Origin of the sequence: Prevotella pectinovora (assembly GCF_041323955.1) — a bacterium.
Lineage (GTDB): Bacteria > Bacteroidota > Bacteroidia > Bacteroidales > Bacteroidaceae > Prevotella > Prevotella pectinovora.
Genome location: NZ_JBGLIV010000001.1, coordinates 288,358 through 403,700 on the forward strand (window position 1 = coordinate 288,358; position 115,343 = coordinate 403,700).

General features: G+C 45.8%; 85 protein-coding genes, 2 tRNA genes and 2 pseudogenes (2 of these 89 only partly in view). 48 read left to right on the top strand and 41 right to left on the bottom strand.

Translation table 11 applies throughout. The features are described from left to right. The 9 genes from ACDC99_RS01175 to ACDC99_RS01215 form a co-directional block, all read left to right on the top strand. Nucleotides 1-831, top strand: the final stretch of a protein-coding gene (locus ACDC99_RS01175; protein ID WP_370755455.1) for a RelA/SpoT family protein. The gene continues 1,473 nt to the left of window position 1, outside the view; only the last 831 of its 2,304 coding nucleotides appear in the window; its start codon lies beyond the left edge, outside the window; its stop codon occupies nucleotides 829-831. 146 nt (nucleotides 832-977) lie between these two features. Next, nucleotides 978-1,958: a pectinesterase family protein gene (locus ACDC99_RS01180; RefSeq protein ID WP_287073591.1), complete on the top strand. Its 981-nt coding sequence runs from the start codon at nucleotides 978-980 to the stop codon at nucleotides 1,956-1,958. 381 nt (nucleotides 1,959-2,339) lie between these two features. Further along, nucleotides 2,340-5,612 (top strand): SusC/RagA family TonB-linked outer membrane protein, encoded by a 3,273-nt coding sequence (locus ACDC99_RS01185; protein ID WP_042519322.1) that lies wholly within the window; start codon nucleotides 2,340-2,342, stop codon nucleotides 5,610-5,612. Nucleotides 5,613-5,636: 24 nt separating this feature from the next. Beyond that, complete coding sequence (locus tag ACDC99_RS01190; RefSeq protein ID WP_370755457.1) at nucleotides 5,637-7,547, top strand: RagB/SusD family nutrient uptake outer membrane protein; 1,911 nt, start codon at nucleotides 5,637-5,639, stop codon at nucleotides 7,545-7,547. A 39-nt stretch (nucleotides 7,548-7,586) separates the two neighbouring features. Further along, the gene (locus ACDC99_RS01195; RefSeq protein ID WP_156136914.1) at nucleotides 7,587-8,054 is read left to right on the top strand and encodes a hypothetical protein; all 468 of its coding nucleotides are present in this window, start codon (nucleotides 7,587-7,589) and stop codon (nucleotides 8,052-8,054) included. A 105-nt stretch (nucleotides 8,055-8,159) separates the two neighbouring features. Then, nucleotides 8,160-8,930: a hypothetical protein gene (locus ACDC99_RS01200; protein WP_278840027.1), complete on the top strand. Its 771-nt coding sequence runs from the start codon at nucleotides 8,160-8,162 to the stop codon at nucleotides 8,928-8,930. A 155-nt stretch (nucleotides 8,931-9,085) separates the two neighbouring features. Beyond that, nucleotides 9,086-9,406 carry a nucleotidyltransferase domain-containing protein gene (locus tag ACDC99_RS01205; RefSeq protein ID WP_042519364.1) on the top strand — a complete coding sequence of 107 codons (321 nt, stop codon included), beginning with the start codon at nucleotides 9,086-9,088 and terminating at the stop codon, nucleotides 9,404-9,406. Beyond that, the gene (locus ACDC99_RS01210; protein WP_370755460.1) at nucleotides 9,397-9,825 is read left to right on the top strand and encodes a HEPN domain-containing protein; all 429 of its coding nucleotides are present in this window, start codon (nucleotides 9,397-9,399) and stop codon (nucleotides 9,823-9,825) included. Before ACDC99_RS01205 ends, ACDC99_RS01210 begins: the two co-directional genes overlap by 10 nt. A 71-nt stretch (nucleotides 9,826-9,896) precedes the next feature. Then, nucleotides 9,897-9,971, top strand: a tRNA-Val gene (locus ACDC99_RS01215). Between the two features lie 86 nt (nucleotides 9,972-10,057). Here the strand turns inward: ACDC99_RS01215 and ACDC99_RS01220 are convergent. After that, on the bottom strand, nucleotides 10,058-10,405 hold the full coding sequence (locus ACDC99_RS01220; protein WP_042519326.1) for a MerR family transcriptional regulator: 348 nt from the start codon (nucleotides 10,403-10,405) through the stop codon (nucleotides 10,058-10,060). Nucleotides 10,406-10,649: 244 nt separating this feature from the next. Here ACDC99_RS01220 and alaS point away from each other — a divergent pair, with 244 nt between their 5' ends. After that, complete coding sequence (alaS, locus tag ACDC99_RS01225) at nucleotides 10,650-13,271, top strand: alanine--tRNA ligase (RefSeq protein WP_370755462.1); 2,622 nt, start codon at nucleotides 10,650-10,652, stop codon at nucleotides 13,269-13,271. Between the two features lie 1,180 nt (nucleotides 13,272-14,451). Here alaS and ACDC99_RS01230 read toward each other — a convergent pair. Beyond that, on the bottom strand, nucleotides 14,452-14,712 hold the full coding sequence (locus tag ACDC99_RS01230; RefSeq protein WP_156139307.1) for a hypothetical protein: 261 nt from the start codon (nucleotides 14,710-14,712) through the stop codon (nucleotides 14,452-14,454). A 302-nt stretch (nucleotides 14,713-15,014) separates the two neighbouring features. On the opposite strand from ACDC99_RS01230, the gene ACDC99_RS01235 reads away from it, so the two are divergent. From ACDC99_RS01235 to ACDC99_RS01260, 6 genes are all read left to right on the top strand, one after another. Further along, nucleotides 15,015-16,238, top strand: a complete 1,224-nt coding sequence (locus ACDC99_RS01235) for a site-specific integrase (protein WP_005775881.1) — start codon at nucleotides 15,015-15,017, stop codon at nucleotides 16,236-16,238. After that, a complete protein-coding gene (locus ACDC99_RS01240; RefSeq protein WP_004328110.1) occupies nucleotides 16,235-16,624 on the top strand; it encodes a hypothetical protein in 390 nt (129 codons plus the stop codon). Before ACDC99_RS01235 ends, ACDC99_RS01240 begins: the two co-directional genes overlap by 4 nt. A gap of 277 nt (nucleotides 16,625-16,901) precedes the next feature. Continuing rightward, nucleotides 16,902-18,107 (top strand): primase-helicase family protein, encoded by a 1,206-nt coding sequence (locus tag ACDC99_RS01245; RefSeq protein ID WP_004328112.1) that lies wholly within the window; start codon nucleotides 16,902-16,904, stop codon nucleotides 18,105-18,107. Nucleotides 18,108-18,364: 257 nt separating this feature from the next. Continuing rightward, nucleotides 18,365-19,303 (top strand): toprim domain-containing protein, encoded by a 939-nt coding sequence (locus ACDC99_RS01250; protein WP_005775883.1) that lies wholly within the window; start codon nucleotides 18,365-18,367, stop codon nucleotides 19,301-19,303. A 176-nt stretch (nucleotides 19,304-19,479) separates the two neighbouring features. Next, on the top strand, nucleotides 19,480-19,845 hold the full coding sequence (locus tag ACDC99_RS01255) for a MobC family plasmid mobilization relaxosome protein (RefSeq protein WP_004329306.1): 366 nt from the start codon (nucleotides 19,480-19,482) through the stop codon (nucleotides 19,843-19,845). After that, a complete protein-coding gene (locus tag ACDC99_RS01260) occupies nucleotides 19,842-20,789 on the top strand; it encodes a relaxase/mobilization nuclease domain-containing protein (protein WP_370755466.1) in 948 nt (315 codons plus the stop codon). The genes ACDC99_RS01255 and ACDC99_RS01260 overlap by 4 nt, the downstream gene beginning before the upstream one ends. A gap of 21 nt (nucleotides 20,790-20,810) precedes the next feature. On the opposite strand, the gene ACDC99_RS01265 is transcribed toward ACDC99_RS01260, so the two are convergent. Then, nucleotides 20,811-21,446 carry a helix-turn-helix domain-containing protein gene (locus ACDC99_RS01265; protein ID WP_224201639.1) on the bottom strand — a complete coding sequence of 212 codons (636 nt, stop codon included), beginning with the start codon at nucleotides 21,444-21,446 and terminating at the stop codon, nucleotides 20,811-20,813. Between the two features lie 71 nt (nucleotides 21,447-21,517). Between ACDC99_RS01265 and ACDC99_RS01270 the strand changes: the two genes are divergently transcribed. Beyond that, nucleotides 21,518-21,682: a hypothetical protein gene (locus ACDC99_RS01270; RefSeq protein WP_009016553.1), complete on the top strand. Its 165-nt coding sequence runs from the start codon at nucleotides 21,518-21,520 to the stop codon at nucleotides 21,680-21,682. A 47-nt stretch (nucleotides 21,683-21,729) separates the two neighbouring features. On the opposite strand, the gene ACDC99_RS01275 is transcribed toward ACDC99_RS01270, so the two are convergent. Continuing rightward, on the bottom strand, nucleotides 21,730-22,629 hold the full coding sequence (locus tag ACDC99_RS01275; RefSeq protein WP_004329302.1) for a helix-turn-helix domain-containing protein: 900 nt from the start codon (nucleotides 22,627-22,629) through the stop codon (nucleotides 21,730-21,732). Between the two features lie 169 nt (nucleotides 22,630-22,798). On the opposite strand from ACDC99_RS01275, the gene ACDC99_RS01280 reads away from it, so the two are divergent. The 6 genes and pseudogenes from ACDC99_RS01280 to ACDC99_RS01305 all read left to right on the top strand — a co-directional run bounded on the left by ACDC99_RS01280 (nucleotide 22,799) and on the right by ACDC99_RS01305 (nucleotide 29,352). Beyond that, nucleotides 22,799-24,088 (top strand): IS1380-like element IS612 family transposase, encoded by a 1,290-nt coding sequence (locus ACDC99_RS01280; RefSeq protein WP_005814044.1) that lies wholly within the window; start codon nucleotides 22,799-22,801, stop codon nucleotides 24,086-24,088. A 273-nt stretch (nucleotides 24,089-24,361) separates the two neighbouring features. Next, nucleotides 24,362-25,138 carry an MBL fold metallo-hydrolase gene (locus ACDC99_RS01285; RefSeq protein ID WP_004329300.1) on the top strand — a complete coding sequence of 259 codons (777 nt, stop codon included), beginning with the start codon at nucleotides 24,362-24,364 and terminating at the stop codon, nucleotides 25,136-25,138. Then, nucleotides 25,135-25,803 (top strand): radical SAM mobile pair protein A, encoded by a 669-nt coding sequence (locus ACDC99_RS01290; RefSeq protein ID WP_004329299.1) that lies wholly within the window; start codon nucleotides 25,135-25,137, stop codon nucleotides 25,801-25,803. The genes ACDC99_RS01285 and ACDC99_RS01290 overlap by 4 nt, the downstream gene beginning before the upstream one ends. Continuing rightward, complete coding sequence (locus ACDC99_RS01295; protein ID WP_004329298.1) at nucleotides 25,800-26,675, top strand: radical SAM mobile pair protein B; 876 nt, start codon at nucleotides 25,800-25,802, stop codon at nucleotides 26,673-26,675. Before ACDC99_RS01290 ends, ACDC99_RS01295 begins: the two co-directional genes overlap by 4 nt. Then, a pseudogene (locus tag ACDC99_RS01300) lies at nucleotides 26,676-28,037 on the top strand (sensor histidine kinase); the annotation flags it as partial. It lies immediately after the preceding gene. Then, nucleotides 28,030-29,352 carry a sigma-54-dependent transcriptional regulator gene (locus ACDC99_RS01305; protein ID WP_005775887.1) on the top strand — a complete coding sequence of 441 codons (1,323 nt, stop codon included), beginning with the start codon at nucleotides 28,030-28,032 and terminating at the stop codon, nucleotides 29,350-29,352. The pseudogene ACDC99_RS01300 and the gene ACDC99_RS01305, both read left to right, overlap by 8 nt. Nucleotides 29,353-30,470: 1,118 nt before the next feature. Here ACDC99_RS01305 and ACDC99_RS01310 read toward each other — a convergent pair. From ACDC99_RS01310 to ACDC99_RS01320, 3 genes are read right to left on the bottom strand one after another with little or no spacing between them, the layout of a single operon-like run. Further along, entirely contained in the window at nucleotides 30,471-33,455 is a 2,985-nt protein-coding gene (locus ACDC99_RS01310; protein ID WP_370755468.1) for an InlB B-repeat-containing protein, read from the bottom strand. Nucleotides 33,456-33,492: 37 nt separating this feature from the next. After that, complete coding sequence (locus tag ACDC99_RS01315) at nucleotides 33,493-36,882, bottom strand: S8 family serine peptidase (protein ID WP_370755470.1); 3,390 nt, start codon at nucleotides 36,880-36,882, stop codon at nucleotides 33,493-33,495. Beyond that, nucleotides 36,854-37,396, bottom strand: coding sequence for a S8 family serine peptidase (locus ACDC99_RS01320; protein WP_370755472.1), 543 nt, complete (start codon nucleotides 37,394-37,396; stop codon nucleotides 36,854-36,856). The genes ACDC99_RS01315 and ACDC99_RS01320 overlap by 29 nt, the downstream gene beginning before the upstream one ends. Nucleotides 37,397-38,293: 897 nt before the next feature. Here ACDC99_RS01320 and ACDC99_RS01325 point away from each other — a divergent pair. Next, the gene (locus ACDC99_RS01325; protein ID WP_330070952.1) at nucleotides 38,294-39,421 is read left to right on the top strand and encodes an AAA family ATPase; all 1,128 of its coding nucleotides are present in this window, start codon (nucleotides 38,294-38,296) and stop codon (nucleotides 39,419-39,421) included. Between the two features lie 36 nt (nucleotides 39,422-39,457). Here the strand turns inward: ACDC99_RS01325 and ACDC99_RS01330 are convergent, their stop codons facing one another. The 3 genes from ACDC99_RS01330 to ACDC99_RS01340 form a co-directional block, all read right to left on the bottom strand. Beyond that, nucleotides 39,458-40,219, bottom strand: a complete 762-nt coding sequence (locus ACDC99_RS01330; protein WP_042519366.1) for a lipocalin-like domain-containing protein — start codon at nucleotides 40,217-40,219, stop codon at nucleotides 39,458-39,460. A 178-nt stretch (nucleotides 40,220-40,397) separates the two neighbouring features. Further along, nucleotides 40,398-41,711, bottom strand: coding sequence for a hypothetical protein (locus ACDC99_RS01335; protein WP_370755475.1), 1,314 nt, complete (start codon nucleotides 41,709-41,711; stop codon nucleotides 40,398-40,400). Nucleotides 41,712-41,890: 179 nt separating this feature from the next. Beyond that, nucleotides 41,891-43,096 (bottom strand): ISL3 family transposase, encoded by a 1,206-nt coding sequence (locus ACDC99_RS01340; RefSeq protein ID WP_042517111.1) that lies wholly within the window; start codon nucleotides 43,094-43,096, stop codon nucleotides 41,891-41,893. A 186-nt stretch (nucleotides 43,097-43,282) separates the two neighbouring features. Between ACDC99_RS01340 and ACDC99_RS01345 the strand changes: the two genes are divergently transcribed. From ACDC99_RS01345 to ACDC99_RS01355, 3 genes are all read left to right on the top strand, one after another. After that, nucleotides 43,283-44,572, top strand: a complete 1,290-nt coding sequence (locus tag ACDC99_RS01345) for an IS1380-like element IS612 family transposase (protein WP_005814044.1) — start codon at nucleotides 43,283-43,285, stop codon at nucleotides 44,570-44,572. A gap of 454 nt (nucleotides 44,573-45,026) precedes the next feature. Further along, nucleotides 45,027-46,085: a lysylphosphatidylglycerol synthase transmembrane domain-containing protein gene (locus tag ACDC99_RS01350; protein WP_370755476.1), complete on the top strand. Its 1,059-nt coding sequence runs from the start codon at nucleotides 45,027-45,029 to the stop codon at nucleotides 46,083-46,085. 76 nt (nucleotides 46,086-46,161) lie between these two features. Beyond that, nucleotides 46,162-47,619, top strand: a complete 1,458-nt coding sequence (locus tag ACDC99_RS01355; protein WP_044079546.1) for an aminoacyl-histidine dipeptidase — start codon at nucleotides 46,162-46,164, stop codon at nucleotides 47,617-47,619. Between the two features lie 324 nt (nucleotides 47,620-47,943). On the opposite strand, the gene ACDC99_RS01360 is transcribed toward ACDC99_RS01355, so the two are convergent. The 3 genes from ACDC99_RS01360 to pepT all read right to left on the bottom strand — a co-directional run bounded on the left by ACDC99_RS01360 (nucleotide 47,944) and on the right by pepT (nucleotide 53,243). Further along, nucleotides 47,944-48,891 carry a DMT family transporter gene (locus ACDC99_RS01360; protein WP_370755478.1) on the bottom strand — a complete coding sequence of 316 codons (948 nt, stop codon included), beginning with the start codon at nucleotides 48,889-48,891 and terminating at the stop codon, nucleotides 47,944-47,946. A gap of 292 nt (nucleotides 48,892-49,183) precedes the next feature. Continuing rightward, entirely contained in the window at nucleotides 49,184-51,472 is a 2,289-nt protein-coding gene (locus ACDC99_RS01365) for a cation:proton antiporter domain-containing protein (protein ID WP_370755480.1), read from the bottom strand. Between the two features lie 547 nt (nucleotides 51,473-52,019). Beyond that, entirely contained in the window at nucleotides 52,020-53,243 is a 1,224-nt protein-coding gene (pepT, locus tag ACDC99_RS01370; RefSeq protein ID WP_044065518.1) for a peptidase T, read from the bottom strand. Nucleotides 53,244-53,659: 416 nt separating this feature from the next. Here pepT and ACDC99_RS01375 point away from each other — a divergent pair, with 416 nt between their 5' ends. The 3 genes from ACDC99_RS01375 to ACDC99_RS01385 all read left to right on the top strand — a co-directional run bounded on the left by ACDC99_RS01375 (nucleotide 53,660) and on the right by ACDC99_RS01385 (nucleotide 59,234). After that, complete coding sequence (locus tag ACDC99_RS01375) at nucleotides 53,660-55,903, top strand: TonB-dependent receptor (protein ID WP_370755482.1); 2,244 nt, start codon at nucleotides 53,660-53,662, stop codon at nucleotides 55,901-55,903. 130 nt (nucleotides 55,904-56,033) lie between these two features. Further along, nucleotides 56,034-56,891, top strand: a complete 858-nt coding sequence (locus ACDC99_RS01380) for a GLPGLI family protein (protein ID WP_370755484.1) — start codon at nucleotides 56,034-56,036, stop codon at nucleotides 56,889-56,891. Beyond that, nucleotides 56,892-59,234: a carboxypeptidase-like regulatory domain-containing protein gene (locus ACDC99_RS01385; protein ID WP_370755486.1), complete on the top strand. Its 2,343-nt coding sequence runs from the start codon at nucleotides 56,892-56,894 to the stop codon at nucleotides 59,232-59,234. A 323-nt stretch (nucleotides 59,235-59,557) separates the two neighbouring features. Here ACDC99_RS01385 and ACDC99_RS01390 read toward each other — a convergent pair. Continuing rightward, nucleotides 59,558-59,631, bottom strand: a tRNA-Arg gene (locus ACDC99_RS01390). A 498-nt stretch (nucleotides 59,632-60,129) separates the two neighbouring features. Between ACDC99_RS01390 and ACDC99_RS01395 the strand changes: the two genes are divergently transcribed. From ACDC99_RS01395 to ACDC99_RS01445, 11 genes are all read left to right on the top strand, one after another. Beyond that, nucleotides 60,130-61,905 carry a pyruvate carboxylase gene (locus ACDC99_RS01395; protein WP_022315552.1) on the top strand — a complete coding sequence of 592 codons (1,776 nt, stop codon included), beginning with the start codon at nucleotides 60,130-60,132 and terminating at the stop codon, nucleotides 61,903-61,905. Further along, complete coding sequence (locus ACDC99_RS01400) at nucleotides 61,898-62,440, top strand: HDIG domain-containing metalloprotein (protein ID WP_022315553.1); 543 nt, start codon at nucleotides 61,898-61,900, stop codon at nucleotides 62,438-62,440. Before ACDC99_RS01395 ends, ACDC99_RS01400 begins: the two co-directional genes overlap by 8 nt. Nucleotides 62,441-62,512: 72 nt before the next feature. Further along, a complete protein-coding gene (locus ACDC99_RS01405) occupies nucleotides 62,513-63,322 on the top strand; it encodes an ATP-binding protein (protein ID WP_370755489.1) in 810 nt (269 codons plus the stop codon). A gap of 86 nt (nucleotides 63,323-63,408) precedes the next feature. Next, nucleotides 63,409-64,614 (top strand): ISL3 family transposase, encoded by a 1,206-nt coding sequence (locus tag ACDC99_RS01410; protein WP_042517111.1) that lies wholly within the window; start codon nucleotides 63,409-63,411, stop codon nucleotides 64,612-64,614. Between the two features lie 970 nt (nucleotides 64,615-65,584). Beyond that, nucleotides 65,585-66,991 carry a group II intron reverse transcriptase/maturase gene (ltrA, locus tag ACDC99_RS01415; protein WP_044075172.1) on the top strand — a complete coding sequence of 469 codons (1,407 nt, stop codon included), beginning with the start codon at nucleotides 65,585-65,587 and terminating at the stop codon, nucleotides 66,989-66,991. 431 nt (nucleotides 66,992-67,422) lie between these two features. Beyond that, nucleotides 67,423-67,674, top strand: a complete 252-nt coding sequence (locus tag ACDC99_RS01420; protein ID WP_370756896.1) for a DUF3853 family protein — start codon at nucleotides 67,423-67,425, stop codon at nucleotides 67,672-67,674. 1 nt (nucleotide 67,675) lies between these two features. Continuing rightward, on the top strand, nucleotides 67,676-69,076 hold the full coding sequence (locus tag ACDC99_RS01425; protein ID WP_370755491.1) for a virulence-associated E family protein: 1,401 nt from the start codon (nucleotides 67,676-67,678) through the stop codon (nucleotides 69,074-69,076). Nucleotides 69,077-69,326: 250 nt separating this feature from the next. Next, the gene (locus ACDC99_RS01430) at nucleotides 69,327-69,911 is read left to right on the top strand and encodes a hypothetical protein (RefSeq protein ID WP_370755492.1); all 585 of its coding nucleotides are present in this window, start codon (nucleotides 69,327-69,329) and stop codon (nucleotides 69,909-69,911) included. A gap of 351 nt (nucleotides 69,912-70,262) precedes the next feature. Further along, on the top strand, nucleotides 70,263-70,691 hold the full coding sequence (locus tag ACDC99_RS01435; protein ID WP_370755494.1) for a plasmid mobilization protein: 429 nt from the start codon (nucleotides 70,263-70,265) through the stop codon (nucleotides 70,689-70,691). Nucleotides 70,692-70,705: 14 nt separating this feature from the next. Next, nucleotides 70,706-71,881, top strand: a complete 1,176-nt coding sequence (locus ACDC99_RS01440) for a relaxase/mobilization nuclease domain-containing protein (RefSeq protein WP_370755496.1) — start codon at nucleotides 70,706-70,708, stop codon at nucleotides 71,879-71,881. Nucleotides 71,882-71,884: 3 nt separating this feature from the next. After that, nucleotides 71,885-72,778 (top strand): hypothetical protein, encoded by an 894-nt coding sequence (locus ACDC99_RS01445; RefSeq protein WP_370755498.1) that lies wholly within the window; start codon nucleotides 71,885-71,887, stop codon nucleotides 72,776-72,778. Between the two features lie 142 nt (nucleotides 72,779-72,920). Here ACDC99_RS01445 and ACDC99_RS01450 read toward each other — a convergent pair whose 3' ends face one another. The 22 genes and pseudogenes from ACDC99_RS01450 to ACDC99_RS01555 form a co-directional block, all read right to left on the bottom strand. Beyond that, on the bottom strand, nucleotides 72,921-74,129 hold the full coding sequence (locus ACDC99_RS01450; RefSeq protein ID WP_370755500.1) for a PDDEXK nuclease domain-containing protein: 1,209 nt from the start codon (nucleotides 74,127-74,129) through the stop codon (nucleotides 72,921-72,923). An 18-nt stretch (nucleotides 74,130-74,147) separates the two neighbouring features. Beyond that, nucleotides 74,148-74,666 (bottom strand): very short patch repair endonuclease, encoded by a 519-nt coding sequence (locus ACDC99_RS01455; protein ID WP_044079551.1) that lies wholly within the window; start codon nucleotides 74,664-74,666, stop codon nucleotides 74,148-74,150. Then, on the bottom strand, nucleotides 74,663-76,855 hold the full coding sequence (locus ACDC99_RS01460) for a DUF2357 domain-containing protein (protein ID WP_370755502.1): 2,193 nt from the start codon (nucleotides 76,853-76,855) through the stop codon (nucleotides 74,663-74,665). The genes ACDC99_RS01455 and ACDC99_RS01460 overlap by 4 nt, the downstream gene beginning before the upstream one ends. A gap of 6 nt (nucleotides 76,856-76,861) precedes the next feature. Continuing rightward, nucleotides 76,862-78,625 (bottom strand): McrB family protein, encoded by a 1,764-nt coding sequence (locus ACDC99_RS01465; RefSeq protein ID WP_370755504.1) that lies wholly within the window; start codon nucleotides 78,623-78,625, stop codon nucleotides 76,862-76,864. A 27-nt stretch (nucleotides 78,626-78,652) separates the two neighbouring features. Next, a complete protein-coding gene (locus ACDC99_RS01470) occupies nucleotides 78,653-79,000 on the bottom strand; it encodes a DNA cytosine methyltransferase (RefSeq protein ID WP_370755506.1) in 348 nt (115 codons plus the stop codon). A 74-nt stretch (nucleotides 79,001-79,074) separates the two neighbouring features. Further along, the gene (locus ACDC99_RS01475) at nucleotides 79,075-80,934 is read right to left on the bottom strand and encodes an ATP-binding protein (protein WP_370755508.1); all 1,860 of its coding nucleotides are present in this window, start codon (nucleotides 80,932-80,934) and stop codon (nucleotides 79,075-79,077) included. 8 nt (nucleotides 80,935-80,942) lie between these two features. Beyond that, a complete protein-coding gene (locus ACDC99_RS01480; RefSeq protein WP_370755509.1) occupies nucleotides 80,943-82,025 on the bottom strand; it encodes a DNA cytosine methyltransferase in 1,083 nt (360 codons plus the stop codon). A 2-nt stretch (nucleotides 82,026-82,027) separates the two neighbouring features. Beyond that, entirely contained in the window at nucleotides 82,028-82,228 is a 201-nt protein-coding gene (locus tag ACDC99_RS01485) for a helix-turn-helix transcriptional regulator (protein ID WP_370755511.1), read from the bottom strand. Nucleotides 82,229-82,690: 462 nt separating this feature from the next. Then, nucleotides 82,691-83,575, bottom strand: a complete 885-nt coding sequence (locus ACDC99_RS01490) for an IS3 family transposase (RefSeq protein ID WP_042517742.1) — start codon at nucleotides 83,573-83,575, stop codon at nucleotides 82,691-82,693. A 32-nt stretch (nucleotides 83,576-83,607) separates the two neighbouring features. Then, on the bottom strand, nucleotides 83,608-84,048 hold the full coding sequence (locus tag ACDC99_RS01495) for a hypothetical protein (protein ID WP_052484576.1): 441 nt from the start codon (nucleotides 84,046-84,048) through the stop codon (nucleotides 83,608-83,610). Nucleotides 84,049-84,153: 105 nt separating this feature from the next. Beyond that, nucleotides 84,154-84,858, bottom strand: coding sequence for a hypothetical protein (locus ACDC99_RS01500; protein ID WP_370755514.1), 705 nt, complete (start codon nucleotides 84,856-84,858; stop codon nucleotides 84,154-84,156). Nucleotides 84,859-85,330: 472 nt separating this feature from the next. Next, on the bottom strand, nucleotides 85,331-87,007 hold the full coding sequence (locus tag ACDC99_RS01505; protein ID WP_370755516.1) for a hypothetical protein: 1,677 nt from the start codon (nucleotides 87,005-87,007) through the stop codon (nucleotides 85,331-85,333). Next, nucleotides 86,985-88,691 carry a hypothetical protein gene (locus ACDC99_RS01510; RefSeq protein WP_370755517.1) on the bottom strand — a complete coding sequence of 569 codons (1,707 nt, stop codon included), beginning with the start codon at nucleotides 88,689-88,691 and terminating at the stop codon, nucleotides 86,985-86,987. Before ACDC99_RS01510 ends, ACDC99_RS01505 begins: the two co-directional genes overlap by 23 nt. Further along, a complete protein-coding gene (locus ACDC99_RS01515) occupies nucleotides 88,688-90,814 on the bottom strand; it encodes a hypothetical protein (protein WP_370755519.1) in 2,127 nt (708 codons plus the stop codon). Before ACDC99_RS01515 ends, ACDC99_RS01510 begins: the two co-directional genes overlap by 4 nt. Continuing rightward, nucleotides 90,811-91,461 carry a transposase gene (locus ACDC99_RS01520; protein WP_370755521.1) on the bottom strand — a complete coding sequence of 217 codons (651 nt, stop codon included), beginning with the start codon at nucleotides 91,459-91,461 and terminating at the stop codon, nucleotides 90,811-90,813. The genes ACDC99_RS01515 and ACDC99_RS01520 overlap by 4 nt, the downstream gene beginning before the upstream one ends. 128 nt (nucleotides 91,462-91,589) lie before the next feature. Further along, nucleotides 91,590-92,843, bottom strand: a complete 1,254-nt coding sequence (locus ACDC99_RS01525) for an ATP-binding protein (protein WP_370755522.1) — start codon at nucleotides 92,841-92,843, stop codon at nucleotides 91,590-91,592. 361 nt (nucleotides 92,844-93,204) lie between these two features. Next, nucleotides 93,205-93,854: pseudogene (locus ACDC99_RS01530) on the bottom strand (transposase). Between the two features lie 116 nt (nucleotides 93,855-93,970). Next, nucleotides 93,971-94,516, bottom strand: a complete 546-nt coding sequence (locus ACDC99_RS01535; RefSeq protein ID WP_370755524.1) for a hypothetical protein — start codon at nucleotides 94,514-94,516, stop codon at nucleotides 93,971-93,973. 38 nt (nucleotides 94,517-94,554) lie between these two features. After that, nucleotides 94,555-95,916 carry an RNA-guided endonuclease TnpB family protein gene (locus ACDC99_RS01540; RefSeq protein WP_370755526.1) on the bottom strand — a complete coding sequence of 454 codons (1,362 nt, stop codon included), beginning with the start codon at nucleotides 95,914-95,916 and terminating at the stop codon, nucleotides 94,555-94,557. Nucleotides 95,917-96,629: 713 nt separating this feature from the next. Beyond that, nucleotides 96,630-96,884 carry a hypothetical protein gene (locus tag ACDC99_RS01545; protein ID WP_370755528.1) on the bottom strand — a complete coding sequence of 85 codons (255 nt, stop codon included), beginning with the start codon at nucleotides 96,882-96,884 and terminating at the stop codon, nucleotides 96,630-96,632. Nucleotides 96,885-96,901: 17 nt separating this feature from the next. After that, nucleotides 96,902-98,089 carry an ATP-binding protein gene (locus tag ACDC99_RS01550; RefSeq protein WP_370755530.1) on the bottom strand — a complete coding sequence of 396 codons (1,188 nt, stop codon included), beginning with the start codon at nucleotides 98,087-98,089 and terminating at the stop codon, nucleotides 96,902-96,904. Nucleotides 98,090-98,465: 376 nt separating this feature from the next. Next, a complete protein-coding gene (locus ACDC99_RS01555) occupies nucleotides 98,466-99,932 on the bottom strand; it encodes an AAA family ATPase (protein WP_044079407.1) in 1,467 nt (488 codons plus the stop codon). Nucleotides 99,933-100,764: 832 nt separating this feature from the next. Between ACDC99_RS01555 and ACDC99_RS01560 the strand changes: the two genes are divergently transcribed. From ACDC99_RS01560 to ACDC99_RS01570, 3 genes are all read left to right on the top strand, one after another. After that, complete coding sequence (locus tag ACDC99_RS01560; protein ID WP_287624530.1) at nucleotides 100,765-101,109, top strand: type II toxin-antitoxin system RelE/ParE family toxin; 345 nt, start codon at nucleotides 100,765-100,767, stop codon at nucleotides 101,107-101,109. A 4-nt stretch (nucleotides 101,110-101,113) separates the two neighbouring features. Beyond that, on the top strand, nucleotides 101,114-101,446 hold the full coding sequence (locus tag ACDC99_RS01565; RefSeq protein ID WP_042519342.1) for a helix-turn-helix domain-containing protein: 333 nt from the start codon (nucleotides 101,114-101,116) through the stop codon (nucleotides 101,444-101,446). A 912-nt stretch (nucleotides 101,447-102,358) separates the two neighbouring features. Then, the gene (locus ACDC99_RS01570) at nucleotides 102,359-105,112 is read left to right on the top strand and encodes a putative LPS assembly protein LptD (protein ID WP_370755533.1); all 2,754 of its coding nucleotides are present in this window, start codon (nucleotides 102,359-102,361) and stop codon (nucleotides 105,110-105,112) included. Between the two features lie 342 nt (nucleotides 105,113-105,454). Here ACDC99_RS01570 and ACDC99_RS01575 read toward each other — a convergent pair whose 3' ends face one another. The 3 genes from ACDC99_RS01575 to ACDC99_RS01585 all read right to left on the bottom strand — a co-directional run bounded on the left by ACDC99_RS01575 (nucleotide 105,455) and on the right by ACDC99_RS01585 (nucleotide 107,826). Beyond that, a complete protein-coding gene (locus ACDC99_RS01575; protein ID WP_022317584.1) occupies nucleotides 105,455-105,919 on the bottom strand; it encodes a MaoC family dehydratase in 465 nt (154 codons plus the stop codon). 62 nt (nucleotides 105,920-105,981) lie between these two features. Beyond that, complete coding sequence (locus ACDC99_RS01580) at nucleotides 105,982-106,377, bottom strand: hypothetical protein (RefSeq protein WP_288177221.1); 396 nt, start codon at nucleotides 106,375-106,377, stop codon at nucleotides 105,982-105,984. Nucleotides 106,378-106,620: 243 nt separating this feature from the next. Further along, nucleotides 106,621-107,826, bottom strand: a complete 1,206-nt coding sequence (locus tag ACDC99_RS01585; protein ID WP_042517111.1) for an ISL3 family transposase — start codon at nucleotides 107,824-107,826, stop codon at nucleotides 106,621-106,623. A gap of 158 nt (nucleotides 107,827-107,984) precedes the next feature. Between ACDC99_RS01585 and ACDC99_RS01590 the strand changes: the two genes are divergently transcribed. The 3 genes from ACDC99_RS01590 to ACDC99_RS01600 all read left to right on the top strand — a co-directional run bounded on the left by ACDC99_RS01590 (nucleotide 107,985) and on the right by ACDC99_RS01600 (nucleotide 112,086). Next, the gene (locus ACDC99_RS01590) at nucleotides 107,985-108,986 is read left to right on the top strand and encodes a leucine-rich repeat domain-containing protein (protein WP_370755536.1); all 1,002 of its coding nucleotides are present in this window, start codon (nucleotides 107,985-107,987) and stop codon (nucleotides 108,984-108,986) included. A 4-nt stretch (nucleotides 108,987-108,990) separates the two neighbouring features. Next, nucleotides 108,991-111,069 carry an RNA degradosome polyphosphate kinase gene (locus ACDC99_RS01595; protein WP_370755538.1) on the top strand — a complete coding sequence of 693 codons (2,079 nt, stop codon included), beginning with the start codon at nucleotides 108,991-108,993 and terminating at the stop codon, nucleotides 111,067-111,069. A 108-nt stretch (nucleotides 111,070-111,177) separates the two neighbouring features. Further along, the gene (locus tag ACDC99_RS01600; RefSeq protein ID WP_370755540.1) at nucleotides 111,178-112,086 is read left to right on the top strand and encodes a Ppx/GppA phosphatase family protein; all 909 of its coding nucleotides are present in this window, start codon (nucleotides 111,178-111,180) and stop codon (nucleotides 112,084-112,086) included. Between the two features lie 59 nt (nucleotides 112,087-112,145). Here the strand turns inward: ACDC99_RS01600 and ACDC99_RS01605 are convergent, their stop codons facing one another. Next, nucleotides 112,146-113,018: a M15 family metallopeptidase gene (locus tag ACDC99_RS01605; protein WP_370755542.1), complete on the bottom strand. Its 873-nt coding sequence runs from the start codon at nucleotides 113,016-113,018 to the stop codon at nucleotides 112,146-112,148. Between the two features lie 363 nt (nucleotides 113,019-113,381). On the opposite strand from ACDC99_RS01605, the gene ACDC99_RS01610 reads away from it, so the two are divergent. Further along, nucleotides 113,382-113,726: a nucleoside-diphosphate kinase gene (locus ACDC99_RS01610; RefSeq protein ID WP_082026266.1), complete on the top strand. Its 345-nt coding sequence runs from the start codon at nucleotides 113,382-113,384 to the stop codon at nucleotides 113,724-113,726. A gap of 348 nt (nucleotides 113,727-114,074) precedes the next feature. Here the strand turns inward: ACDC99_RS01610 and ACDC99_RS01615 are convergent, their stop codons facing one another. Beyond that, nucleotides 114,075-115,343: the 3' portion of an alpha-L-rhamnosidase gene (locus tag ACDC99_RS01615; protein WP_370755544.1), read on the bottom strand. 1,464 nt of this gene lie beyond the right edge of the window; the window shows 1,269 of its 2,733 coding nt (coding positions 1,465-2,733); its start codon lies beyond the right edge, outside the window; its stop codon occupies nucleotides 114,075-114,077.

Here is a 115,343-nt window from a genome sequence, read left to right on the forward strand (position 1 = left end):
TTTGTGTCTACTGCAAAGGCGAAGACCAAGATTCAGGGAATCCTGCGCCGAGAGGGTAGGGAAGTGCAGAAGCGCGGCGAGGAGATACTCGACGAGTTCCTCAAACGCAATTCTATGGAACTCACCTTCGCCGTGATGGACAAACTCTGCGCTCTGCATGAAGTGGAGAAACACGAGCAGCTGCTCCAGGCATTGGGCGACAAGACCATCATTCTGGGCGACCAGGACCTCGACGAACTGCAGGGCAAGAACAACAAGAAGAGTGAGACTTCCCGTGGATGGCGCAAGTATGTGCCGTTCCTTGGCAAGAAAAAAGACGATGTAGAGAAACAGCAGAGTGCTACTTCCAAGGGCTATGCAGTCGTGCCTGAGAATTTCAACCGCAAGAAACCGATTTTCATCACCGACAACAATATCAATACATACATCTTCAAACCATGCTGTCATCCTATTCCGGGCGATGACGTGCTTGGATTCATCGACGGCAAGAACCACATCGAGATACACAAACGCTCCTGCAAGGTGGCTTCTAAGCTCAAGTCAAGCTATGGCAACAGGATTCTCGACGCCAAATGGGACATGAAGCGTCAGTTGCTCTTCGATGCCACCATATCGGTGAAGGGTATCGACCGTATCGGTATGCTCAACGAGGTGACGAAGGTCATCTCAGACCAGTTCGACGTGAATATCCACAAGCTCACCATTTCGTGCGATGAAGGCATCTTTGCCGGAGTTTTCGAACTGCTTATCCACGACCGCAGCGATGTGGAGACTGTGATGAACGGACTGAAGACCATCAATGGTGTGCAGGAAGTGAACCAGACGGTTTGATGCAATATACCCAACTCCCGGGTTTTCGGATAATAGAACTATATCAGTATCCTGGTAACCATAATTCCAACGTCGGCATAATGGACGTTTATGGTTTCCAGGATAACTTTCTGGATAAACTACTAATTTAAAACTGATCAATCAAAATGAGAAAATTACTTCTATCCCTTGTTCTCGCTCTTGCGGGAACGCTGGCTGTCAATGCGGCAAACAAATACGACAATCCCGACACACTCTTCGTGGCTCGCGACGGAACGGCAGAGTTCCGCAATATCGACGATGCCATTGAGGTGTGCAGGGCATTCATGGAATACCACAAGGTGATATTCGTGAAGAAAGGCACCTACAAGGAAAAACTCATCGTGCCGTCATGGCTCACCAATATTGAGATATGCGGCGAGGACAGAGACAATACCATAATAACCTACGACGACCATGCCAATGTGTTCATTCCCGGCACCGACCGCAAGATGGGTACTTTTCGCACCTACACCGTGCGGGTGGACGGCAATGACATAACATTCCGCAACATCACGATAGAAAACAACGCAGCACGACTCGGCCAGGCAGTGGCGCTCCACACTCAGGGCGACCGCCTCACGTTTGTGAACTGCCGCATCCTCGGCAACCAAGACACGGTATATACAGGAGGCATTAACACACGCCTCTATTTCAAAGACTGCCACATCGAGGGAACCACAGACTTCATCTTCGGTCCGTCAACGGCATGGTTTGAAAACTGCACCATCCTGAGCCGTACCGACTCCTACATCACCGCCGCTTCCACTCCGCAGAACGTGGAATACGGTTATGTGTTCAACCGCTGCAAGATTGTAGCAGCAGAGGGAGTCAGCAAGGTATATCTCGGTCGTCCGTGGCGTCCCTACGCCCACACCCTGTTCATGAACTGTCAGCTCGGCAAGCATATCCTGCCCGTAGGATGGCACAACTGGAGCAATACGCAGAATGAGACGACTGCACGCTACTGCGAGTATAACAACCATGGCGAGGGAGCGGCAACGAAAGAACGTGCGGCATGGACACGCCAGCTCACCAGGAAAGAGGCGGCAAAGGTGACGCTTGAGAATGTTTTCAGACAGAATGGCGGTTGGATACCGAATGTCTGATTAAAAGAAATTTTGCACATATACCATTAAACTGATGGTATCGGTCATACATTAAACTGATGATATCGGCCATCTGAGTCTGACAGCAATAGAATTTTCTTTATTGCCAGCCAGTTTCAGATGGCCGATTAAAGTTAAATCTTAGTCTTAAAAATAAAAAACTTTTGCTAAAGTTTTGCGTTTTAAAGAAAACTATATATATTTGCACCGAAACAAACTATACCGTTCCATAACGGAAACGGCACAGGGGTGCCAGAAAAGAAGATGAAACAACTACTGCCCCACATATTATAATATGTGTAGGAAATGTGCTCGGGAAGCACACAGACTGGTACACTACAAGGAGATTGCTACTAACTAATAAATCAAAAAATAACATTTATGCATTTACAATTCAGAAGAGCCTTGACGGCTTCAGTATTGCCTATGGTTTGTCTTACGGCATTTGCCCAGAAGACGGTCACGGGTACAGTGAAGGATGCAAGTGGAGAGCCATTGATTGGTGTTACTGTGTTTGTCGATGGCAAACCAGGTTCCATCACCGACATCGATGGTAATTTCTCTATCCCCAATGCATCTCCTTCTTCAAAAGTAAAGATTTCCTACATTGGTTACAAAGAGCAGACCATTACTCTCGGAAACTCTTCAACGATCAATATCGTATTGCAGGAAGACAATGCTCAGCTCGATGAGGTTGTCGTTGTAGGTTACGGTACGATGAAGAAGAGCGACCTCACTGGTTCTGTATCTTCTGCTGATGGTGCAAAACTTGCTGCCAAGGGTACTACAAGTGCAATGGAGGCATTGCAGGGTTCTGTTCCTGGCGCACAGATTACACAGGCTACCGGACGTGCAGGTTCTGACTTCAACATCCAGATCCGTGGTAAGTCTTCTATCCAGGGTACTTCAAAGCCTATCTATGTTGTCGACGGCGTTATCTGCGAGGACATCGGCTTCTTGAACACTCAGGACATCGAGCGTATGGACATCTTGAAGGATGCTTCATCTACAGCTATCTTCGGTTCACGTGCCACAGCCGGTGTAGTTATCGTTACTACAAAGAGCGGTTCTTCTCTCGCCGGAAAGAGCGAGGAGAAAGTTTCTATCTCATACGACGGATACTATGGCGTTTCAAAGATTGCCCGTATGCCTGACTATATGAACGCCGACCAGTTCTACAAGTGGCGTTTCTCTCAGTTCCTCTCTTCAGGACAGGTGGCAAACGGTATCGCTACCGTTGCCCAGCCAACATGGAAGATGACCCAGCAGGACTTCCTGCAGGGTATGCTTGCCGATACAGAGGACGGCACTTCTGTACTGAAAAACATGCTGAACAACGGTGAGGGCTACAACTGGCCAGACCTCGTGACACAGGACGGTCAGAAGCAGAACCATTTCCTCGCCGTAAACGGTTCTTCAAAGAATACACACTATCATTTTGGAGTAGGTTACAACCGTGAGGAGGGAGTATACAAGAACGACCTCCAGAACCGCTACAACATGAAGGGTAGTGTTGACAGCAAGATCAACAAATATCTCTCTGCAGGTTTCACCCTGAACCTCGCTTACACAGAAAACCAGTTGGCTTCAGATGATGCCGTAAAGGATGCGTTCCGTCAGGTGCCGTTCGCTCGTCCTTACGCTTCTGACGGCAGCTTCAACGTGAAGCCGGGTAACTTTGAGTCAATGGGAACAAAGGCAAATCAGTTCACTGATACCGTTAACCCTCTCATCTATCTGCGTGACGACTCAAAGGAGTCAAACACCTTCCGTGTGCTTGGTAACATTTACGTGCAGTTGAAACCGGTTGAGTGGTTGTCATTCAAGACCACATTCTCTCCAAACTACGTGAACTCACGCACTGGTGAGTATACAGCTTCGAGCGGTTCTCGTACTGAGACTTCTTCTCACGAGGAGTACACCCGCAAGGACTGGACTTGGGACAACCAGATTGACTTCAACAAGACCTTCGGCGACCACTCTCTGAGTGCTATGGGATTGTTCTCTATGACTTCTTCCGACAGAATGTACAGCCAGGTCGGCAGAACATCTGCTGATGCCACTTCTATCATGACAGGTACAAAGTGGTACAATATGTATACAGGTACTATTTTTGAGAAGGACCCGAAGGATAGTGGTATCGGCACCGGTACAGCATACTGGGAAGAGACAATGATGTCTTACGCTTTGCGTCTGAACTATTCTTACAAAGGCAAGTATATGTTCACAGGTACAGTACGTACCGACGGTTCTTCAAAGTTCCTGAAAGACTCTCGCTGGGGATGGTTCCCATCAGCAGCTCTTGCATGGCGCATATCTGAGGAGGACTTCATGAAGAACATCTCATGGATCGACAACTTGAAGCTTCGTTTGAGCTATGGTGTGACTGGTAACAACACCGTGTGCGGACATTATAACTCAGTTGGCGTTTCTGGTCCAAACATCTATGCTTTCGGTTCAGTAGTTGCCAACGGCTATTACCCAAGCGGTGTCATCAACGCTGACTTGAAGTGGGAGAAATCTTATGAAACCAACTTCGGTATCGACTACGGATTCCTCAACAACAGAATCAACGGATCTATCGACCTCTATTCTAAGACATCTAAAGACCTGCTCTATGAGAGATACCTTCCATTGGTTTCTGGTGGTGGCAAACTTTGGGACAACGTTGGTGAGGTTCAGAACCGTGGTATCGAGTTCGCCCTGAACACAGTGAACATCCAGACCAAAGACTGGTACTGGACCACAAGCTTCAACTTCGCCCGCAACATCAACAAGGTGAAGAAGATCAACGGCGAGAACAAGATCATCGATTCTGACAATCCAATCACATCTTCTTTGTTCGTAGGTTCTCCAATGAACTCTCTCTACCTGTACAAGTGGGATGGCGTCGTTTCAGACAAGAACATCACGGTTCCTAACAACGATGCTGCTGTTAATGCAGGTTTCACACCTGGTGACCAGGTTCGCTCTTGCGACTACTACCACAAGGTATACGGTTGGTCAGAGGGTATGCCTATCATCAAGGATAACGACGGTAATGGCGTGATCAACGCTGACGACAAGATGATTCTCGGTTGCCAGGATCCTTCGTGGACAGGCAACATCTCTTCTACTTTGCAGTATAAGGATTGGGATTTCTCATTCTCTATCTATACAAAGCAGAACTTCACGGTATACTCAAACACATTGGCTGACACATACGATTATGCTTACCGTGGATGGAACAAGATAGCAATGGATTACTACATCCCTGCTGGAACACTTATCGACTGCGACGGTGTGAATGCTGATGGTACATACATCAACCCTGTATACCAGGAGACCACTCACTATGGTTCATTCCCATTCACAAACAGCTCTATCACCAACAACGGTGCCGGTTCTGCATCTTATGAGAAGAACGTTTACAATGCTCTCGCAGTAGACAAGATTTCTTACTGGAAGGTCAAGAACATCACTCTTGGCTACACATTCCCAAAGAAGTTGCTCTCTTCATGGGGCTGCCAGTATCTCCGTCTTTATGTTAACATTACAAACCCATTCGTATTCACGAAGTACAAGGGATTCGATCCTGAGTGGGCTGATGCAGCCAAGAAGAATGATGGTCCAAGCACAGTGACATATCAGATCGGTGCAAGCATTAAGTTCTAATAACATTTTAAACAAAGAAGCAAAATGAAAAAGTTTATCATAATGTCTGCCCTCGGATTGGCCACGGTGGCTGGTTTGTCCAGCTGTTCTGATTTCTTGGATACAGACAATAAAAGTACTGTAACACCTGAAAGCCAGTTCTCTGACATCTCAGGTTGGAACCAGCAGCTTAACAATGCATATTATGCTCTGCGTGATGTATACAGCGATCCTAAGGTGTTCTGTCAGGGTACAGACCTCTACACCGTTGGACAGAATGCATCGGCTCCTGTATTGCAGTCGTATCAGTATTCTTCAGACAACGAGGATGTTACAAATCTTTATAAAAACACATATGCTGCCATCAACTATGCCAACTGTGTGTTGAAGTATTGCAAGGACGCCAAGCTGAACGACCAGGCTCGTTTCGTGCGCGACTATTGCTATTACATCCTTACACAGCAGTTCGGTGCAGTGCCATACATCACCGACTATATTGAGTCGGCAAGCACAAACTATCCTCGCACAGACCTCGCTACGGTTTATGCCAACGTCATTGCTGACCTGAAGGAAATCATCGCAAACGGCAATCTCGAGAGCGTAAGTTCTGAGAAGGATGCCAGAGGACGTGCCAGCGTTATCGGTGCCAAGGCTCTTCTTGCCAAGGTTTACCTCGCTGCAGGATGGGACTTGCAGACAACTGTCAATGATGCAAAGAACGGTACATACACAGTGAACAGCACCGAGTATTTCGCTGAGGCTGCAAAATATGCTTCTGAGGTTGCAGATGCAGTTCCTTTGACACAGTCATTCGACAAGAAATGGGACTTCGACAACAACGAGAAGGGCACCAACGCCGAGACTCTGTTCTCAATCCAGTACGACCGTGCCACTTCATCCGACAAGGTGACGGGTGGTCACGACCAGCAGCACAACTTTGCTCTCTATATGGGTTCAAACACTCTGGGTGTGAAGGGCGTGAAGAGCGACCTCTGTCCTACAGAGCGTGTTTACTACGCTTTCGACAAGGGCGACGACCGCTTCGAAGGAACTTTCATGACTACAGTATATGGTTATGACGGAAATGAAAGCAACTGGAGCAAGCAGGGCTATTGGGCATACTACAATGCAAATGATGACGAGAAGGCAAAGCTCTCTATCGCATTCAAGTATTTCCCATGGTATACTGAGGATTCTGAGATTGAGGCTTATTGCACAGCCCACGCTTCTCAGTTCGTTACCACTGGTATGAAGAGCACTACCAAGGTGTTCAAGGTTGCTGAGAACTCCACTTGCAAGGCTTATGCCGCAAACGGTTCTTACGATGCAAAGAACTCTGCCACTTACACACAGCCATTCTCTTCTGCAATCCAGAAGATCGGATGTCTGCCTCCAGTACGCAAGTTCGACGACAAGAACACTACCAGCGACTGCAAACAGTCGGGCGGTGACTACCGTGATGTTGTGGTTCTGAATGCAAGCGAGATTTATCTCGTTGCTGCAGAGGCTTACCTTATGATGGGTGACGATGCTAATTCGCTGAAGTATCTCAACGCCGTTCGTACTCGTTCGCACGCTTCTTATCTTGGTTCATTCAGCGACTACAAACGCTACGACTGGGGCTACAATGATGCCGGTGGATACGTGTCATTCGGACAGACCGACAGCTACGGATTGACCATCAACAAGCTGGATGTCATCCTCGACGAGCGTATGCGTGAGACTCTCGGTGAATATTACCGTTGGATGGACCTGCGCCGCACCCATCAGCTCGTTCGTTATAACACTACCTATTGCGGTCTTTCTGTTGCCAACATGACAGGTAACGACGGTCAGATCAAATGGCTGCGTCCAATTCCAGAGAACGAGATACAGATCAACTCAGGTATCACTGCTGCCGACCAGAACCCTGGCTTCCGTACATATAGCACAGCAGAGGAAAGCGATGCAGAATAATCCTGCTTCATTATTAACCGAATTAAAACAGAAAAGAAAATGAAACTGAAAAGTATATTGTTTTTGATGCTTGGTGTTCTCTTCTCGCTCACATTCGCTGCATGCGACGATGATGATGACCCAGTGACACACACCGATGCATCTGTTCTCGTAGGTGGAACTTTCAATGGTTCTATGTTTGACGAAGACGGAAACGAGAAAGCTTCAGATGTAGTTGTTACAATCAGCAAGTTTGAGGCTGAAAATACTCAGGCAATTACAGTCAAGATAGCTTCCGCTACTTTGAAAATGGACCAGGAGGCTGTGTTCAACGTTGCCAAGGCTGGTGAAAACCGTTACACATTCGGAAACGGTTCTGCTGCAGCAGCAAGAAATACAGGTGGAGTGATAGATGGTAACGACCTTACAGTCTATACCTCTCTCAGCTCAAAGTTCAAGTTCAATGCCACAAGCTCTGCCAAGCGCTACACCATCAAGGCTGTGAAGGCTGGTGATCTGAATATATAACGACAATGTGATAATAATCCGAGTTCATTGCTGGATATCATAAATCCAGCGATGGACTTGAACCAAACGATCAATTTTATTAATAACTTAAAAACAAAACAAATTATGAAAAAGAGTTTACTTTTCGTAGCTGCTATGTTTATGGCAGTATGTGCTAACGCACAGGGTCAGTGGAATGCAGTTCCTTCTACAGCTACTGTTGATCAAGTAGTTGCTAACGCAGGTGAGCCTACAGTTGTTGCTACAGAGATTCAGAACGCCAAGGTTGTTCTTCTCGACGGTGGTCAAAACTGGACAGTAAAGAGCGATCCTACTACAGCTGAGACTTTCGTGTCACAGGGCAAGACTTTCTCTAATGCTTACATCCAGGGTGGTACTAATGGTGTTGACGCTTCTTTGGACAAGGCTGGTTCTACATCTGCTCACATAGAGTTCACTCCAGCTGTTGCTGGTAAGGTTTATGTTGCAGCTAAGTATGGTTGTAAAAAGAAGATCTGGACAGCCAAGGTTCCTAACTCAGTTATCGAGGCTGAGGAGCTCGACTTCGCTGCTATGGGCGATTACGCTACAGACGTATGGGGACAGTACATCACTGCTGACGGTGGTCTGGCCGCAGAGCAGGCTACAGACGCTGACGTTTACGCAGCTCTCGCTTACGACGTTGAGCCAGGCAACACATACTTCTTCTGGGTATCTGGTTCTAAGATCATGCTTTGCGGTCTTGCTTTCGACACTAACGGTGATGTTAATGGCATCAGCAACGTTGTTGCTCCAGAGGCAGACGCTAACGCTCCTATCTACAACCTCGCTGGTCAGCGCGTAAGCTCTGACTTCAAGGGTATCGCTATCCAGAACGGCAAGAAGTTCGTTAAGTAATCAGCGAATCAATTGAACCCAAATCTGTCGTTTCCGACAGATAGAATATATGCCAAGTCCTTCAGTGGGCTTGGCATTTTTTTTGATACTTTCTTTGATTGTTTTATATTTCTTCGTATATTTGTGCATTGAATTGTGATATTATGATTGGGCGTATGGACAATAATACAATATTAGATGATATTCGTCGTAGCTTGAAGAATAATATGCCGATGGGAGGAAAAGCATTTCTCTTCGGTTCGCAAGCGCGTGGCACAGCGCACCCAGGAAGTGATTGGGATATTTTGGTCATATTGAATAAAGACGTGTTGGAACCTTCTGATTATGACACTATAACTTTTCCGCTGACTTCGTTGGGATGGGAAATCGGCGAAAATATTTCACCTGTGATGTATACTCAGAAAGAATGGGATAGCAATAAAATGACCCCCTTTTATAAGAATGTTCAACGAGATGGAATTTTGTTATGGGATTAACCGATTGTGAACGCCAGTATATGGTTAAGTTGAGAATGGATAAATCTATCCGTTTTCTGGAAGAGGCAAGGCAGATGGTGGGTATGAAGTTTTGGGATTTGGCTGCTAACAGATTTTATTATTCATGCTTTCATGCTGCCCAAGCATTATTGTTGGAATATGGTTTTTCGGCACACACCCATGAAGGAACTTTATCTTTGTTTGGCTTACATTTTGTGAAAACAAAAATTGTCGATGTGTCATTAGGTAGCTTCTTCTCTCGTATGGAACAACTTCGAAAAAAAGCAGATTATAATTGTAATTATGATGTTTCTGAAGAGGAAGTGGCAACAATGATAGAACCTGCGAATTGTTTTGTTTCTACAATTTCAGAGCTTTTGTATTCTAACAAGAAAAATAATTCTGATAGTTTATCGTGAAAGTATAAAAAGTGCAAATTATTTTGTCGGTTCGAATAAATAGTGTACTTTTGTGCCGGTAATAGAAACACAGGGGCGTAGCCCAGTTGGTTTAGAGCGCTGCAGTCACATTGCAGAGGTCATCGGTTCGAGCCCGATCGTCCCTACTTGTTTTCTATTTCTTTTTTTCCTTAATAGTAATCCGTAACTTATTCTGCTGATTCCTAATGCCCGTTTTGGGTTAAAACCGTCATTACGTAAGGTAGTCGAACTGCTTTTTCATCTCCTGCAGCTGGTCGCGCAGCTTTATGAGCGTCTCCAGCACCTTGGTGTCGGAGCTTACGGCATTCTTCTGTTCCTTCAGCATCTTGCGGGCGGCGGCAAGCTTGAAGCCACGCACCTTCACCAGGTTGTACACCACCTTGATGTTCTCGATGTCCTGTTCCGTATACTGTCGGATATTGTTGCCCGTGGTCTTGGGTTTTATCATCGGAATTTCCTTCTCCCAGAAGCGCAACATGCTTTCAGAGACGCCCAGCATCTCTGCCACCTCCTTGATGGAGTAATACAGTTTCAGTTTCTTTTCCGTGTTAAGTGCCATATCATATACTTTCTTCGGCAAAGATAATAATTTTCTTCTGTTTCGTCAACATCCGTGGCTTATAACACGCTAAAAAACACAAGGATAACAAATAATTTGGCTGTTTATCATATTTTTTTTAATTTTGCCGATTATATCAATAGGTAAGAGGCATGGGCAAGCACACCCGGCAATATCATTGCCCTTTTCCTGTGCCCTTAGCAACAGAGTCAAAAAGAAATATTATTAAAGAAACAAGAATACGATGATGACAGCAAATGAAATCCGCGACTCATTCAAGAAATTCTTCGAGTCGAAAGGACACGTTATTGTACCGTCAGCGCCAATGGTCATCAAAGACGACCCTACGCTGATGTTCACCAATGCAGGTATGAACCAGTGGAAAGACATTATCCTCGGCACCCGCGAGCCGGAGCCACGCCGTCGTGCCGACACACAGAAGTGTCTGCGCGTTAGCGGTAAGCACAACGACCTCGAGGAAGTGGGCCACGATACCTACCACCACACCATGTTTGAGATGCTCGGCAACTGGAGCTTCGGCGACTACTTCAAGGAGGGCGCCATCGACTACGCATGGGAATACCTCGTCGACGTGATTCATCTCGATCCAAACGACCTCTACGTCACAGTATTCGAGGGCTCTCCCGAGGAGGGACTCGCTCGCGACGATGAGGCAGCCGGCTTCTGGCTCAAGCATGTGCCTGCCGACCATATCATCAATGGCAACAAGCACGACAACTTCTGGGAGATGGGCGACACAGGCCCTTGCGGTCCATGCTCTGAGATTCATCTCGACTCCCGCACTCCGGAGGAGAAGGCAAAGACACCGGGACGCGAACTCGTAAACAAGGACGACCCACAGGTGATTGAGATCTGGAACATCGTGTTCATGCAGTTCAACCGCAAGGCCGACGGTTCTCTCGAACCACTGCCAATGCACGTCATCGATACCGGTATGGGCTTCGAGCGACTCGTGCGCGCCCTGCAGGGCAAGCATTCTAACTACGACACCGACATCTTCCAGCCTATCATAAAGGAAATCAGCACTCTCTCTGGTCTGAAATACGGCGAGACAGAGGAAGTTGACGTGGCTATGCGTGTCGTTGCCGACCACCTCCGTGCCGTGGCATTCTCCATTGCCGACGGTCAGCTGCCAAGCAACGCCAAGGCTGGATACGTCATCCGCCGCATCCTTCGTCGTGCTGTGCGTTATGCCTACACCTTCCTGGGTCAGAAGGAGTCGTTCCTCTTCCGTCTCGTGCCGGTATTGGTACAGGAGATGGGCGGAGCATTCCCGGAGCTTTCTGCCCAGCGCGAACTCATCACCAAGGTGATAAAAGAGGAGGAGGAGTCGTTCCTGCGCACACTCTCCAACGGTATCAACATGCTCAGCAGCGCCATCGGGGCTGTGAAGGCTGCCGGCAAGACAGAGCTCGACGGCACACAGGCGTTCCGCCTATTCGACACCTACGGATTCCCACTCGACCTCACCGAGCTTATCTGTCGTGAGAGCGGCGTCACCGTAGACGAGAAGCAGTTTGACGTAGAGATGCAGAAGCAGAAGGAGCGTGCCCGCAATGCGGCAGCTGTGGAAAACGGCGACTGGATTGAGGTTCGTCCGGGCGAGCAGCAGTTCGTGGGCTATGACTATACTGAATATGAATGTCACATCCTGCGCTACCGCAAGGTGACGCAGAAGAAGAACACATACTTTGAGCTCGTTCTCGACAACACTCCTTTCTATGGCGAGATGGGAGGTCAGGTGGGCGACACCGGTGTCCTCGTAAACGAGGAGGAGACCATCACCATCACCGACACCAAACGTGAGAACAACCAGTCTGTGCATATCGTGAAGGCTCTGCCAAAGAGCGTAGAGGCAGAATTCATGGCTTGTGTGGATACCGACAAGCGTGAGGCGAGTGCAGCCAACCATACTGCAACCCACCTTCTCGACTATGCCCTCAAGCAGGTGCTCGGCGACCACGTGGAGCAGAAGGGATCATTCGTGTCGCCAGACACATTGCGTTTCGACTTCGCTCATTTCCAGAAGGTAACCGACGAGGAAATCCGTCAGGTTGAGCGTATCGTCAACGATATGATCCGTCAGGACATCCCGTTGCAGGATCATCGCAACGTGCCGATAGAGGAGGCTAAGCAGCTCGGAGCTATAGCATTGTTCGGTGAGAAATACGGCGACAGGGTCCGCGTGGTGCAGTTTGGTCCGAGTGTTGAGTTCTGTGGTGGTATCCACGCCCACAGCACCGGTCGCATCGGTATGCTGAAGATCGTTTCCGAGAGCAGCGTTGCCGCCGGCATCCGTCGTATCGAGGCTAAGACAGGCGCTGCCTGCGAGCAGATGATGTATGACCTGGAGGACGGCATGAAGGCTATCAAGGCTCTCTTCCATAATGCCAAGGACTTGCAGACCGTAATAGGCAAATACATCGAGGAGCACGAGGCTATGAAGAAGAGCATAGAGAAGTTCCAGGCTGAGGCAGTGGAGCGTGCCAAGGAGCGTCTTTTGCAGCAGGCTCGTGAGGTTGGCGGCGTGAAGGTCGTTACCTGCGTGTTGCCGATGACTCCAGAGGCAGCCAAAGACCTCGCCTTCAAGCTCCGTGCCGCACAGCCGGAGAATATGCTCTGTGTTATCGGTAGCAAGCATGACAACAAGCCGTTGCTCACCGTTATGGCTACCGACGACCTCGTCAGCGACCGCGGTTTCAATGCCGGTAAGGTTATCCGCGAGGCTGCCAAACTGATTCAGGGTGGCGGTGGCGGTCAGCCTCACTTCGCCACAGCGGGAGGAAAGAACGTCGACGGTCTTTCTGCCGCTGTAGACAAGGTAGTAGAGCTGGCTCAGTTATAAACCTCAAACGGTCTAATGACCGATTTGGGTTAAATCAAAGATAAAGACAATTTTTGAATAAAATTGTCAACCATCTGGTCGTAAGTGCGGAAGTGTCTGAATTACAGATACTTCCGCATTTTAGTACGCGCAAAAACCATCTGGTTATTGTCTGGATGGTTTAAAGAATAACCCATCCTAACCTTCCCCAAGGGAAGGAACAGGCTACTACAGCTAATTGTTTTCAGCCCCCACCTAGCCTCCCCCGAAGGATAACCCATCCTAACCTTCCCCAAGGGAAGGAACAAGTTACTCAGAATATTAACCTCAGCCCCCACCTAGCCTCCCCCGAAGGGGAGGGACGGATACCATTGGCTACATGATTTTCGTTAGTAGTCGTCTGATTTATCGTCAGTAGTCATCTGATTATCAACGGTTTGTCAGCAGCAATAGTGACTGTCCCTCCCCTTCGGGGGAGGCTAGGGGGGGCTTAAGTTATTAGGTGGTGCTGGGTTTTAGGTTATGTGGTGCTGGTGTCAATATCCGGAGTAATATGTTCCTTCCCTTTGGGAAGGTTAGGATGGGTTTGAGTTTAGGATGGGTTATCCTTTGGGTAGGTCAGGATGAGTATTAAAGTGTTTTTGGGCATCTTTTGAGCATCACCCGTGCCCACATGGGGCAAGGTGCTTGCCCCGGTTGGGCAACGTGCTTGCCCCACATGGGCACGCTGCTTGCCCATTTCGTGACGTTTTTGTTGTCTTTGCCGATGATTGTGATTTGGCTTATCAAAGAATTAGCCCGTGATTTAGGATTCAATGGATTAGCCCGTAGGCTTCAATGAGGATGCTGTGTGGCCGTCACTTTTATGCTCTTGTTTCCATGTTCTATGATACTTCTGTGATACTTCAATGATACTTTTCTGTAAAACATTCAGAAAAGTATCATTTGGTCAAATCGTTAGTATATAAGGTCTTAGGGGTGTAATTGGAGGACAGAATGATACTATGATACTTTATTTTGAGAAAACAATATTACTCGTTGATGTAATGAGGGAGTGTGATGATTATTTGTCGTTGTAGTGTTCTTCTGCTTGGATTATCAGTACTGATACGCGGTCGTCGTAGATGTCGTATATAATGCGGTCATTTTTTCCACTTACGTAGTGTCTTGTCAGCCTCTTTGGAATACTCAATAGTGTAGATCATAGGTTGTCGAAATATCGTTGCATTTCTTCTGGTGTACTACATGAAATGGTCTCGCCATTGGCATACTCGCGACGCGCCTTGTTTATAGAGCGGTGCATGGCGGGTGTGATGGTCTCGTCATCTTTGAGGTTGGCCATTCGTACAGAGGCTACACCTCGTAATAGTTTCAAAGCCTTTTTGATGTCGGCTATGAGCGCATTGTCTTCCAGTGTGACAATCATCTGTACTGGTTTGGAGTTTAATGTTGCTGATGCCATATCGTTATCATTTAGTTGTTCTTTGTTAGCAAAGTTACGAAAAATCTCTGGAAAAGACGAATAAAAAGGGACAAATGTCTTCGTAATGCCTGTCAATAAGGCGTTTGCGAAGACAAATGAGGACAGGCGAAAAATCGAGGTAACGTAAAGGAAAGCGGATTTATGAAGAAGAACGGTCTCCAAATCATTACCCGCCGAATGGTGATTTTTAACACACCGTGTTGTATTTGGCAGCTTGTGGCACAGGTTGGCATATCAAGGTCTAACTCGTTGAGTAATAACTTTGCAAACAAAAAACGAGTATGGCAAGAAGCACATTCAAGGTTCTGTTCTACGTGAACGGCAGCAAGGAGAAAAACGGTATTGTCCCCATCATGGGACGAGTGACAATCAACGGGACTGTGGCGCAGTTCAGTTGTAAGCAGAACATCCCGAAAACGCTTTGGGACGTGAAAGGAAACAAGGCGAAAGGCAAGAGCCGCGAGGCACGAGACATCAACCTTGCCCTTGACAACATCAAGGCGCAAATCATCAAACATTACCAGCGCATTTCAGACCGCGAGGCATTTGTTACGGCTGAGATGGTGCGCAACGCCTATCAGGGAATCGGCAGCGAGTATGAGACGCTGCTAAAAGCATTCGACCGTGAGAACGAAGTGTTCAAGAAACGGGTAGGCAAAGACAGGGTAATGGCTACCTATCGGGCACGTGTACGGGCAAGAAACCATGTAGCCGCCTTTATCAAGTCGTTTTACAGACGCAGCGATATGTCCATGTTGGAACTTACTCCCGATTTCATCAAGGAGTTCGCCGCATACCTCTCGACTGAAGCCGGATTGCGGAACGGTTCGATATGGGCAAACTGTATGTGGCTGAAAGGCGTGGTCATGAAAGCGCATTATAACGGGTTGATACCGCGCAATCCTTTCATCCAGTTTCATATCAGCCCCAATGTGAAAGAACGGGAATATCTGACGGAGGATGAACTGAAAGCGGTCATGACACATGAGTTTGCAGACAGCAAGCTCGCATACATCCGTGACATTTTCATCTTTGCCAGTTTCACCGCCTTGTCATTCGTGGACATTCAGGAACTGACGAATGACAACATCGTGGAGGTGAACGGCGAGAAGTGGATATTGTCCAAACGCCACAAGACAAAAGTCGCCTTCCAAGTGAAGCTGCTGGATATACCCTTGCAGATAGTCGAACGCTACCGACCGATGCAGAAAGACAATCGTATATTCCCCGGCTTGAACTATTGGTCTATCTGCAAACCGTTGAAACGGATGATAAGGGAATGTGGCATAACCAAGTCAATATCATTTCATTGCAGTCGTCATGGCTTCGCAACATTAGCTTTGAGCAAGGGGATGCCCATTGAAAGCGTAAGCCGTGTGTTGGGACATACGAATATAGTCACGACCCAACTCTACGCAAAGATAACCACGCAGAAGCTCGACAACGACCTGACCATGTTCGGCGACAAACTGAGTAAGACGTTTAACGGAATAACGATGTCATGAGTATGAGAAGAAACAGCATAACAGTGAATGAATCCGGCAATATCATCATGCCGGAGAATGTCTCAAACATTTGGATGAGCGAGCCGGAATTGGTGGAACTGTTCGGAGTAATTGCTCCGACACTTCGTTCTGCCATCAGAAACATCTATAACAGTGGAGCATTAAAAGAATACGAGGTACAGAAGTATGTTCGGCAGGAGAACGGGTATCATGCCGATGTGTTCAGCTTTCCGATGATAGTCGCACTTGCTTTCCGCATTGACAGCTTCGGTGCGGAACAGGTGCGCAATGCCATATTTAAAAGGCTGTACTTGCGAAAAGAGAAAACAAATATCTTCTTTTCGCTGGGTATAAATGGTTGGGATATGTCTAATTATCAGGCATAAGTTCTAATGATATGACGACATGAAGTAGTGAGACCTATGCGTATTCCCATTGCCAACAATGTATTTATACGAGTATGTGAATAGGTGTATTGCCATTCATACGTACGATTACGACAAACCCGAAGAAAAATCCATTAGAATGGCATTTCTTCGGGCTTTTGTTGTATGTCATAAAGCCAAATCCAAGAAAATCTTACGTGAGGTATGCGTGAGTTGTTAATCCGTTCTGCGCTAATTGCCGAGTTTTGCACTGATTAAACAAAAAAATGAAGTGCTAATGAAACAAGGCAACTTTGAAAATGAGGAGTTTATCCGTGTGGGTACTACCCTCTACAAGTTAGTGAACCAGCCCCGTCTGAACGGAGGCTATGTGAAGAAGCGCATCGTGTGGAACAACGAAACACTGCGGCAGGACTACGGCAAGGACTATCTCGCCACCGTGCCGAAGTACGACGGCTTCTGCACCGTCCCCGACCATGTGGACTACCGTCCCGTGGTGGACAAGTTCCTGAACCTCTACGAGCCGATAGGACACCGTCCGCAACAAGGCGAGTTTCCCTGTATCCGGTCATTGGTGCGCCATATCTTCGGTGAACAGTATGAATTGGGCATGGACTATCTTCAATTGCTCTACCTGCAACCCGTGCAGAAACTGCCTATCCTGCTGTTGGTATCAGAAGAACGCAACACGGGCAAGAGTACATTCCTGAACTTCCTGAAAGCTGTGTTTCAAAACAATGTCACTTTCAATACCAACGAGGACTTCCGCAGCCAGTTCAATTCCGACTGGGCAGGAAAACTGCTCATCGTGGTGGACGAGGTATTGCTCAACCGCAGGGAGGACAGCGAGCGGTTGAAGAACCTCAGCACCACACTTTCCTACAAGGTGGAAGCCAAAGGCAAAGACCGTGACGAGATAGCGTTCTTTGCCAAGTTCGTGCTATGCTCCAACAACGAGTATCTGCCTGTTATCATTGATGCAGGTGAAACACGCTATTGGGTGCGCAAGATAGACCGTCTGCAATCCGATGACACAGACTTCCTGCAAAAGCTGAAAGCTGAGATACCTGCCTTTCTGTATTACCTGCAATACAGACAACTTTCCACCGAAAAGGAAAGCCGTATGTGGTTTGCGCCCTCTTTGCTGCATACCGAAGCCTTGCAGAAGATTATCCGCAGCAACCGCAACCGATTGGAGATAGAGATGTGCGAACTTATCCTTGACATTATGGAAAGTGTCGGCACGGACACATTCTCGTTCTGCCACAACGACATTCTTCTTTTGCTGGTACATTCGCAGGTAAAGGTGGAGAAGCACCAAGTCAGAAAGGTATTGCAGGAATGTTGGAAACTTACTCCTGCCTCTAACGGGCTTACATATACCACTTACCAATTCAATTACAATCGGGAGTGCCGATATGAGCCGATAAAAAGAGTCGGTCGTTTCTACACCGTCACAAGGGAACAACTTGAATCCCTGTAATACTATTCTTTTTTTGTTGAATTGATGAATAATGATATAACCATACTGATAATAAACAGCATACACTCTCAACAAATTCTCAACAATCGAAAAGAAAAGTTGAGAGGGAAACAGCATCAGTTTGTTGGATTCTCTATTTGTGAGTGGTTTGTTGAGAAGATGTTGAGAATATAAAGCATTAACGTATAGGACAATACATATCTCATTCATCAAATCAACGTTTTTACAGTCATCATCAAATCCATAGAAATTATATCATGAACATCCAAGAAGCAAAACAAATCAAAATTGCGGACTATCTGCAAAGTTTGGGTTATTCGCCCGTAAAGCAACAGGGAAACTGCCTGTGGTATAAATCCCCGTTCCGTCAGGAAACGGAAGCCTCGTTCAAGGTGAACACCGACCGCAACCTGTGGTTCGATTATGGACTGGGAAGAGGTGGTAACATCATCGCACTTGCAGGGGTACTGTACGCATCCGACCATGTGCCTTATCTGCTTGGCAAGATAGCGGAACAGGCACCACACATCCGTCCCATATCTTTCTCTTTTCGCCAGCAGGCATCCGAACCGAGTTTCCAACATTTGGAGGTGGGCGAACTCACCCATCCGGCATTGCTCCGATACTTGCAGGAACGGGGCATAAACATCGCTTTGGCAAAGGCGCAATGTAAAGAGCTCCACTTCACCCATAACGGCAAGCCCTATTTCGCCATCGGTTTTCCGAATGTGGCGGGAGGATTTGAAGTGCGTAACCGTTTTTTCAAAGGCTGTGTCGCACCCAAAGACATCAGCCATATTCGGCAACAGGGAGAAGCGAGAGAGAAATGCCTTGTATTCGAGGGCATGATGGACTATCTTTCATTCCTCACGTTGCGGAAGAGGAACTGCTCGAACTTGCCCGACCTTGACAGGCAGGATTACGTCATCCTCAATTCGACCGCCAATGTTTCCAAAGCTATAGATGTGCTGCACGGGTATGGACGTATCCACTGCATGCTCGACAATGACGAGGCGGGAAGAAAGGCGTATCGGGAATTGGAAAGGAAGTTCGCCGGACGCATCCGCGACTTCTCCGACAACTACAAAGGGCATAAAGACCTGAACGATTACCTGCGTGGAATCCGGCAGAAATTAGCCGTTAGTCCACCGCCAAGAACTATCGTAAAACCCAAGAAGAAAGGGTTGGGATTATGACATCCCGAATGAGAAAAACGGGAGATGCCCGAAACTCATTCCTTAAGGATTGGGAGGTAGCAAGTTTGTGTTTCGGGTGTACCGAAACCGCTTGCCACCCACCATCCAAATTGCAGGAGGTGGCATCCCGTCGGTCTATACAGTTGAATCAGTAACCGAATTAAAAGGAATAAAATATGGAACAGACAAAGGAACACAAGGAACGCAACAAGGGAGGTCGCCCCAAGAAGGAAGCAACCGAGAAACTGAAATACCGTATCGCAGTGAAAATGACGGCAGCCGACTACTTCCGCCTGCTGACACGATCGCATGAGGCGGGCGTATCACCAAGCGAGTACATGAGGGAATGTTTCCGTAACGGTCATGTGAAAGAACGGCTGTCGGAGGAACATGCCGGATACATCCGCCAACTCTGCGGCATGGCTAACAATCTCAACCAGCTTGCGCGTAAGGCAAACGCCGGAGGCTTCCACGATGAACGGTGGGACTGCAAGGTGGCAGTGGCAAGGATTCATGAACTTATAACCAAGATAGGGATATGATGGCGAAAATCGTAAAAGGAAGCGACTTCAAGGGTGCGGTGGATTACATCATCGACAAGAAGAAGGATACGCAGATAGTAGCAAGCGAAGGCTTGTTTATGGAAAATCTGGAAACTATCGCCATGAGTTTCAATGCCCAGTCACGGATGAACGATAAGGTGACAAAACCTGTCGGACATATCGCGTTGAGTTTTTCCAAAGAGGATGAGTTACGGCTGACGAACCGTATCATGGCAGGCATCGCGCTTGAATATATGGAACGGATGGGAATCAAGAATACGCAGTTCTTCATCGCCCAGCATTTCGACAAGGAGCATCCGCACGTGCATATTGCTTTCAACCGCATAGACAACAACGGCAATACCATATCGGACAGGCACGAGCGTCTGCGCAGTACCCGCATCTGCAAGGAATTGACCTTGAAATACGGCTTGCATATGGCTGGCGGAAAGGACAATGTCAAACGCAACCGCCTGAAAGAGCCAGACAGGACGAAATATGCGCTTTACGACATCATCAAAATGGAAGTCGGCAGATGCGGCAACTGGAACGTGTTTATCGCCAACCTGAAACGGCAGGGAGTGGAAGTACATTTCAAGCATAAGGGGCAGACCAGCGAGGTGCAGGGTGTTGTATTCTCCATGAATGGCTACCATTTCAACGGCTCCAAAGTGGACAGGCGTTTCAGTTATTCCAAGATTGACGCGGCTTTGCAGCACAACAGATGCAGGGAACGTATGGGAATAACAGCCGGAATATATGAAACGGCTACACCAAGCGCACCGTCCGGCACGGCACAAAGCGAGTTGTTCAACGGCTCTTGGGGATTGCTAAAAAGCAGTGGCTCATCTTATAACGCTGCTGATGCGGAAGCCAATCAGGAAATGGTGGATATACTTCGCAGAAGGAAGAAAGTTAAGCGCAAGAGAGGTGTTGGGTTCTAATATTCTGTACTAATCCAATTCTCACGACACTTGCGCTCTATATTCATTCGGAGTGTAACCTACCTCTTTCTTGAACAGTCGGGTAAAATGTTGCGGGTACTGAAAACCGAGATTATAGGCGATTTCATTAACGGTGTCGTCTGTAGATGCAAGTTCCGTCTTGGCTATTTCAATAGACTTGTCATGAATGAAATGCAGGGCGGTTGAACCTGTTTCTTTTTTCAATAAATCACTGAAATAGTTGGGCGAGAGGCAGAGCTTGTCTGCACAATACTGTACAGTGGGCAAGCCTATCCGTTTAGCAGCCCCATCATGGAAGTATTCGTCAAGCAACCGCTCAAATCTTGCGAGGATGTCTCGGTTTTGGTTGTCGCGTGTGATGAACTGACGGTCATAGAAACGTGTGCAGTAATCAAGGAACGTCTTGATGCTGTCTGTGATGAGGTTCTTGCTGTGACGGTGTATCGGATGGTTCAATTCATATTGAATCTTGTGGAAGCAATCCATGATGATTTGCCGTTCTTCCACACTAAGGTGCAATGCCTCGTTTGTCTCGTAGGAAAAGAACGAATATTCACGCATTATCCGCCCGAGAGGTGTATTCCGCAGCAGGTCGGGATGGAACATAAGCAGGTAGCCATCTGGTTGGAACTGCATGCCGTCATCTTCCGCACCGAACACCTGTCCGGGCGCGATAAATATCAGTGTGCATAATTATTCCTAAGTCTGTGAAACCGGAACGCATGAAGCAGAATCTCGACATATTAGACTTCACCCTGTCGGCCGACGACATGGCACGGATAAAGACGCTGGATACCGACAAGCCTTTCTTACTCGGCTCGCACGAAGATCCAGAAATCGTAAAATGGTTCATGCAGTACAAAAACGCCTGAACATCAACAACCATATTTCGATAGCCGCTATCGACTATATTAAGAAGTTATTCGTATATGCCTTTATTGTAATCCGTCATGTACTGAGTAAATGTTTTGCCTGTTTGCTGTTTGAAGAAGCGCATGAGATGGCTCGGATCAGAGAAATTGAAATCATCCGCCATTTCACTGACAGTGCGGTTGGAGAATAGCAATTCGTTCTTCAGTTCCTCAAGCAGACGTTGTTTTATCAAATGGGTAGCTGATACTCCGAATTGGGCTTTTACTGAGTTATTGAGTGTGATGCGACTGACATGAAGCATGTCTGCATATTCCTGCACCCGCTGGTGGGTGCGGATATTCTGTTCCAACAAGTCCTTGAACCGAAAAGCGAAATTGTTTTTAGCAATTTCAGCGGGCAAGCAATAGGCGGCAGCGTATGTACGATTGATAATCAGCAAAAGATAATATAGTAAGGAAACAATGATATTGTACGTATCGGACACTGGATTCATCAGCTCATACTTAATCTTTCCGAGCAGCCGCATATATTCCTTCATTTCGTCATGTGTGGCATTGATGTAAGGCGGCGTATCTGTCTGGTAACAATACAAAAGGCGAAAAACGAAGAACTTGTCGGCGATAAAAGTACGCATGAAATCTTCGCGGAATATAAGGAACGTGTAATCCAACGCCGTCTCATCTACATGCCACTCTTGTTGCTGATGGGGTGAAAGCAGGAGAACCATGCCGTCGCGCAGTTCAATCTTGCGGAAGTTCAGTAGCAAATATCCGTTTGCCTTACGGAAAAAGTAGAAGCTGAAGAAGTCTGTCTTAAACCGCTTGTTTTCTGTCAGCACAAGTCCGATGTCCTTGTTTATGGCAGTATTGATGTAAAAATCCACGCCGCAGCGTGTCTTGTTGAACGGTACGCTGACCAGTCGATCAGGGTTGATTATCTCGTCCATATCCTTGTCGTTTTTGCAAAGATAATAATTTCCCTTAATTCCGCAACACTATAATTTAACTTTATTTATAAGTTCCTGAGCAACAAAAAGTTGCCCAGGATTTTGCCATGTCAGAATTTTCACTTATCTTAGTGTTGCAAAAAGAAAACAAGCAAAACTCTAATATGACATGGCAAAAATACAAATTAAATCTGAGAAACTCACACCTTTTGGAGGAATTTTTTCAATCATGGAGAAATTTGACTCCATGCTTTCACCCGTTATCGACTCAACACTGGGTCAGAGATGCAGCAGTATCTTCGGATATCAGTTCAGCGAGATAGTCCGTTCGCTGATGAGCGTTTATTTCTGTGGCGGCTCATGCGTGGAAGATGTAACGTCACAACTGATGCGCCATCTCTCGTATCATCCTACCCTTCGTACATGCAGCTCTGATACCATCCTCAGAGCCATCAAGGAACTGACACAGGAAAACATCTCCTATACTTCCGACCAAGGCAAGACCTATGATTTCAATACTGCAGACAAACTCAACACATTGCTTATAAACGCTTTGGTTTCTACAGGCGAGTTGAAGGAAATTGAGGAATACGATGTTGACTTTGACCATCAGTTCCTTGAAACGGAGAAGTATGATGCAAAACCGACCTACAAAAAGTTCCTCGGCTACAGGCCTGGCGTATATGTTATCGGTGACAAGATAGTCTATATCGAGAACAGCGATGGTAACACGAATGTGCGTTTTCATCAGGCAGACACCCATAAGAGATTCTTCGCTCTTCTGGAATCCCAGAACATCCGTGTAAATCGCTTCAGGGCAGACTGCGGTTCCTGCTCGAAGGAAATCGTCAGTGAGATAGAGAAGCATTGCAAACATTTCTACATCCGTGCCAACCGATGCAGTTCGCTCTACAATGACATCTTTGCTCTGAGAGGATGGAAGACGGAGGAGATTAACGGCATCCAGTTCGAACTCAATTCCATTCTCGTTGAGAAATGGGAAGGCAAGTGCTATCGTCTTGTCATCCAGAGACAAAGACGCAACAGTGGCGACCTTGACCTGTGGGAAGGCGAATACACTTACCGTTGTATTCTGACCAACGATTACAAGTCATCGACAAGGGACATTGTTGAATTCTACAATCTGCGTGGCGGCAAGGAACGTATCTTTGACGACATGAACAACGGATTCGGTTGGAGCAGGCTCCCCAAGTCATTCATGGCGGAGAATACTGTCTTTCTTCTGCTTACTGCATTGATACACAATTTCTACAAGACCATCATGAGCAGGCTTGACACCAAGGCTTTTGGGCTCAAGAAAACGAGTCGCATAAAGGCTTTTGTCTTCAGATTCATCTCCGTACCTGCCAAGTGGATCATGACTGCAAGGCAATACGTGCTGAATATCTACACAGAGAACCGAGCTTATGCAAAACCCTTCAAAACAGAATTCGGATAAGAATCCTTTCTTTCCGGTTTGAATCTGCGTATTACCTCAAGTCGCATCGTGGGGTAAGGGGATGGTGGCTACATATTGATGTTGTGCTGTTGCTTTTTACTGAAAGCTGCTACTAACGACTCATAAATCTACCCTTAATCGTGTATTGGATGATAGTTGCGGATTTTAGGATTTCATTTATCAAAATGGCATAATTACCGTTTTTTCAGGCATAGATGTTTCGCCGGATTCTTCCGAACTTTGCACCCGTAATCAATAACAAGACATATAGTCATGAAAAAGACATCTACAGTACAATTGGTGCGCAATGCCACCTTGAAAATCAGGTATGCGGGACACACCATGCTAATTGACCCCGTTTTAGCCGACAAAGGCACTTTGATATCGGCCCTCGGTGTGAATAAAACACCGAGGGTACACCTCACCATTCCTATTCAGGATATTATCGGAGGCGTGGACATGGTGCTCCTGACCCACAATCACATCGACCATTACGAGCCGAGTGTCCCCACACATTTGCCCAAAGAAATTCCTTTCTACGTTCAGCCCCAGGACGCGGACGCCATCAGAAACGACGGATTTACAAATGTGATACCCATCGAAGAAATAAAAACAATAGACGGCATATCCATTTACCGCACGACCGGACATCATGGTTTCGGGCAGATCGGGCAGATGATGGGACCTGTATCAGGTTATGTGCTAAAAGCCGAGGGCTTCCCGACCGTTTATATAATGGGTGACTGCCGATGGGAAGCATGTATCCGAGACACCGTGGAACGGTTCAATCCTGACTATATCGTGGTAAACTCCGGAGGTGCAATCTTTCCCGAATTTTCCAAAACGGACGGTCCTATCATCCCCGACGAGAACGAAGTGATGCAGATACTTGACGAATTGCCTTCGCATATCAAGCTGATAGCCGTACACATGGATGCCATCGACCATTGCCAGACCACCCGTGCAATTCTGCGCAATGAGGCAACGCATCACGAAGCCGACATGAGCCGGCTGATTATCCCGGAGGACGGAGAAACAGTTGTGTTATGAGTGTCTGCATTAAATCCCTGATAAAAAACATGAACATAGTGGTAGGGTGCACTATAGGATGCCCTTACTGCTATGCCCGTAACAACTGCCGCCGTTTCCACATTACCGACGACTTTTCCGTGCCTGAATACATGGAACGAAAACTGCGCATCATCGATACGTCCCGTCCTCATGTGTGGCTCATGACAGGAATGAGCGATTTCTCCGATTGGAAGCCTGAATGGAACGCAGAAATTTTCGAGCGGATCAGCAGCAATCCCCAGCACGCCTATATCTTTCTGACGAAGCGCCCTGACAAAATCAGTTTCTCCTCTGACGACGAGAACGTATGGATGGGCGTGACCGTTACGCGCAGTTCCGAGAAAAGGAGGATTGATGATTTGAAAAAGAATATCAAAGCACGACACTACCATGTCACGTTTGAACCTCTCTTCGATGATATCGGCGAGATTGATTTCGAGGGAATTGACTGGATTGTCATAGGCACAGAGACCGGAAACCGAAAAGGAAAGTCATATTCGCGCCCCGAATGGGTGCTTAGCATTGCAGAACAGGCAAAGGCTCATGGCATACCGGTGTTCATGAAAGAGGATTTGCTGCCGATTATGGGCGACGAAAGAATGATTCAGGAATTGCCGGAACAATTTACCAGACGAATACAATGAATATGGATACAATAAAGGAAATAGATGTAAAGAGTGTAATGACCAAATCCTCTCTGCCGGTGGGAGGATATTCGGTCAACCCTTATGTAGGGTGTCCCCACGCCTGCAGGTATTGCTACGCATCGTTCATGAAACGGTTCACCGGGCACACCGAGCCGTGGGGTACGTTTTTAGATGTAAAAAACTGGAAGCCGATAACGAATCCTCATAAATACGACGGTGAACGTGTTGTAATAGGGTCTGTGACGGACGGTTACAATCCGTATGAAGAAGAATTCCACCGTACCCGAAGGCTGCTCGAAGAGCTGCGAGGAAGCGATGCCGAGATTATGATATGCACAAAGTCCGATCTTGTCCTTCGCGATCTCGACCTGTTGAAGAGTTTTCCCAAAGTGACTGTGTCATGGTCTGTCAATACGCTCGACGAGCAGTTCTGCGCAGATATGGACAACGCCGTAAGCATTGAACGCCGTCTGAAAGCGATGCGTCAGACATACGAGGCAGGTATCCGCACCGTATGCTTCGTCTCGCCCATATTCCCCAGAATAACAGACGTAAAGGCAATAATAGAGGAGGTAAAAGATTATGCTGATTTAATCTGGCTTGAAAACCTGAATTTACGCGGGCAGTTCAAAGGCGGGATAATGACGTATATCCGTGAGAAGTATCCTGACCTCATACCGCTTTACGAGGAAATTTACAATAAAAAAAGGCTTGAATACTGGCAGGCATTGGAGCAGGACATTTCAAATTACGCCAAGGAGCAGGGCTTCCCGTATCGTATAAACGATCTGCCATACGGACGCTCGGAAAAAGGCAAACCTGTCATCGTAAACTACTTCTACCACGAAAAAATACGATTGACAAAATGAGGCTATGCCGGACTGATGCAGAAAAGTTGTAGCGCGGATAAAAGCACCATGTATGTGGATAATATCCGGCAATCTTCCGAGCGTATGCGGGAGATGCTCAACACGCTGCTGGATTTCTTCCGTCTGGACAACGGCAAGGAGCAACCCAACCTTTCCCCTTGCAGGATTTCCGCAATCACGCATATTCTTGAAACGGAGTTCATGCCCATTGCCATGAACAAGGGGCTGACTTTGATAGTGGAGAGCCACACCGATGCGGTGGTTTTGACCGACAAGGAACGTATCCTGCAAATCGGCAACAACTTGTTGTCAAACGCCATCAAGTTCACGGATAACGGTAGTGTATCATTGGCAGCGGATTATGATAACGGTTTGCTGAAACTTATCGTTGAAGATACCGGTACGGGCATGACCGAAGATGAGCAACAACGAGTATTCGGTGCATTTGAACGTCTTTCAAATGCCGCCGCAAAAGACGGCTTCGGATTAGGATTGTCCATCGTGCAGCGTATTGTGGCGATGCTCGGTGGAACTATACGCTTGGAAAGCGAGAAAGGCAAAGGGAGCCGCTTCACGGTGGAAATTCCCATGCAGACAGCCGAGGAACTGCCGGAACAGACAATTCAAGCGCAAATGCGCCATAATCATATCTGCCATGATGTGATTGCCATCGACAATGACGAGGTACTTCTCCTTATGTTGAAAGAAATGTATGCCCATGAAGGGATGCACTGCGATACCTGTACCAATGTTTCGGTACTGATGGAGCTGATACGAAAAAAGGAATACAGCCTGCTTCTGACGGATCTGAATATGCCTGAGATAAGCGGTTTTGAACTGCTGGAACTGTTGCGCTCATCCAATGTAGGCAACTCGAAGAGTATTCCCATAGTCGTGACAACCGCTTCGGGCAGTTGCAGCAAGGAGGAACTTATAGGGCGTGGATTTGCCGGATGCCTGTTCAAGCCGTTCTCCATATCCGAACTGATGGAGATTACGGATAAATGCGCATTAAGCAGCATATTGGATGAAAAGCCGGATTTTTCCACTCTGCTATCTTATGGCAATGAATCCGTCATGCTGGACAAACTGATAGCGGAAACCGAAAAGGAAATGCAGGCGGTCAAGGATGCAGAACAGCGTAAAGACCTCCAAGAACTGGACACACTTACACACCATCTGCGAAGTTCATGGCAGATTCTCCGTGCCGACCAGCCATTGAGGGAACTTTACGCCCAACTTCATGGAAGTGCCACTCCAGATGACGAAGCGATATGCAAAGCGGTGACCGGCTGTGCTGGATAAAGGTGCTGAAATTATCCGGCAGGCAAAAGAAGAAAGGAAAAATACGAAAATGGATAAAACAAGAATCATCGTGGTGGAGGACAATATCGTGTATTGCGAGTTTGTCTGCAACCTGCTGGCACGGGAAGGATTCCGTACCGTGCAGGCTTACCACCTCTCGACCGCGAAGAAACTTCTGCAACAAGCCTCAGACGGGGACATCGTGGTTTCTGACCTACGACTACCCGACGGTGACGGCATCGACCTATTACGATGGATGCGCAAGGAAGGCATGACACAACCGTTAATCATCATGACCAACTATGCCGAAGTGCATACGGCAGTCGAAAGTATGAAACTCGGCTCGCTGGACTATATCCCCAAGCAGCTTGTGGAGGATAAACTTATGCCTCTGCTTCATACCATCCTGAAAGAACGGAGTATCGGACGAAATCGTATGCCCGTTTTTGCCCGTGACAGTTCCGCCTTTCAGAAAATCATGCAACAGATAAGATTAGTTGCCCCTACTGATATGAGCGTGCTGATATTCGGAGAGAACGGCACGGGCAAGGAGCATATCGCCCACCATCTGCATGATAAGAGCAAAAGGGCAGGGAAACCGTTTGTGCCTGTGGACTGCGGTTCACTCTCCAAAGACCTTGCGCCCTCGGCATTCTTCGGACATGTCAAAGGCGCGTTTACGGGTGCGGACAGCACAAAGAAAGGATACTTCAATGAGGCAGAGGGTGGCACATTGTTCTTGGATGAGGTAGGCAATCTCGCATTGGAAACCCAGCAGATGTTACTCCGTGCCATACAGGAACGGAGATACCGCCCTATAGGTGACAAGACGGACAAGAGCTTCAATGTCCGCATCATCGCCGCCACCAACGAGGATCTGGAGAAAGCGGTCATTGAAAAACGTTTCCGACAGGATTTGCTGTACCGTTTGCACGACTTCGAGATAACTGTTCCGCCCTTGCGTGACTGTCAGGAGGACATCATGCCGTTGGCGGAGTTCTTCCGTGAGATTGCCAACAATGAATTGGAATGTAGCGTGACTGGGTTCGATGCGGAAGCCCGTAAGACATTGCTGACCCATCCGTGGCCGGGTAATGTCCGTGAGCTTCGGCAGAAGATAATGGGCGCGGTGTTGCAGGCACAGACGGGAGTTGTCATGAAAGAGCATCTGGAACTTGCCGTAACGAAACCGACCTCACCTGTCAGCTTCGCCTTGCGAAACGATGCGGAGGACAAGGAACGCATCTTACGCGCGTTGAAGCAGGCAAACGGAAACCGCAAGGTTGCCGCCGAATTGCTCGGAATCGGACGTACAACGCTGTATAGCAAGTTGGAAGAGTATGGATTAAAGTATAAATTTCAGCAATCATAGCCCGCAACTTGCCGAAAATAGAAGTAACGGTTAAACCGGATTATTCAGCGAAGATAAAAAACGTCCTGTGATAAAAATCATGGGACATTTTGATGTGTATCCGATTTTTATTGCTACTTTTGTACCAAGACGAGAGACATTGACAGCAACTCACAGCAGAACGTAGAAATAGACAGGGTTGCCAAATCATTACCTCATTTTTACCTTATCCTCAGAACTGCTTGCTAATAAAGTGGTTATAAAAATCTTCCAGAATTAGCGAAATATTTTGAATGTAACCATAAGCTTCTTATCCTTTTATATTTTATTGCGTTTTTATATTATCCGTTTTAGCCCCTGTGTCCATCAGTCTGCGGCGATGGACACTATATTCTCACCGATATTCTCATTCCGTGTTGATGTTGTGTCCCCAGCCTTCGGCGTGGACACAAATCAAAAAAAATGAAACACTGATTCCACGGACTTGACACGGATTGGTCTTTTCACGGATCCATTTTTTTTGATTTAATTTGGCCAATGATTTTGGATTCCATTATGGATTTATTTGGATTTGAGAGTGTTGACACACTCCCTTTCCTGGCGGTTTCAGTGTTATTACTCCGCATACTGCCATCAGCCCCCACCTAGCCTCAAACCCATCCTAACCTCAAACCCATCCTAATCTTCCCGAAGGGAAGGAACTGATTACTCCGATTATTGCTGTCAGCCCCCACCTAACCTCCCCCGAAGGGGAGGGACGGATACCATTGGCTACATGATTTTCGTCAGTAGTCGTCTGATTATCAGTGGTTTATCAATGGCAATAGTGACTGTCCCTCCCCTTCGGGGGAGGTTAGGTGGGGGCTGGAGTGATTATGTTGTGCTGTTGGGCTTGAGGTCAGGTTTGGTCTGGTGTCAATATCCGGAGTAACTTGTTCCTTCCCTTAGGGAAGGTCAGGATGGGTTTGAAGGTCAGGATGGGTTATCCTTTGGGAAGGTTAGGATGGGTTTTAGAACGAGAGGGGCTGATAGTAAAACCCCGTGTCCCATTTGGATTAAATCCAATGAGGACACGGGGCGCTGTCATTTGCATAGAGAGTGGACTACTGTTCAAAACGGTCTTATTGCCGATATTGACTTTACTTGTTTACCACCGTCTTGCCGTTTACGATGTAAATGCCTTGTGGGAGTTTCAGAATCTCTGTCAGGGTCATGTTCCTGCCTATGAGTATTCCACTCGTCGTATAGACACATGCATTGTCTCTATCTCCCATAATTTGTGCTATAGCGCACAATAGTTTGTATTTACCGTTTATCGTAATGTCATTGTCAGGCATTGTCTTTGGGTATTCTTCCCAACCCTCAAACTCATATCCTTCCTTTATCGGCACTTCCGGTTCAACGATTATCTCTCCGTATTCTACTTCCGTTTCGGCAATTGTCTCTCCGTCAATCTTCCATGTTACTTTATGGATGTTTACAGAGAATTCTCCCGTTACCGTCACATCATGTGCCGGCATCGTCTCTGGTATCTCCGACCATCCGCTGAAGGTATATCCTTCTTTGGTAGGTTCTGCCTCAGGAGTTATAGCAGCTCCAAATTCAAGAGTAATGGTCTTGTATACCTCACCATCCACTATATATTCTAATGTATAGGAGTTTATAGAGAACGAACCATTGACCGTTACGTCATGCGCCGGCATCGTCTCTGGTATCTCCGACCAACCGCTGAAGGAATATCCTTCTTTCTTAGGATTAGACTCAGGTGTAATTGCAGCTCCAAATTCAAGAGAAATGGTCTTGTATACCTCACCATCCACTATATATTCTAATGTATAGGAGTTGACCGAGAACGAACCGTTGACCGTCACATCATGTGCCGGCATTGTCTCTGGAATCTCCGACCATCCGCTGAAGGTATATCCCTCTTTGGTAGGTTCTGCCTCTGGAGTAATCGCAGTTCCAAATTCAATAGTCTCGGTCTTGAACGTTTTACCGTCAACTACATATTTCAACGAATAACTATTAGGGGTGAACTTTGCGGCGAGGCGGATGTCCTCGTTCACTGTGATGGTTCGGGGATTGTCGGTATTGCCGTCAGACCATGAGTCGAAACTGTAGCCCTCGTCGGGTATTGCCGTCAGAGTAGCTATAGCACCGAGGTCGTAAGAACCGCCACCCTCCACAGAACCATGTTCTGAGCCTGTGATGTAAATGGTCCTTACCGGTTTCACCACATTTACCATCGCATTGTTGCCAGCCCCCGAATACTTGTTCGTCAGCCCTGGAGTGGACAGCAGGATGTTGCTGATCTGTATGTTATAGTTGCCAAAAGCAGCATCCTTCTTCACAGGCAGCAATATCGTCATCACATTGCCGTCGCCTTTGGCAATCTCGCCGCCGCCAAGCGAATAACAGAAATAACGCCTCTTGCCTTTGCCTATGCTGCGGCTCGTTGCCGTGAATCCTTTCGCTCTATCCGACCAATCATACTTGTCGAGAATGTCAAAACAACTTGTGTCATAATCCACATCAAACTGCAAACCGTTCACCACATCATTGTTTGATAATGCAATCTGAAGGCGCAGCGTGTCGCCTGGTTCCACATCAGCCCCCGTGAGCGTGATATAGTTGGGCGAGTATCTGTTTGCCCTCACCTTGATGTTGTGCAGTCTGCGGTCTGGGTCGTTGGTGTATAGCTGTATCAGTTCGTCGTAATCACGTTCCTCCACATCGTCCAACATTACATCAATGTCAGTTTCTTCATTTGGCTTGATGATGATGGGTAGCTGTGCGCCAACCTTCAGATGTTCCGAACTTGACACTATGCGGTCTATGCGCAGCGGAGCCGAACCATAGTTGTTTATGCGGAACGAAGTTTTCGCTACTTGTGTGATAGGAGTGCGTCCGAGGTCAATCTCGTCGGTAGCATTGATTCGCGGACTCAGGATGTTGATGTAGCCCTCATATTTGTCCGACAACACATCCGTGAGCTTTCCCTTTATGTTTGCCGTCAGCATGGCTTTCGCGGCTCCAAGCGAAGTGCCGTATCTGCCGTTCAATTTCACCTTGAATGTGGCTACCACACCGTCGTTGCCCGTAAACGGCGAATCGCTGAGTGAGAAAGCAAGTGCATGCAGCGTCCTTCCCTTCATCGAAGCGCCCATCTGATGGTCTGTCTTACGAGCAGAGAGAGCAAAGCTGCCGTCCACATACTCCAGCTGCTCCGGCATATTGAAGTCGAACTGGAATCCCGTGATGTCGTCCATATTGTTCATGCGCAAAGCCACGGTGACGATGCTGTCTGCCACGCCTTCGGCATTCTCCACATGCAGCTCGTTCACGGCAAAAGGCAGAGCCTTCAGCTTCACTGTGTTCAGCTTGTAGATGCTGTTGCATAGGAATTTCACCTCCTCCGTTATGCCGCCACGTTCCACGGGGGCATAGTTGATGGTGAACTCCCTGCTGCTGCCAGCCTCAATCTCTATCGGGAAAGACTCGTTGCAGGAAAACTCCGTGGCGCTGAACTGCAGTCCGCTGAATATCAGCGGAGCGTTGCCCACGTTGCTCACCCTCACCGTCTGCTGATACGAACTCCTGATAGGCACTCTGCCATAGTCGATCTCCAATGTGCTGTATTCAGACTTGGCGCACAATATGGTGGCGTTGCCGTCGGTGGCGGCAGCACCCGGTAGGGTAGTGCCGTCGCTGTCCGTTATCACCACCTTGTCGGCACTCAGCGTGATGCTCGACGGAGCGTTGCCCAACTTCAGCCGCACTGTGGCTATGTCGCCGCTGCCCGGAGCGATGGCGTCCATCGACATTGAATAAACGAAGATGTTCAGCTTGCCGTCTTTCACACCTGCCGTCACTTTGTGTTTGCTCGTCCTGTCGGTGGTCATGGCGGAGTTCTCCACGAGTTCGAGCCGTGAGTCTATCGGTATCGAAACCTGCACCGACGACACGTTGTCGCTGTTGGTCAGCCCCACCCGTAGCTCCACGATGTCGCCAGGCTTGCCCTCCACCGACCCTATGTCAACGATATTATCAGCAGCGGCACGTGCCGCCACCGATAATATCATGATACATACAAGCAGGAGATGCTTGATGATGCTTTTCTTCATAAGTAATAAATTAAATGTGTCTCATTATGAAGACCGGTTATTTCACCATCTTCTTGCCGTCAACGATGTAAACGCCGGCAGGCAGTTTCTTGAGGTCGCTGCTGCGTCCTGACAATTTCACTCCCGTGAGAGTGTATATTCCCGACACGTTCATCACGTCAGAACCCAGACGGGTGATGCTTGACAATTCGCCAGCCTTAGCCTCCACGTTCTTTCCTGCAGCATCGCTCAGTCTGATGTCCATAATCTTGGCGTTGCCGATGTTCAGTATGGCATGCTTGCCGGCAGCGAGAGTCTTGCCGCTCATGCTATATGCAAGGTATATGAAGTCGTTGTCGCTGAGCCATGACGAAGCCTGCTCGAAGCCCTCCATCTCGCCGGTGGCGGTAACTTCGCTTCCCTTCTCTGTGGCGATCTGAATCTGCACACCTGCGAGGTTCACCGGTGAGTCAACGTATACGATGCCGTTCTCCACGGTGTATGTAGCCGTAGCCATTGCCATTGAGCTTACGTCGGCATTAGGGTTGAGAATGGTGCGGATGATGCCCACCACGTCGAGGATGTCAATCTGCAGGTCCGTGTTTACGTCGGCTGCCTCGAAGATGAACGGCTTCGGTTCCTGACCTGAAGCATAGTTTACGGTGGTTATCACGTCGGCAACGTCCACTTTGCCCGAACCGTTAGCATCGCCGAGAGTAGAGGTCATCGGAGTGACAGCCACAACATTTGACGGGTCGGTCTCCTTAAGGTCTGTAGTTATCACCTTATACTGATAGCAGTATGTGGTTCCCGGCACCACGTCGTAGTCTACGTATTCGAGCGTCTCGTTGTCGAGAAGCTGCTTGTTCACCTTTATCGTGTCGCCCTTGTCGGTGTAGCGGTAAAGGTTGTAGCCGAGAAAGTCGTCGAAGCTGTTCTGCACGTCGTTCCACGACAGCGTCACCTTGCCGAGACCAGCCTCGCCCATGAAGCCCGTGCTCAGCGAACCGGCAGCCTGCACGTTCACATTGAAACGGCTGTTCTCGATAGGGATTTCGAAGCCCTCGTTGTCTTTCGCTCCGTCCACATAGATGCGGTTCAATCCGTCAGCGCCGGTCTTTCCTGTGATGGTCAGGTAGGTTGTATAGACCAAGCTGTCGGCGCTCCATGTTCCCTCTTCGGCGATAGGAATCTGTGTGTATGGCATTCGCACACCCATTGCCACCATCGGCGTTACGCTGGTGCGCATCGGGCGGTTGAAATATACTTCAAACTTATGCTTGCCTACACCCAATGGCGGCAGCATGTCAAACTCGTCCTGAGCATCGTAACCATCGACTACTACTTTCCATACTACGCCGTGAGCCTCTGCGTTAGGACGTGTGAGCATGTTGGAGAGGTCGTATTCGGTGGTATAGAAATTGTTATGGATGTCAAGGATGCTTTTTCTTACAGTGGCTTCTTTGGAGGAACCGAAATAGTTGGGGTTGTCGGTGGTGTAAACTGTTGCATTTGTCCTGATTCCAACACGTTCATTGTTCCAAATATTAGAAGAATTGAATCTATTTAATGCAATAAGGCCTATATTGTCGTACAGTGCATAATTGTTGATAAGGTTTGATTTTTCAAAACGACCATCTCCTGTTACATAGATAGTATTGTTATAGATATTGCAACCATTATTATTATTATTATTTTCAAGGTCTGGTGTTCGGGATATATAGTTATTATCAATAATAACATTATTAAAGTTTCCACTACAGTAATTTATACGAGATTCTTTCAATTCTGTATAGCTAAAACCAGATAAATTAATATTGGCATCCCAGTCTCCGTTATTCTTGTTGGCTATCCCCTCCAACACAATCAGACTATCCGGCTTACCTGCCGCATTTATAGTACCTCGATTTTCAAAGTATGTTCCTTTAAACTCCAACTTTGTTCCCGGCTTGATTGTCAGCGTAACGCCTTCAGGTATAACAAGATTCTTTGTCACAATATAATGCACGTTAGGATAAAGCGTCATGTCTTTCTTTATGACGCCGCCAATCTCCACACCGTTCTCCACGGTGAGAGTAATGTCTTGAGTAATTTCGCCCTCCATACCGTCGCACGTTCCCTTGATGACAAGGTGGATATGTCGGTTGTCTGCACACTTGTCATTAATCTTTATTCTCAATGGCTCTGCACTCCTTGCTTTTCCGTATGCGCTCAGTTCCGAACCGAAGCCAGCCTCTTTCTTTATAAACTCCACAATCTGCGGATCCTCGTTCTCACCAAGTTCTATAGACAGTTTTATGTTCTTAGCCTTGCCCCATGAGTTGCGCACGATAGGATATATGTCGATAATTTCGCCGGCATCAGGTCTGCCATCACCGTCACCGACATTGGTGCTGTCGTCCATTTCGTAGGTCACGAAAGAGAGTTCAGGTATGCGGTCCTCGTCCTTTATTGAGAAAGCCTTATAGATGTCGAGTCCCCCCGTTGCTGAACGTGCTTTGATAAGGTCGCCAAAGAGATATTCCTTGTTTGCGTATTCTTTTGACTGTATGAGACGCGACAATGCGCCAGCCACCATCGGTGTAGCCATAGACGTACCGTTCAGCGATTTGTAGTTTCCGCCGGGGTATGTACTTTCGATGTTTGCTCCGGGCGCAAGCAATTCATAGTTATACAGTTTGTCCTCTCCCCATTCGGTATAGGTAGGCCCATTGTCGTCATAATTACTGAAGCTTGCGATATTACCCTCGCTATTCATTGCCTGAACACCAAGCACAAAAGTGTAAGAACCAGGATACATCGGTGCAGGACCCATTTGTCCTCTTTCAGGATGCGCATGGTTAAGACACTTTCCATCATTTCCAGCCGCCGCCACGAGCACAGCTTTCTGATAAGCTCTGCCCAAAGCCTGCTCCTCGGCTTTTGATTCGCCATAACTACCGAAGCTCATGCTGATGATGTCGGCATCGTTAGCCACAGCATAGTCGATGCCCTTGATGATGGTTGCCACATCGCCGGTGCCGTCGCTCTGCATCACCGTCACGGGCATGATGAGTGCGTCGGGGTTGGCACCAACGATGCCGATGCCGTTGCCACCAACGGCAGCAGCGATGCCGGCGCAATGAGTGCCGTGACCGTTCCAGTCGCCGATGCGTCCTGTCTGGTTCACGAAGTCCCATCCGTGTACGTCATCATTAAATCCGTTGCCGTCGTCGTCATAGTCTTCGGCGCCTTCAGACTCTTTGGTGTTAGTCCAGATGTTTGCTTTGAGGTCGGGGTGGTCGATGTCCACACCCGTATCGAGAATTGCTATTATCGGTCGTTTTTGTGTTATGATAGGTTGTTGCCACAATTGGGGCAACTTCATGGTCTGCAGTCCCCACTGCTGACCGAAGAGTGGGTCGTCGTAGCTTATATTATTACCCCCCGTTGGCTTGGTCTTGTACATCCATCAGTGCCTTGCTCTGTCCGGCTTGTGATTCTGTGTTGCCGAGGGCGTATACTATTCTGTTAGGCTCGGCGTATTCAACGTCGGCAAGTTTTGCCAACTTTGCCACAGCCTCTTCAGTGTTGCGCACCTTGGTCTTGTCGAAGTGCATCAGATAGATGCGGTTCATGGCAGGTGCAGCCACGGTCTTGCCGTTTACGCTGCGTGCCAGGCGTTTCACCTGCTGGTTGCCAGACAGCGGCATCAGCGCCTCTACCTCAGAGACGCCGAGTTCGCGCAGTGTGGCATCGATGCTGTTTACGCCAGAAGTTCTGAACTTCGTGCGGCGTGGCGCATTGATTTGTGCGGCGCTCTGGTCTTTGAACTTAACGATAACCTCTCCCTCTCTGTAGTTGTAGGCAGAGAAACGGGCATCTACCTTTACCACTTCATCCTCGTTGTTGCGGTCTTGTGCCATTGTTGGTATGGCGGCAAGGGCTGTCAACGCGATAGTAAAAATGCGATGTAGTTCCATAATGTTATGTTTTAAATGTTAATTATATATGCGATAGAGTTGTTTACTTTATCTGTGGGTATAGGTCTTCACTTATTCCACGACATAGGTTACTTTCTTTGATATAGCTTTCTTTGTCCTTTTTGTTATTATTTGAAGTTTGGGTTAAAATACTAATAATATGCAAAATTATTAAATATAAAGATGTGAAGCAAGTGTTTTGTATGATTTTTTTTAGGTTGTGGATTTGGGCAGCAAAAGGGAGTGCCACAAGAACTCGCAAATCCATAGAAAATCCTGATAATAATCCAATAACCATTAGCCAACTAAGAAATCAGTGAAAAAGCCAAATCAGTTATTACTCCGTATACTGCCATCAGCCCCCACCTAGCCTCCCCCGTAGGGGAGGGACTAGTTACTCTTGACTATTTGATTATCAGCGGATTACCATAAATCGGAGTAACCAGCATCTCCCCAACGGGGGAGATGCTGGTTACTCCGTCTTGTTGTTAAGTTACTGTAATAGGCAAATTATGATTGCAAAATCAGGGAACATGCGATGCCCTCGTAAAACGTCCTGTTTATGCAGTATTGCGTACAAATTCAAGAATTTGGAAGCCATAATCTTGACAAAATTGTGATTATTCGGAGAGTATGCATATCTTTGCGATGTGACAAGAGACGGTGGTCTTTTGGTTAAACCCCAAACGGTCATCAGGCCGTTAAAAACCACTCTTCTAAATAATCAAAATCCAGGCAAGCCCTAATGACCGTTTTGGGTTAAACGGCCTAATGACCGTTTGGGGATTAATCTCGAAGAAAAATCGTTTGGCTTTTACTTGCAACAGTCTGACGAAAGATGTATCTTTGCATTACATAAAATATGTAACATAAAACATGTAATGACAGTAAAGCGCTATGGAACAACTGAATAACCCCTTCGTGATATATGGATATAAGGGAGCGGAATACTTCTGCGACCGCAAGAAAGAAACGAAGACCATCGTGGAAGCTCTGGAAAATGAGCGCAACGTAGTGTTGATGTCGCCACGGCGTATCGGCAAGACGGGACTTATACATCATGTGTTTGAGAACATACAGGATGCGGATTCCGCTGTGAAATGTTTTTATATGGACATCAATGCCACACGGAGCATGGAGCAGTTCGTGCAGCTCTTGGGAAAGACGGTGATTGGAAAGGTAGACACGTTCTCACAGTCGGCAATGCGAAAGATAAACGCATTTTTCGCCAGCTACAAGCCGACAATGTCGTTTGATGAGCTGACGGGTATTCCTACGTTTTCCATTACCGTGCAGCCCAACCAGAGGGAAGAGTCGCTGAAACAGATTTTTGATTATCTGCGACTATCGGAAAAGCGTATCTATATCGCCATAGACGAGTTTCAGCAGATAGCAGAATATCCGGAGGGTAGGGCAGAGGCGCTATTGAGATCATACATACAGTTTCTGCCGAATGTGTATTTCATCTTTGCCGGCAGCAAGCAGCATATGATGACGGATATGTTCCTGTCAGCCAAGCGCCCGTTTTATCAGAGTTCGCAGATGGTGTCGCTGCCGCTTATCGACAGGCAGGAATATCAGGCTTTTGCAAATCGGTGGATGGCGAAGAAGGGGTTGTCTGTCGATGATGAGGTGTTCGGGTATCTGTATGATTGTGTTGACGGGCAGACATGGTATGTGCAGGACATATTGAACCGTCTGTATCAGAACGGCAGACCGATAACGAGAGAAGAGGTGAAGGTGGTAATAGACGAACTGGTGGATGAGCAGGAAGTGGCTTTCATAAACTATTATGAGTCGCTCACCGACAACCAGTCTGCTCTCCTGACAGCCATAGCCTGTGAGGGGAAGGTGGCATCGGTGATGTCGCAGGAGTTCTTGGCAAAATACCGTCTTCCGGCGGCAAGCAGTGTGAGTCTTGCTCTCAAGACATTGGTCAGCCGTGAGTTTGTATATCGCTACGGGGAGGCATACATTGTTTATGACCGCTTCTTCGGCATGTGGCTGCGGAAGAAACTGGCTTAATGGTGCTCCTGTCGGTGTGCTTGCGGCAGTCTGCCGTTACTTCTTGCGGTAGTATGCCCTTATGCCGTCTTTGAATTTCAGCTGCAGACTGTCTTTCATCATGAGTACAATCTCCACGGTGTCTTTCTGAGGCTTCAGTTTGCGGCGCTTCTTGTTGCCGGTGTCTATCGTTCCCTCGGTGAACACCAGTCTGCCGTTGAGCACATGCCACTCCTTGTAGTATTCCGCCTGTGGATATTCCACGGGGCTCTCGCCCGTCAGACTCGTCTGCTTGAAACGCAGTCCCACGGGCTCCATCGTGAACTGCTTCTTGATTTTGAATCCCTGTTCTATCGGCACCATCAGCTTCTGTATCATGGAGTCGCGTTCCGGACCGGCTTTTGGCTGCGGCATACCGGCGATGTGGGGCATCTTGCGCAGTTTCGGCATCACCTGATACACCCATGTGCCCTTCAGCTCATCGAGGTCTATCACGATGTCAGCCTTCCTCTTGTCCTCCTTGTTTATTACGATGGCGAGCTGGTCGCCGATCTTCGGTCTGCCGAACACCTGTCGGGACTGCATGGCGTCGATGATGCTGAACGTTATGGGGTCGCTGTCGTCGGTAGGCAGCACTACCACTACGGAGTCGGTGCATCCCTCGCAGGCAAGTCCGTAGAATGTGGAGTCGCCGGGTATGCGCTCGTCTTTCACCACAGCAGGTTTGTCGTCGCTTTTCTTGTCGGATGAGCATGCTGCCGTGATGGTGAATATCGCTGCTGCTATTATGAATAGGGGTAGGAATCTCGATGTTCTCATTGTCTTGTATTTTTGTTTGTTTTCTTCTTCAAGGCAAAGGTAGCGTAATTTGTGTGAAATCACAAGACAATCAATTAAAAAAAAGAGCGGACCCCGTCTGTGAGTCCGCCCCTCGTATTGTTTTTCGGCTGCTGCCATATCCGGGAAAATCAGTCATTCCGCGATATGGCGGCTGTCGTTATCTGTTGAAAGATTTGATAGCCTTTCCGTTTCTCATGAGCATCATATTGAAGCCACGCACTTTGGCGTCCTTCTGAACCTGCTTGCCGTCGGCAGTGAAACGAGCCACAACCTTGTTTGCAGCGTCGGCAGATGGTGCAGACTCCACGGCGTCGGTGTCGTCATACTGAGTGTCGAGAACCCAAGACACATATCCGCCGCCGAGCTCATCAGAAGTCTCGCCCTCTTTGTATGCGAATCCGGCGATGTAGCGACCGTCGGCAGAGATGGCAGCAGGAACGTTGAATGCACCGTTGTCGTAGTCGGCAAGGAGAGTAGCCTTAGGGAATTCAGAGGCGAGCGCCTTGATGCTTTCGTCGCCCTTCTTCCAGATGAATCCCAGACGCGGTCCGTAGAGTCCGCCGCCATAGAATCCGATGATTGTGCCTTCGTCAGAAACGGCGGAGCCAAACACCTGGCTTCCTGAATTTACGAACATCTCGTCTTCGGCATTAGGAGTGAATAATTCCAGAGAGTCGTTCTCCGTGTTGTAGCGTGCCACGCTCTGGATGGATTCCCACTCACCGGTATACTGCTCGTAGTTTATCACCAGGTATTTTCCGTTGGCACTCATCACAGTCTGGTCGCAGCTGAATATTATGAATGGCAAAGTAGATTCCGTTGTAGCCGCAAAATACGGACGGGAGAAAGGATAAGGCATAAATGTCTTTCCGTCGCGGTTTGGAGCCCACAGCAGGGCAGGACGCGTAGCCATATCATCAACCCAATATCCGGATATTATGGAGTCGTTGGAAACCGACAGGGCAGTAGCACCGGAACTGGTAGCGCCGAGGAACTTGTCAGAAGGCTGCGGCAGGTCTACCGGAGTGCCCTCGTTGAAGATACAAGGTGTTCCCTCGGAGTCATCACCGTCGTAGCGAGCACCAACAATCAGTTTTCCGTTCGGACTGATACCCATGAAAGTATACTGTTCGTTCTCGCCGAACTGAGTGCACTGCTCTGTGGCGAAATCGAATGTTGCTGCAGGACCGTTCCATCCCACAGCCACGCCATTGTCGGCCATAGACTTGATCTGTACGTCTGTTTCTGCGTCAGCGGCAGGGAAAGCCACAAACTTCTTGCTTTCCATATCGTATATCCATGCCTCGTTGACGCCAAATCCCACACCGCCAAAGAATTTGCCGTTTGGAGACAATGTTGTGCCCAGGAGCTCTACACCTTCTGGATCAGGAATTTCAGTTATCCCATTCTGTGCCATCATCGCACTGCTTGTTGCCATCATCGCAACCATTGTTAGTAAAGTCTTTCTCATATCTTTTCGTTTTTATTGTGATTAGTTTCGCATATTGTGTGCGTTTTCGTATTACAAAAGTAATGATTATTTTGGATATACTGCAAGAAAAATGCTAAAATATTACATATCCTTAATTCCGCAACACTATAATTTAACTTTATTTATAAGTTCCTGAGCAACAAAAAGTGGTTCTTCCGTTAAATGCGTAGACGCTTGTCGTGTAGAGCGTATAGCTTTAACGTGAAGAATTCATCATTTCTGAATCCATACATTTGTCTTTTCAGCACTTTAATCTTGTTGTTTATACCTTCAGTAGGGCCATTTGATATCGGGTAGTCATACCATGCAAGTATATATGGCTTGTAGGCCCGCAAGGTAGCAGCCATTTTGACCAATGGCTGTATTTTTGAATCCATGGCCTGCCGCACCCATTCGTTTAGCACCAATTCTGCATCATCCTTGTTGGTTTGGTTCCATATTTCCCTCAAGTCTTCTTTCAGGTAATATGCAATCATCAACGGTTCATTCAAGTTCAGCACATTGTCAAGTCTTGTCTTGTATTTTGCGTCAAAGATGTCGTTGCCGTTTCTCAGCAATATCCAGCGCGTGCCCTTGATTACCTTACGCTTGTTAACGTCTTTCTCAGCATGCCACAACTGGCGGCGCAACTGGTCTATCCTTTCATTCATGAGCTTTACCACATGAAAATGATCCACGACAAGAGAGGCATTGGGGAGATTTGCCGTTACCGCCCCCGTATAAGCAGACGACAAGTCTGTGCATACGGCTTTTATGTCATTCTTTCTGTCTCCGAGCTTGTTCCAGAATTCCTCAAGCGAAGCCTTGCCGTTACCGTCACCTACAAAGACAATCCGCCCGGTTTCCAAGTCTACGACTATCGTCTTGTAAACTTGTCCCTTGTGGGTAGCGAACTCGTCTATGGATATGTATCTGAGGTTTGAAAGGTCAGGGCTGCCATACTCCTTTTGCAGGAACTCCATCTGTATGTTCCGCACCATGTCCCAAGATACATCCAGGAACCATGCAATGTCCTGTATAGTTGCAAAGCGCGACAAGTCTATAACCATATTGGCGAAAGCGGTCGTATGCCTGCGCTTGCCTTTTGCGAAATCGACATCCTCGTTCTTTATGCAGCCACAATCAGAACATTTGACACGTTGGATCTTCATCTCGACGAAAGTCTTTGAACAACCTATCGGCACGCTCACAAAGCGTCTGGCCGTGAAACCATTACGGACTACATTATGGCTTCCACACTCCGGACAGCAAAGTTTGTCTGATGGAGTTTGGATATTCAAAACTATTTTATTACTTTCGCAACGCATATCCAAACATTCTTGCAAGGATATGCCAAAAGCTTTATGCATTATGCTGGCATTCATTTATCATTGAGTTTGGTCACTACAAAGATAGATGATGCCAGCTTTATTTTTATCATAATATAAAATTTTTTTTTCTATCTATGCATTTAACGGAAGAACCCAAAAAGTTGCCCAGGATTTTGCCATGTCAGAATTTTCACTTATCTTAGTGTTGCAAAAAGAAAACAAGCAAAACTCTAATATGACATGGCAAAAATACAAATTAAATCTGAGAAACTCACACCTTTTGGAGGAATTTTTTCAATCATGGAGAAATTTGACTCCATGCTTTCACCCGTTATCGACTCAACACTGGGTCAGAGATGCAGCAGTATCTTCGGATATCAGTTCAGCGAGATAGTCCGTTCGCTGATGAGCGTTTATTTCTGTGGCGGCTCATGCGTGGAAGATGTAACGTCACAACTGATGCGCCATCTCTCGTATCATCCTACCCTTCGTACATGCAGCTCTGATACCATCCTCAGAGCCATCAAGGAACTGACACAGGAAAACATCTCCTATACTTCCGACCAAGGCAAGACCTATGATTTCAATACTGCAGACAAACTCAACACATTGCTTATAAACGCTTTGGTTTCTACAGGCGAGTTGAAGGAAATTGAGGAATACGATGTTGACTTTGACCATCAGTTCCTTGAAACGGAGAAGTATGATGCAAAACCGACCTACAAAAAGTTCCTCGGCTACAGGCCTGGCGTATATGTTATCGGTGACAAGATAGTCTATATCGAGAACAGCGATGGTAACACGAATGTGCGTTTTCATCAGGCAGACACCCATAAGAGATTCTTCGCTCTTCTGGAATCCCAGAACATCCGTGTAAATCGCTTCAGGGCAGACTGCGGTTCCTGCTCGAAGGAAATCGTCAGTGAGATAGAGAAGCATTGCAAACATTTCTACATCCGTGCCAACCGATGCAGTTCGCTCTACAATGACATCTTTGCTCTGAGAGGATGGAAGACGGAGGAGATTAACGGCATCCAGTTCGAACTCAATTCCATTCTCGTTGAGAAATGGGAAGGCAAGTGCTATCGTCTTGTCATCCAGAGACAAAGACGCAACAGTGGCGACCTTGACCTGTGGGAAGGCGAATACACTTACCGTTGTATTCTGACCAACGATTACAAGTCATCGACAAGGGACATTGTTGAATTCTACAATCTGCGTGGCGGCAAGGAACGTATCTTTGACGACATGAACAACGGATTCGGTTGGAGCAGGCTCCCCAAGTCATTCATGGCGGAGAATACTGTCTTTCTTCTGCTTACTGCATTGATACACAATTTCTACAAGACCATCATGAGCAGGCTTGACACCAAGGCTTTTGGGCTCAAGAAAACGAGTCGCATAAAGGCTTTTGTCTTCAGATTCATCTCCGTACCTGCCAAGTGGATCATGACTGCAAGGCAATACGTGCTGAATATCTACACAGAGAACCGAGCTTATGCAAAACCCTTCAAAACAGAATTCGGATAAGAATCCTTTCTTTCCGGTTTGAATCTGCGTATTACCTCAAGTCGCATCGTGGGGTAAGGGGATGGTGGCTACATATTGATGTTGTGCTGTTGCTTTTTACTGAAAGCTGCTACTAACGACTCATAAATCTACCCTTAATCGTGTATTGGATGATAGTTGCGGATTTTAGGCATATATTATCCGTTTTGTCGACAAATAGTAAGTTTTTAGGGTCTGTTGGTGATATTCTATTAATAAGATAAGGTGTATGAGATACAGATGCTGTAACGCAGATTCCCTGTGTTGATTATCACGTTTGACCGGTTTCTTAAGAACAAGATGAGCGAAACTTCGTAATTCAACCCAAAACGGTAATAGACGGTGTTATGACAGGTTTGGACTTAAAATAAATAAATTATTTTGTATTGCTCACGATTTAGTTTATCTTTGCAATGTCAAAGGAAAGAGAATATAAGTGAAAAGAACAAAGATAAGCAATGTAGCTCTGAAATTCGTGCTGCCCGTGTTGCTCGGAGGAGTGATACTTTATTGGATGTATCGCGACTTCGACTTCAAACGCATAGAGAAAGTGATGCTACACGACATGGACTGGACATGGATGCTGCTGTCGCTGCCGTTCGGTATCACGGCACAGCTCTTCAGAGGCATAAGATGGCAGCAGACCCTGGAGCCGGTGGGCGAGAAGCCACGCCTCTCCACATGCGTCAACGCCATCTTCCTGTCATACGCCGCAAGTCTCGTGATACCCCGGGTGGGCGAGTTTACACGCTGCGGAGTGTTGAAGAAATGCGACGGAGTGTCGTTTCCGAAAGCCTTGGGGACGGTGGTCACGGAGCGAGCCATCGACACGCTGCTCGTGATGATAGTGACGGGAGTGACGCTGCTGGCGCAGATGACAATCTTTGAGAGCTTCTTTCTGAGCACCGGAACGAGCATCGACGGCATACTGGCAAAATTCTCTGCCACAGGATATGTGGTGACGGCGATTTGCGCCGTGGCAGTGTTGGTGTTGCTCCATTTCCTGCTCAAACGCCTGTCGATATATAATAAGGTGAAGGCAACGCTCAGCGGCATCTGGCAGGGAATGCTCTCGCTGAAGAGCGTGAAGAACATACCGTTGTTCATCGTGCTCACGCTCGGAATATGGGTGAGCTACTTCCTGCACTACTATCTCACGTTCTTCTGCTTCGGCTTCACCTCGGGCATGGGAGTGACGTGTGCCCTCGCCACCTTCGTGGTGGGAAGCATAGCGGTGATAGTACCCACGCCAAACGGAGCCGGACCATGGCATTTCGCCGTGAAGACGATGCTGCTGCTGTATGGTTCGGCAGCCCTCGGTCCCAATGCCATCACGGCAGACGAGGCACTCTCGTTTGTGCTCATCGTTCACACCATACAGACGATGCTCGTGGTGCTGCTCGGAGTGTGGGCTATGATAATGCTGAAGGCCCGTCCGCAAGCCATCTCGGAAATAGTGGAAAGGGAGGGAACGGACAGTATGGCGCAGAGATAACGAAACCGACTTTTTTTACAACCACGCTTCTCCGCACGAAGAATGCGATGCCGGAGGAGCCTAAACTTTAAATACTATGAGTGAAATCAGAAACCTGAAGCCAGAGTGCATCTGGAGAAACTTCGATGAGCTGACAAAAGTGCCACGCCCATCAGGACATTTGGAGAAAGTGCAAAAGTTCTTGCTTGAGTTTGCAAAACGTGTTGGTGTGGAGGCATTCCAGGATGCAGCCGGAAACATCGTGATGCGCAAACCGGCATCCGCTGGTATGGAAAACCGCAAGACAGCCATTCTGCAGGCCCACATGGACATGGTGCCACAGAAAGACCCCAAGAGCACTCACAACTTCGAGACCGATCCTATCGAGACATGGATCGACGGTGAGTGGGTAAGAGCAAAGGGCACTACGCTCGGCGCCGACAACGGTATGGGAGTGGCTGCCATCATGGCAATCATGGAGGACAACACGCTGAAGCACGGTCCGCTGGAGGCTCTCATCACCGCTGATGAAGAGACAGGCATGTTTGGTGTTACCGGCCTGCCAGAGGGCGAACTCGAGGGAACAATCCTCCTGAACCTCGACACAGAGGACGAGGGCGAGCTCATCATCGGTAGTGCCGGTGGTGTGGACATCACAGCAACTCTCGACTACAAAGAGGTGGAGACCGACAAGACCGACATCGCCGTAGCAGTGACCGTGAAGGGCTTGAAGGGTGGACACTCTGGACTGGAAATCGGTCTGGGCAGAGGAAACGCCAACAAGATGCTCGTGCGCATCGTTCGCGAGGCAATCACCGACGACGAGGCCCGTCTGGCTACATGGCACGGAGGAAACATGCGTAACGCCATTCCTTTTGAGGCTACGGCAGTGCTCACAATGCCTAAGGAGAACAAGGAAGACTTCATGGCTCTCTGCGCTGACTTCAAGGAGGATTTCATCGCTGAATATAAGGGTATAGAGGACGGTATCGACGTAGTGGTAGAGGATGTGGAGCTGCCTGCAACACAGATGCCACAGGAGATACAGGACAACATCGTTGACGCTATCTATGCCGTTCACAACGGCGTATGGCGCTACATCCCGTCTATCCCTGGAATCGTGGAGACATCATCAAACTTCGCTATCATCAACATCGAGGGTGGCAGCGTGGCATTCAAGTTCCTGGCACGCAGCTCAAGCGATAGCGTGAAGGCAGAGATCGGCGCTTCTATCGAGAGCTGCCTGAACATGGCAGGCATGAAGGTGGTGTTCAGCGGCGAGTATGGCGGCTGGGATCCAAACCCAGACAGCGAGCTGATCAAGGAGATGTGTGGCATCTACCGCAAACTCTTCAACAAGGAGCCTACAGTACAGGTGGTACATGCAGGTCTGGAGTGCAGCATGATCCTGAACAAATATCCAGGTCTTGACATCTGCTCATTCGGTCCGACACTCCGTTCACCTCACACTCAGAACGAGCGTTGCCTGATTCCTACAGTTCCTATGTTCTGGGATCTGCTCGTGAAGACTCTTGAGGAAATTCCTGAGAAGTAATATTGAATCCATCATCCCTCAACTGGCATGTCGGGACACTCCATGATGCCAGTGGGGGATAACCCAATCATCGTGATTTGGGATAATCCGAAATCGGTTATCAGACCATTCGGGAACAAACAATAAGCCGTGTTGACAACTACACTCTCTGTAGCATTGTCAACACGGCTTTTGGTTTTATCTCTTGCTTTATTCTTTGCTTATTTATCCCTTGCTTTATTCTTAGCTCGTCATTTGCCTATAGGTTCCTTCCCTTTGGGAAGGTCAGGATGGGTTGTCCTTTGGGAAGGTCAGGATGGGTTCTATGGTCATGATGGTTCCTGTTCAGCTCTTCCATCTCCATTTCTTCTTCATCTTATGACCGATGCGGGAGAATACGTATGTGATATGCTGCGTAGGCAGGGATTTGCCCGTAACGATAAGAATCACGGCAGTCAGAATAAGCAGGATGCCGATGCCGAGACGCATGCTGAAAGACTCGCCGAAGACGAATATGCCGATGCATACCGCCGTGATAGGTTCCAAGGCTCCCATCACCGCAGTAGGAGTAGAGCCGATGTCGTGTACGGCTACTACCATGAGCACCAGTGATATCACCGTAGGGAATACGGCGAGCACCAAGGCATACACCAGTTCGTGCATGGAGGTGAGCGGCTGCAGCCGGGCGTCGGGACCTACGAAGGAATAGCCGATGAGGATGAACGTGCCGATGAAGAGCACATAGAACGTGAGCTTGACCGACGACAGGCGCAGCGACGACTTGTTGACCACCACGATATACACGGCATAGGTGAGCGACGATATGATGACGAAGAACACGCCGATGGTGGACAGTGTGGCTCCGTCGCCACCCTTGTATAGCAGACTGATGCCACTGAGGGCGAGGATGATGGAGACTACGGTGACTGCCGTGACACGCTCCTTGAAGAACACTGCCATTATCACTGCCACCATCACGGGATATACAAACAGGATGGTGGAGGCGATGCCGGCATCCATGAAATTGAAGCTGAAAAACAATGTCAGCGACGATGCCACCATCAGTGTGCCGAGCGTTGCCAACGTCTTTATCTCACGTAGCGTCACGGCAAACGACTTGCGCTGTGCCACCATCATCACTGCGAGAATCAGTGTGGCGAAGGCGTAACGATAGAAAATCACTGAGTTGGTGTTCAAACCGTCGGCATAAAGGTTCAGGGCACCAAGCGGGTTAGTGCCATAGCTGACAGCGGCGAGGATGCCGCAAATCGTACCTCTGATCTTTGGATTCATTTCTTGTTATTATTCTCTTTTATTGGTGTTTTAAAATAGAAAGGGGAAGATCTTGATGGGCTATATAGGACAGGATGGGCTGAAGTCAGCAGAATCTCATCTGCAAGGCAATCAAGGATTAAGAATTGGAATCCTCTTTAACCCAAATCGGTTATTAGGGCTTGCTTGGATTTTGTTATTTTAGAAGAGTGGATTTTGTTTGGCTTTTAATGAGTAATAGCGAGCTATTGCGAATTAAAAACAAGCAAAAGACACCTTATAAAAAACAAAAGACTGCAAGCAGTTATTAAAATTACACTTTAAACGTCCTAATGACCGATTTGGGTTTAATCCTGTTGGCCTTCTGCAGCCGTTCCAGGTCTTCCTTTTCACCTACCACCCAGATAGTGTCTTCATCAGCAAACTTATGGTCGGGAGTGAGCAGCGAGAGAGCCTCTTCGCCTTCCTCCATACCCACCACCATACAGTTGTATTCGTCGCGGATGCCACTCTCAGAGAGGGTCTTGCCGAAGAACTGCCCGTCCCGGCATATCACGAGCTGGCGCAGTTTCATCTCCCTCTTCTCTATGTCGGGATCTTCGGGGTGGAGGTCGCTTCGCAATGCCTTGCCGAAGGCCGTCAGCTGGTCGTCGTCGCCAATCACCTGCAGTTTGTCGCCCGGGAATATCAGGTTGTCGCCGTTGGGGATATTGATGCGTTGGGTGCCGCGCAGAATGCTGCTCACGTTCACTCCAAACCGCCCCCTCAGTTTCATGTCCGCCAGTGTCTTGCCAGCCCAGCGTGAATCCTCCGGCACGTCGAAGTCGGAGATATGAATGTCTCTGTCGAGCAGATGGCCCTCATAGAGCGGACGCTTGTGGCCGTAGACCTGTGCTTCGATGTCTTTCGACCGCAGGTTGCGTATGAACATCCTCTCCATCTCTATGCTTCTCCTCTTGAGTCTTCTCGACAGTACCATCAGTGTGACCATCGTAACGGCGATGACTATCATCAGCGCATGGGTGAAGCGGGTGAGATAGTTGCAGATATAGAATATGAAAGCCATGGCTATCATGAAGCGCACGATGATGGTGACGATGAGCGGAGCGTGGTTCATCCAGTTCTCTTGCCACAGCGCCTTGAACTCCTCGCTGTGGTTCTTCTTCATCACCATGGCTCTCAAGAACGGCGCTATCATGGCAATCGTCATCAGTCCGCATGTGGCGTTTGCCCACCAGTGGGGCAGTATCTGGCGGAGCGGGATAAGGGCGAAGGTGAACATCAGCGTTATCACCGCTACGGAGAGGATGGAATATACCAGAGTGATTCTGAACAGCTGTATCAGCAGTTTGCGCCAGTTGCCCTGTGGGGCAGAGGAGGGACGGCTGATGGCGAAGTCGTTGAGTATATGTATGATGTCCTTTGACAGATGCTTCTCCAGCTTGTTGTAGGTCGGTGTGGAGAGTCTTATCATATATGGCGTGAGGAATGTGGTGATGACACTCACCGCCACCACTACCGGATAGAGGAAATTGCCGATGACGCCGAGCGACAGTCCGAGCGAGGCAATGATGAACGAGAACTCACCGATCTGAGCCATGGAGAATCCGCACTGCATGGCAGACTTCAATGACTGTCCGCTGATGAGGAAACCGAAGGTGCCGAAGAGGGCCTGCCCGACGAGGATTGTCAACACGAGGACGAGAATCGGCACACTGTATTCCACGAGAATCTTCGGGTCGACGAGCATACCCACGGAGACGAAGAATATCGCTCCGAAGAGGTTCTTCACCGGTTCCACCAACTTTATTATCTTCTCTGCCTCTATCGTCTCGGCAAGGATGGAACCCATGACAAACGCACCGAAGGCGCTGCTGAATCCTACCTGTGTAGACACCACTGCCATGGCGCAGCATAGACCGAGCGATATGATGAGCAGCGTCTCGCTGTTTATCAGTTTGCGCGACGAGCGCAGCAGCCACGGAATGGCGAATATGCCCACCACGAACCACAAGACGAGGAAGAACCCGATGCGCACCACGCTGCCCAGCATCTGTCCGCCGTCGAGGTTGGCTCCCGATGCCAATGCCGAGAGCATCACCATCATCACTATGGCGAGCATGTCTTCAAGGATGAGCACGCTCATCACCATGCCGGCAAAGCGCTGCTGCCGCAGTCCGAGGTCGTCGAACGCCTTGTATATGATAGTGGTGGAACTCATGGCGAGCATTCCGCCGAGGAATATGCAGTCCATGCGTCCCCATCCGAAGGTGTGGCCAACGGTGATGCCCAGCGCCATCATGCAGAACACGATGGCGCACGTGGCAATGATGGGCGACGAACCCATCTTGAGAATCTTCTTAAACGAGAAATCGAGTCCCAGCGAGAAGAGCAGGAACATCACTCCGATGTCTGCCCATGTGTGGATGTCGGCGATGTCAACCACCGACATGGTGTAGGGCATGTTGGGACTTACCAGAAAGCCGGCAACCACATATCCGAGGACAAGTGGCTGCTTCAGCCTTTTGAAAATAATAGTCACTATTCCCGCCACAACGAGAATAAGGGCAAGATCTTTTATAAGGTGTGGTAATTCGCTCATACTGTTTGCGTCATATCTGTAATTCATAATATGGATTATGGCACAAAGGTACGAACTATAATCAGTATAAACAAAAATGTGGCAGAAGGAATTATCCGATTTGGTCTTTTGCAGTTTTTCTGTATCCTATCAAACCATACCATAGTATCACGAATTCACAGAACAATGGTATTTTTCAACAATAGTCATCAACCATCTACGTCACATATCCGTTATGTACATATAACGCTGTATTCATGGATAAAGCATAGACTCGTATTCGTAAAGCATAGACTTGTAATCTCTAAAATACATACTTGTAATTCATAAAATATAGACCTCGGATTTCCCCCACGCCGTGGGGAACAGAACCCCCTAATGTGGGGATGTCTTCCCCCTGGCGTGAGGAAAATACGGGATGCCCAAAGGCATGATACTTCTATGATACTTTAATGATACTTTTCTGTAAAAAATCCAGAAATGTATCATCGGGTTAAGTCCTTGGCCTATAATGTTTTAGAGGCTTGGCGGCGGTCTGGAATGATACTATGATACTAATAAGGAAACCTTAGTCGTTGTATCCAGCGGTGAGCTCACATATCTTCACCACTGTCTGCATAGCCTTCTCCATCACCTGGATGCTCACGAACTCGTATGGTCCGTGGAAGTTCACGCCGCCGGTGAAGATGTTAGGACAAGGCAGACCCTTGAACGAGAGTTGTGCTCCGTCGGTGCCGCCACGTATCGGCTGCACCTTTGGTGGCACGCCGCAAAGCTCCATTGCCTTCAACACGATGTCGATGACGTGCATGTTCGGGTCGATCTTCTCCTTCATGTTGTAATACTGGTCGTTAACGGCAATCTCCACCGTTCCCTCACCGTATTTCTCGTTCATCTTGTCTACTACAGAAACGATGAACTTCTTGCGGTCCTCAAACTTCTTGCGGTCGTGGTCGCGTATGATATACGACATCTTGGCGTGTTCGGTGTTGCTCTCTATGCCCAGCAGATGATAGAAGCCCTCGTAGCCCTCAGTGGTCTCCGGTCTCTCGTCGGCAGGCATCATGCCTGCGAGTTCAGTGGCGAGCATGCTGGCGTTCACCATCTTGCCTTTGGCGAATCCAGGGTGTACGCTTACTCCATTGATGTTTATCTTGGCAGCGGCAGCGTTGAAGTTCTCGTATTCCAGGTCGCCCAGGTCTCCGCCGTCGATGGTGTATGCCCACTGGCATCCGAATTTCTCCACGTTGAAGTGGTGGGCACCCATTCCGATTTCCTCGTCGGGGTTGAAGCCCATGCGGATGTCGCCGTGCTTTATCTCGTCGTGGTCGCGCAGCCAGCACATGGCCTGCACGATTTCAGCAATACCAGCCTTGTCGTCGGCACCGAGCAGCGTGTGGCCGTCGGTCACGATGAGGTCCTCTCCTTTGTGGGCAAGCAGCTCAGGGAATTTCTTTGGTGATGACACGATACCCTCTGAGAGCACGATGTCGCCGCCGTCGTATTCCTTCACGATGCGTGGCTTCACGTCCTTGCCGCTGCAGTCAGGTGATGTGTCGTAGTGGCTGATGAATCCAATAGTAGGAATTTCCTTCTTGGTGTTCGCCTTGAGAGTGGCATAGATATATCCCTGCTCGTCCATTTCCACGTCGGCAAATCCTTCAGCCTTCAGTTCGTCGCGAAGATATTCGGCGAATATCAGTTGCTTACTGGTGCTTGGCACTGTCTGGCTCTCTTCAGCCGACTGTGTGTCAAACTTTACATAGTTGAGAAATCTTTCTGTTATGTTCATATTAAAATAAGGTTTATTAAAGTATTCTGCTCAATATCGTAGCAAATTTATGAATGAATTTCGGAATAAACAAGAAAAAAAGGATAAATTGTGTTCATTCCGCTATCGCCGGTCCTGTTTACTAAATGTAAAATGCAGCGTATGTCGTTGATATATAAAATGTTGCTTGAAAACGACATCTGTATGTCATAACGAACCATTTATCAAATGCCGGTCCAATTTGTCAATGGTGGTTACATTGTTTGGCAAGACAATGATACACCTCAATGACTGATGTTATGTGAGAGAAGTTTCAGTGCTGATTTATATAGCTTGCAGAAAATAATTTGCTTTTATTATGTATTGAGTTGATTTTGCATTATCTTTGCCTTTGTAATGTTTTGAAAAGGAAATGATGAATCAAAATGAATCTGTGGATGAATAGAATAATAAGATTTTTATTTATACTATCATTAATGCCGATATCTGTTTATTCTCAATATTCTGTTCGTGGATTAGTGATAGACGATAATGGATCACATGTAAATGGAGCGCAAATATCCCTTTATCAGAATGGGGAACTTGCAGCATTGACACGTTCGAATGTTGATGGCGAATACTCCATTGACAAGGTTTCTCAAGGGAAATATCTCTTGGTTGCAAGTTGCGTCGGACTTGCAAGTGAAGAGGATTCGGTTTTGGTGGATAGGGATATGTCCCATAATTTCATACTTGAAACGAGAGATATAATGCTTGATAGTATTGTTGTAAATGGTAAAAACAATTATGCTTCATCAAGAGGACATGTGTTCATTTTGTCGAAGAAGGCTAAGGAGAGCGGAAACCCTTTTGTCGCCTTGCAAGAAATTCCATATATCTATAGTGACCCTGTAAATGAAACCGTTCGTTCTTCTGATGGTCAGTCGATGATGATTCTCATAGACGGAATTAGAGTGAATTCGGGAATAAGTCCTATTGATCCGTCTCGCATCAAGTCTGTGGAGATAATCGATGTGGTTGGCGCAAAGTATATGCGGCAAGGAGTAAAACGTATTCTAAATATAAAACTAAAGGAAACTTCGATATATACTTATGCACAGTTGGCTGCTCATGCCGATTATCCAGAAAAGTCCTTTTTTGCTATACCGAAGTTTGAAGTCGGTAACAGTAACATTTCTCTTTACGGTGATGCTTCTTTCGGTGTGAGCCATAGTAGGCAAAAGAATACTTATAATCTTGTATCGCCAATGTTGGTCAAGTCCTATTCCGGGGATTCTAAAGGTAAAGAAGTAGATTATGACTATTCGTTGATGCCAAAGTGGCGTATTTCGGAAAAAGATTATTTTGCAGCATATATTCAAGGAAATGTAAATAGGGAAACCAATAATAATACTTCTAATGGTGAATCGAATCACCATGATATTTCCCGTGGCAGTACATCAGACTATAGTTCCCATCTGTTTTCGGCAACAGCATACCATAAGCACCTCTTTTCAGAAGATGCTGAAATAGAAACGTACGCAGTATATTCGGATAATCGGGCTGAAAATACTAACAGTCTGGAAGAAAATGCAAATGGGAATAAAGACTTGAATGCTCAGAAATATGACAATAGGCACAAACAGCTTACATTGACAATGAACTTTACTAAAGACTTTGACAATGGCGGGAGTCTGGAAATAGGGAACGAAACGCAATACTCTTATGACAGGATTGAGAACATTGGCATTGAAGATTTTCTATTCAGTCATCACCGTTTGAATGAATACGTATTTGCCGGATATACCGGGATGTTGGTGCGAAAACTGACATACGATGCTTCAGCAGGAATGGAGTATGTCTCTATGAAATCAGACAGTATAATTCACCGTTATTTCAGACCGCGTCTCTCTCTTGGCTTGTATTATAATATAACTAATAACTTGAGCACACGGTTCAGCTATACATATAGTAACACACCACCGCCTGTCGCAATGCTTTCTCCATACAATACTTCTGCTGATACGCTTCTTGTCAGTCATGGAAATCCTTACCTTATGCCTTCTGAAACGCATTCTTTCGGATGGAATTCGTCATATCTTATAGGCGGCTTGTATCTTAATACGAGTGTGTCTTATGGAATATCAAACGACATCATTGAGCCTGTACACATTGAAGAAGGAGATGGTGTGCTGCTCACTACATATGGGAATATGGGACGTTATCGCTCATTGAAGTTGAAGTATTATATGTCATGGCGTATCAGAGGTTTGTTTTTAATGATGGATTTAGCTCACAACGTCAGTTATTATACAACGGCTGGAGCAAAAAAACATTTTTCCGGTATGTTGATGTTGAGTAAAAAATGGGGAAAGATAGAAGCACGTACCGCTTTTTCCTATCAGAATTACTTACACACCGAATTCTCGAGGACCAAAAACTACAACCCAGAGAGCAGTCTCACACTCTCGTATAGTTTCACACCAGATATCCTACTGTCAATAGGATGCTCAAGCTTTATTGGTAATCCGCGTAGTAAAACTACGATAAGTACTGGCCAATACAGGAGTGTTGCATATTTAACGAAAAAGACATTTACTCCATGGATTTTATTCAGGTGGAGTTTTAGAAAGAACGATAATAAAAAAATAGGACTTGAAAACGAAATAATGCGTGACCATGAGAACAAGATAAAACTGTAAACGGCTCTTGAAGTGTAATATAATTTAAAGGAGTTGCTAATATCAATGCTTCTTTGTTCCATTTCATAAATTTTCCCTATTTTTGCAATAATCTTATATTCCCAATCAGAAATAATTAAAACTGACAGATATGCAAATCAAGAAGATAACGGCTTTATTCATGATGCTGGCAGCAGTGGCGAGTACGGCATTCTCGCAGTCTGTGCATGGCGGTTCATTGCCACCGCTGAAACCGGTGGAGAAAACGGTGTATGACACGGCATACGTGAAGGTGTATTATGAATTCTCATACAGACCAGACTCACTCAGCAAGGGGAGGAAGGAGGGTCAGACGATACTGCTCGTGGGCGACAAGGCACAGAGCTTCGTTGACTATTTTGACGACAGGACAGATTTTATCAACGACTCGCTCGCCGCTGCCAAACGCCCACCGATGGAAGCCTTCACGATGAATATGGGAATGATGAAAAGAATGGCATACACATATCCATTGGTGATAGACCGCAGTCGCAATGTGGCAATCATACAAGTGGACAACGTGAACACATACCAGTACACCCAGCCAGTTCCGGAAATCAGTTGGCAGACCGTAGAAGGCGACACCACGATATGCGATGTGGCATGCAGGAAAGCCGTGTGCCGTTTCGGCGGCAGAGACTGGACGGCATGGTATGCCCCTACGTTTGATTTGCATACAGGACCATACCTCTTCGGAGGATTGCCAGGGTTGATATTCAGTATCTGCGACACAAAAGACAACTACCGCTTCACGCTGAATGGACTGGAAAACCTCGGCAAGGGAGTGCCCGTATATCTCAAGTCGGGCAACAAAATATTGCATACTACGCGTGACAAAGTGCGCAAGGCAGTGGAAAACGAACAGGCTGACATATACAAAGCTTTCCAGTTGCAGAACCCGGGTGCGGTGTTCACTCCACAGGCTGGTGACACCGGCAGACGCCCCTATAACCCTATAGAACTCGAATAGATGAAAAGAATACCCACTCTGCTGTGTGCTTCACTCTGCGTAATCATCGCTGAAGCCCAGAATGAAGGAGACGGAATACGCCGTACGACGAAACTGCCGGAAGTCACTGTCAGACTGAAACCTGTGGAGCAGGTTGGCGACACAATAAAATACAACGTGTCTGCCTTTCAGGGCAAGGACGACCATTATCTGGAGGATGTGCTGAAAAAGATGCCCGGGATACAGGTGTCGCCAAACGGTACGATACTCTATAAGGGCGAAACAATAAACCAGTTTAATATAGAAGGACAGAACCTCCTCGGCAACAGATACAGTCAGGCAACGCGCAACCTCCCCGTAGAGGCGATATCACAGGTGCAGGTGATGGAGAACGACCAGCCCATCCGTGCACTGAAGTCTACGGTTCCGTCAGACAGGGCAACGCTGAACATCAAGCTGAAGAGCGGCTACAAGATGCGTCCCTTTGGAGAACTGGAAGGTGGAGCGGGATATGGCGAGGATGCCACATGGAACAACCACCTGTCGGTGATAAACATTGCCGCCAAGAACCAGCTGCTCCTCACGGCAAAGATGAACAACACAGGCGAAGACCTCAGTGGCAATGCCGTATCAAACAATATCAATGTGAGCGACCTGGAAGGCTACGTGGCATTGCCGCGCAACAGCGTGAACGCTATGGAAAACATCTTCTCGCCGATACCGCAGCAGCGCTATCTCAAAAACAAATCGTATTCCGTCGGATTCAACCACATGCATAGGGTGGGGCGGTATGGCGGACTGCGCACTAACATCGACCTCTATTCCACTGCCGACAACCTTGCCGACAGTACCTATTATCTCTATGGCGGAGCACATACCGCCACTCTCTCGCAGAGCAACCGCATAAAGGTGGGCGAGAAGACCATCGCCCCAAAGTTCAGATACGAGCTAAACGCCCCCAAAGTGTATCTCCTCGACCAGCTGTCGGCATCCCTCTCTTATCATACGGGTCAGAACGACATCTATAGCAACGGCAGACAGGTGGGGCAGCAGGTGACACGCCATCCGTCATACGTCCAAAACAAGTTGGCGATGACGATAAGTTCCGGTCTGCATACCTACAACATCGGTTCCACGCTCTTCTACTTCCGCCGAAGCGAGACGTTGGCGGCGACTGATGCCGGGGGAGTCTATGACATCCGTGAGCGCATCGGTTTCAACCGCTTCAAGACAGCCAACAGTATTTCCACGTCATTCCCCCTGTTCGGCAATATCCTCGACCTGAGATACGAATTCTCATATCTCTCAGACAGGGTGAGGATTGACGCTGCCGACGACAACGACAACAGCAGTCTGCTCAACACCATTGCCCCTTCATACACCATGCGCTATTCCAAGGACATACTGGTGCTGGATTGTCCCATAAACCATTATGCCGCAAAGATACCATGGCGGTCAGGTGGAAGACATGTCAACCGGACATACCTCTCGCCATCCGTGCGCTGGAACCACAATTTCTCACCCCAATGGCGACTCACCATCGCCGGGGCAATACAGCAGAGCGCTGACGACGATGTCATAACGCCGCAGGCTTACCGCTCCGACTACCGAACTCTCACCGCTACCCCAGACCGCATGGGGTGGGCACGGTCGTCGAATGCGTCGCTGAAGATAAACTATGGCGATTTCGTGAATATGTTCACATGGAACCTCCTTGCCACAATGTCGTGGCGCCATTCCGACTGGCGTTTTGCCTATGATATCAGCAACGACCTCACGAAGCTGACTCCTCTGTGGCAGTCTGCCACCACACGCTATCTCATGGCACAGACACGGGTGGAGAAGACTTTCACACAGGTACATGTCGCCATACAAGGCACCGTGAGCTACAGTCGCAATGAGTTGCCGGTGGTACAGAACGGACTGCAGCAGCGTGTGGTGTCGAATGTCGCCACGTCGTGTCTGTTGGTAAGATGGTATGATCTGTCGTGGCTGCAGGTCACCAACGAGTCAACCTTCAACCTCTCCTGGCAAGACCGTTATGCCAACAGCAACAGTCAGACGCTGAAAAGCCTTTTCAACGATTTCAGTCTTGTGCTTTCGCCCATCAGCCGTCTCTCTCTTACTGTGTCATGCGATTACTCTTTGTTGGAGACATCCAAGGGTGAGTATAACTCCATCCTGTTTGCCGATGCCAAGCTGCTCTATACTCCATCCAAGAGATGGGAACTGGGTCTGCGTATCGACAATGCCCTGAACCGCAAGCAATATGTAGACGCTTCCTTCACCGGTTTCAACTACCGTTATTTCTCACTTCCTTTGCGGGGCAGAGAAGCAATGGCCACGGTGAAGTACAAGTTTTAGAATAGATGGCTGTGGGATTCAACCCCACGACCTTCAGAACTTTTTATTTCCAGATATCAGCTATTGATGGTGATAATGGCTATTGATGGAATAATGATTATTGATGGGATAATGTCTATTGATGAATAATGTTGAAATTGCTTGTCGCATATATATAAACAAGTGACTCCGGTGGGATTCAAACCCACGACCTTCAGGACTTTTTCTTTCCAGATATCAGCTATTGATGGTGATAATGGCTATTGATGGAATAATGATTATTGATGGGATAATGTCTATTGATGAATAATGTTGAAATTGTTTGTCGCATATATATAAACAAGTGACTCCGGTGGGATTCAAACCCACGACCTTCAGAACCGGAATCTGACGCTCTATTCAGCTAAGCTACGGAGCCATAAAATAATAGTCACAATATATATATATATGCACTGACACTCAATTTCAGCGCTGCAAAGATAATGTATTTTTTTGATATGAAGAAATGATTGGCCGATAGTTTTAACCCAAATTGGTTATCAGGGCTGCTTGACACATGCGATGAGGTGATGACAACAACTGCTCCCAGCCAGTGTGTTCCCTCGCTGCAAAAGTAGAGAAAACGGCAGCAGGCAGGATGAATGTTGTTAATATACACCTTGACGAGTAGTATCTCGACAATTTGTAAACTTGATTTTACATTGTTGAATAACGTTCCCCTCCAAGGTCGATAAATTGTATTAAAATGCAGTTGGAAAGCAGTTTTTTCGTTCAGAATTTAGTTTATTCCCAAAAAACGATTACATTTGCAAAATAAAAACACACGCAACAGACTCAGTTCGGTGAGACATGAATAGTAGTTGTGATTTTGAATGTCCGCTAAGAATAGCCTGTTACGCTTTAAATCGAAGACGAAATGAAAAAGAAAATCCAGTTCAGTCTCGTATACCGAGACATGTGGCAATCTTCTGGCAAGTTCCAGCCGCGCAAAGATCAGTTGGAGCGCATCGCTCCTGTGATAATCAAGATGGGATGCTTCTCTCGTGTGGAGACCAACGGAGGAGCTTTTGAACAAGTCAACCTTCTCGCCGGCGAAAATCCGAATGCGGCAGTAAGAGCATTCTGTAAGCCATTCAATGAGGTGGGTATAAAGACTCACATGCTCGACCGCGGTCTTAACGCTCTGCGTATGTATCCGGTGCCTGACGATGTGAGAGCACTTCAATATAAGGTAAAGCACGCCCAGGGCGTTGACATCACCCGTATCTTCTGCGGACTCAACGACGTGAGAAACATCATCCCGAGCATCAAGTGGGCTCTTGAGGCAGGAATGACACCACAGGCCACACTCTGTATCACCACTTCGCCTGTCCACACCGTGGAATATTATTCGGCAATCGCCGACAAGCTTATCGCGGCAGGTGCTACAGAAATCTGTCTCAAGGATATGGCAGGTATCGGTCAGCCGGCATTGCTCGGAAAGCTCACCAAGTCTATCAAGGACAAACATCCTGAAATCATCATACAGTATCATGGCCACTCTGGTCCTGGTCTTTCAATGGCATCAATCCTCGAAGTCTGCAACAACGGTTGCGACGTTATCGATACAGCCATCGAGCCATTGTCTTGGGGTAAGGTTCATCCAGACATCATCTCAGTGCAGAGCATGTTGAAGAACGAGGGCTTCGATGTTCCTGAAATCGACATGAACGCATATATGGAGGCACGCCGTCTCACACAGGAGTTTATCGACGACTGGTTGGGATGCTTCATCAACCCAGGCAACAAGATCATGAGCTCACTGCTCCTCGGCTGCGGTCTGCCAGGCGGTATGATGGGAAGTATGATGGCCGACCTCGCAGGTATCCATCGCTCCATCAACTCTATCCTCCGCTCTAAGGGCAAGGAGGAATATTCTACCGACGAGATGCTCGTGAAGCTCTTCGACGAGGTGGCTTACGTATGGCCACGTGTCGGCTTCCCGCCACTCGTAACCCCATTCTCACAGTATGTCAAGAACATCGCCCTGATGAACCTGCTCACCATGGCACAGGGCAAGGGCCGCTTCGTGATGATGGACGACGCCATGTGGGGTATGATCCTCGGCAAGAGCGGTACGCTCCCTGGCAAACTCGACGACGAGATTGTGGCTCTGGCAAAGAAGAACGGCAAGGAATTCACTGACGCCGATCCTCACACCCTCATCCCTAATGCTCTCGATGGCTTCAGGAAGGAGATGGACGAGAACGGATGGGAATATGGTCAGGACGACGAAGAGCTCTTCGAGTTGGCTATGCACCCGGAGCAGTATCGCGACTTCAAGAACGGTATGGCAAAGAAGCGTTTCCTCGCTGACCTTCAGAAGGCAAGAGACGCCAAGCTCGGAAGCAACCTCACACCAGAGAAGATTGCAGAGTTCAAGCATGCCAAGGCAGACGCCGTTGTCTCTCCGGTTAAGGGACAGGTGTTCTTCGAGTTCCAGGGCTCAAGCGAGTGCACACCATGCATCGAGCCATTCATCGGCCAGCACTATGATGAGGGACAGACCTTCTGCTATGTGCAGGCGCCATGGGGACAGTTCGTTGAAGTTCCTGCTTGTCTCGGCGGCAAACTTGTGGAGATTGCCACACGCCAGGGCGGCAAGGTGAACCGCGGCGACGTGATAGGATATATAGAGCGCGACCATGATTGATTGGGAAGCGATAATAGACAAATACTGCGGTGAGGATGATGGCGAGTTGCGCCACATCCTCATCGTTCACTCACGATCTGTGGCGCAGAAAGCGCTGCAGATTGTTTCTTTGCACCCCGAACTGAATCTCGACCGCGACTTCATCGAAGAGGCGGCGATGCTCCACGACATCGGCATCATAAAGACCGATGCTCCCGGCATTCACTGTCATGGCACAGAGCCATACATCCGCCACGGCATTCTCGGAGCAGAGATGCTGCGCAGCGAGGGACTGCCTCGTCATGCCCGTGTGTGTGAACGCCATACCGGAGCAGGACTCAGCAAGAGGGAGATAGAGGCGCAAGACCTGCCTCTGCCCCATAGGGATTTCCTGCCTGAGACCCTCGAAGAGCAGGTGATATGCTATGCCGACAAGTTCTTTTCAAAGACGCATCTCGACAGGGAGAAGACAGTGGAGAAGGCAGAACGCAGCATAGCAAAATTCGGTGACGAAGGTTTGGAACGTTTCAAACATTGGGAAGAGATTTTCGGTTGACAGACACCGGAAATCTTTTTTTATGTCTTTTGTCTGCCTTTGGGGAGAAATAATACTTAACAAGAGTTGTACATGATGCTTTGCGCGGAAAAAGTGGCAGTATTGCATAAAAATCCGTGCAAAGATATTTGCCGTACGTTTTACTGTGAGTTGCTGAACAGAATAAGGAATTATCGCTTCAAGATTTACCCGAAGAACTCGCTTATTCCTGCCGAGGTGTGGAAATATGATACGGAGAGCATTCTTGAAGGACTTCATAATTCAATAGCTCATCAAAAGTACGAAAGCGACGCACGAATCATTGTTACGGAAGACAAGGACAAACTGACGTTCCTAAATGACGGTTACTTCTTTGAAGGAAACTATTGCCAATATATAACTGGTGAGAAAACACCAAGGCACTATCGCAACCCAGCACTGGTAAAAGCTATGGTAAATATCAAGATGATTGATACCCAAAGTTATGGCATTTACAAGATGTTTGTGAGCCAAAAGGAACGTTATCTGCCAATGCCTGATTATGACAAATCCACAGCAACAGAAATTGTCTTGACCTTACCTGGTACCGTCATTGATGAAAACTACAGTCTCTTACTGTTAGAAAACAGAAATATGTCTCTTACAGATGCAGTTCTGTTAGACTCTGTACAGAAAGGCAAGCGCATATCGCCAGAAGCTATTGCCATGCTCCGCAAGCGCAAACTGATAGAAGGTCGTTTACCACATATCTTCATAGCAAAGGATATTGCCCAAGTAACAGACCAAAAGATAGAATATTCCAAGCATAAGGGATTGGATGATAAGAAATGTGAGGCGTTGCTGCTCGATTCGTTGAAGGATCATGGTTCGTTGACGAAACCTGAAATAGGGTTCTTCCGTTAAATGCATAGATAGAAAAAAAAATTTTATATTATGATAAAAATAAAGCTGGCATCATCTATCTTTGTAGTGACCAAACTCAATGATAAATGAATGCCAGCATAATGCATAAAGCTTTTGGCATATCCTTGCAAGAATGTTTGGATATGCGTTGCGAAAGTAATAAAATAGTTTTGAATATCCAAACTCCATCAGACAAACTTTGCTGTCCGGAGTGTGGAAGCCATAATGTAGTCCGTAATGGTTTCACGGCCAGACGCTTTGTGAGCGTGCCGATAGGTTGTTCAAAGACTTTCGTCGAGATGAAGATCCAACGTGTCAAATGTTCTGATTGTGGCTGCATAAAGAACGAGGATGTCGATTTCGCAAAAGGCAAGCGCAGGCATACGACCGCTTTCGCCAATATGGTTATAGACTTGTCGCGCTTTGCAACTATACAGGACATTGCATGGTTCCTGGATGTATCTTGGGACATGGTGCGGAACATACAGATGGAGTTCCTGCAAAAGGAGTATGGCAGCCCTGACCTTTCAAACCTCAGATACATATCCATAGACGAGTTCGCTACCCACAAGGGACAAGTTTACAAGACGATAGTCGTAGACTTGGAAACCGGGCGGATTGTCTTTGTAGGTGACGGTAACGGCAAGGCTTCGCTTGAGGAATTCTGGAACAAGCTCGGAGACAGAAAGAATGACATAAAAGCCGTATGCACAGACTTGTCGTCTGCTTATACGGGGGCGGTAACGGCAAATCTCCCCAATGCCTCTCTTGTCGTGGATCATTTTCATGTGGTAAAGCTCATGAATGAAAGGATAGACCAGTTGCGCCGCCAGTTGTGGCATGCTGAGAAAGACGTTAACAAGCGTAAGGTAATCAAGGGCACGCGCTGGATATTGCTGAGAAACGGCAACGACATCTTTGACGCAAAATACAAGACAAGACTTGACAATGTGCTGAACTTGAATGAACCGTTGATGATTGCATATTACCTGAAAGAAGACTTGAGGGAAATATGGAACCAAACCAACAAGGATGATGCAGAATTGGTGCTAAACGAATGGGTGCGGCAGGCCATGGATTCAAAAATACAGCCATTGGTCAAAATGGCTGCTACCTTGCGGGCCTACAAGCCATATATACTTGCATGGTATGACTACCCGATATCAAATGGCCCTACTGAAGGTATAAACAACAAGATTAAAGTGCTGAAAAGACAAATGTATGGATTCAGAAATGATGAATTCTTCACGTTAAAGCTATACGCTCTACACGACAAGCGTCTACGCATTTAACGGAAGAACCTGAAATAGTGCGTCTGCTTTGGGATGTACTGCCTGACCAACTTGATGACAAGCAGAAAGAATATAAGATAAATAATCTCTTGCGCAAACTTAGAAAGGAAAGAAAGATTAGCAACACTACTATAGCTGGCAATAAATTACCAACAAACAGACTCATAATCTGGAGGTCCTAGGTTCAAGCCCTAGCTGGTCCACCTTGATAATCAGCAACTTAGAAGAAATTCAAGTTGCTGATTTTTCTTTTCGGGAAAACAATGGGAAAACACGGCCGTTTTGATAACTCCATGATTTTTTGATAAACTTAGCATCATATCAGCCTAAGTAAGACATGTAAATAAGGTTTCTCAGAGTATCAGAATTGTGATGGGAAAACAGTTGGGAAAACAAGATTTAGACGGTTTTTCCTTTCAAGCAGACATTTTCATTCGTATCTTGGGACGTTTCTGGAACGTAAATTCCTCAATATTATTATCCGTCGTTAGTCAGGATAATGTAAAAGCCGCATGACTCACCTTAGAGTTGTGCGGCTCTTTTTGTAGTATGCTCGGCACGAGCATTGTCTAACGGGTGCAAGTCCCGAGTAAGCCTTAATAGCGGGAATTACATAGCCAAAGGCAAGGGTGTTCATCGTGAGGTGAAATCTGAAAGAAGCCGGTGGCAAACATCTGACCTAACGTACAGAAACTTCATACAAGGCATATGACCGTGGGTAAGGTTGCAACACAGACCAAAGCCCCATAGCTATTCGGAACGGTCGGTGTAAATGAAGTGGGTATAAGATGGAAAGACAATGCCCTTATCCGAGGAGGTCTCACGGACGCTTCAAATAGTCTTTTTTACGAAAGAAGCGGAGTAAAGCTTACCGTGAGAAGTCAGCAGACGCCATAGTAGTGCAATAGTCGATAACGTTGCACGAAGGGCTGAACCTAACAATTAAACGATAGTAATTGAAACATACCTCATGAAGGAAAGAATGCAGAAAACATTATCCCAAGTTAATGGCTGCCCCCAAAGAGATAGGTCGGAAACCGAATGGTATGGGGGAGTGCAGACCTTCATGTGGATGTGTGAAGACAACATCGTGGAAGTACCATTCGACAAGGAGCACCTTTTCGAGCAAATCCTCAGTCCTTCCAATCTCAACCGAGCCTACAAGGCTGTTATGAGAAACAAAGGCTGTGGTGGTATCGACAAGATGTCATGCGAGCAGTTGCTCCCATGGCTCATGACCAACAAGGATGTGCTCATCCGTTCCTTGATGGACGGCTCTTACCGTCCGAACCCAGTGAAAAGGGTAGAAATACCCAAAGACAACGGCAAGATGCGCCTGTTGGGAATACCTACAGTAGTAGACCGTGTGGTGCAACAAGCCATCAACCAAGTACTGACTCCCATCTATGAGAACCAATTCTCCAAGACAAGCTACGGCTTCCGACCGAGAAGAGGATGCCATGATGCACTGCGTGGAGCGCAAAGGATAATCAACGAGGGCTACACCTATGTAGTAGACCTTGACCTTGAACGCTTCTTCGACACCGTGAGCCATAGCAAGCTCATAGAAATCCTCAGCCGTACGATAAAAGACGGCAGAGTTGTCAGTCTTATACACAAATATCTCCGAAGTGGTGTAATGAACAAAGGCTTGTTTGAAGCGAGTGAGGAAGGAACTCCCCAAGGAGGACCGCTAAGTCCGTTGTTGAGCAACATCATGCTCAATGAATTGGATAAAGAACTTGAACGCAGAGGGCTTCCCTTTGTACGCTATGCAGATGACTCGATGATATTTTGTAAGTCCAAGAGGGCAGCAATGCGAGTGAAGGAGTCTATAACCCGATTTATAGAGAATACTCTATATCTCAAAGTCAACAAGGAAAAGACCGTAGTGTCGTATGTGCGCGGAGTGAAATACCTCGGCTACTCCTTTTATGTGATGAAGGGCAAATGCCAACTCACAGTGCACCCAAAGTCCAAAGCCAAGATGAAATCAAGGTTGAAAGAATTGACAAGTCGCAGCAACGGATGGGGATACGCCAAGAGAAAGCAAAAGCTGAAAGAATACATAAGAGGGTGGGTCGGCTATTATCATCTTGCTAATATGAAACGTCTCTTACTTGATACTGATGAATGGTTAAGACGTCGAATACGCATGTGTATATGGAAAGCTTGGAAGAAAGTCAAGACAAAAGTGGCAAACCTCATCAGATGTGGCATTAATAAATACCAAGCATACGAATGGGGTAATACTCGCAAGGGCTATTGGCGAATAGCTGACAGCCCTGTTCTAAAAAGGGCGATAGATAACAATAAACTACGCTCCGCAGGGTATGCTACTTTAATGGAGGCATATCTCGAATGGTATCCAAAATAGGAACCGCCGTATGCGGAACCGCACGTACGGTGGTGTGAGAGGTCGGAAAACGAAAGTAGGAAGAAAACTGCTTCGTTTTCCTCCTACTCGATTGTCCCTTTATCAAAAGCACCTGTTTTCCCCTATTTTTCAGCTTTTTGCCTTGCCTAAATCTTAAAATGTGTTTCAAAACCATACAAATTAAACTTACTCAGTTTTTGGCGTATAGCACTCATAATCCTTCATCGATTTAAACAGACTACCTTTGCCATCGGATTCCTAATCACGGGAGTTCAAAGATGGTTCATGAACCGAAAAAGAATGTTTAATCGGAACGTCAGGAAGTACAACTGGCAGACCACAAAAAAGAATTAGGTTTTATGACAAGATTAGTTACAATAGAGCAGTTGCTGGAGAAACCCATCTGCATGATGTCGGGGTAAGAGTTCGTCCTGCTCCTCCAGAATGCTGAGAAGCAAACGGCAAAGGTGCCTGCCGAGGTGGTGCCAGAGAAACATTATGAATATGGTATAGCAGGAATCGCGAAAATCTTCGGGTGTAGCATCCCTACCGCAAATCGCATCAAGAAGAGCGGTGTTATTGATGCAGCCATCACTCAGGTGAACCGCAAAATTACTGTTGACTCTGAACTGGCTCTGAGCCTTGCCAAGGAGGCTGGTACTACCATATCCATTAAGAAGTAGTATGGAAAGTGATTGGAAAGACAGCCTGTCAGTTTACGACAAGGGTAATCTGACGAAGAGTATCAGCAACTACAGAGCCATCTTCACTCACGATGAGAATCTGAGCCAGATTCGCTTCGATACCTTCTGTCAGGACGACATCTCCTTCTCTCCGTTGTTCCTCAATGTCAACGGCAGTAAGGTGGATGAGGAGTCGGTAGGAAAGATTCAGGACTATCTGGAGCAGACCTACCAACTCCGCCTGACTCAGAACAAGGTATTTGAGTTGTTGAAGACAACAGCTTCAGAGCGCAGCTATAATCTCGTCCAGGAGTTTATACGCAAGGAGATGTGGGATGGCATGCCACGTATTGAGACTGCCATCATCGACTATCTTGGTGCAGAAGACACTCCTCTTGTCTGGGAACAGACCAAGCTGTGGTTTGTGGCTGCCGTGGCTCGTGCCTTCGAGCCTGGGTGCAAGTTCGACAATGTACTTACCTTGCCTGGGCCACAGGGAATAGGCAAGAGCACTTTCTTCAAGACCATTGGTGACCGATGGTTCAACGACTCATTCTCCTTTGCCAGCGGCGATAAGGAGAAGGTGGAGACCATCACCAACGGATGGATCATTGAGATAAGTGAACTCAACGGCATGAAGAGAGCCAATGATGCAGAGGCGGCAAAGGCATTTCTAAGCCGCAGAAGCGATTCCATGCGACCGGCCTATGGGCGCAAAGTAGTTGAGTTTCTGCGTCACAATGTCTTTGCTGCCACCACCAACGAGACCAATTTCCTCCAAGGTGACAACGGGAACCGCCGTTGGTGGATTGTCACAGTAAATGGCAATGGACATGTCTCTACATGGTTGCCCAAATTGCAGTCCATGGTGAACCAGTTATGGGCAGAGGCTTACACCTATTATAAGATGGGTACCAAACTTTATCTTAGTCCCGAACTGGAAGCAGAGGCAAATACTGTTCAGCTGAACCATTCAAGCATCCACAATGATCCCATCCTTGATGACATCCGTCTCTATCTGGAACGTATGGTGCCAAGAGCCTACCCCTCTTGGAGCATCCCAATGCGTGCTGCCTATCAGAAAGGTGCATATACCGAATCTTCACCCGACGGCAAGCCAGAGGTGCTGCTCAACATGGTTTGTCCCCGACAGATCATAGAAGAGTTGCCCAACGACTTGGTGCGCCGAAATCCTGCCAAGTACACTGCTCAGTACATCAACCGACTGATGTCTCTGGTAGAAGGGTGGGAACGAAGCGAGCAAGAGAAGGTCAAGGGTTTGCACCCTGCCTACTGCGACAAGACGGGACGAGCAAAGCATCCCTGGGTGAGGATAGGTAATGCTACGCAAAGTTTAATAGAAGGGAAAGAAGAAAGCATAGAGCCCGAACTTCCATTCTGACCTCATAGCATTCTACTGTCCCTTTGTCCCAAGAATTTTATCAACAAAGAAAAAACAAGATGCTTAGAAAAAAACAAGAAGTGTTTTCCCAACCGAGGGACAATTTGGGACAAGCCCCAACCCTTCCTCACTTTTGGGTAGTAGCTCGCTCCAACTGTCTGTTGGTCAAATCCACTGATAGCAAAGCTGGCGACAAGACAACAAACTTTCTTTTTTCAAAGCTATGTCAGATTTTAAAATCTGAAAAACAATGAATAACAATTCCACTTCACTACCTTTTACCAAGGTAAAACTGACACTCACCTCAGAGGCGGTGGACTTCCTCTCCGAGACAACAAGCGGCACAAGCCACTTTGCCATTCTTATACAACTGATAAAGAACATGTCCGTAACACCCAGTTCCACCACCAAGCGTGACAATGTTATCATGCTTGATGTGGGCCAAGTTGAGTGCTCTATCCATTCCTACTGCGCAAAGTTCGGAATCGGGTGCAAGAAGTTTGAGGCTATCATGCGCAAGATGGAGCAACACAGCATCATCCGTATGCACCGCTCGCGTCTGGCTACTGTTGCCGACCTGGCCTGTATAACCTCATGGCTCTTGCCTGATGGCAGCACCATGACTAATGGCATTGATGGTAATCCGGCAGACCATTCCGATGGACAGCCAAACAACCACGCTGCCACACCCCATGCCAGCAGCCATGTCCATGATGGTAAAGCGGATGCCGCCTCCGTCCTCGGCGGTCAGAGTATATCATACACAGACCGTCCTTCAGCTCCTGAGTCATCCGTCACCCCTTGGGTGAGCCAGGCACTCCCGACCTCTCCGTGAACCGAGGCTATGCCGCAGCCATGGCTTCGGATCTCTTCGCTGGCCAGGAGCAAAGGGAACCATTGAAACCACATACTGAAAACGAGTATGAGGTCAAGAATGATTGAGACGTTTTTTAAGGAAGCAAGTTTGTGTTTTTGGTCGCCAAAAACCACGTCAGCAACTATACGCCCACGTACAGTAGCTTCCTCTAATGCAACGGGCTTTGCCCTGCATGGTGTCAGGTACGCTGTTGCTGCCTTGTACACCACCGAGCTAGACGATAAACTTGCTGTCCTTAAAACGTCTTCTTTCCCTGCCTTTATATATAGGTGTCATTAGATTGTAGAACAATAATAAAACAGATTGTATATGGAAGAAAACTATAAAAAGAACGGAGGCATCGACACCCGCCGTGCCGGAGGGAGACCGAAGCTTGCCAGATATGAACGTCGCAACCATCACCATAAGGTGAGCTACAACGACGAGGAAGAGAATATCATCCAGTATAAGGCGGAACAGGCTGGCAAGCCTGATGATGTTTATCTGCACGAGGCAGGGCTGGATGCTGTTGTTCAGGCCCACATGAGCGACGAGAACATAGAGCAACTGAGAGACGTGTGCGGCATGGCAAACAATACCAACCAGATTGCACATCAAGCCAATGCTGGAGGGTTCGTTTCCGTACGCTTCAAGGCTGAGCAGCTTATCATCTCTTTGACTGAGCTTATCCGCAGAATCCTTCGCGGTGGCGACTTATCAGAGCCTACAAGTGCAACAGACGACTGTATCACCCATTAACGAAAGAAGCAACTATGATTTGCAAGATAAAACATGGGCAGAACTTCCAAGGGTGTCTTGATTACATCACCGGGAAGTACGACAAGGACAAGCAGGCTAAGGTCATCATGCATAGTGAAGGTATTCCGCTCTTGGACAACAAAACTGTTGCCCAAATCTTTGTAGCATACGCTACAAAGGGGAACAACAATATCCGTGCCCCGGTTGGACACTATGCCTACTCTTTCCACAAAAAGGATGGTAGCAGAGTGACTGACGAACTTATACGTAAGATTGTCCGTGAGCACCTTGAACTGATGGGCATCAAGAACACCGAGTTTATCATGACACGTCACTATGACACCGACCATGACCACGCCCATTTGATGTGTTCCATGGTGGATAGAGACGGCCACGTTATCAGCACAGCCTATGAGAAAGAGCGTAATGCACGTATCTGTAAGTATCTCACCAAGAAATACGGACTCTACATCTCCGCAGGCAAGATGAACGTCAACAGAAAAAAGCTACGTGGCAGGGAGAAGTTGAAATACCAATTCTATGACAAGGTGATGCGCTGCAAAGCCAAGTCTGCCGACTGGGAGCAGTTCGACAAGGCACTCCGTGCCGAGGGTTTGAAGTTGCGTTTCCACTACAACAACGTCAACGGCAAACTGATGGGCGTTGTCTTCACCAATGGGAAATACACTTTCAGCGGAAGACAGCTCGACAATGAGTTGAAACTCTCTGCCCTAACAGAGAAGTTCGGTGACCTGAAGCAGATAACTCATTACAATGTGCGTGATTGGTATGAGGATTACAGACAGCAGCTCCACTATATCAATGACTGGCAGGGCTGCATGGCCATCGATAAGGCATACCCCGACTTCGACAAGTTGTTCCCTAATGGGAAACTACCATCTGGCGGTTATACGTCAACTGACGGTCTGTTGTCCCATCTGTCCTTGGAATACCAGTCCGATTTCCAAGCGGAGCATGAAATCTCTAAGGATGGTAAGACCTCCTTTGTCGGTCTTGAATTGTTGTGCGACCTGTTGCTCATGCCATACGCCCAACCACTCTCCATCGGTGGCGGAGGTGGCGGCAACAACCGTGGCTGGCGTGACCTTGACGATGATGATAAGGAGAAGTACCGCTTTCGCTTCAATTACTCACATTCTAATAAACCCCAATTCAAACGTAAACGATAAGCTATGGCTACAAATAAACAAAAAACTCAGAAGGTGGCAGATAATGATGCAGCCACACTTGGCTATCTTCGTAAAAGCGACCTGTCCCACAAGGCAGAGATTCAGATGCTCATCACCCTTGCAGAGTCGCACGGAATCAAGATGGCCTATAATGAAAAGGACGGCGAAGTGACTGTTGAACGAGTTGAGCCCGTAAAGGAGTCCATCCAGACGCAACAATCTTTCGCCCAAATGCAGAGAACGCCGAACCAACCGCCTGACCTATCAGGAATTGATTACGTCAGGTTGGCTAATGCCTTGAAGGAGCCTGTTGAGAAGGCCCTGCAAAATGCAGTGGAAAGTTCGCCCGTCCATATACAGGCTATCTTCGACACTTCTGTGCATATGGAAAACAACCAGACTGCAATGACCATTGCCCATGAAGAATGGGCCAAGTGGATGCAGGCTTTCGGTAAAGAAACCATATCACGACTTCCTAATGCGCCATTCCCAACCAGAATTCCAGAGGGTAAGGCTATAACATTTGGAAAAGATACCGTGTACAAGGTGCCAGAGAACGAACTTGATGTTGCTCCAAGTCCCCCGTCAAAAGAGGCGGAAAAGCAACCCACGAAATATCGCCGTCTGCACCAACTCAGGAGTCACGTCTGGAGTGACATGGTGACCTCATGGTGGAAGTGCCTCGTCTATACTATTGCCCTATGCAGTCTTGTGCTTGCTGCTGCCTCATGGTACAGACAGTCCCAACTTGAAGCCGTAGTCAAAGAGTACTACATCATCAAACCTGTCCTGAAGCAAGACCGAAAGTATGCCCCACTCATTCATACAATGGACTCCGTCATCCTCAAAGATGGCATCGACGAGGTGTGTGAGAGGGTGTATGGCGAGAAACGATGAATTTCCTCACTCAAAAAATCTGATTGGTGATTTGCCAATCAGGTTTTTCTCTATGGGAAACGAAACCGCATACCAAATTCAGGTATCATGTTTGAGATTATTCATCGTTTATAACCATATTCGTAATTGGCGAATGTGGTTTTTAATCTTCACTTCCTTCTTTATCGCCATCTTTATTGCTGCCTTCTTCGTATATGCGTTGGAGTTCTTCCTTCGGTGGTAGCACTTTCAATAATTCTGGCTCCATCTCGTCTGCGGTCTTATATGTTGCTACACCCATAGGTTGACGGAAATCCTGCATGATGTACTCTACATATGCCTTATCTGCTTTCTTGCACAGGATAATACCAATAGGTGCTTCCTCTCCATCGCGTCGGTCATCATCGTTGAGAATGCGGAGGTAGCTGCTCAGTTGGGCAAGGTAAGCAACCTTGAAGTTACCACGCTTCAACTCGAATACTACTGTACGGCGAAGGTCACGGTTATAGAACAAAAGGTCTATCCAGTGGTCGTGACCCAGTTTGTCAAAGTGTACTTGGTTGCCGATAAATGTAAAACCGCGTCCAAACGTCATAATGAAGTTCTTCACGTTGTGGACGATATTGCTTTCTATGACCCTCTCATCCACTTCTTCGTCGTGCATACCCAGTTCTTCCACATTGATGTAGTCAAGTAGATACTCATCCTTGAACATCTGAATGGCACGATAGGCTTGTTTATAGTCTGGCAGCGTAGCGAGAAAGTTATTCGGCATATTGCCTTGATGATGATAGAGGTCTTGCTGTTTAATGATACCAGGCAACTCGTCTGTGGTGGGTTTGTAGTTGTGACAATAGCGTATATAGAACAGACGTTCGTCCGTATCTTTCGTATTCTCCAATATACGTATATGATGTGTAAAACTAATGCTAAGAAATTCCACTAAAGGGAAGTCCTGCAAATTCGCCAATTGCAATTGGCGAATTATATTCCCCTGACTATCAATAGAGTCATCGTTATCTGGAGATACTGAAGCCTGATTCTCCAATTCGCCAATTGCAATTGGCGAATTGGGTTCTATGACATTCCATGTCTCATAAAACAAGCGCATGTTTTTGAGGCTGGATACGCCGAAGCCCCTTAACCCGGGTAGTTCCTGACGCAAACGGAGACTAATAGTTTCAATTGCACCAGATCCCCATTTTTGGTTGCGTGTATTCTCGGAAATGTATCTTCCTACACCATAATACAGGGCCAACTGTTCCTGATTAACCCCTTTTACAGCCCGTGCCTGACTTTGCAGGATGGCTGTCTTGATGGTCTGTACAGCGACTCTAAGTTCCGATATCATTTGTATCTCTTTGTTACTCATATATTATATAACGTATTATCATGTTACTTTATTTTTGTACGCTGTGGGAACATCCTCCGCTGCCATCATTGGCTCTTCCTCTGGTATCTCATACTGCTTGACAGTCCTGTCTTGCAGAAAAATCTTATTGAGTGTATATGCCAGCGATTCCAATGTATCTTCTCTTTTGACTGGTTTCAACTCGCATTCCCAAATGGTGATAGAATGCCAGCCCATAGCGGCAAGTTCATGTTGAACTTTCAAATCTCGTTCCTTGTTCCGCTTTACTTTGTTGACCCAAAACTCTGTATTGGTTTTTGGAACGGTATAATACTTGCAACCCTCATGCCCATGCCAGAAACAACCATTTACAAAGATACAAGCTCTGTACTTCCGCATCACTATGTCTGGTTTCCCAGGCAGTCGTGGATGGTTTAGCCGATAGCGATAACCATGCGACCACAACCATTTTCGCACCACCATCTCTGGTTTCGTGTCCTTCGACTTGATAGCCGCCATGTTAGCGTGGCGTTGTGGGGATGTTTGGAAGTTGCTCATATATTGTCGATAATCACTTGTTCTTTGCAATGCTGGAAAAACTCCTCACGAGTCTTGCAGAATCCTCGATAAGCAGCTCTTGCCATTCCGAACTTAGCAGGTTGTGCAAGTTCTTTCCAATCAGACACATCGAATTTTATGCGTATTGGATATTTCTCATTATCGACATGAGTAAGGTTTGCCTTGACCACTTTATAATAGCCCTCAATGTGTCCACCAGGGATAATGGGCGCAATATAGCGGACTGTTTGAATATCCTTTGTCTCTTCCATTCCCTTACGCCCCATAATAATAGTGTCAGCCTTTCCTTCCAGCACGGCATTCACATTTTCATTCACTTCTGTGTCGAGCGTAAGAATCATATATACGGCATCCTTCGGTTCTTCAGATGTGTAATACAATCCTTTTTGAGGAATGCTATCATCAAGGATTTCAGTGGATGCTTTGCCAATCAGCGATTCAATGAACTTGACTAACAAGTCACGGTTTTCCTTGTCTTTCGGACGTAGTGGGAATGCACCGATGTTCACCTCATCAATGGTCTTGTAGAACTTCGACACTTCAACTTCCGCTTTCTGGCCATCACCAGGAAACAAGATATATCCACCGATGACTTCTTTCTTCAGTGCTGCATCTTTGTTCTCTTTGTAATAGATGGCATCCCTGTATCGGTGCATCTGGTTGATGGCATCTTCCGGTGGGGTGTCCACGCCATTAACACGCCCTTCAATCCTGTATTTTGCATCAAACAGATATGTCATTTTCATGTCCTTTTGTAGGTCGTGCTTAGTCAACTGCAGTACGATGTCAGGTTTCTGCGCTACGGTTGGAACGACAAACCTATCCATGCTTATAGTGTCGTTCTCTTTGTCGGTATGCTTGGGGTTATAGACCAGTTCAGCCAGTTCTACATCATCCTTCTTGAATAGGATGCGAGAATGTTCTCCCTTGCCCAATTCCCATGTAAAAATGCCATTCATTTCCATACGGTTACGATGGTCAACGTCTTCTGGTTTGATTCCAAGCAAGTCTCTGACAATATGGCTCACTTCTATGAAACACCAAATCTCGTAGAGGGTGGCTATGTCTTTGGATTGCAGACGGTATATGCCATCGTTGAGAGAGTATGAACGGCGAAGCAGATTCCAAGTTCTGTACACTTGACTGTAACCGCTGGCTTTCTGCAAAATGAGGCTTTCCTGATTCATGCCCTTGAAACGTCCAACGGTACGGAAGAATGGATTTCTCCGTAGGTGCTTCAATGTGTCGAGCATCGCTTTCATTTCTTCTTTGAACGGGTCGGACGCACCTTTGATGGCTTCGATGCGCCTTTTCAGACTCTCATACTTTGCAGCTATTTGACCTAATGCGTGTTTGAGGAAACGGTTTTCCTGAGTGTCGTTGCTCTGCACTTGTTGCTCCACCCTATATAGGTGTGTAGGCTCCTTTCGGTGCTCAGCCAGCTCATTCTCGATGGCGATGGGTATTCTTGTCAATTTGTCGGCACGGATGTATGTCTCGATGCCGTGAAGTCTGTGGCGTGGACGCTCGATGATGCTTTTCACGGCATTCACAAATTTCTTTTGCTCTCCTACAAAGATGCTCCACCATACAAGTTCGGGCGTTTCGCCTTCTGTGTCAGGTGAAAATCCGTGGAAGGTACGCTTCATGTAGTCGAGTGACAACATGCGGTACTCGCTCTCTATGTCTTCGATAATCTTTCGCCAATGCTCATGATAATTGAACTTGGTACTCAACACATCGAAGCCAAAGCGAAAGTGGCGTATCTCCGTTCCAACGGTATAGTCAATCAGAATCTCGCTTTTGCCTATGTCGTTGCCGTAGTTGAGGAATCCTGCGAGGATGCCCCTGCGGAAACTGAAGTTCTCATTGTCACCTTGTAGGATACTACCGAATCGGGCATTACTGACATAGTTCTTGAAGTCCACCCATATTGGGTATTCGGCATTGTCGAAGAATATAGCCGCTTGGGTCTCACCGTTTACTATTTCTCGGCTGGTGCCGTCCTCATCTAGTCTGACTACAGACGCAACACCATCCGACCATGAGTAAGTGGAGGTCAGGTTTCCTGCTCCCACATTCCTCACAGCCTTGTCCCAAATTGCATCGAACTTGCCACATTCGATGCTCATTGTGAAGTCTTGGTGTTCTATCGTCAGAAGTTCCATAAGCAATTAACTCCAAAAACTGGTGTAACCAGATGTCAGACGCTTCTTCATTTCCGTTAGCTTTGCCAAAGATACGGAAACGTATGCTTTCTTACCCTCCCCTTCTTCATACAAATTCGGGCAGACTGTCACAAGACCCGTTTTAATTGTATTCTCAAGTCCATCAAGAAAACTTGCACTGACCTTTGTCTCGTCACCTTCGATACGCGAGAGAATCTTCATGTTCGTAATCTCGTCCAGTGCACGGGCAATTATCTCATTCTGCGGAATTTCATTACCATCCTTATCATTATTGTATGGCAGATTATTCACCACATATAGCAGGAACTCATTCCTGGTACGATAAGCCACCTTGAATGGAGTCCCCTCCAACTCCAGGTTGACAGCCTGCAAGTAATTCAATGCCGTATCGCATACCTCTTTATTCTCCCGATATACATCAACGCCTTCCACAGCCGTTCCTATCAGATTGCCAGCCTCTAACTTACCAATTTTCTCATGTCTATCATCCAGTCCACCATACAGGTCCACCTCGTTCATCTCAATGGTCATAGCACGGTCAAGCACCTTGCGGGAGAACGAGAACGTCGTTTCATCCATATTGACAGTACCAATAACTATAAGATTCTGAGGTATACAGATACCTTCAGTAAGGAAGCGGTTTCGAACGTTATCATCACTGGTTAAAACTCTTGTGAGAACTCGGAACCAATCCTCTTCACTCTTTTTTAAAATAGGGTCAGTTATAACAACACCATCTTCGTCAGCCTTGCGACTTTCTATTACACTCAAATATTCTGCGAAGTATTGCTCAACAGGTGCAAGATTCATTTCATCAAGACAGAGGAAATATGGTATTTCGGGATTTTCCCATGCCTTAGCTACAAATCTAAGGAAATCACCTGCCACAAACACCACACCGTTACCATCCTTGTCTGCACCGATGCGACTGACATAACCGATCAATTCCGAAGAATCGTGCCAGTTGGGTTTTACCTGCACCATCTCAAAGTTCTTTGGTTTCTGTGCCTTGAATTCTGTGCTACCTTCATCCCAGCAAGCACGAGCCAACTCACGCACGATACGGCTTTTACCTGTACCAGAGATACCGGCAAGCAGCAAAAACGGTTTAGACTTGATGGCTGTGATATAGGAACGATAAGGAAGCATAGATTGAGAAACTTTCACTATAGAATAAATACTTGCATTAAATGATGTCTTTTTTAATGGAATAATTGGTGAAGTATTAATACTAACATTCTCCAGAATTCCTAAATATACTGTAATTAAAGCATCTATATCGTTTTGGATATTATCATAATCAACGTCATCAGTCCAATCATATGTTTTATAGACATAAGAAGAATTATATTTATTTATTCCATAATCAGAAGTTTCATATTTCCAATCAATAAACGATTCTCCTATCGTCTTCTTAGTCTCAACTTCAGCGCCCCATAAAACATCAGGTGTTTTCGTCGCGCTAACTCCATATGCTAAAACAATTTTCTTGACTGTTGAATGATTCTTGTTTTTCTCTGTAAACTCGGGTGTTCCATAAAACAACAAAACAGGATAAATACCTTTCTGAGTCTCTTGCCCTTTTGCACAATATGATATCCACGGTATCTTTGAAATAGCGCCTGTCATGCCAATACTTGCTTTCACTGACAAACCACGATATGAGGTCATCAAGCTTTTACGCTCAAAGTCTTTATTCTTCCTATGCTCCCACATTGAAGCAACGAGTTTCCTTAAATTATATTCCATATCATTTCTTTTAAAAACGAACAAATTTTATACCCTTTCGAGCCATTCTCTTAAGTCTGCATATGTTTGCGATAATCGCCCATTTTCCCCTTCTTTACCTTTATTCTTTCCTGCCACACTAAAATCAGGACATGGCGGTCCACCTACAATTACATCTACGTCACTATATTCTTCAGCAATTTGCTCGTCGCTAAAGGTCGTGATATCAATATTATGAACCTTGGCACTTTTGAAATTGTGCTGAAAGGTTATTGTAGCATATTCGTTGAAGTCAATACCTCCTGCTATGTCAAAGCCGGCAAGGGCATATCCTTCGCTTATGCCTCCACATCCACAGAATAAATCTAATACCTTGAAAGTTTTCTTCTTTGCCATTTTATCTATTGGTGAGTTATCTACAAACTCAAATAATGTTTATTTCTTGCTTTGTTTGATATATATAAAAACCATTACTCGACAACAATCAAAGAGGATAGTTTCTCCTTGTTTTCTTCACGAGTTTTATGCGAATAACCTACAACATCACAAACTTGCTCAACCTTTGAACAAAAATCGTCGCAATTAAGTTTTGTCATAGAAAGGCGTCCATCCTCATCCCTGAGTATTGTATTCCACATTGCCTCATCATTAAGGGGATGCTCTGGACGGAAACTATTTATATTGAATATTTTATGATCAACACGAGTTATCCATGAAGCTCCGATTTCAACCATCGCACCCCACGCTGTTTTTGTGTTATCACTAGTTACAAACAGAACATACATCTTCTTGTCAGATACACTATCGACAAAGAATTTTCGTAGATAATCATAAATATTCATTCCTTGTGGCACCCTACTTATCTCATCATCACAACTTGTATAAATGATGTCTTCCGGGGGCACATTATTAAATACAAGCATATTGTAAACGATGTCACCGATGTCTTTGTCTCTTCCAGTATGACTTATGAATAGTTTCTTTTTTTGTTGATCAATGTGTGGTTTTAATCCTAAAATATTAGCATTCGCATTTATTGCATCTTCTACAGCAGACCGAACTTCCTCTTCTGAAAACAAGGACTCTTTGCCAACAATTCTCTTTGCCACTTGAGCAGAAGTATTCTTGCGAAATTCGCTTACACTCTGTCGGAAAGAACGTTCCTCCTCTTCCTGTTTGTCTATTTTTCCCTTTTCACTTTGATCTTTTTTTGCCTTGGCATATGCCACCCTTTTTGCTATTATATTAGGCAATAATTCGTCTTTAACGTACTCGATCACCTTTATATAACGAGGATCGTCTGATTTGTATCCTTGTCGGTTACTTAAGGCCATATCTGGCAATTCTGACAACTCGAACAAATCGATATACAACTGCCCTACAACATAAGACTCATTCAAACGGTTTGCTCCGACCACAGGAAGGATGTTGAATTCACCCATTTTATCATTGGCATACAATGAAATAAAATTATCTGGAAAATCAGAGGATTCCAATTTCCTTCCACGCGTTGATTTGTAAGCACCTATCCAACCTTCTATTATCAGCCTATATTCTTTTTCATTACCATCATTGTTTTTTAGAACGATAGGGAATTCTTTACTTGGTTTTTTGACAAATAATTCGACATCAGAATATTCGTTTTTATAAGTATTTTGAATAGTAGATGATTTGTCGCCAAGTAAAATGCATGCACACAATTCCTTGCCAATTTCTTTATCCACGGAATCAATTACATCTTCTTTATCTCCCATTATTATGTGAATCTTAAAATCTTCGCTTATTGCGGGAAATATTTTTAATAGATTTCTTTTAATTGCTGTTGGAGTTTTATGTAAATGATATTGAGGTTTTAGCATGACAATTGCTGTGCCATTTCCAGTAATTTTCTCAAAATGAATACTTTCATCAGGAATGCTCTGAAGACTCTCACTTTGCGGATGGCGAGAAAGCACAAATCCAGACTTCTCTCCTGATGAAACAGTCATAACATAAACTTCTTCGGACACAGACAAGGCTGCCAATTTACCAACTCCTTTTCTGCCCATTTTTAACCTATCAAGTGCAGTCTTAGAGTCAGACTCATTAGTTCTGGATATTGCAGCCACTTTTAAGTATTTCGTTATTTCCCCTTTTGAGTACGACATTCCCTTTCCATCGTCTTCCACAATAATCATATCATCATTAGAAATGATATAGACATTGTGTGCATCAGCATCATAGGCATTGGCGATTAATTCTGCCAGCACATAATAAATGTTGGTGTACAAGTTAGGACCAAGTAACTCCAATATTCTTACATCTATATTTAATTCATACTTTTTATCCATAATAGTAACTAGTGATTCCTTATATGTCGTTTGATACTTTCTGCGATCACTTCACCTAATCTTGGCGGGACTGCATTCCCAATGTATCGAGACGCTTTAGCCAGAGAAACCTCTTGCTCATTGGGAAAGAACTTGTAAGATGCGGGAAATGTTTGAATCAATGCCGCTTCACGAGCAGATATAGCTCTATTCTGTTCGGGATGGCCAAAGCGACCGTTACCAATACCAGTGCATTCGGTTGTCATTGTAGGAGCAGGCTCGTCCCATACCATGCGGCCATAAACGCTACCAAAACTTTTGCCTCCTTCTTTTTTGTGGCATTCCAACATCAAATCCTCAGGCCAGTCCTTCCAACTACCGCCGTAAGGGGTAGCCAACATCCTTCGCATGTTCAACGGTGAAAGAGTTCTTGCTCTATGCAGAGCATCGGTCGGGCAACACTCACCAGCCTTCAAAGGTGGAAGTTGTTCTATCGTGTCCCGAACAGTAACGTAATTCTCTTTGTGGTGGGTAGGCGGAATCAAGTCAATCATCCCAAGTCGAGAAGCCAACAATACAAGACGTTTACGAGTTTGTGGTATACCATAGTCTGGGCAATATACAACTTGAAAGAGCACATTGTAGCCTTCTTCTTCCAATGCCAAGACAAAATCTCCTAAAACTGATTGTAATTTAAATGACGCAATTGCAGGTACATTCTCCATTGTCACAATATCTGGGCGTACCTCTTTTACCAAACGCCCAAATTCGTAAAGGAGGTTATACTTCTTCTCGTCTTTATTCTTGTTTTTAAAAGCATATGACGAAAAAGGTTGACAAGGAGCACAACCTGCTAAAACTTTTATTGCCTTCTTTGAATATAATGGTGCGATATCCTCTTTTTGAACTTCCCTAATATCTTTGTAAACAAACTTGGCCTCGTTGTTCGTTTCATATGCATATTGGCAAGTCCAATCTAAATCAAAGCCCGTCAGAATCTTGAACCCCTTTGACTTCATGCCATAGCTCAGTCCTCCTATTCCGCAGAACAGGTCAACCACTTCAATCTTTGGAAGTCGGCCTCGTCTCTTTTGTATTTCACTATGAGGCATATCTATTCGGTAATAAGCTCCCTTTTCTCACATCCTACCAATTCGGCTATCCTAGCCAATGTCTGCAAGTCAGGCTGGTGCATGTTGGTACACCACTTACTCACTGTTACGACAGAAACACCCAACTGTTCTGCCAGCCATTTACTCGTCTTCTGGTTCTCGACAAGAACTACTTTAATTCTATTAAGGGGTCTTTCGCTCATCTTTATTTAATTAAAACTGAGTGCAAATATAATAAACTTCAGTGTCTTCACCAAAGAATAATCAAGAAATGCGGTATTGAATGGTTGACTATTCCTAAAATTAGTTGACAGAATTGGATGCGATTAACTAATTAGGTTTACTACTTTTATTCAGTTCTCTGTTTTACTTTACAAGTTCTGTTAGTTGAACTGATTTGTTTTACAAGATTTCATCAGTAAACTGATTTGCTTTACTACCTTCTCGCATTCCAATTGCAAAGTTAATGATTATTCCTTTGATTAGTGCAAGAAATAAAAATATTTCGTAATTTTGCTGTCAGAAGCCGAAGAGGAAGCGAGCTCTGCTGAGGAGCAACTCGCCAGCAATAGGTTTCTGCATCACACTGAAATAGTGGTATGGGCGTTGTCTTTCGGGGCAGCGCCCATTATTTTAGGAGATGCTGTATGGCTAAGAAAAACCTATCAGCTGCCTGTGGCAGCAGGTCTGTTCCATGGATTGCACCAACACCTTTTTTGTTCTCCAACTTCTGTATGTACCGTTTCGGGAGTCTTGTATCCAATGCTCATATGCGGACGTTCTGTATTATAGAAACGTATGATACGAGTCAGTTCTTCCTTACAATTCTCTATTGACGGTATGCTCATCTTGTAGAGCCATTCTGTTTTGATGATGCCATTGGCGCGTTCTGCAATGGCATTTTCGAGAGGATCACCGCTTTGGGTCATGCTTATCATTATATTATGTGCCTTTAGCTCCTTAACGTATGCAGCACTACAGTACTGGCTTCCTCTATCAGAATGATGGATGAGACGGGATGCTGTTTCATCGTCAATTGTTGCCAGTGCCATACGCAGTGCCTCCAATGGGTATATGGTTTCCAAGGTCGGTCCTACTGCCCATCCCACAATCTTATGAGAATAGGCATCCGTGATAAGCGACAAGTAACACACACCCTCAGTTGTTTCTATGTACGTTATGTCACTGACCCATATTTCGTTAGGTCGCATGGGAACCACATCCTTTATCAAGTTGTCATACTTGTGGTAATGATGACTGGAGTCAGTTGTCTTGTAGTGACGACGTCTTTTCAACTGCACCATCAATCCATTGGCACGGAGCAATTCTATGAACGCATCTCGTCCAGGCATACGATCAGTGGATTCAAACAAGCGTTTGACGATGAGGTATAGTTTGGCACAACCAAGTCCAGGGTTATCCTTACGGTATTCTCTGGCCTTCTCCACTATCATGGTTTCTAAGGCATTATCGACAAAGTCATTGTCTGGATCTTCACGGTTGTAGAACGACTGTCTGCTATAACCAAACAGCCTGCAAAGGGTATTCATCGATGCTGGTGAAGACTCTTCGCGGAGCAGACTTACTGTTTGGTGCCAGATTTTTTTCTTATTGGAATATTGAATCTTTCTTCTGCAAGGTTAATCATTGTGTCGTAGGCATGGGCACGTAGTTTCTCTAGTTCTGCCTCTTTTCTTGCTTTCTTGAGCTCTGCTTTCAATTCTCTGATCTGCTCGTCTTTACTTTTGTTTGCCATAGTGTCATCGTTGTTCTCCTGCAAAGATACTAAACGATTTTCAGAAAGATAACGACCTACCCAAGAAAACAGCACCTGAATGTTGGAAATATGATGTTTCTCAACTAATTCCTCAGGCGTATTCTCGCCTTTAAGGAAATCAAGTGCAGCAAGTACTCGATCTTCTTCATCATGAATGTAGCGAGTGGATTCTACCCATACCCATTCATACTGACCTGTCGCTTCATTTAGGACACGATCTCTTTCACGTTTTACTTTTGTTCTCATACACTTTTGTTTTAGGCATCCAAAAGTGTCAAGTTTTTTTAGGGTAAGTCAGGTGGTAAATTAAGTTTTTTTGCACAAATACAATATTATTGGCGCATTTCACAATCATATTTCTATGTTAACCTCTACCGCAAGGAACTCTGCAATAACGAATTTAACAATATTGCCATTGGGCGATACGCAATATCTATAGCGGCCTTCTTGAATAGTGACCCAGGGGCTAAAATAGGAATACGATCCATCGTCTTCATAACACAACATTACGTGTTCAAAGCCATGACTGCACACTTCTGGCAATAGTTCACCTCTATAAGGGTGGTAAAAATCGTCCCTCTGAGAATCAGACATCTCAGACAACAAATGAATGTCTATACTATAGGGACTATCCCATGCAAGCGTATCATTCTCAAAAGCCAAATGGCCGAATGCCAACTTTCGAAAGACCTTTTCAAATCGTTCCTTCTCAATATCATATAAAAGCACTCCTCCAAAATCTCTTATTTGAGAACTAATTCTCTCTTGTAATTTGGGATTATGCAGAAGGGACTTGCGAGTCTTTTCTCTTTCCACAAGGGTTGGAGAGGCTGTGCCAGCCTTCATGCAGTTAATCATACACGATACGTATTCCTCATCTAAAGAGAAATCATGATTACACTTACAGCAACAAGGGATAACGGGCAAATCTTGAGGGTGAGGCTTATCAAGGAAACATTTGGATGGAACGTGGTCTTCCGTTTCTGTTGGGCAACCGCAGAACGCACAAAAGTGATTTAGCTTGGTATCTCCATAGTATTTCTTGTCTTTTTTCATGTTGTCTTTTATAACTAATAAATACTTAATATTAACTGACTACTGTCATCGGTAAGCCATGAATACACTTGTCAGATACAACACGATCCTTCTACCTCGCTGCCACTTTGAACTCTTGGATTTCATGAATTTCTTTTCATCATGATAGATGACGGTATCAACCCTTTGTGCGGGATCATATTTGTACTCTCTACCAGAGAAAGTGCAGATGGCACGGAGAAATACAGAAAAGGAAATGTGTGGATCAAGATGATGAGAACGGATGAGTGCAGCCTTGATATAGGCGGTTTCATATTCGTTCTATGTCGTTTCTAGATGCTCAGTCTAATCACTTCATCTGCAATATTCTTCACAGAAGGAAATATGCCCTTGTACTCAAAGTCCAGAACTGCTCCGACCCCAACTATAATCGTTACTGCTTCCATCATCGCACCTTTCCTTCAATTTCCTTGTGTCATAGCTTCAAACCGTTCTAATCAACGCAATACGCCCTTCCCAGAAAATCGGGGAACAAGTCTGTTTCATAATACTTATGAGCTAGTACGCGCATAAACTCAAATCCTGCGACATCAGATCTATATGCTATCGAACTGTATTTTTTTGAATAATTCTTATGAAATCCATCAAGAGTATCGGGAAGTTTTATATCAGTCTGAACAGCCATTTCATCATAGAGGCGATGCTCAAAAAGTGTCTGTTCTATATCGAATTCATCCGTAACGGGGAATGCAATCTGCAAATTAACGCCAGACTCCTCAACAGTCTTTTTAAACGGTGTATAAAGCTGCGGTATATTCAAATAAGCAATTAGTTCAAATATTACAGTAAGCAAAAGCGATGATTCGCAGCAATAGTCGTCATCCTTTGCGTAAAGGCTCCTCGCTAAAGCCAATCGATTCCCCGTCATTTCTGGCCACATTTTTTTATCTTGATATCTTTTAGTCATGTTTATAACTACATCCATCAGATATTTTCCGAGAAAATGCACATCTTCCTTATTACCTTTAGATCGGCCATAAATATATAAGAATACCATTTGAATAGGGATAGAATGCGTATCCAATAATGGCATTGTACAAGCGGTGTTCTTTTCTATGACTAATCTCAACGTATCAAGTCTCTTCCTTATTTCTTTCTGTGTTGGACGACCTATTGACTCTGTCAAGAAAAAGAAATAGGTTAAATCCTTCAAAAAATCAAAGCATCTGAGCGGATAGAATATATATTCTGTGTCAGAAGACTCAAATCCATACATACTCTTGTTGAGTCTTGCTACAGACAAAATCTTATTTACATACTCTTCATAAATCTGCACTTGTAGTAATACTAAACTATAAAAATGCTTGATAATTGCAGCTTTTTTCTCTTTCTTTCCTTTAAGAATCCATGCCCATGTTTTCACCAAGATAGTATCTATACAGAATTTTGCAGGTAGAAGGTTATTACAGTCTTTTGAATAAAAATAAATCATAGAGGCTATTAAACGCAGTGTAGCAAACAGATTGATTACAGCTCTCCTCCCCTCTGTCTTCTTACCATCTATTTTCTGGATCTGCAAGTCTATCAATGAAACAATATCTTTGAAATTATTTCCTTCACCATCCAACAAAACAAGAACCTTCTTAAATAACCTGTAACTCTCCTCGTCCGTCAGGAGGGTTTCATCAAACAAATACTCTGAGAAGAGTGTTGTCAATTTGTCCAAATCCCATCTGTCAAAACTCCCTTCTGGAAAATTCTCTTCCACATAATCATTAAGGGTGAGGAGTGCATTCGCTTCTGCATAACCATTATGTACAAAGACATATTTCCTCGGACATTTTGATAACCCTAAGATAGAAGCGTCTCGGTACTTAGTATTCTTAGATGCATTTAATGACTCTATTATGCCATCTCTTGCAGATAGAGTCCTATCGGTAATATCTTTAGCACTGAACCCCTTAAGTTCAAAAAGGAAAAGAGTGTCCACCCCGTCAACATTCTTAGCTGCTACCACATCTCTACCATATTGGGGTTGGCCTTTAGACTGTTTTGGAGTTAACAAAATCCTATAGCCCATCTGCTTCAAGAGCAGTGGGAAAATATAGTCTAACTCATTGTCCTCTTTTAGGGTGGCTATATATTGCTTAATTATTTCTTGTTTTAACATCCCAATCTTCAATAACTTTATTTATCCAGTCCTCCTGTTCCATCGGTGTCATGGATTGCACCAGTTGTCTAGAAGGCATTGAGAACTTAATGTGCGCCAAATGATGTACCACTCCATTCTCATCACGCCAACCACCGCCTCTGGCAAGAACAACATTCTTTGCAATATCTTTCAAAATGTTTTTGTGTCCCTTTTCCGCTTCTCTCATCTGTTCCTTCATGTGCACCTTCTGCAATCGCATCGTTTCTTGAAACTCAGACATGTGGCTATATCTGGGTGACAATTCTTTCATGCTTCGTCTCTTTTCCAGTGCATTCGCTCTTCGTTCATAGTATTGCTTAATGACATCTACATACTTACTCTCCTGTTTCAGCTTATTTAAGGCATTAATAACATGCCCCATATAGTCATCCAAATATGGCCCCAATTGCCCCATAAGTATATTTCTCACACGCTCATATTTACTATCAATGAGTGGAAGTAATTTGGGCAAACGAGTCTCTGGATTCCCATAGTCCTGAAGCATACTAATAACAAACAGACATTGATATTCTTCAGGCAAATCTTTTTGCGCATCAAAACTCGAGGACTCCAAATGAAAATCGTCCCAAAGTCTTCGTCCCACAATACGGTACATGCCCTTTGGGTGCATCACAAATGACAATACCATATTCTGAAAATAGTCATTGTGTTCATGCAAACTTCTAAGACATCCTTCCATTCTTAATATATCGGTAGGTTGGAGGTTCTCAGCTATACAGACAAAGATTTTAGTTAGCAACTCAGGGTCTTTCGCATGAATCCCAATAGAACTATCTATTGCATCAAGTGATGCCTCTTTCTTCTCTCCCCTTAGAGCTTTTATCAACGACAAAACGCACTCCTCTTCAAATGTAGTTACCTTCTGCTCCAGGAACATCCAATTGCACAAAGGAGTCACATAGGGTGTTGTATCGCCATTTATTAAATCAATGATAACCTCTTCACATTTACCCTTTCTTTTTTCATTTAACTTACCGTGTATAAAGAGGAAGAATGCCATTGCTGAGGTCGAAGTGAACGAAGGAAGATTTATCGCTGTATCGAATGCCTTGTTCACCTCATGCTGCTTCAATGAATTCGCTTTTACAAAGGCCAGCGCGAAAAGCTCTTTATTATCCTCGGGCGGATATTCAGCATAATAGCGTTCGAAATTGTTCTCCATCAGACCTGCCATAATGCTCACTCGATATTGCGGTAATAAAGACATTAAAGTAACGGCTTCATCGTAATATGTGTTACCATATATTTGTGTGGCCCAGCTCATTAGCCCGTCAATGCCATCTTCCTTTCCTTCAAAGGATTGTATCACCCGTACCATAAAATCAGGATCCCATCCTGCTATGCCGGCAATAAGATGGAACGACCACGCCCATCTCCAAACATGATCTTTTTCAGTAAAGACAATATTTCCATCTTTCTTTACCGCGATAAAAGCCAAAGACACGGCAAAATAATAGCCAGCACCATCATGCCTCAAACCTAATGGTTTGATGATCCCCTCATGCTTGGCCCAATATGATGGTGACTCGCTGAACTCAAATTCACCAACATCTGCTTTTTCATTCAAGAAACAAACGACCTTGGTAAGCTCCTCTTGAGAATTCGGTATTATATTACGTCCGTTAAACATTACTTCTTTCATTTAGCAACTTCCTCTTCCTCAATGATATTCGTTACTTTATCCAACTCATATTTATTTCCACTATAATCACACATCACTTTCAGCAGACATGTATTTCCATAATCCTTTGGAGCATATACTTTTATTGTTTGCACAAGTTGAACATCATAAGGCGGTTTAATATTATCAATATTACTATATAGATGGTTATTCGCATCAATCTCTGTATAGCTACCTCCTATAAACGCAGTCTCAACAATCTCAATAAAAGGAACTTCAGATCCTCTCAATATCCATATGCTATTGGTAAAACCTGCCATCCCAAGGCTCAGAATCTTATGCCCATTATACATACGATTATCACCATCAACTGTTATCTTGTCCCTGAATTCATATAGTTCCAGCGCGTTTCCTATCTCAACAATAACATAGTCCTCCGGCAATTCTAGCCTATCAATCGCCTCTAGCAGGTCTTTCTGGTTTATACTGTAGCTAATAGAATACGGCATCATCGAAAAATCAGCTCGAAGGTATTCATTGAGCATCCTGAAATTCAGCTCATGTACCAAACTGCCCCCAAAGTTACCGAGTTCCTTCTTAGAACCTTTTGTGATAAATGGCTTTTCAATTCTGTTTGTTACTCTGATGGGCGTAGATGTGGTATTAAACTGTGTCTCATCCAGTACCTCATCGTCCACCTTCATCGGTATTGGGCAATACCTGTTAGCATTATGCACAATCATTTCGTCCCTTATCACCTTCGCTTTATGTTCATCAACCTCATCACGCGAATCTATCTCAATTATTTTCTGCTTTAGAATAACTATATACTCATCGAGTTTACTCTTGACTACATTAACATCAGGTACATTACTAAATCCGAATTCAGTTACCAGTCCATTATTATACCAGCGCTCAACGTTTTTCTTCATCCACTCTACTCTGTTAATCATTCTTTCGTTATTTTCAACAAACTCTTCATCCGCTGCTGGCAAAATAAAAGGATCGGAATAATTGATATTATAATCGTTATAAGTCCATAGCCTGATAATAAGGAGTGCCAGATACTGATATGTATAGCCCGCAATAACATCATCTATCTTAGCTCCTTCTTCTAATCCCAAATACTGATAATTCTTGTATAATCCGAAAGGCTTTTCGTTTAATTCATCAACGAGCCATACCATTTCAAAAATCCTTCCTAATGTACCGGGGATTAGTTCAAACTTTTCCGGCTGTGATTGACTGAAACGCATGATGTGCGTCAGCCAATCATATCGTTTGAAGTAGATAAGCAAACCGCCCATCATCACATGATATCGGTAAAACTTTTTGAGGTTGTTGTCGCCCAATGGAGTTCTTCCGTTTAATTTGTAAAACCTATAGTATTGGTCTGCATAAGTCCAGTAATTTCTGAACCAACCTGTATTACCAGCCTTGGCTGCTCTGTTCACCATCTCCCATGTCTTTTGCAATGTGTCTGACGACAAGCCTCCTTCCGAACCATGGTTATAAACAGTAGCCAATATACCAATATAGTTGTATCTATCATCGAATAAAGTCGGATCTCCAACACGTTTTGCAACTTTCGACAAGATATCATATAATTCTGATGAGTATTCCACTGGCTTATCTTTGGGGGCTTTTTGTTGCTCTTCATAAAACAGAGATGCTATTTCTGAAAGACTATTCACATGCAACATGAAATCATCCGTCTTAGCTGCAAACTTTGCCAAATCAAGCAGAGCATCAGCATCCCTCTTCTTCGCATTTTTCTTTAGCAACCGGAGCAAATTCTTAGGTGAATAATAGTCAATGATTTGCTGTACAAGAAGAACCACGTCTATCATTAATAAGAGTATAAGGAAAACGGCAGCAGACACAACTCCATATTTCCACCATTCGTTATCAACGCATTCTAGTACGTAAGCTAATATACCAACACAAGCAATGCAGACAATGATAAGAAAATTAAATGCCTTAAACTGCCAACGTTTTCGTAAATCAGTAGATAGGACAGACGAAGTGTATTTCTGGTCAATCCTCTCAATGGCTTGCAATATGAGCGGATATGCCATACCAAACACTGCAGCAAATACAGTAATGGTCAGCGTATATGTATGATATAGGAAATCGAATTTCATTTGATTGTATCTTTGGGGCAACGACAACAACACGTGTCTATTGGCATCGTTGCCTTTGATTCATTATTTATTATCTTTTTTTTCTCCTCTGTCTTTACAACCTTTTGGTTCTTATTCGTTGTATTCCTTGCTCTATGGCTGAATCTTCGATTGTCGTTATTGATTGTTATATTGGGGGTTATGTTCATCTTAAGTTCATTGTCAATTTTTTCCAAAGTCACGCCCAATTTTCCTATCTCCCCTTTCAATTCGTTATTGATCGTTATCAGTGAATCCATCTTGACTTCAGTAGAATTCAGGTTCTCATTCATCTCTGATTCCACTACCATCTTATTACGTTTTATGAAGGTTGTAAGGCATATAAGTAAGGGTAAGCATCCTGCCAACAACCAGCCATACGCTTTGAGATTTTGGAAAGCGATGACACATGCTGTTTTAACCTTGGTAAAGATAGATATATTTTCTTCAGGCCTTTCTACATAGCTAATGAAGATGTTATTTACATCATCCTTATTTACCCAGTCTTGCAATAGGGCTGGTGGCAGCCCATATTTCGTTGCTATTTCTTCAAGAGACAGGTCTCCTTTCTTATATTCTTCAACGACTTTTTTCTTGAACTCTTCTGTATATCTGGTTTTAGAAGCCATATCTTTTTATTCCATAAAAGTCTGTAGATCTGTTAATCAGTAATTCCGTAACTCCCACAAAGTGTGTTCCGTACTTCCGTCTATCCGTAGCTCCGTAATTCCATGCTTCCAGCATCCTTTAGATGTCCTCACACCCACATCAGCCACTTCCACACCGGTACCACAGGTATTCCCTCCTCTGTGCCCTCCTCATCATACGTAATCAGCAGGCACTTCCAATCCTCGTGCGCCTTGGCATATTTCGCCAATGGTGGCACCTCCCTGTTGTAAGTGGTCTCATCCTTGATGCTATAGGACACCTGTATGGCCAACTTCTCTTCAGACACTATGAAGTCTATTTCCTTCTCAGCGTTTAGGAAAAACACATTCTCCTTGCCAAATCGTCTGCACAACTCCACCGCTACCATGTTCTCCAGTAATGATGTCTCTGAGTTCATCAGAAACAGGTTCAGCAAGCCGTTATCGATAAAGTAATACTTCTTCTGAGTCTCTTTCTCCGTCAGCTTTCCAACCTCATTCTCCATGGGCAATATAAGCCAACTGTCAGCGGCATACCCCGCATAGTCAATCGCAGTAGGCACACTAATGGGCGACCCCGTTGCCACAATCACATTCTTCAGCCTGTTATACGACAGAGGTTGCTTCACGCTCTCTGCCATCTTCTTAATCAAGATGTTCAGCACCCTGTCGTTCTTAATGTTGTTTCGCGCACAGATGTCACCAAGGTAGATTTTCTGGTAAAGACTTGAAAGCATTGCCCTTTTGTTCTTAAACGACAGGATTTCTGGCAGACCGCCGTAATAGAGGTATTCATTCAAATGCCGCTTCACCTCACTTCTTTGGATAGTGTCATACTCCCAATGCTCCTTCAGTTCTACCTGCTGTGCTGCCAGATACTCTTTGAATGAATATGGGTATGCATCATAGATAAAGAACCGTCCGCCCAGCGTAGTTGCCACCTCTTTGCTCAGCATCTTCGCATTGCTGCCCGTCACATACACCCTGTATTTCGCATCAGCCAATCTCCGCACGAACTTATCCCAGTGAGGAATGTTCTGCACCTCGTCCAGAAACACCACCGGCTTCTTACCATACAGTTCCAGGTGGGCTTCCAGCAGACTGTTGAAGTCCTCCGTCTGGAATTCCGCCAGACGCTCATCCTCAAAGTCCACAAACAGAATCTCGTCCCATCCCTTTCCTGCTGCCTGCAACTGACGCACACGCTGATACAACAGGTACGACTTACCCGCATGTCTCACGCCAACTATCACATAATTGCCATTCTCTTCAAAGTCAGTGGGACGGTTCACAATCACCGCCTCATCCACTTCGCGCTGCTTACTGATCAGGCACTGTTTGATGACATCTTTACTGATACTCATATAAATTATATTTAATAAGAGTTGTATGATTTTATAAAGTTTGGCTTACAAAGTAAGGTATTTTCTATAAAACAGAATTAATAAACTCTGATTTTTTACTATATTTTCACACTTTTTTATCACAATCTATGAGTTTTTGCCATTCTTGGTCTGGGTTTACCTATTGTATTGTGTCAAATATGTCTGTCAGATACGAAACGATTCTTCTTCCACGTTGCCACTTTGAACTCTTGGATGTCTGAGATCGGGATAAGCGACAGTCGTTTTTCTTGCTATGCCAGATTTCCGATAGGTGCATATTACATTTGCCCTCCAAACAATATGGATGGCAAAATGCAGAATTGTAAAGTCTAAATGAAGTTTACTTTATAACAACAAGCTGTCCGTCAACATTCTCTATGCAATAGTCAATGTTGATGGATGGCTTCTTTTCAAAGAAGCTATACGCAGCCAAAACAGAAAGGACATTCATTACGAAATTGAACACGCTACGATGTCTTGAATGTACAAGTTGTGCAACATTCTTAAGTTCGTCATTGATGGTTTCTATGACAGATCTTTTGCGCAACAGAATCTTGTCATACAATGGCATGAGCTTGTTTTTCATATTGCATTTCAAGCCAATGACAATTTCTATACCGTCGTTAAACAATCTCTCAAACAAGCCATGCGAAATATATCCTTTGTCTGCGAATAATTTTCCGAACACATTATCACTCAATCAGTTAAAAACATCTGTATTTCTATCGTCAACATTCGCTTTGGGAACAAGTCGTGCAGGTGCACCTTGACATAAAAGAGGTAATAATGCTTGAAGTTGCGGAAAGTATTGAAATGAAAGCAGATGAGTATTGTCATGATTTCCGACCGGCTCATAGTACATTTCCGATTGCGGTGCTTACGCCCGTCAGGCTCACAAATGGACATGCGGGCAATCTCTTTATCATATTCTTGGCAAAAATCATCGATAATACAGAAAATTTCAGTAATTTTGTCCTTGGTAATCTCCATAACTATAGTATCCTTTTACTTTATAACTAATTGATTTACAACCATAAAGGTACTAAAAATTATTGAGATTACCAACTTTTATAAAGACTTTCTTATCCCGAACTAAGGTAATTAGATTACTTTTTCACATTCTTTTGAGGCTTTTCTTTTCTCATAACCTCTGCATTATGCTTATCCTGAAAAGATATTTCTACACAATGCTTGTCGTCTGAAATCTCCAATGAAACCAAGCCTTTGGAGCTTTTATAATATGTTGCACACATAGGAAGTTTCCCATATTTTAAAGTTTCTTCAAAAGGTTCATCGAGGATTTCTGTAGGTTTGCCATATATGCAATTAAACTTTTCACGACAATCAAGATATTGTTCATACAAATCCATGAATTGACCTTTTTTGAAAAATATATCTATAAGATATACTGTCTTAGACTTATTGCTATTATAAATACGCAGCCATACATCTTTTCCAAGATATTTTCCTTTCAATTCGACACCGACTTCATTTTCTTGTGTCTTCTCTGTAAATCCTTTAGCCTTTAACTTTGCCATCATTGCTTCCCTCGTTCCTGTGATAGGAATGCCCATGAAAGTTAAATGCGTTTGTGCTGAAATGTTGCAACAAAACAGCAATAACAATGTCATTAATAAAACTACTTTCTTCATATTTTCTTATAGTTTGACAAATTATTTATCGTATAGGATTATTTTACTACATCTTTAGACTTTGCAATATTTATAGCTGCATTCATATCTGCATCCTGTGCTTGATTATAACAAGTACATTCAGGGTTGGTACAAATAAAAGTGTCACGTTCTATTCTATTTCCACGTTGTCCACAGACATGACAAGTCTGGCTGGTATATGCAGGATTTATGTATTTCACTTGAATACCAACCATTGCAGCCTTATATTCTATATCTTTTTGTAGCTCGAAATAAGACCATCGCCCAAGAAGGCGTTTGTGATTGTCCTCAACTTCTCCTTCTTGATCTTTTCCAAATCCTTTTAGGCTTTCCATTTGTATGCACTCAACTTTCCACCGAGATGCCAAATTTACAATTTCCCTGCTTATACGATGATTTTCAGTCTGCACCCAATTTCTTTCTTTGCCTCTAAGTGTTTCGGTTGCTTTTGTCTTGTGCTTTCTTCCATGACCACCTTGTGTAAGTTGTGAACGTTGTAATTCACGAAATCTTCTACGAAAGACATCACGTTGCTTCTGAAAGGCTTCACCATTGCCAATACGACTTCTTTCAGGTCCATCATTCACAGCTACGTAAGCAGGATTTACAACACCGAGGTCTACGCCCATAACTTTTCCTTTGACAGGGGTTGTCTCTGTTGCAGGAATATCAACTGTGACAAGTAGAAAAAGTTTTTTATCCTTAAGCTGCATCTTTGCAGCAACACATAATTTGTATCTCTTTGTCTTGATGCAATTGTCTATAATGGCACGATTGTTACTTTTGTCACGGCCAAAGTTGAGTCTAAAACGTGTATCTTCAAACCATGGTAGATAATAATTATCACCATCACAAACAATAGCATGTTTCTTTTCGATACTAAAAGGAACTGGCATTCCCCTTTTGTATGTTGTCAAACTCCTTTCTCCCCGAAATTGCTCTTTCTTTGTATCGTTAAAGTGTTTATAGACATCTTGTTTAAGAGTATTTAAAATGTCTGATGGTATATTTTTAGCATAGACGCAATTCGTCACAGCACGGTAGGCGAATGTCTGTGGATGCTTTGGAGCCATTCCATTCTTGATAGATACAAGTTCTGCATCTATATTTTCCATGCGCTTCTTTAAGTTTTCCTTCTCTGCATCTGTTGTAGATTTAAGGGACAACTTGGATTGACATTTAACGTATTCATCATTCTGTAGTCTCATCAATGATAACAGATTGTCTAATCCATACAATTGGCTTACAAGGAGATTTGCCACCTTGTATAAATTCTTGTCAAAGCTATAAAATGCACCATAGCATTTTTTATTTGACTCGTCATGAGTTAATCCTTCTATATCAGGAATAATCTCTATTTTTCTTGTAATTTTAGACATGTTTATTTAGAATCAATTGACGAATGATAAAGTTCTGCTTTATAGCCAAAAAGTCCTTTCCATTTTAACAACTATAGTTGAATGTAGCTTTTGTTTTTAGATGATTTACATCAAAAAAACATGATAACAACAACACAACAACAGTTGAATGTACCTTTCTTTTATAGATGATTTACATCCGGCAACTTGACTTCTTTTATAATTCCACAGTTGAATGTACCTTTCTTTTATAGATGATTTACATCCCGACTGCCCAACATCATCTATCTGCTCTCGTTGAATGTACCTTTCTTTTATAGATGATTTACATCTGATAACAACACTTCTTGAGGTTTCCTCCAGTTGAATGTACCTTTCTTTTATAGATGATTTACATCCTATCCAATTGAAATAGTCTTTCATATAACTATTTAAGGTACTTACCGAGTGGAATAATCCCTCAGCATAAGGGTCTCCAACAACCCCGTTGAATATTTAAATCCAAAGATTATCATATTTCAAGACTTCACAATTATGTTTGCAAACGCTTTGATTGCGAATGCGCAGCAAAGTTACTAAAAATCAATAAGAATAAAGACATTATTTGTTATCGGTTTCGTAAAAACTGAAATTTTAGTCTAATTATGTCATTATAATGACCAAAACATCAGACAATATGTCAAATCCATAGTCCATAATACGGCGGAATAACAAATGGGGGTTCTACAGGAGGCTCAACCGGAGGTACGACAGGAGGTTCTACTAGTGGTGGCACAATTCCATCGAGTGGTGAAATTGATGGCTAAACAAACTTTGTTATATTTTTCAGATTCCATTAAGTGTATATTATTGTGATAGCACTTAATGGGATTTTTTGTTGTTACAGCAAAGTCTATGTCGCCCAAGATAGGTGTCGCATCATAGTCTTGAAAGAATTCTTGGCGAATTTTATTCTTTACTTCCTCTTCACGTATTTTATTTGTTGCCATAATTATTTGTCATTAAGTTATTCGAATAGTTTTCTTAGATCCATGTTCAAGAAAACTTCTGGTAAGATACCTTTCTCGCCTACGATAAATGTTGCCGACGGATGGAATAGATTGCGGAAACGCTCTAAGCCCTTGGTATAAGCCTCTCCATTACTTTTTACTTCTATAGCAATAATCTTCCGATTCTTCTTGAGGATGAAGTCAACCTCGTCGTTGCCTTCTCGCCAGTAGAACACTTCAAAACGATGGATAAAAGCTTCGCTTAATATGTAGGCTCCTATGGCTGATTCAAAGAATTGTCCCCATTGCTTACTATCAGAAACGGCTTCTTGAAATGTTAAACCTAATTGAGAACTCAATAAGGCATTGTTGTACACTTGGTATTTAGGAATGCTGGCACGTTTGCGGGCTACATCTATAGAGAATTTCTGTAGTCCCGTGACAAGTCCGCTATCGCTCAAAAGATTTAGATAGCCTGCCAATGTAACTGTGTTGCCAGCATCTTGCAATATTCCCAGCATTTTTGTTAGAGAAAGTATCTTACCCGAATAAGCTACGCTCAATTCGAAAGTTTGACGAAGCAGAGCAGGCTTCCCTATTGGAGAATCCATCAAGATGTCCTTGTTTATAGTAGCATCAATGATGGCTCCGCTAACATAGTTCTTCCAACGTTCTTCGTCACCAATAAGCATGGCAGCTCCCGGGTAGCCTCCAAAATAGATGTATTGTTCAATAGTCATTCCAAAGGCTTCTTTCATTTCTGGATAGCTCCAATGGCTCATTCTGATTTCCTCATATCGTCCCATGAGAGATTCTGCCAATCCTTTTTCTAATAACACCCTTGACGAGCCTAATAATGCCACTTTGATGTTGATGTGATTTATACTATCAGCGTCCCATTCTTTCTTTACATATTCACTCCAGTTTTTAAGTTTTTGTATCTCGTCAATAACCAAGATCATTTCTTCAAGTCCTTGTGTGCGCATTTGAAGACGCGCATTATTCCAGCAATCGCTAATCCAAGTGGAAGATGTTGAAGGAATGGTGTCGGCAGAATAGAAAAGAAACGGTTTACTTAAATCATCCAATACTTGCTTGATAACGGTAGATTTTCCAATCTGTCGTGGTCCCATGATTACTTGGATGAACATTCTTTGTTCACCTAATCTCTTGATGATGGTATCATATATCTTTCTTTTGTACATGGTCTGTTGTTTATAGATGATGATGTGATATGTATAGTCTTGCTATATTTAATGGGGGCTTTCAAGTTGTTTTACTCAGCATAATGAATAATTTTACTCAGTCGACTGAGTAATTTTACTCAACGGACTGAGTAAAATCCCATCTTTCGATGGCAAATATAGGACTTTTATCTGAAATAACCGCATCTGGTATGTATATTTTACCTGTTGGCGGAATTAATTTAGTGCATACTTAATTCTGCCAATGGGCTTATCGTTAATGAAGTTTACGTATTAGTTCTCTTATTACAAATATTGCAGAAGAGTATTGTAACTTTCGCCATCATCTATAAGTTTGGTGGCTACAAAGAAAAAGGAAGTAAAAGAGGTAGAAACCTCAAGAATGGGACACTAAGAATAAGTCGTTTCCTATTACTTGCCTATTTATCTTTCTTGCATACATATTATTATATAGCCCATATGGCGTAATGAAGGTTGGAATGAGAGTTTTTGTTGTCTTCGTCACCTTCTTAAACACATTTAAACGGTGTGCCAGGTGGGTATCGTATGCCTTGCTGATTTCATATTCCCCATTACAATACTTCATTTCGCAGACAGAAATCGATCTATCAGAACGGTCTATCAGTAAGTCTATTTGCGTTCCATGTTTCAAATCTTCGTCAGTCTCCTCATCTGCCATGACTTTTGCAGTAGGACGATAAGACCATGAACAAGGAGTGTTGATGCTACCGTCTATGCCCAAAGCCTTGACTATTTCGTTGATGTGGTGAAGACATACGATTTCAAAGGCATGACCACACCATGACTCATACTCAGCAGTGGTCTGCATCTTGACCCAATAGTTATCGAGGAATGAACCCTTGTTGTGCATGAATTTGAAATAAAACAGGCAGAATGGGTCTGTCAGCTGATACATCATATCTTTCTTCGACTTGCCGAATGGGGTGTAGCTTCGGATGAAATCACATTGCTCTAACTCCTTAAGTATCAGACTAAACCTTCCATTGTTAGCCAATCCTGTAGCATCTAACAAGTCAAGTCGAGTCATACCCTTTCCCTTATTCTTTAGGGCAGTAACTATGGCAAGATGATTGTCGGCTTTCTTAAAAAGCGAATTGAACAGACGGTCAAACTCTTCGGAGAGTTCTCCGCCACGTGTGAAACAAAGTTGCTGAATATTTTGCGCTACGCTTTTGTTGTTCTCGAAAAGAGACAGGTAATAAGCCACACCGCCCATCGCCATATAACACTCTATGATTTCAGGTCGCTCATAATAGAAACCTTGCGATTTAAAATACTCTTCAACCTCATGCAGTTTGAATGGCGAGAGCAGAATATTGTGAGTAATGCGATTGTGTAGTCCTCCTCGTGAATTGATAACATGATTAAGCATCCAGGTGGTAGCACTTCCGCAAGCTATCAGTTTGATATCGCTACGGTAGGAAGCCCAATCGTTCCAAAAATGTTCTAAGGCGCTGATAAAGTTGGATGCATAAGTGTCGAACCAAGGGAGTTCATCGAAGAAGATGATTTTAGTTCCGTTAGGCATCTTTTCCAATGCTTTCTGAAGAAGTCGAAAGGCTTCCGACCAATTGGTAGCATCTGTATCTATGCCTAACTGGTCGTTAAGTGCGAAGCTGAAACTTGCAAGCTGTTCCTTGGTAGTTACATTGTCTTTGCCAGTTACACGGAATGCAAACTGATTTTCAAACAGTTCTTTCACAAGAAAAGTCTTGCCTACACGTCGTCTACCATAGATAGCAATAAATTCAGATTTACGACTTGAAATATAGTTTTCAAGCTTTTCTATCTCAAGTTCTCTGCCTATAATATTCTCCTTCATATCTATTTCATATTAATGGAACATGTCGCAAAGTTACAGAAAACACGAGATTACGACAACTTTTAAGCAAGAAATCTGTCGTAATCTCACTTTTTTCATTGAGATTACGACAGGTTTTGATGATAAAAGCCCAAATTAAAGACTTTAAAATAGGAAACAAGGCATTAGTGTCCAATAAAAATTGGACACTAATGTTCTCTGACTTGGAAGTAGTGGCATTATCCCTGTCGGCATTAAGGGCAGAATTGATGCCAGACGGCTGCTTAATAAGTTCATGTCACAATAACCATATTTCAGTTTTAACCTAAATCGGCCATTAGGGCTTGCTTGGATTTTGGTATTTTAGAAGAGTGGATTTAGTTTGTCTTACCCGTTGGCGGAATTAATTTAAGTTGGTCGATATGAGCAAAAGTTGCCCATATCGCTGATTCTTAGTAAAAACGAGAATTTCTGAAAAACTGTCAGATTGTCTGTTTTTTTTGTCGTAATATTCTGTCAATCAGATAGTTGCCTGCCAGGCAATTGTCAGCCTATTGTCTGGATGGTTTGCTGATGAAAAGAGAAGGTTCGTTGGAATGCCATTTTGCAGGAGCCAGAAATGACAGACGTATGGAGACGAGTGGAAGCACGTAAGGAGAAATTTTCACATCCATATTTTCTCCCCTATTTTTGAATTTCCAAATTTAGGGAAATAAAAGAGTGAATAAGTTGCGTTTCTGATACTATCAAATCGTGAGAGTGTTAAAGATGAGGTCTGATTTGATGAAAAACCGAATTTCTGTATCGTAGTTTGGAAACAAAGCGTTATCTTTGTACTATAATTCAAAACAAAATGGGCATCAACAAGCTAAAAGTGGTGTTGACAGAAGAAGCACAAGCCTTTTTGGATGCGCAACCATTCAAAGCTCAGCAGAAGATATACTACAACATCTTCAAGGTTGAGGAAGGAGTGATGAAAGTTGACATCTTCAAGAAACTGGAGAATACCGAGATATGGGAGTTTCGCACTCTCTACAATGGTATCTGCTACAGGCTTTTCTCCTTTTGGGATACTGAGGAAGAGACTTTGGTTATTGCCACACATGGCATAGTCAAGAAAACTCAGAAGACACCACTAAAGAAAATTGCCAAAGCAGAAGAGATAAGAAAAGAGTACTTTAATAATAAAAAGAAATAGCATTATGGCACAGATGAAATTGATACCAGCAGACAATATGAAAGATAAACTTTGGGGTAAAAGAGGTACACCAGAGCGCGAAGCCATGGAAGCCAAGCTCAAAGAGGATGTAAACGCCTATATTGTTGGCGAAGCCATACGCAAGGCTCGATTGGCACAAAACCTCACGCAAGAACAGCTTGGTGAACGTATCGGTGTGCAGCGTGCTCAAATTTCAAAGTTGGAGAAAGGTACAAGTGTTATCACATTGCCAACCATGAGTCGTGTATTCCAAGCTTTGGGTATCGCAACGGCAACCCTTGATTTGGGTGTTGCAGGAAAGATTGCATTGTGGTAAAATGGAAAAGATAAAGAAACTTCGGTTATGTAACCTTTTGCTTATGCCAATTGCCTTGTTGGTATTGCTGACAAGTATACAAATGGAAGCGTGTGGAAGTAAATTCAATTGTTTTGGGCAAGCAGCGTGCCCAACATGGGCAAGGTGCTTGCCCTTGGTGAGTAAGCTGCTTGCCCCTGATGGGCAGAATTGATGCCAGGCGGCTGCCCAAATAAGTGCATGTCGCAATAACCATATTTCAGTTTAACCTAAATCGGTCTGTAGGCTTGCTTGGATTTGCTTTTACAACAGAATGTGGATTTAGTTTGTCTTATATATGCAACGCAGTAATCATGGATGAAACATAGACTTGCAATGGATGAAGCATAGACTTGTAATGGATAAAACATAGACTTGTGATGGATGAAATAATGACCTCAGATTTCCCCCACGCCGTGGGGAACGGAACCCCCTAATGTGGGGATGTCTTCCCCCTGGCGTGGGGGGAAATATGGGATGCCGGAAGGCATGATACTTCTATGATACTTTTATGATACTTTTCTGTAAAATATCCAGAAAAGTATCATCGGGTTAAGTCTTTAGTCTATAGCATTTTAGGAGCTTGGCGGCGGCGGATAATGATACTATGTAGGCGCATCCGCAATTCTTTGTGTATACGGCTCAAAAAAATCGTCCAAGTTATTATTTTACCGTCACCAAACGTTAAATAAAGCATAAAAGGTCAGGCGGATAAGCGATATTATGCGTAAAAAGAGTAATTTTGCATTCTGTATTCATTCCTGTGGGAATTACGACAACCGGTTTATTAACTAAGACGACATCGCATAATACGATAAGGTGAGAAAGAAATCCACTATATTCTTATTGCTTTTCGCCTTTCTCTTTATATTGGCAGGCGCCGAGACGCCACTGATGAGAAAAGACAAAAAGCATGCTGAAACAAAAGACTCTACAGTCCTTGCCGACACGCTGGGACCCGACACACTATTGTCTGACTCCGCATCCGGCGAGCCGGACACTACGCTCATGGACTCCATGCAGCTCGCAATCTACAAACACAACAAGATGGTGGACGACTCCATCCGTCTCGACAGCATGAACAGGGCAAAGTCTACAGGCGTCGATGCGCCAGTGAAATTCTCTGCCCAAGACTCCATGGTCTACAGAGCATCCGACAAACTCGCCTTCCTCTATGGCAGCTCCAACGTGGTGTATCAGAACATGGACCTCTCGAGTGCCGACATCACGATGAACATGGACAGCAGTCTCGTGCGAGCCACAGGAGTGAAAGACACTATCGGAGATCTGCAGGGACGACCAGTGTTCAAGATGGGCGACACACAGTATGACAGCGACACTATAGCCTTCAACTTCAAGACGAAGAAAGGCTTCATCAATAATGTATACACCGCCCAGGAAGACGGATTCCTCACCAGTCAGCGCTCCAAGCGCAACGAGAAAGGCGAGCTCTTTCTGGAGCACGGCCGCTATACCACCTGCGACGCCGAGCATCCCGACTTCTATATCGCCCTGTCGAGAGCCAAGGTGCGCCCCGGCAAGGACGTGGTGTTCGGTCCGGCATACCTCGTGGTGGCAGATGTGCCGCTGCCTCTTGCCATCCCCTATGGTTTCTTTCCCTTCACCAAGAGCTATTCCAGCGGATTCATAATGCCGTCGTATGGTGATGAGAGCGCCCGCGGATTCTATCTGAAAGACGGAGGATACTATTTCGCCATGAGCGACAAATGGGATCTGAAGCTCCTCGGCGAGATATATACCAAGGGCTCATGGGGAGTGTCGGCGGCAAGCAACTACCGCAAGAGATACAAATACAGCGGCAGCTTCTACTTCAGCTATCAGGACACCAAGAACGGTGACAAGGGCATGCCCGACTTCACAGAGCAGGAGAGTTTCAAGATACAGTGGAACCACCGTCAGGACCCCAAGGCAAACCCCTTCAGCACACTCTCGGCGAGTGTCAACTTCGCCACGTCGAGCTATGAGCGCAACAACCTGAACAGCATGTATAACCCGCAGTCGATGACCCAGAGCACGAGAACATCATCCGTGAGCTGGAGCACCACATTCTCAAGTCTGGGCATGACGATAAGCGGAACCACTAACCTCAGCCAGAACATGAGAGACTCCACCGTGGCAATCACGCTGCCAGACCTCAACATCTCGGTGAGCCGCTTCTATCCGTTCAAGCGCAAGCGCATGGTGGGCAAGGAGCGCTGGTATGAGAAGATCTCGATGAGCTATACCGGTAGTCTCAGAAACTCCATCGACACGAAGGAGGACATGATAATGAAGTCGAATCTCGTGAAAGACTGGCGCAACGGCATGCAGCACAGCATTCCAATCAATGCCAACTTCACGCTCTTCAACTATATCAACATCAACCCGTCGATAAACTTCACCGACCGCATGTATACCAACAAGGTGATGCAGAGCTGGGACGAGCAGAGCCAGACCGCCGTGAGGGATACCACCTACGGATTCTACAACGTATACAACTGGTCGATGAGCGTGAGCGCATCAACGAAGCTCTATGGATTCTGGGTGCCGAACAAGAAAATCTTCGGCGACAAGATACAGGCCATACGCCACGTCATCACGCCACAGGTGTCATACAACTACGCTCCAGACTTCAGTTCAAGCCGATACGGATATTACGAAACCTATCAGAAGACCGACGCTCAGGGCAACGTGACGCTCGAACAGTATTCGCCATTCTCAGGTTCGCTCTTCGGAGTGCCGGGAAAGGGCAGGACGGGAAGCATCGCCATGTCGCTCTCAAACAATATCGAGATGAAGGTGAAGTCAGACAAAGACTCCACGGGATTCAAGAAACTGAGCATCATAGACGAGCTGGGAGCCAACATGTCGTATAATATGGCGGCGAAAGAGAAGAAGTGGAGCGATCTGACGATGAACATCCGACTGAAGTGGTGGAAGAACTATACGTTCAACATGACCGCCGTGTTTGCCACCTATGCCTATGAGCTTGATGCCAACGGCCGGCCGTACGTGGGCAACCACACGGAGTGGGGCAAGGGACGCTTCGGACGCTTCCAGGGAATGTCGCAGAACATCTCATATACCCTGAATCCCGAAAAGATAAGGAAACTCTTCGGCGGAGGCAAGGATGAGGACAAAAACAAGAAGAAAACGGACGACGATGACGACGACACGGGAGTGGAGACCAACGTGGACGACGACATGATGAAGGCGCAGAACGGTGCCAAGAAGCAGACCAGCCGAGCCGAGACCGACGAGAACGGATATATGAAGTTCTCCATGCCGTGGTCGATAACCTTCGGCTATGGCATCACGATGAGGGAGAACACCGCCGGCAAGTTCAACACCAAGACGATGCGCTATCCGTACAAGTTCACCCAGAACCTGAACTTCAGCGGAAACATACGCATCAGCGACGGATGGAACATCAGCTTCTCTTCCGGCTACGACTTCGAGGAGCACGACATGTCAATGACCACAGCTTCGCTGCAGCGCGACCTCCACTGCTTCAGCATGAGCTGCTCCGTGGTGCTGGCGCCATACACGTCATACAACTTCTCCTTCCGTTGCAACGCCGCAACGCTGACCGACGCTCTGAAATATGACAAGCGCAGCGGTTACAGCAACGCTGTGGAGTGGTATTAACCCCAAAATATCAGATCGTCAAATTTATTTTCAGACAAGCCCCGATGACTGATTGGGTATTAAACCCAAATCGGTCATTAGGCCGTTTAATGTATAATTTTAATAACTGCTTGCAGTCTTTTGCTTTTTATAAGGCGTCTTTTGCTCGTTTTTAATTCGCAATAGCCCGCTATTACTCATTAAAAGCCAAACAAAATCCACTCTTCTAAAAAACAAAATCCATGCAAGCCCTAATGACCGATTTGGGTTAAACACCAAGCCCTGACCACCGCATATTGAGACACTTTCTCAATCATCCCGGTAGTCAGGGCTTGTTCTGTGTTGTTCTGTTTCTCTTTCGTATTACTCAAAGTAATACAAGAATGTGGCAACGCCTTCGAGAGCCTTCTTGCCAGTCTCCTTGATTTCGATGCGGAATTTGATTTCAGCCTTTGTCACACCGCGCAGGTTGGCGATAGACTGCAGGTCGGTTACGAGGCGGATGCTCTCGCCAGACTTCACTGCCTGTCCGAATTTCATCTTGTCCATACCGTAGTTCACCATCATCTTCAGGTTGTTCACCTCGATGATCTGGTTCCAGAGATATGGAAGCATGGATAGAGTGAGATAGCCGTGGGCGATGGTAGTCTTGTATGGACTCTCCTCCTTGGCCTTCGCCGTGTCCACATGAATCCACTGATGGTCGAGCGTAGCGTCGGCAAACATGTTGATGCGCTCCTGAGAGAGCTCCACATAGTCAGAAGTTCCGAGGTTCTTGCCCAGATAGGCAGCGAACTCGTCGTAGTTGTTGATGATCAGTTTTGCCATTTTCTTGATGTATTTATTGTTTATATGTGTGTTATTTCCTTACGGATGCTGTCTCCGCATTCCTATTGTTTGTAGTCGTTTTTCGTGATGTTTGTCTCGAAGAGTTTCTTTCCCGGATGCTTTGTTGAGTGGAATGTATACATGAAGTTGTAGCCCGCCTCTTTGTATGGCCTCACCGAAGTGGTGCCACGCAGTGCCTTAATCATATCCTCCTTGATTTCAGAGTTTGCTATTGCCGTGGTGTCGGCAGGTCCCTTCACCGAGAGATAGTAGTGTAGCGTGAGCGTCTGTTTGTCAAACGTCATGCTGTCGGTCACTATAGCCTCGTTGATCTGCACGGGGCAGTTCTTCTCCGTGTATTCCTTCGCCTCCCTTGCCGCACGGTCTTCCAGACTCTCCTGACATGCCGACAGAGCCAATGCAGCAGCGGCAAGCATTATTGTTTTTCTTGTTGTCATATATATGCGCTGTTATAAGTCGTATCGTTTCGTTGCAGTCTGGGTTGGATGCCACACCTTATTATAAATTATATATATGGTTTCATTATATAAGTATATATAGCTTCGTGGCGATGTTCCTGCATCATCCGGCTGCGATGCAAAGGTACAAATAATATCTGAATAACAGGCATTTGTCACCGATGTTACAAAGCTGTAACACATGCTTAACGGTATTTTAATACCATTTTATGGGTTCTTCCGTTAAATGCGTAGACGCTTGTCGTGTAGAGCGTATAGCTTTAACGTGAAGAATTCATCATTTCTGAATCCATACATTTGTCTTTTCAGCACTTTAATCTTGTTGTTTATACCTTCAGTAGGGCCATTTGATATCGGGTAGTCATACCATGCAAGTATATATGGCTTGTAGGCCCGCAAGGTAGCAGCCATTTTGACCAATGGCTGTATTTTTGAATCCATGGCCTGCCGCACCCATTCGTTTAGCACCAATTCTGCATCATCCTTGTTGGTTTGGTTCCATATTTCCCTCAAGTCTTCTTTCAGGTAATATGCAATCATCAACGGTTCATTCAAGTTCAGCACATTGTCAAGTCTTGTCTTGTATTTTGCGTCAAAGATGTCGTTGCCGTTTCTCAGCAATATCCAGCGCGTGCCCTTGATTACCTTACGCTTGTTAACGTCTTTCTCAGCATGCCACAACTGGCGGCGCAACTGGTCTATCCTTTCATTCATGAGCTTTACCACATGAAAATGATCCACGACAAGAGAGGCATTGGGGAGATTTGCCGTTACCGCCCCCGTATAAGCAGACGACAAGTCTGTGCATACGGCTTTTATGTCATTCTTTCTGTCTCCGAGCTTGTTCCAGAATTCCTCAAGCGAAGCCTTGCCGTTACCGTCACCTACAAAGACAATCCGCCCGGTTTCCAAGTCTACGACTATCGTCTTGTAAACTTGTCCCTTGTGGGTAGCGAACTCGTCTATGGATATGTATCTGAGGTTTGAAAGGTCAGGGCTGCCATACTCCTTTTGCAGGAACTCCATCTGTATGTTCCGCACCATGTCCCAAGATACATCCAGGAACCATGCAATGTCCTGTATAGTTGCAAAGCGCGACAAGTCTATAACCATATTGGCGAAAGCGGTCGTATGCCTGCGCTTGCCTTTTGCGAAATCGACATCCTCGTTCTTTATGCAGCCACAATCAGAACATTTGACACGTTGGATCTTCATCTCGACGAAAGTCTTTGAACAACCTATCGGCACGCTCACAAAGCGTCTGGCCGTGAAACCATTACGGACTACATTATGGCTTCCACACTCCGGACAGCAAAGTTTGTCTGATGGAGTTTGGATATTCAAAACTATTTTATTACTTTCGCAACGCATATCCAAACATTCTTGCAAGGATATGCCAAAAGCTTTATGCATTATGCTGGCATTCATTTATCATTGAGTTTGGTCACTACAAAGATAGATGATGCCAGCTTTATTTTTATCATAATATAAAATTTTTTTTTCTATCTATGCATTTAACGGAAGAACCATTTTATGGATGGTACGATGGATTTGGACTACTTTTGCAAACATATTAATGACAGGTTATGAAAGACTTAAAGAAATCAAAGTTGGCAGGATTCAGGAAAGTGTTGAAGTCAGACGACAAACTCGAAAAGTTGGTATTGGATGTGGCGGTGAGAAAGACCATCGGCAGCAGGGAAGACCTCGACGGGGTGTTCTATTCCAAGAACGGCAGACGCGTGCTTATGGCATCCAAGAGCATAAGTGGTTCGTATACCGTTTGTGAGGGAGTCAGAAAGATTGATTCTGATGCCTTCTGGGGCTGCGCCTATCTTGAAAGTCTCGTGTTGCCCGAAGGACTGGAGTCGATAGGCCATGAAGCCTTCGGCAGATGCATCTCCCTGCGCAGCATAGTTATTCCAAACACCGTAGGCGAAATCGGTACCAACCCATTCCTGGGGCTCGATCATCTGGCAGTGGAAAGTAAATCCCCCTTTGTCACCACCGACGGCAAGGCAGTGTATGCTGATGGCGGCAAGCGTCTTGTGTCGTTTATTTCGGATGCAGAAACCTTTAGCGTGCCGGAAGGCGTGGAGGAGATCGGCGAGAAAGCCTTCTCCGGCAAGAGCCGTCTGTGCAGTGTCATCTTGCCGGCTACGCTGAAGAGAATCGAAGACGAGGCGTTCTTCGATTGCGACGCCCTTCGCTCCGTTGTCATTCCGCAGTCGGTAGAAACCATCGGCGAGTGTGCCTTTGCCGACTGTGCCGTGCTGCGCAAAGTGGAGTTCGCAGGAGTGCCGCAGAAGATGAAACGCACAATGCTCGCCGGATGCGATGATATCAATCTCATATCCATTCCGGCTGAGAGCATCGGAAAGTTCCGCAAACTCGTGAGAGACTACGACGACCGCGTGGTGGAGCGCAAGGACGAAAGCCAGCCGATGGCAGCTGCCGAAACACCATCGGAACCGGAAACCGTCGGAGCAGAGGCTGCCGACGCCCCTCAGCCAACCGAGGCTACAGAATCGAAAAAGAAAAAGGACACCAAGGATAAAAAGAGAAAATCACCAGTATATAAGAAATGACACCATGAAAGAAAAGAATTTCAAGGATGCCTACGTTGACAGAGACATCAGTTGGATGTATTTCAACCATAGGATACTGCAGGAAGCACAGAAAGAAGAACTGCCGTTGCTGGAACGATTGTCGTTTCTCGGCATCTATTCAAACAACCTCGACGAGTTTTTCCGTGTGCGTATGGCATCGCTCACACGACTCCTGGAGTCGCTCGACAAGGGAGCGAAGAAAGAGCGCGAGCACCTGAAGCAGACGATGAAGACCATCAACAGGCTCAATGCCATATACAGCCAGGAATACAGCGACACCATCGACCACGTGTTTGAACTGCTCGAGAAACACAAGATACGCCTTCTCGACGAGAAGCATCTCAATGCCGAACAGGAGAGGTATCTTAAAAACTTTTATTACGACAAGCTCAACGGAGCCACCAACCCTATATGGCTCGACGAGATAGACGAGATAGGACAGCTGCAGGACAACCGAATCCACCTCATCGTGAAGAAGACAGAGAAAGAAGGCAGCTTCGGCAAGGCACCCAAGACCGACTATGCCATAGTGAAGGTGCCGGATGCCGACTTCGGACGCTTCGTGGTGATTCCGTCGAGCGACGGATACCAGAACGCCATGTATCTCGACGATGTGGTGCGCTTCTGTCTGCCGCTCATCTTCATCGGATTCACTCCCAGCAACTATGAGGCATATTCGTTCAAATTCACCAAAGACGCCGAGATGGAGATGGAAAACGATTCCGACTACGGTGTGCTGGAGATGATTGCCAAGGGAGTGAAGAGCCGCAGACGCGGAGAACCCGTGAGAATCATCTACGACCATCTCATGCCGAAAGACATGCAGAAGAAGATAATGGCAAGACTCAACGTAGACCATCTTGACGCAGCACTCGCCAGCGGCAGATACCAGAACCACAAAGACCTGATGAAATTCCCCGACTTCGGACATGAGGAACTGAAGTTCCCCAAGTGGAAACACATCATGAAGAAGGAATTCGTGGCAGAGGAGAGCATCATGACACAGATTAGGGAGAAAGACCGCTATATCCACGTGCCATACCATTCGTTCGACGGATATATCCGACTCCTCAGAGAGGCTGCGCTGCATCCCGACGTGAAAGAGATAAAGACCACGCTATACCGACTCGCCAGCGACTCAAAGGTGGTGAAAGCCCTCGTTTGCGCCGCACGCAACGGCAAGAAGGTGACAGCAGTGGTGGAGCTGCTCGCCAGATTCGACGAGAAGAGCAACATCAAATGGAGCAAGAGAATGCAGGAAGAAGGCATCAACGTGATTTACGGCGTGGAGGGACTGAAGGTACACTCCAAACTGCTGTATATCGGAACGAAGAAAGGCAGCATCGCCTGCATCGGAACGGGAAACTTCCATGAGGGCAACGCTAAAGTGTATACTGACTATCTGATGATGACGGCGAGAAAAGAAATCGTGAGCGAGGTGAACAAGGTGTTCGACTTCATCAAGCGCCCCTTCTCGCAGCCGCGCTTCCGCGAACTGCTCGTGTCGCCAAACGCCATGAAGACAAAGCTGCTCCAGCTCATCAACAACGAGATAAAGAACGCCAGGAACGGCAAGGAGGCTTGGCTGAGGATAAAGATAAACCATATCACAGAGGTGGATATGGTGAACAAACTCTATCAGGCATCACAGGCAGGAGTGAAGATAGAAATCGCATTGCGTGGCAACTGCTCCCTCGTGCCTGGAATACCGGGAGTGAGCGACAACATAAAGGTGGTGGGAATAATCGACCGCTATCTAGAACATTCCAGAATCATCATCGCCTGCAACGGCGGAATGCCGAGATACTATATCGGCAGTGCCGACTGGATGCCGCGCAACCTGCTCAACCGCATAGAGGTGCTCACACCGGTCTACGACCTCGACATGCAGCGGGACCTGCTACGCACCGTGGAGTATGCCGTAGCCGACACCACTAACGGAAGAATAGTAGACGGAAAGGGAACCGACCGCATACAGACTTCGCCGGACGGAGTGCGCTTCCGCTCGCAAGAGGCATTGCAGGAGGCTTATACCTCTGCCGAAATACAGGATCAGAAGTGAGGACAGAAATGATGACGGCTGATGCCATTGCGGACTAATGAAATGTTTTCATCATTGCGGACTAATGAAATACTTTTATCATTGCGGACAATTTAAAAGATATAATATATGAATTACGAACTGGGAGACATCTCCTTCAATATGGCAGCCATCGACATCGGTTCAAACGGTGCGAGACTGCTGATAAAGAATTTCTTCAGAAAAGACGGAATCGGTGACCCCGTCATCAAGCGTGTGATGTATATGCGTGTGCCACTCCGTCTGGGAAAAGACGTGTTCTCTCTTGGCAAGATATCAAAGGAGCGCCAGGATAAGATGCTATATATGCTCAAGGCATTCAAGCAGATAATGAAGCTTAACGATGTGGTGAGCTATCGCGCCTGTGCCACCTCGGCAATGCGCGACGCAGAAAACGGAGAGAAGGTGTTGCGATTCCTCTATCGCAAGACCGGCATCAAGGTGGAGATAATAAAGGGACAGGAAGAGGCGCGTCTGCTCTGCAACAACATCGTGGAGAACACCGACTGCAACGTCGGCGATTTCGCATACGTTGATGTGGGTGGCGGTAGTACCGAGATTTCACTCCTCCACAACGGAATGCTCGCCCACAGCCGGTCGTACAACATCGGTACGCTGAGAATGCTCAGCGGAAAGGTGTCGCAGGCTGACATCGACGAGATGACGACAGACCTCTCGCTATATGCCAATGAGATTCCGGATATCCGGATAATCGGTTCGGGAGGAAACATCAACAAGCTCTTCAAACTCACACATCAGAAGAAAGACCCGAAGGAGATTCTCGTGAGCGAGATAAAGGATATGCGCGACAAACTCAGCAAACTCAGCATCGAGGAGCGCATAGAGCAATATGGACTGAAGGCCGACCGTGCCGACGTAATCATTCCGGCTGCCGACATCTATGTGGCTGCTGCCGAGGCACTGGGGTGCGACAGGATTCATGTGCCGAACATCAGTCTTGCCGACAGCATCGTTGACGGATTGGGAACGGAGAGATAACCACCAGACGGGGCTTTATTGCCACATGCTTTCATGCTGCATGCCCTTAGTCTTTCAGACTATTTCTTTTCGAAATGCTGGTAATCCTGCGACCGCTTCCATCCGCCTCCCCATGTGAAGCCACGCTTCCTGAATTCCTTGTAGGCAAGGTCGTTGCGGTCAATCTTATATTTGAAGTCCTTTGAGCGGTCGGCATATCGCCGTGCGCTCAGAGGACTTACCGTTTTCTTCCCGTTCGCCCCCTTCCTCACGTATGGATTATACAGAGGGTTCAGGTCGATTGCCTTGCCGTAGCTGTGGTTTGAAGGCACCTTCGTGCCGGCCACATATCTGAAATTGAAACACGACGTGTTGTTTGCCTCCATCGACTTCAGGTCGTCAGCGTCATAGTTGTCAATGAGCACCATCCTCTCTATGGGATATTTCTTGGCGAAGAGTGTCTCGAAGATTTCCACCAAGTCGTTGGCGATGCTCTTGTGGCACACCAGTTCTCCCAGACAAATCTTGCCCTTGTCGTTCCAATGCAGCACCTTCACGTAGCGCAGCGACTCACGGCTCACCGTGCAGCCTTTCTTATACGATTTGCCCTGCATCCTCTCGAAAACGCGGTCTGGAATGGGCTCGCTCATGAAACATTTATTCAGGTCGTAGCCTCGCAGCGTCAGACTGCTTATCGTCTTGCCTGCCTCCCAGTTCTTTAGGGCTGTTCTCTCTCCTCCGGGCCTTTGGTCTTTTTCCGTTATGGATGTTGTCTGTTGGTTGCCGTCCGTCAGGTTTGTCGCCTCTACTGATGTAGCCTGTCGTGCGTCGTCCGTCAGGTTTGTTGTCTGCTTTGCATAGGCAAATCCAGTGGCGAGGCAAATGGCAACAAACGTAGCTGCCGTAGTGATGGTGGATGGTCTTCTGTTGGGAAAACTGTGATTGTCTTTCATATTGTCGTGAAGTTCTTTTATCCTAAATCGGTCATTAGGGACTGCAAGCAGTTATTAAAAATATACCTTAACGGCCTAATGACCGTTTGGTGGTTGTCTTGCTGCCGTAGTGAAAGCTCCTGTCTGGCGTTTCCTTTCGCTCTTCGGAGTCGGCAGCTTACTGTGTGTGATACCGTATTTATGCCTTGTCTTACGGCATGGAATACTGCAAATATATGTTTTTTTTCGCTAACAGAGGCATTTTTGTTCTATAAACGATATTGTTTGGATAATTTTTCTTACCTTTACACCCCGAATGACTTAGTATCTTAATTTAGTATATAAAATATAGATATAACTTTAATTCTAGTAAACTTTAAATCTATGGCATTAGAAAAAACCTTAATTTTGCTAAGACCGAGTGCTTTGTCGCGAGGTTTAGCAGGAGAAATTCTCAGTGTCTTCTATAAGAAGGTGCTGCGGATCTGCGGTTTGAAGATGATGCTGCCCGACGAAAAGATTTCTGACGGCCATTATTCCCATCTCGCAGGCAAGAGTTTCTTCAGGCGCGCCAGGGACCCCGCCTGTCGTGGCAGTATGTCTGAAGAGTGTAGAAGCAGCGTTGGCTGTGGACATTCTTTCAGAGTCAAATGGATGCAAAGCAGCTCCGTGGTCTGTTCGGAACATTTGTCGCATGAGTTGGCTGGAGTGTATCGTGCTTGCGCATGATTCTCTTGAGGACGCAGCGACAAAGTGGAATACGGTTCTTCCGCATCGACAAGTTCTTCGATAGGAAACCGGGTCTGCTATCCAAATTATATGCTTCTGACGATATTTAATTTTTTAATTATTTTTTATTGTTACGTTTTACTGACGGTGGAGTTTACGCTCCCTGTTGGGCCCCTTTCGTCAGACAGGCAAAAATAATGACGGAACCAGATGCTTCTCCTTTCCCTGGAGACATCCGGTTCCGTCAGTTTTTTGATGCAGTTGATGAGTTAGACATTTTCTAATTACTGACTGGAAAATCTCCAATCCGTCTGTCACTACTGTCCTATTTTCAATGGTCTATCTATATTATAATCCGAACGAATGCTTGCCGCTGCCCACCTTCTTCTTGAATCCGTTGGCGAGCTGTATGGTGGCGTCGCAGCCTACGGGGATTTCTACGGTGATGGTGTCGGCGGAGCAGTATACGGAAACCTTGCCGTAGAGCGTCGTGGTGTGAGCCTTCACGTATGTCAGGTCGCCAGGCAGGGTGGGGGAGATGAGAAGGTGGCGCATGCCATTGGTGCCAGGCATGTTGCGTATGCCGGCAATCTCCTTGAACAGCCATTCGTCAATCTGCCCCATCATGAAGTGGTTCCATGATGATCCCTGGCGAGGGTCCCATTGTTCTGTGAGTGTCGTGGCTCCCTGTTTTATCTGGAAACCATAGCCCGGAGTGTCGTAGTGGTTGAGCATCTTGTATAGCAGTTCGTCCTTGCCGTTGGCAGCCAGTGTCATAAACAAGTATCTGTTGCCCACGTCGCCCGTCGTCAATCTGTTGCCGTGCTTCTCGATGTCAGAAATCAGCGACTGCAGCACCGCCGTTTTGTTCTTGCCCGTTATGCCGAGGAAGAGCGGCAGGGCGTTTGATGTCTGGCTGCCGGAACCATAATAGCAGGAGTCAGCCTTATAGAATTCCCGGTTGAATGCCGCCACGGCATAATCGTATATCCTGGAGTATTTCTCCACGTCAGCCTTGTTTCCGGTCATCTTGGCAGCCTTTGTCAGCAGCTGCAGGTCGAGGATATAGTGAGCCGAGGCAACGAGCGGTATCGGTGTGTTGTGGCAGAATCCGGCTTTGCCCTCCACCACGTCGTACCAGTCGCCCAGTCCGTGGCTCACGATACCGTCTTTTGCGCGCCCCGTGAGATAGTCCACATAGCGGCGCATGGCCTCGTAGTTGCGGGTGATGATGGAGTAGTCGCCATACTGCTCATAATACATGAACGGCATTATCAGCAGAGTGCTTCCCCATTCAGGAGAATCATCGAAGAGGTTTCCGAACGACACATATTGCGGTGCTGTGGTAGGCACCATTCCGTCAGTCTTCTGCGTATCCGTGATGTCGCGTATTATCTTCGGGGTCAGCGTCGTCATGTCGTAGTTGTAGAAGAGACTCGGTCCCACGAGGTGGTCCTGCTCCAGCCATCCCAGTTTTTCGCGGTGCGGACAGTCCGTCAGCACACCCTGCATATTGCTCCTTTCGGCACGCTCTATCAGACGGTGGGTCTGTGTGAACAGCGGGTTGGAACATTCGAATTCTGAACCCTCTTCGGCAGAGTTGTATATGAAGCAACT

What these genes read in the sequence shown, in the direction of transcription:
- ACDC99_RS01465 (WP_370755504.1), bottom strand. Translation starts at nt 78,625, where the DNA reads ATGGAATATAATTTAAGGAAACTCGTTGCTTCAATGTGGGAGCATAGG.
- ACDC99_RS01375 (WP_370755482.1), top strand. Translation starts at nt 53,660, where the DNA reads ATGAATAGAATAATAAGATTTTTATTTATACTATCATTAATGCCGATA.
- ACDC99_RS01490 (WP_042517742.1), bottom strand. Translation starts at nt 83,575, where the DNA reads ATGAATACCCTTTGCAGGCTGTTTGGTTATAGCAGACAGTCGTTCTAC.
- ACDC99_RS01235 (WP_005775881.1), top strand. Translation starts at nt 15,015, where the DNA reads ATGGCAAGAAGCACATTCAAGGTTCTGTTCTACGTGAACGGCAGCAAG.
- ACDC99_RS01200 (WP_278840027.1), top strand. Translation starts at nt 8,160, where the DNA reads ATGAAAAAGAGTTTACTTTTCGTAGCTGCTATGTTTATGGCAGTATGT.
- ACDC99_RS01445 (WP_370755498.1), top strand. Translation starts at nt 71,885, where the DNA reads ATGGCTACAAATAAACAAAAAACTCAGAAGGTGGCAGATAATGATGCA.
- pepT (WP_044065518.1), bottom strand. Translation starts at nt 53,243, where the DNA reads ATGAACATAACAGAAAGATTTCTCAACTATGTAAAGTTTGACACACAG.
- ACDC99_RS01295 (WP_004329298.1), top strand. Translation starts at nt 25,800, where the DNA reads ATGAATATGGATACAATAAAGGAAATAGATGTAAAGAGTGTAATGACC.
- ACDC99_RS01450 (WP_370755500.1), bottom strand. Translation starts at nt 74,129, where the DNA reads ATGAGTAACAAAGAGATACAAATGATATCGGAACTTAGAGTCGCTGTA.
- ACDC99_RS01580 (WP_288177221.1), bottom strand. Translation starts at nt 106,377, where the DNA reads ATGACAACAAGAAAAACAATAATGCTTGCCGCTGCTGCATTGGCTCTG.
- ACDC99_RS01410 (WP_042517111.1), top strand. Translation starts at nt 63,409, where the DNA reads ATGAATGCCAGCATAATGCATAAAGCTTTTGGCATATCCTTGCAAGAA.
- ACDC99_RS01525 (WP_370755522.1), bottom strand. Translation starts at nt 92,843, where the DNA reads ATGAGTATCAGTAAAGATGTCATCAAACAGTGCCTGATCAGTAAGCAG.
- ACDC99_RS01320 (WP_370755472.1), bottom strand. Translation starts at nt 37,396, where the DNA reads ATGGAACTACATCGCATTTTTACTATCGCGTTGACAGCCCTTGCCGCC.
- ACDC99_RS01495 (WP_052484576.1), bottom strand. Translation starts at nt 84,048, where the DNA reads ATGAGAACAAAAGTAAAACGTGAAAGAGATCGTGTCCTAAATGAAGCG.
- ACDC99_RS01335 (WP_370755475.1), bottom strand. Translation starts at nt 41,711, where the DNA reads ATGAGAAAGACTTTACTAACAATGGTTGCGATGATGGCAACAAGCAGT.
- ACDC99_RS01440 (WP_370755496.1), top strand. Translation starts at nt 70,706, where the DNA reads ATGATTTGCAAGATAAAACATGGGCAGAACTTCCAAGGGTGTCTTGAT.
- ACDC99_RS01355 (WP_044079546.1), top strand. Translation starts at nt 46,162, where the DNA reads ATGAGTGAAATCAGAAACCTGAAGCCAGAGTGCATCTGGAGAAACTTC.
- ACDC99_RS01545 (WP_370755528.1), bottom strand. Translation starts at nt 96,884, where the DNA reads ATGGCAACAAATAAAATACGTGAAGAGGAAGTAAAGAATAAAATTCGC.
- ACDC99_RS01405 (WP_370755489.1), top strand. Translation starts at nt 62,513, where the DNA reads ATGATGCTTTGCGCGGAAAAAGTGGCAGTATTGCATAAAAATCCGTGC.
- ACDC99_RS01515 (WP_370755519.1), bottom strand. Translation starts at nt 90,814, where the DNA reads ATGAAATTCGATTTCCTATATCATACATATACGCTGACCATTACTGTA.
- ACDC99_RS01560 (WP_287624530.1), top strand. Translation starts at nt 100,765, where the DNA reads ATGGGCATCAACAAGCTAAAAGTGGTGTTGACAGAAGAAGCACAAGCC.
- ACDC99_RS01395 (WP_022315552.1), top strand. Translation starts at nt 60,130, where the DNA reads ATGAAAAAGAAAATCCAGTTCAGTCTCGTATACCGAGACATGTGGCAA.
- ACDC99_RS01605 (WP_370755542.1), bottom strand. Translation starts at nt 113,018, where the DNA reads ATGAAAGACAATCACAGTTTTCCCAACAGAAGACCATCCACCATCACT.
- ACDC99_RS01555 (WP_044079407.1), bottom strand. Translation starts at nt 99,932, where the DNA reads ATGAAGGAGAATATTATAGGCAGAGAACTTGAGATAGAAAAGCTTGAA.
- ACDC99_RS01500 (WP_370755514.1), bottom strand. Translation starts at nt 84,858, where the DNA reads ATGAAAAAAGACAAGAAATACTATGGAGATACCAAGCTAAATCACTTT.
- ACDC99_RS01220 (WP_042519326.1), bottom strand. Translation starts at nt 10,405, where the DNA reads ATGGCACTTAACACGGAAAAGAAACTGAAACTGTATTACTCCATCAAG.
- ACDC99_RS01360 (WP_370755478.1), bottom strand. Translation starts at nt 48,891, where the DNA reads ATGAATCCAAAGATCAGAGGTACGATTTGCGGCATCCTCGCCGCTGTC.
- ACDC99_RS01310 (WP_370755468.1), bottom strand. Translation starts at nt 33,455, where the DNA reads ATGAAGAAAAGCATCATCAAGCATCTCCTGCTTGTATGTATCATGATA.
- ACDC99_RS01275 (WP_004329302.1), bottom strand. Translation starts at nt 22,629, where the DNA reads ATGGACGAGATAATCAACCCTGATCGACTGGTCAGCGTACCGTTCAAC.
- ACDC99_RS01550 (WP_370755530.1), bottom strand. Translation starts at nt 98,089, where the DNA reads ATGTACAAAAGAAAGATATATGATACCATCATCAAGAGATTAGGTGAA.
- ACDC99_RS01190 (WP_370755457.1), top strand. Translation starts at nt 5,637, where the DNA reads ATGAAAAAGTTTATCATAATGTCTGCCCTCGGATTGGCCACGGTGGCT.
- ACDC99_RS01195 (WP_156136914.1), top strand. Translation starts at nt 7,587, where the DNA reads ATGAAACTGAAAAGTATATTGTTTTTGATGCTTGGTGTTCTCTTCTCG.
- ACDC99_RS01585 (WP_042517111.1), bottom strand. Translation starts at nt 107,826, where the DNA reads ATGAATGCCAGCATAATGCATAAAGCTTTTGGCATATCCTTGCAAGAA.
- ACDC99_RS01230 (WP_156139307.1), bottom strand. Translation starts at nt 14,712, where the DNA reads ATGGCATCAGCAACATTAAACTCCAAACCAGTACAGATGATTGTCACA.
- ACDC99_RS01285 (WP_004329300.1), top strand. Translation starts at nt 24,362, where the DNA reads ATGAAAAAGACATCTACAGTACAATTGGTGCGCAATGCCACCTTGAAA.
- ACDC99_RS01455 (WP_044079551.1), bottom strand. Translation starts at nt 74,666, where the DNA reads ATGAGCAACTTCCAAACATCCCCACAACGCCACGCTAACATGGCGGCT.
- ACDC99_RS01290 (WP_004329299.1), top strand. Translation starts at nt 25,135, where the DNA reads ATGAGTGTCTGCATTAAATCCCTGATAAAAAACATGAACATAGTGGTA.
- ACDC99_RS01460 (WP_370755502.1), bottom strand. Translation starts at nt 76,855, where the DNA reads ATGGAACTTCTGACGATAGAACACCAAGACTTCACAATGAGCATCGAA.
- ACDC99_RS01470 (WP_370755506.1), bottom strand. Translation starts at nt 79,000, where the DNA reads ATGGCAAAGAAGAAAACTTTCAAGGTATTAGATTTATTCTGTGGATGT.
- ACDC99_RS01505 (WP_370755516.1), bottom strand. Translation starts at nt 87,007, where the DNA reads ATGTTAAAACAAGAAATAATTAAGCAATATATAGCCACCCTAAAAGAG.
- ACDC99_RS01280 (WP_005814044.1), top strand. Translation starts at nt 22,799, where the DNA reads ATGGCAAAAATACAAATTAAATCTGAGAAACTCACACCTTTTGGAGGA.
- ACDC99_RS01325 (WP_330070952.1), top strand. Translation starts at nt 38,294, where the DNA reads ATGGAACAACTGAATAACCCCTTCGTGATATATGGATATAAGGGAGCG.
- ACDC99_RS01475 (WP_370755508.1), bottom strand. Translation starts at nt 80,934, where the DNA reads ATGGATAAAAAGTATGAATTAAATATAGATGTAAGAATATTGGAGTTA.
- ACDC99_RS01315 (WP_370755470.1), bottom strand. Translation starts at nt 36,882, where the DNA reads ATGTACAAGACCAAGCCAACGGGGGGTAATAATATAAGCTACGACGAC.
- ACDC99_RS01380 (WP_370755484.1), top strand. Translation starts at nt 56,034, where the DNA reads ATGCAAATCAAGAAGATAACGGCTTTATTCATGATGCTGGCAGCAGTG.
- ACDC99_RS01565 (WP_042519342.1), top strand. Translation starts at nt 101,114, where the DNA reads ATGGCACAGATGAAATTGATACCAGCAGACAATATGAAAGATAAACTT.
- ACDC99_RS01255 (WP_004329306.1), top strand. Translation starts at nt 19,480, where the DNA reads ATGGAACAGACAAAGGAACACAAGGAACGCAACAAGGGAGGTCGCCCC.
- ACDC99_RS01430 (WP_370755492.1), top strand. Translation starts at nt 69,327, where the DNA reads ATGAATAACAATTCCACTTCACTACCTTTTACCAAGGTAAAACTGACA.
- ACDC99_RS01385 (WP_370755486.1), top strand. Translation starts at nt 56,892, where the DNA reads ATGAAAAGAATACCCACTCTGCTGTGTGCTTCACTCTGCGTAATCATC.
- ACDC99_RS01510 (WP_370755517.1), bottom strand. Translation starts at nt 88,691, where the DNA reads ATGAAAGAAGTAATGTTTAACGGACGTAATATAATACCGAATTCTCAA.
- ACDC99_RS01535 (WP_370755524.1), bottom strand. Translation starts at nt 94,516, where the DNA reads ATGAAGAAAGTAGTTTTATTAATGACATTGTTATTGCTGTTTTGTTGC.
- ACDC99_RS01305 (WP_005775887.1), top strand. Translation starts at nt 28,030, where the DNA reads ATGGATAAAACAAGAATCATCGTGGTGGAGGACAATATCGTGTATTGC.
- ACDC99_RS01425 (WP_370755491.1), top strand. Translation starts at nt 67,676, where the DNA reads ATGGAAAGTGATTGGAAAGACAGCCTGTCAGTTTACGACAAGGGTAAT.
- ACDC99_RS01250 (WP_005775883.1), top strand. Translation starts at nt 18,365, where the DNA reads ATGAACATCCAAGAAGCAAAACAAATCAAAATTGCGGACTATCTGCAA.
- ACDC99_RS01205 (WP_042519364.1), top strand. Translation starts at nt 9,086, where the DNA reads ATGGACAATAATACAATATTAGATGATATTCGTCGTAGCTTGAAGAAT.
- ACDC99_RS01435 (WP_370755494.1), top strand. Translation starts at nt 70,263, where the DNA reads ATGGAAGAAAACTATAAAAAGAACGGAGGCATCGACACCCGCCGTGCC.
- ACDC99_RS01185 (WP_042519322.1), top strand. Translation starts at nt 2,340, where the DNA reads ATGCATTTACAATTCAGAAGAGCCTTGACGGCTTCAGTATTGCCTATG.
- ACDC99_RS01400 (WP_022315553.1), top strand. Translation starts at nt 61,898, where the DNA reads ATGATTGATTGGGAAGCGATAATAGACAAATACTGCGGTGAGGATGAT.
- ACDC99_RS01485 (WP_370755511.1), bottom strand. Translation starts at nt 82,228, where the DNA reads ATGAGCGAAAGACCCCTTAATAGAATTAAAGTAGTTCTTGTCGAGAAC.
- ACDC99_RS01595 (WP_370755538.1), top strand. Translation starts at nt 108,991, where the DNA reads ATGAAAGAAAAGAATTTCAAGGATGCCTACGTTGACAGAGACATCAGT.
- ACDC99_RS01590 (WP_370755536.1), top strand. Translation starts at nt 107,985, where the DNA reads ATGAAAGACTTAAAGAAATCAAAGTTGGCAGGATTCAGGAAAGTGTTG.
- ACDC99_RS01245 (WP_004328112.1), top strand. Translation starts at nt 16,902, where the DNA reads ATGAAACAAGGCAACTTTGAAAATGAGGAGTTTATCCGTGTGGGTACT.
- ACDC99_RS01570 (WP_370755533.1), top strand. Translation starts at nt 102,359, where the DNA reads ATGAGAAAAGACAAAAAGCATGCTGAAACAAAAGACTCTACAGTCCTT.
- ACDC99_RS01210 (WP_370755460.1), top strand. Translation starts at nt 9,397, where the DNA reads ATGGGATTAACCGATTGTGAACGCCAGTATATGGTTAAGTTGAGAATG.
- alaS (WP_370755462.1), top strand. Translation starts at nt 10,650, where the DNA reads ATGATGACAGCAAATGAAATCCGCGACTCATTCAAGAAATTCTTCGAG.
- ACDC99_RS01610 (WP_082026266.1), top strand. Translation starts at nt 113,382, where the DNA reads ATGGCATTAGAAAAAACCTTAATTTTGCTAAGACCGAGTGCTTTGTCG.
- ACDC99_RS01260 (WP_370755466.1), top strand. Translation starts at nt 19,842, where the DNA reads ATGATGGCGAAAATCGTAAAAGGAAGCGACTTCAAGGGTGCGGTGGAT.
- ACDC99_RS01575 (WP_022317584.1), bottom strand. Translation starts at nt 105,919, where the DNA reads ATGGCAAAACTGATCATCAACAACTACGACGAGTTCGCTGCCTATCTG.
- ACDC99_RS01480 (WP_370755509.1), bottom strand. Translation starts at nt 82,025, where the DNA reads ATGCCTCATAGTGAAATACAAAAGAGACGAGGCCGACTTCCAAAGATT.
- ACDC99_RS01365 (WP_370755480.1), bottom strand. Translation starts at nt 51,472, where the DNA reads ATGAGCGAATTACCACACCTTATAAAAGATCTTGCCCTTATTCTCGTT.
- ACDC99_RS01240 (WP_004328110.1), top strand. Translation starts at nt 16,235, where the DNA reads ATGAGTATGAGAAGAAACAGCATAACAGTGAATGAATCCGGCAATATC.
- ACDC99_RS01540 (WP_370755526.1), bottom strand. Translation starts at nt 95,916, where the DNA reads ATGTCTAAAATTACAAGAAAAATAGAGATTATTCCTGATATAGAAGGA.
- ACDC99_RS01345 (WP_005814044.1), top strand. Translation starts at nt 43,283, where the DNA reads ATGGCAAAAATACAAATTAAATCTGAGAAACTCACACCTTTTGGAGGA.
- ACDC99_RS01330 (WP_042519366.1), bottom strand. Translation starts at nt 40,219, where the DNA reads ATGAGAACATCGAGATTCCTACCCCTATTCATAATAGCAGCAGCGATA.
- ltrA (WP_044075172.1), top strand. Translation starts at nt 65,585, where the DNA reads ATGAAGGAAAGAATGCAGAAAACATTATCCCAAGTTAATGGCTGCCCC.
- ACDC99_RS01600 (WP_370755540.1), top strand. Translation starts at nt 111,178, where the DNA reads ATGAATTACGAACTGGGAGACATCTCCTTCAATATGGCAGCCATCGAC.
- ACDC99_RS01340 (WP_042517111.1), bottom strand. Translation starts at nt 43,096, where the DNA reads ATGAATGCCAGCATAATGCATAAAGCTTTTGGCATATCCTTGCAAGAA.
- ACDC99_RS01265 (WP_224201639.1), bottom strand. Translation starts at nt 21,446, where the DNA reads ATGCAGTTCCAACCAGATGGCTACCTGCTTATGTTCCATCCCGACCTG.
- ACDC99_RS01180 (WP_287073591.1), top strand. Translation starts at nt 978, where the DNA reads ATGAGAAAATTACTTCTATCCCTTGTTCTCGCTCTTGCGGGAACGCTG.
- ACDC99_RS01520 (WP_370755521.1), bottom strand. Translation starts at nt 91,461, where the DNA reads ATGGCTTCTAAAACCAGATATACAGAAGAGTTCAAGAAAAAAGTCGTT.